This window comes from Aliirhizobium sp. YIM B11859, from assembly GCF_057163345.1.
The window spans coordinates 114155-228122 of the sequence record NZ_JBXHAY010000005.1; the positions used below are offsets into that span (position 1 = coordinate 114155).

The 113968-nt window shown below is 59.2% G+C and carries 105 protein-coding genes, 1 tRNA gene and 1 other annotated feature (1 of these 107 only partly in view); of the genes, 53 read left to right on the forward strand and 53 right to left on the reverse strand.

Translation table 11 applies throughout. The features are described 5' to 3' along the window. The 3 genes from AC2GXZ_RS20040 to AC2GXZ_RS20050 all read left to right on the forward strand — a co-directional run. Positions 1-493: the 3' portion of a TfuA-like protein gene (locus tag AC2GXZ_RS20040; protein WP_483760974.1), read on the forward strand. 215 nt of this gene lie to the left of the window's left edge; the window shows 493 of its 708 coding nt (coding positions 216-708); the start codon falls outside the window, past its left edge; its stop codon occupies positions 491-493. A gap of 103 nt (positions 494-596) precedes the next feature. Next, positions 597-836 carry a hypothetical protein gene (locus tag AC2GXZ_RS20045; RefSeq protein ID WP_483760975.1) on the forward strand — a complete coding sequence of 80 codons (240 nt, stop codon included), beginning with the start codon at positions 597-599 and terminating at the stop codon, positions 834-836. 324 nt (positions 837-1160) lie between these two features. After that, on the forward strand, positions 1161-1868 hold the full coding sequence (locus AC2GXZ_RS20050) for a GntR family transcriptional regulator (protein WP_483760976.1): 708 nt from the start codon (positions 1161-1163) through the stop codon (positions 1866-1868). A gap of 187 nt (positions 1869-2055) precedes the next feature. Here the strand turns inward: AC2GXZ_RS20050 and katG are convergent, their stop codons facing one another. Continuing rightward, positions 2056-4248 carry a catalase/peroxidase HPI gene (gene katG, locus AC2GXZ_RS20055; protein ID WP_483760977.1) on the reverse strand — a complete coding sequence of 731 codons (2193 nt, stop codon included), beginning with the start codon at positions 4246-4248 and terminating at the stop codon, positions 2056-2058. Between the two features lie 502 nt (positions 4249-4750). Here katG and AC2GXZ_RS20060 point away from each other — a divergent pair. Then, positions 4751-4954: a hypothetical protein gene (locus AC2GXZ_RS20060; protein ID WP_483760978.1), complete on the forward strand. Its 204-nt coding sequence runs from the start codon at positions 4751-4753 to the stop codon at positions 4952-4954. Between the two features lie 429 nt (positions 4955-5383). On the opposite strand, the gene alr is transcribed toward AC2GXZ_RS20060, so the two are convergent. After that, positions 5384-6532: an alanine racemase gene (gene alr / locus AC2GXZ_RS20065; protein WP_483760979.1), complete on the reverse strand. Its 1149-nt coding sequence runs from the start codon at positions 6530-6532 to the stop codon at positions 5384-5386. A gap of 470 nt (positions 6533-7002) precedes the next feature. Here alr and AC2GXZ_RS20070 point away from each other — a divergent pair, with 470 nt between their 5' ends. Then, positions 7003-7797 carry an IclR family transcriptional regulator gene (locus tag AC2GXZ_RS20070; protein WP_483760980.1) on the forward strand — a complete coding sequence of 265 codons (795 nt, stop codon included), beginning with the start codon at positions 7003-7005 and terminating at the stop codon, positions 7795-7797. Between the two features lie 85 nt (positions 7798-7882). Here the strand turns inward: AC2GXZ_RS20070 and AC2GXZ_RS20075 are convergent, their stop codons facing one another. Then, complete coding sequence (locus AC2GXZ_RS20075) at positions 7883-8758, reverse strand: TIGR01459 family HAD-type hydrolase (protein WP_483760981.1); 876 nt, start codon at positions 8756-8758, stop codon at positions 7883-7885. 147 nt (positions 8759-8905) lie between these two features. Between AC2GXZ_RS20075 and AC2GXZ_RS20080 the strand changes: the two genes are divergently transcribed. The 3 genes from AC2GXZ_RS20080 (at position 8906) to AC2GXZ_RS20090 (ending at position 11125) form a co-directional block, all read left to right on the forward strand. Then, positions 8906-10066, forward strand: a complete 1161-nt coding sequence (locus tag AC2GXZ_RS20080) for an NAD-dependent epimerase/dehydratase family protein (RefSeq protein ID WP_483760982.1) — start codon at positions 8906-8908, stop codon at positions 10064-10066. A gap of 221 nt (positions 10067-10287) precedes the next feature. Beyond that, the gene (locus AC2GXZ_RS20085; RefSeq protein ID WP_483760983.1) at positions 10288-10566 is read left to right on the forward strand and encodes a hypothetical protein; all 279 of its coding nucleotides are present in this window, start codon (positions 10288-10290) and stop codon (positions 10564-10566) included. A 331-nt stretch (positions 10567-10897) separates the two neighbouring features. Further along, a complete protein-coding gene (locus AC2GXZ_RS20090) occupies positions 10898-11125 on the forward strand; it encodes a hypothetical protein (RefSeq protein WP_483760984.1) in 228 nt (75 codons plus the stop codon). A 200-nt stretch (positions 11126-11325) separates the two neighbouring features. Here AC2GXZ_RS20090 and AC2GXZ_RS20095 read toward each other — a convergent pair whose 3' ends face one another. Then, on the reverse strand, positions 11326-12039 hold the full coding sequence (locus AC2GXZ_RS20095; RefSeq protein ID WP_483761235.1) for an IclR family transcriptional regulator: 714 nt from the start codon (positions 12037-12039) through the stop codon (positions 11326-11328). Between AC2GXZ_RS20095 and AC2GXZ_RS20100 the strand changes: the two genes are divergently transcribed. Next, positions 11965-12126, forward strand: a complete 162-nt coding sequence (locus AC2GXZ_RS20100; protein WP_483761254.1) for a hypothetical protein — start codon at positions 11965-11967, stop codon at positions 12124-12126. The two genes, AC2GXZ_RS20095 and AC2GXZ_RS20100, sit on opposite strands and share 75 nt — an antisense overlap. Before the next feature lie 53 nt (positions 12127-12179). On the opposite strand, the gene AC2GXZ_RS20105 is transcribed toward AC2GXZ_RS20100, so the two are convergent. Beyond that, positions 12180-13553, reverse strand: coding sequence for an MmgE/PrpD family protein (locus AC2GXZ_RS20105; protein ID WP_483760985.1), 1374 nt, complete (start codon positions 13551-13553; stop codon positions 12180-12182). A 189-nt stretch (positions 13554-13742) separates the two neighbouring features. Here AC2GXZ_RS20105 and AC2GXZ_RS20110 point away from each other — a divergent pair, with 189 nt between their 5' ends. From AC2GXZ_RS20110 to AC2GXZ_RS20145, 8 genes are all read left to right on the forward strand, one after another. Then, positions 13743-14015, forward strand: coding sequence for a (2Fe-2S)-binding protein (locus AC2GXZ_RS20110; protein WP_483761236.1), 273 nt, complete (start codon positions 13743-13745; stop codon positions 14013-14015). Next, a complete protein-coding gene (locus AC2GXZ_RS20115) occupies positions 14008-15396 on the forward strand; it encodes an FAD/NAD(P)-dependent oxidoreductase (protein ID WP_483760986.1) in 1389 nt (462 codons plus the stop codon). The genes AC2GXZ_RS20110 and AC2GXZ_RS20115 overlap by 8 nt, the downstream gene beginning before the upstream one ends. After that, entirely contained in the window at positions 15383-16516 is a 1134-nt protein-coding gene (locus AC2GXZ_RS20120; RefSeq protein WP_483760987.1) for an NAD(P)/FAD-dependent oxidoreductase, read from the forward strand. Before AC2GXZ_RS20115 ends, AC2GXZ_RS20120 begins: the two co-directional genes overlap by 14 nt. A gap of 47 nt (positions 16517-16563) precedes the next feature. Beyond that, complete coding sequence (locus tag AC2GXZ_RS20125; protein ID WP_483760988.1) at positions 16564-17649, forward strand: C45 family autoproteolytic acyltransferase/hydrolase; 1086 nt, start codon at positions 16564-16566, stop codon at positions 17647-17649. A 585-nt stretch (positions 17650-18234) separates the two neighbouring features. Continuing rightward, positions 18235-19005, forward strand: coding sequence for a substrate-binding periplasmic protein (locus AC2GXZ_RS20130; protein ID WP_483761237.1), 771 nt, complete (start codon positions 18235-18237; stop codon positions 19003-19005). A 74-nt stretch (positions 19006-19079) separates the two neighbouring features. Continuing rightward, positions 19080-19886 (forward strand): amino acid ABC transporter ATP-binding protein, encoded by an 807-nt coding sequence (locus tag AC2GXZ_RS20135; RefSeq protein ID WP_483760989.1) that lies wholly within the window; start codon positions 19080-19082, stop codon positions 19884-19886. Beyond that, a complete protein-coding gene (locus tag AC2GXZ_RS20140; RefSeq protein ID WP_483760990.1) occupies positions 19876-20523 on the forward strand; it encodes an amino acid ABC transporter permease in 648 nt (215 codons plus the stop codon). Before AC2GXZ_RS20135 ends, AC2GXZ_RS20140 begins: the two co-directional genes overlap by 11 nt. Continuing rightward, positions 20523-21257 carry an amino acid ABC transporter permease gene (locus AC2GXZ_RS20145; protein WP_483760991.1) on the forward strand — a complete coding sequence of 245 codons (735 nt, stop codon included), beginning with the start codon at positions 20523-20525 and terminating at the stop codon, positions 21255-21257. The genes AC2GXZ_RS20140 and AC2GXZ_RS20145 overlap by 1 nt, the downstream gene beginning before the upstream one ends. A gap of 236 nt (positions 21258-21493) precedes the next feature. Here the strand turns inward: AC2GXZ_RS20145 and AC2GXZ_RS20150 are convergent, their stop codons facing one another. The 4 genes from AC2GXZ_RS20150 to AC2GXZ_RS20165 all read right to left on the reverse strand — a co-directional run bounded on the left by AC2GXZ_RS20150 (position 21494) and on the right by AC2GXZ_RS20165 (position 32504). Then, positions 21494-22279 carry an SDR family NAD(P)-dependent oxidoreductase gene (locus AC2GXZ_RS20150; RefSeq protein ID WP_483760992.1) on the reverse strand — a complete coding sequence of 262 codons (786 nt, stop codon included), beginning with the start codon at positions 22277-22279 and terminating at the stop codon, positions 21494-21496. A 14-nt stretch (positions 22280-22293) separates the two neighbouring features. Beyond that, complete coding sequence (locus AC2GXZ_RS20155) at positions 22294-23697, reverse strand: aminotransferase class I/II-fold pyridoxal phosphate-dependent enzyme (RefSeq protein ID WP_483761238.1); 1404 nt, start codon at positions 23695-23697, stop codon at positions 22294-22296. Positions 23698-23717: 20 nt separating this feature from the next. After that, positions 23718-31145, reverse strand: a complete 7428-nt coding sequence (locus tag AC2GXZ_RS20160) for a beta-ketoacyl synthase N-terminal-like domain-containing protein (RefSeq protein WP_483760993.1) — start codon at positions 31143-31145, stop codon at positions 23718-23720. Between the two features lie 180 nt (positions 31146-31325). Then, positions 31326-32504, reverse strand: coding sequence for a polysaccharide biosynthesis/export family protein (locus AC2GXZ_RS20165; protein WP_483760994.1), 1179 nt, complete (start codon positions 32502-32504; stop codon positions 31326-31328). 457 nt (positions 32505-32961) lie between these two features. On the opposite strand from AC2GXZ_RS20165, the gene AC2GXZ_RS20170 reads away from it, so the two are divergent. Then, a complete protein-coding gene (locus AC2GXZ_RS20170; RefSeq protein ID WP_483761239.1) occupies positions 32962-33699 on the forward strand; it encodes a DUF6030 family protein in 738 nt (245 codons plus the stop codon). Here AC2GXZ_RS20170 and AC2GXZ_RS20175 read toward each other — a convergent pair whose 3' ends face one another. From AC2GXZ_RS20175 to clpP, 9 genes are all read right to left on the reverse strand, one after another. After that, entirely contained in the window at positions 33700-37152 is a 3453-nt protein-coding gene (locus AC2GXZ_RS20175) for an ATP-binding protein (RefSeq protein WP_483760995.1), read from the reverse strand. A 2-nt stretch (positions 37153-37154) separates the two neighbouring features. After that, entirely contained in the window at positions 37155-38390 is a 1236-nt protein-coding gene (locus AC2GXZ_RS20180) for a metallophosphoesterase family protein (protein ID WP_483760996.1), read from the reverse strand. A gap of 112 nt (positions 38391-38502) precedes the next feature. Continuing rightward, the gene (locus AC2GXZ_RS20185) at positions 38503-40692 is read right to left on the reverse strand and encodes an esterase-like activity of phytase family protein (RefSeq protein WP_483760997.1); all 2190 of its coding nucleotides are present in this window, start codon (positions 40690-40692) and stop codon (positions 38503-38505) included. 173 nt (positions 40693-40865) lie between these two features. Continuing rightward, positions 40866-41474, reverse strand: a complete 609-nt coding sequence (locus AC2GXZ_RS20190; protein WP_483760998.1) for an inorganic diphosphatase — start codon at positions 41472-41474, stop codon at positions 40866-40868. 171 nt (positions 41475-41645) lie between these two features. Further along, the gene (locus AC2GXZ_RS20195; protein WP_483760999.1) at positions 41646-43712 is read right to left on the reverse strand and encodes an autotransporter domain-containing protein; all 2067 of its coding nucleotides are present in this window, start codon (positions 43710-43712) and stop codon (positions 41646-41648) included. Between the two features lie 462 nt (positions 43713-44174). Continuing rightward, on the reverse strand, positions 44175-44453 hold the full coding sequence (gene hupB / locus AC2GXZ_RS20200) for a DNA-binding protein HupB (protein ID WP_483761000.1): 279 nt from the start codon (positions 44451-44453) through the stop codon (positions 44175-44177). A gap of 191 nt (positions 44454-44644) precedes the next feature. Then, a complete protein-coding gene (gene lon, locus AC2GXZ_RS20205; protein WP_483761001.1) occupies positions 44645-47065 on the reverse strand; it encodes an endopeptidase La in 2421 nt (806 codons plus the stop codon). Between the two features lie 401 nt (positions 47066-47466). Next, the gene (gene clpX / locus AC2GXZ_RS20210) at positions 47467-48744 is read right to left on the reverse strand and encodes an ATP-dependent Clp protease ATP-binding subunit ClpX (protein ID WP_483761002.1); all 1278 of its coding nucleotides are present in this window, start codon (positions 48742-48744) and stop codon (positions 47467-47469) included. Positions 48745-49019: 275 nt separating this feature from the next. Then, complete coding sequence (gene clpP / locus AC2GXZ_RS20215; RefSeq protein ID WP_483761003.1) at positions 49020-49652, reverse strand: ATP-dependent Clp endopeptidase proteolytic subunit ClpP; 633 nt, start codon at positions 49650-49652, stop codon at positions 49020-49022. Between the two features lie 381 nt (positions 49653-50033). Here clpP and AC2GXZ_RS20220 point away from each other — a divergent pair, with 381 nt between their 5' ends. The 5 genes from AC2GXZ_RS20220 to AC2GXZ_RS20240 all read left to right on the forward strand — a co-directional run bounded on the left by AC2GXZ_RS20220 (position 50034) and on the right by AC2GXZ_RS20240 (position 55704). Next, positions 50034-51281 carry a GGDEF domain-containing protein gene (locus tag AC2GXZ_RS20220; RefSeq protein WP_483761004.1) on the forward strand — a complete coding sequence of 416 codons (1248 nt, stop codon included), beginning with the start codon at positions 50034-50036 and terminating at the stop codon, positions 51279-51281. 79 nt (positions 51282-51360) lie between these two features. Further along, entirely contained in the window at positions 51361-53115 is a 1755-nt protein-coding gene (gene ggt / locus AC2GXZ_RS20225) for a gamma-glutamyltransferase (protein WP_483761005.1), read from the forward strand. Between the two features lie 70 nt (positions 53116-53185). Next, positions 53186-54451 carry a cytochrome P450 gene (locus AC2GXZ_RS20230; RefSeq protein ID WP_483761006.1) on the forward strand — a complete coding sequence of 422 codons (1266 nt, stop codon included), beginning with the start codon at positions 53186-53188 and terminating at the stop codon, positions 54449-54451. A 202-nt stretch (positions 54452-54653) separates the two neighbouring features. After that, positions 54654-55004, forward strand: a complete 351-nt coding sequence (locus AC2GXZ_RS20235; protein ID WP_483761240.1) for a CidA/LrgA family protein — start codon at positions 54654-54656, stop codon at positions 55002-55004. Beyond that, positions 54991-55704, forward strand: coding sequence for an LrgB family protein (locus AC2GXZ_RS20240; RefSeq protein WP_483761007.1), 714 nt, complete (start codon positions 54991-54993; stop codon positions 55702-55704). The genes AC2GXZ_RS20235 and AC2GXZ_RS20240 overlap by 14 nt, the downstream gene beginning before the upstream one ends. On the opposite strand, the gene AC2GXZ_RS20245 is transcribed toward AC2GXZ_RS20240, so the two are convergent. After that, a complete protein-coding gene (locus AC2GXZ_RS20245) occupies positions 55701-56498 on the reverse strand; it encodes an SDR family NAD(P)-dependent oxidoreductase (RefSeq protein WP_483761008.1) in 798 nt (265 codons plus the stop codon). The genes AC2GXZ_RS20240 and AC2GXZ_RS20245 overlap by 4 nt on opposite strands. 166 nt (positions 56499-56664) lie before the next feature. Between AC2GXZ_RS20245 and AC2GXZ_RS20250 the strand changes: the two genes are divergently transcribed. After that, on the forward strand, positions 56665-57159 hold the full coding sequence (locus AC2GXZ_RS20250) for a MarR family winged helix-turn-helix transcriptional regulator (RefSeq protein ID WP_483761009.1): 495 nt from the start codon (positions 56665-56667) through the stop codon (positions 57157-57159). 6 nt (positions 57160-57165) lie between these two features. On the opposite strand, the gene AC2GXZ_RS20255 is transcribed toward AC2GXZ_RS20250, so the two are convergent. The 3 genes from AC2GXZ_RS20255 to AC2GXZ_RS20265 all read right to left on the reverse strand — a co-directional run bounded on the left by AC2GXZ_RS20255 (position 57166) and on the right by AC2GXZ_RS20265 (position 58469). Then, positions 57166-57405, reverse strand: a complete 240-nt coding sequence (locus tag AC2GXZ_RS20255) for a hypothetical protein (RefSeq protein ID WP_483761010.1) — start codon at positions 57403-57405, stop codon at positions 57166-57168. Between the two features lie 111 nt (positions 57406-57516). Beyond that, on the reverse strand, positions 57517-57870 hold the full coding sequence (locus AC2GXZ_RS20260; RefSeq protein ID WP_483761011.1) for a cupin domain-containing protein: 354 nt from the start codon (positions 57868-57870) through the stop codon (positions 57517-57519). Then, positions 57870-58469, reverse strand: coding sequence for a TetR/AcrR family transcriptional regulator (locus tag AC2GXZ_RS20265; RefSeq protein ID WP_483761012.1), 600 nt, complete (start codon positions 58467-58469; stop codon positions 57870-57872). The genes AC2GXZ_RS20260 and AC2GXZ_RS20265 overlap by 1 nt, the downstream gene beginning before the upstream one ends. Positions 58470-58566: 97 nt before the next feature. Here AC2GXZ_RS20265 and bdcA point away from each other — a divergent pair, with 97 nt between their 5' ends. After that, complete coding sequence (gene bdcA, locus AC2GXZ_RS20270) at positions 58567-59280, forward strand: SDR family oxidoreductase (protein ID WP_483761013.1); 714 nt, start codon at positions 58567-58569, stop codon at positions 59278-59280. 359 nt (positions 59281-59639) lie between these two features. Next, positions 59640-61223 (forward strand): TerC family protein, encoded by a 1584-nt coding sequence (locus AC2GXZ_RS20275; RefSeq protein ID WP_483761241.1) that lies wholly within the window; start codon positions 59640-59642, stop codon positions 61221-61223. A 50-nt stretch (positions 61224-61273) separates the two neighbouring features. Here the strand turns inward: AC2GXZ_RS20275 and AC2GXZ_RS20280 are convergent, their stop codons facing one another. Further along, positions 61274-62560, reverse strand: coding sequence for an O-acetylhomoserine aminocarboxypropyltransferase (locus AC2GXZ_RS20280; protein WP_483761014.1), 1287 nt, complete (start codon positions 62558-62560; stop codon positions 61274-61276). A 123-nt stretch (positions 62561-62683) separates the two neighbouring features. On the opposite strand from AC2GXZ_RS20280, the gene AC2GXZ_RS20285 reads away from it, so the two are divergent. After that, positions 62684-63112 carry a DUF6455 family protein gene (locus AC2GXZ_RS20285; RefSeq protein ID WP_483761015.1) on the forward strand — a complete coding sequence of 143 codons (429 nt, stop codon included), beginning with the start codon at positions 62684-62686 and terminating at the stop codon, positions 63110-63112. A gap of 17 nt (positions 63113-63129) precedes the next feature. On the opposite strand, the gene AC2GXZ_RS20290 is transcribed toward AC2GXZ_RS20285, so the two are convergent. Further along, the gene (locus AC2GXZ_RS20290) at positions 63130-63558 is read right to left on the reverse strand and encodes a CoA-binding protein (RefSeq protein WP_483761016.1); all 429 of its coding nucleotides are present in this window, start codon (positions 63556-63558) and stop codon (positions 63130-63132) included. Positions 63559-64104: 546 nt separating this feature from the next. Between AC2GXZ_RS20290 and rplM the strand changes: the two genes are divergently transcribed. The 5 genes from rplM (at position 64105) to argC (ending at position 67511) form a co-directional block, all read left to right on the forward strand. Further along, a complete protein-coding gene (rplM, locus tag AC2GXZ_RS20295) occupies positions 64105-64569 on the forward strand; it encodes a 50S ribosomal protein L13 (protein ID WP_483761017.1) in 465 nt (154 codons plus the stop codon). Between the two features lie 2 nt (positions 64570-64571). After that, complete coding sequence (gene rpsI / locus AC2GXZ_RS20300; RefSeq protein ID WP_483761018.1) at positions 64572-65039, forward strand: 30S ribosomal protein S9; 468 nt, start codon at positions 64572-64574, stop codon at positions 65037-65039. 147 nt (positions 65040-65186) lie between these two features. Further along, a complete protein-coding gene (locus AC2GXZ_RS20305) occupies positions 65187-65534 on the forward strand; it encodes an antibiotic biosynthesis monooxygenase family protein (RefSeq protein ID WP_483761019.1) in 348 nt (115 codons plus the stop codon). 8 nt (positions 65535-65542) lie between these two features. After that, positions 65543-66505, forward strand: coding sequence for an agmatinase (speB, locus tag AC2GXZ_RS20310; RefSeq protein ID WP_483761020.1), 963 nt, complete (start codon positions 65543-65545; stop codon positions 66503-66505). A 73-nt stretch (positions 66506-66578) separates the two neighbouring features. Beyond that, complete coding sequence (gene argC / locus AC2GXZ_RS20315) at positions 66579-67511, forward strand: N-acetyl-gamma-glutamyl-phosphate reductase (protein ID WP_483761021.1); 933 nt, start codon at positions 66579-66581, stop codon at positions 67509-67511. Between the two features lie 41 nt (positions 67512-67552). Here argC and AC2GXZ_RS20320 read toward each other — a convergent pair whose 3' ends face one another. Beyond that, entirely contained in the window at positions 67553-68650 is a 1098-nt protein-coding gene (locus AC2GXZ_RS20320; protein ID WP_483761022.1) for a COX15/CtaA family protein, read from the reverse strand. A 199-nt stretch (positions 68651-68849) separates the two neighbouring features. Here AC2GXZ_RS20320 and AC2GXZ_RS20325 point away from each other — a divergent pair, with 199 nt between their 5' ends. Beyond that, a complete protein-coding gene (locus AC2GXZ_RS20325; RefSeq protein WP_483761023.1) occupies positions 68850-69062 on the forward strand; it encodes a DUF2842 domain-containing protein in 213 nt (70 codons plus the stop codon). A 110-nt stretch (positions 69063-69172) separates the two neighbouring features. Continuing rightward, positions 69173-70396: a GNAT family N-acetyltransferase gene (locus AC2GXZ_RS20330; protein WP_483761024.1), complete on the forward strand. Its 1224-nt coding sequence runs from the start codon at positions 69173-69175 to the stop codon at positions 70394-70396. Positions 70397-70503: 107 nt separating this feature from the next. Here AC2GXZ_RS20330 and AC2GXZ_RS20335 read toward each other — a convergent pair whose 3' ends face one another. After that, positions 70504-72819 (reverse strand): GumC family protein, encoded by a 2316-nt coding sequence (locus tag AC2GXZ_RS20335; RefSeq protein ID WP_483761025.1) that lies wholly within the window; start codon positions 72817-72819, stop codon positions 70504-70506. Positions 72820-73006: 187 nt separating this feature from the next. Here AC2GXZ_RS20335 and AC2GXZ_RS20340 point away from each other — a divergent pair, with 187 nt between their 5' ends. The 9 genes from AC2GXZ_RS20340 (at position 73007) to AC2GXZ_RS20380 (ending at position 79237) form a co-directional block, all read left to right on the forward strand. Next, positions 73007-73612, forward strand: coding sequence for a polysaccharide biosynthesis/export family protein (locus tag AC2GXZ_RS20340; protein WP_483761026.1), 606 nt, complete (start codon positions 73007-73009; stop codon positions 73610-73612). Between the two features lie 6 nt (positions 73613-73618). After that, complete coding sequence (locus AC2GXZ_RS20345; protein WP_483761027.1) at positions 73619-74776, forward strand: glycosyltransferase family 4 protein; 1158 nt, start codon at positions 73619-73621, stop codon at positions 74774-74776. A gap of 78 nt (positions 74777-74854) precedes the next feature. Beyond that, on the forward strand, positions 74855-76402 hold the full coding sequence (locus AC2GXZ_RS20350; protein ID WP_483761028.1) for an undecaprenyl-phosphate glucose phosphotransferase: 1548 nt from the start codon (positions 74855-74857) through the stop codon (positions 76400-76402). After that, the gene (locus tag AC2GXZ_RS20355; RefSeq protein WP_483761029.1) at positions 76399-77673 is read left to right on the forward strand and encodes an O-antigen ligase family protein; all 1275 of its coding nucleotides are present in this window, start codon (positions 76399-76401) and stop codon (positions 77671-77673) included. Before AC2GXZ_RS20350 ends, AC2GXZ_RS20355 begins: the two co-directional genes overlap by 4 nt. Positions 77674-77704: 31 nt before the next feature. Then, a complete protein-coding gene (locus AC2GXZ_RS20360) occupies positions 77705-77995 on the forward strand; it encodes a DNA-binding protein (RefSeq protein ID WP_483761030.1) in 291 nt (96 codons plus the stop codon). A 72-nt stretch (positions 77996-78067) separates the two neighbouring features. Continuing rightward, positions 78068-78217 carry a hypothetical protein gene (locus tag AC2GXZ_RS20365; protein ID WP_483761031.1) on the forward strand — a complete coding sequence of 50 codons (150 nt, stop codon included), beginning with the start codon at positions 78068-78070 and terminating at the stop codon, positions 78215-78217. Positions 78218-78309: 92 nt separating this feature from the next. After that, positions 78310-78498 carry a hypothetical protein gene (locus AC2GXZ_RS20370; RefSeq protein ID WP_483761032.1) on the forward strand — a complete coding sequence of 63 codons (189 nt, stop codon included), beginning with the start codon at positions 78310-78312 and terminating at the stop codon, positions 78496-78498. A gap of 181 nt (positions 78499-78679) precedes the next feature. Further along, positions 78680-79012: a hypothetical protein gene (locus AC2GXZ_RS20375; RefSeq protein ID WP_483761033.1), complete on the forward strand. Its 333-nt coding sequence runs from the start codon at positions 78680-78682 to the stop codon at positions 79010-79012. 21 nt (positions 79013-79033) lie between these two features. Further along, on the forward strand, positions 79034-79237 hold the full coding sequence (locus AC2GXZ_RS20380; RefSeq protein WP_483761034.1) for a hypothetical protein: 204 nt from the start codon (positions 79034-79036) through the stop codon (positions 79235-79237). A 21-nt stretch (positions 79238-79258) separates the two neighbouring features. Here the strand turns inward: AC2GXZ_RS20380 and AC2GXZ_RS20385 are convergent. From AC2GXZ_RS20385 to AC2GXZ_RS20420, 8 genes are all read right to left on the reverse strand, one after another. Then, positions 79259-79335 (reverse strand) — tRNA-Pro (locus AC2GXZ_RS20385). Positions 79336-79490: 155 nt separating this feature from the next. Then, positions 79491-79982 carry a BA14K family protein gene (locus AC2GXZ_RS20390; RefSeq protein ID WP_483761035.1) on the reverse strand — a complete coding sequence of 164 codons (492 nt, stop codon included), beginning with the start codon at positions 79980-79982 and terminating at the stop codon, positions 79491-79493. A gap of 116 nt (positions 79983-80098) precedes the next feature. Next, the gene (locus AC2GXZ_RS20395; protein WP_483761036.1) at positions 80099-80638 is read right to left on the reverse strand and encodes a MerR family transcriptional regulator; all 540 of its coding nucleotides are present in this window, start codon (positions 80636-80638) and stop codon (positions 80099-80101) included. A 139-nt stretch (positions 80639-80777) separates the two neighbouring features. Then, positions 80778-81116, reverse strand: a complete 339-nt coding sequence (locus AC2GXZ_RS20400) for an integration host factor subunit alpha (RefSeq protein WP_483761037.1) — start codon at positions 81114-81116, stop codon at positions 80778-80780. Between the two features lie 120 nt (positions 81117-81236). Continuing rightward, entirely contained in the window at positions 81237-82208 is a 972-nt protein-coding gene (locus tag AC2GXZ_RS20405) for a beta-ketoacyl-ACP synthase III (RefSeq protein ID WP_483761038.1), read from the reverse strand. A 19-nt stretch (positions 82209-82227) separates the two neighbouring features. Next, the gene (gene plsX, locus AC2GXZ_RS20410; RefSeq protein WP_483761039.1) at positions 82228-83274 is read right to left on the reverse strand and encodes a phosphate acyltransferase PlsX; all 1047 of its coding nucleotides are present in this window, start codon (positions 83272-83274) and stop codon (positions 82228-82230) included. A gap of 144 nt (positions 83275-83418) precedes the next feature. Continuing rightward, positions 83419-83985, reverse strand: a complete 567-nt coding sequence (locus AC2GXZ_RS20415; RefSeq protein ID WP_483761040.1) for a YceD family protein — start codon at positions 83983-83985, stop codon at positions 83419-83421. After that, on the reverse strand, positions 83982-84533 hold the full coding sequence (locus AC2GXZ_RS20420) for a ubiquinol-cytochrome C chaperone family protein (RefSeq protein ID WP_483761041.1): 552 nt from the start codon (positions 84531-84533) through the stop codon (positions 83982-83984). Before AC2GXZ_RS20420 ends, AC2GXZ_RS20415 begins: the two co-directional genes overlap by 4 nt. 219 nt (positions 84534-84752) lie before the next feature. Between AC2GXZ_RS20420 and AC2GXZ_RS20425 the strand changes: the two genes are divergently transcribed. Next, entirely contained in the window at positions 84753-85280 is a 528-nt protein-coding gene (locus tag AC2GXZ_RS20425; protein WP_483761242.1) for an outer membrane protein assembly factor BamE, read from the forward strand. A gap of 82 nt (positions 85281-85362) precedes the next feature. Here AC2GXZ_RS20425 and AC2GXZ_RS20430 read toward each other — a convergent pair whose 3' ends face one another. From AC2GXZ_RS20430 to ribH, 4 genes are all read right to left on the reverse strand, one after another. Next, a complete protein-coding gene (locus AC2GXZ_RS20430; protein ID WP_483761042.1) occupies positions 85363-87504 on the reverse strand; it encodes a sodium-translocating pyrophosphatase in 2142 nt (713 codons plus the stop codon). A gap of 205 nt (positions 87505-87709) precedes the next feature. Then, entirely contained in the window at positions 87710-88930 is a 1221-nt protein-coding gene (locus AC2GXZ_RS20435; RefSeq protein WP_483761043.1) for an MFS transporter, read from the reverse strand. A 15-nt stretch (positions 88931-88945) separates the two neighbouring features. Beyond that, complete coding sequence (gene nusB, locus AC2GXZ_RS20440) at positions 88946-89437, reverse strand: transcription antitermination factor NusB (protein ID WP_483761044.1); 492 nt, start codon at positions 89435-89437, stop codon at positions 88946-88948. Next, on the reverse strand, positions 89437-89898 hold the full coding sequence (gene ribH / locus AC2GXZ_RS20445) for a 6,7-dimethyl-8-ribityllumazine synthase (protein WP_483761045.1): 462 nt from the start codon (positions 89896-89898) through the stop codon (positions 89437-89439). The genes nusB and ribH overlap by 1 nt, the downstream gene beginning before the upstream one ends. A gap of 278 nt (positions 89899-90176) precedes the next feature. Between ribH and AC2GXZ_RS20450 the strand changes: the two genes are divergently transcribed. Further along, positions 90177-91331: a GAF and HD-GYP domain-containing protein gene (locus AC2GXZ_RS20450; protein ID WP_483761046.1), complete on the forward strand. Its 1155-nt coding sequence runs from the start codon at positions 90177-90179 to the stop codon at positions 91329-91331. Between the two features lie 5 nt (positions 91332-91336). Here AC2GXZ_RS20450 and AC2GXZ_RS20455 read toward each other — a convergent pair whose 3' ends face one another. The 9 genes from AC2GXZ_RS20455 to AC2GXZ_RS20495 form a co-directional block, all read right to left on the reverse strand. Beyond that, a complete protein-coding gene (locus tag AC2GXZ_RS20455) occupies positions 91337-91951 on the reverse strand; it encodes a riboflavin synthase (RefSeq protein WP_483761047.1) in 615 nt (204 codons plus the stop codon). Further along, the gene (gene ribD, locus AC2GXZ_RS20460; protein WP_483761048.1) at positions 91951-93039 is read right to left on the reverse strand and encodes a bifunctional diaminohydroxyphosphoribosylaminopyrimidine deaminase/5-amino-6-(5-phosphoribosylamino)uracil reductase RibD; all 1089 of its coding nucleotides are present in this window, start codon (positions 93037-93039) and stop codon (positions 91951-91953) included. The genes AC2GXZ_RS20455 and ribD overlap by 1 nt, the downstream gene beginning before the upstream one ends. Beyond that, complete coding sequence (gene nrdR, locus AC2GXZ_RS20465) at positions 93036-93527, reverse strand: transcriptional regulator NrdR (protein ID WP_483761049.1); 492 nt, start codon at positions 93525-93527, stop codon at positions 93036-93038. The genes ribD and nrdR overlap by 4 nt, the downstream gene beginning before the upstream one ends. A 15-nt stretch (positions 93528-93542) precedes the next feature. After that, on the reverse strand, positions 93543-94832 hold the full coding sequence (gene glyA, locus AC2GXZ_RS20470; RefSeq protein ID WP_483761050.1) for a serine hydroxymethyltransferase: 1290 nt from the start codon (positions 94830-94832) through the stop codon (positions 93543-93545). A gap of 179 nt (positions 94833-95011) precedes the next feature. Then, complete coding sequence (locus AC2GXZ_RS20475; RefSeq protein WP_483761051.1) at positions 95012-96340, reverse strand: L,D-transpeptidase family protein; 1329 nt, start codon at positions 96338-96340, stop codon at positions 95012-95014. A gap of 247 nt (positions 96341-96587) precedes the next feature. After that, positions 96588-97232, reverse strand: coding sequence for a phosphoribosyltransferase family protein (locus AC2GXZ_RS20480; RefSeq protein WP_483761052.1), 645 nt, complete (start codon positions 97230-97232; stop codon positions 96588-96590). After that, positions 97229-97939: an energy-coupling factor transporter transmembrane component T family protein gene (locus AC2GXZ_RS20485; protein WP_483761053.1), complete on the reverse strand. Its 711-nt coding sequence runs from the start codon at positions 97937-97939 to the stop codon at positions 97229-97231. The genes AC2GXZ_RS20480 and AC2GXZ_RS20485 overlap by 4 nt, the downstream gene beginning before the upstream one ends. Beyond that, positions 97936-99456, reverse strand: coding sequence for an ABC transporter ATP-binding protein (locus AC2GXZ_RS20490; RefSeq protein ID WP_483761054.1), 1521 nt, complete (start codon positions 99454-99456; stop codon positions 97936-97938). The genes AC2GXZ_RS20485 and AC2GXZ_RS20490 overlap by 4 nt, the downstream gene beginning before the upstream one ends. A 16-nt stretch (positions 99457-99472) precedes the next feature. After that, positions 99473-100042 carry an aminotriazole resistance protein gene (locus AC2GXZ_RS20495; RefSeq protein WP_483761055.1) on the reverse strand — a complete coding sequence of 190 codons (570 nt, stop codon included), beginning with the start codon at positions 100040-100042 and terminating at the stop codon, positions 99473-99475. Between the two features lie 149 nt (positions 100043-100191). On the opposite strand from AC2GXZ_RS20495, the gene AC2GXZ_RS20500 reads away from it, so the two are divergent. Further along, positions 100192-100392, forward strand: a complete 201-nt coding sequence (locus AC2GXZ_RS20500) for a hypothetical protein (RefSeq protein ID WP_483761056.1) — start codon at positions 100192-100194, stop codon at positions 100390-100392. A 158-nt stretch (positions 100393-100550) separates the two neighbouring features. On the opposite strand, the gene ldtR is transcribed toward AC2GXZ_RS20500, so the two are convergent. Together ldtR and AC2GXZ_RS20510 are read right to left on the reverse strand one after the other, a co-directional pair. Continuing rightward, positions 100551-101063, reverse strand: a complete 513-nt coding sequence (gene ldtR / locus AC2GXZ_RS20505) for a transcriptional regulator LdtR (RefSeq protein WP_483761057.1) — start codon at positions 101061-101063, stop codon at positions 100551-100553. Positions 101064-101295: 232 nt separating this feature from the next. Beyond that, positions 101296-101733 (reverse strand): DUF6163 family protein, encoded by a 438-nt coding sequence (locus AC2GXZ_RS20510; RefSeq protein WP_483761058.1) that lies wholly within the window; start codon positions 101731-101733, stop codon positions 101296-101298. A 96-nt stretch (positions 101734-101829) separates the two neighbouring features. On the opposite strand from AC2GXZ_RS20510, the gene hemB reads away from it, so the two are divergent. The 5 genes from hemB to AC2GXZ_RS20535 all read left to right on the forward strand — a co-directional run bounded on the left by hemB (position 101830) and on the right by AC2GXZ_RS20535 (position 105533). Next, complete coding sequence (gene hemB, locus AC2GXZ_RS20515) at positions 101830-102876, forward strand: porphobilinogen synthase (RefSeq protein WP_483761059.1); 1047 nt, start codon at positions 101830-101832, stop codon at positions 102874-102876. A gap of 87 nt (positions 102877-102963) precedes the next feature. Further along, complete coding sequence (locus AC2GXZ_RS20520) at positions 102964-103422, forward strand: RDD family protein (RefSeq protein ID WP_483761060.1); 459 nt, start codon at positions 102964-102966, stop codon at positions 103420-103422. Positions 103423-103568: 146 nt separating this feature from the next. Next, the gene (locus AC2GXZ_RS20525) at positions 103569-104345 is read left to right on the forward strand and encodes an arginyltransferase (RefSeq protein WP_483761061.1); all 777 of its coding nucleotides are present in this window, start codon (positions 103569-103571) and stop codon (positions 104343-104345) included. A gap of 2 nt (positions 104346-104347) precedes the next feature. Beyond that, complete coding sequence (locus tag AC2GXZ_RS20530; RefSeq protein WP_483761062.1) at positions 104348-105226, forward strand: DMT family transporter; 879 nt, start codon at positions 104348-104350, stop codon at positions 105224-105226. Between the two features lie 64 nt (positions 105227-105290). After that, a complete protein-coding gene (locus AC2GXZ_RS20535) occupies positions 105291-105533 on the forward strand; it encodes an AbrB/MazE/SpoVT family DNA-binding domain-containing protein (protein ID WP_483761063.1) in 243 nt (80 codons plus the stop codon). A 54-nt stretch (positions 105534-105587) separates the two neighbouring features. On the opposite strand, the gene parC is transcribed toward AC2GXZ_RS20535, so the two are convergent. Continuing rightward, positions 105588-107843 (reverse strand): DNA topoisomerase IV subunit A, encoded by a 2256-nt coding sequence (gene parC, locus AC2GXZ_RS20540; protein ID WP_483761064.1) that lies wholly within the window; start codon positions 107841-107843, stop codon positions 105588-105590. A 194-nt stretch (positions 107844-108037) separates the two neighbouring features. Here parC and AC2GXZ_RS20545 point away from each other — a divergent pair, with 194 nt between their 5' ends. After that, positions 108038-109228 (forward strand): hypothetical protein, encoded by a 1191-nt coding sequence (locus tag AC2GXZ_RS20545; protein WP_483761065.1) that lies wholly within the window; start codon positions 108038-108040, stop codon positions 109226-109228. Between the two features lie 59 nt (positions 109229-109287). Here AC2GXZ_RS20545 and AC2GXZ_RS20550 read toward each other — a convergent pair whose 3' ends face one another. Then, on the reverse strand, positions 109288-110772 hold the full coding sequence (locus tag AC2GXZ_RS20550) for a SulP family inorganic anion transporter (RefSeq protein WP_483761066.1): 1485 nt from the start codon (positions 110770-110772) through the stop codon (positions 109288-109290). A 71-nt stretch (positions 110773-110843) separates the two neighbouring features. Continuing rightward, positions 110844-110901 (reverse strand) — a sequence feature (sul1 is cis-regulatory element that is thought to sense ions involved in sulfur or methionine metabolism; They are found in Alphaproteobacteria). Between the two features lie 114 nt (positions 110902-111015). On the opposite strand from AC2GXZ_RS20550, the gene AC2GXZ_RS20555 reads away from it, so the two are divergent. Further along, complete coding sequence (locus tag AC2GXZ_RS20555) at positions 111016-111255, forward strand: amino acid transporter (protein ID WP_483761067.1); 240 nt, start codon at positions 111016-111018, stop codon at positions 111253-111255. 149 nt (positions 111256-111404) lie between these two features. Here AC2GXZ_RS20555 and AC2GXZ_RS20560 read toward each other — a convergent pair whose 3' ends face one another. Beyond that, entirely contained in the window at positions 111405-111740 is a 336-nt protein-coding gene (locus AC2GXZ_RS20560; RefSeq protein WP_483761068.1) for a DUF1236 domain-containing protein, read from the reverse strand. Positions 111741-111963: 223 nt separating this feature from the next. Next, positions 111964-113754: an aspartate--tRNA ligase gene (aspS, locus tag AC2GXZ_RS20565; RefSeq protein WP_483761069.1), complete on the reverse strand. Its 1791-nt coding sequence runs from the start codon at positions 113752-113754 to the stop codon at positions 111964-111966. Positions 113755-113968: the final 214 nt, after the last annotated feature.

Consider the following 113968-nt stretch of genomic DNA (forward strand, 5'->3'; position numbering starts at 1 on the left):
CGGCGCCGCAAGCATGGGTGCCCTGCGCGCAGTTGAATGTGCGCCGTTTGGGATGATTGGCATCGGTGCGATCTTCGAACGGTTTTCGGCCGAGCACTCTCTTGATGATGCCGATGTTGCTCAACTTCATGGCCCCTTGGAGAGCCAATATCTCGCGTTGTCCGAGCCTCTGGTCAATGTGATCTTTACGCTTGAAATGTTGCTTGATGATGGGACGGTGACCGCCTGGGAAGCCGATGCGCTGATCAAACGAGCGCAAACCATCTATTTCAAGGATCGCAGTTGGCGGCGGGTCATCTCGTCCGCCGACATCCCAGCGTGCCGTCGCGCCTATCTGTCTTCGATCATTTCGCACCGTAAGATCAACCAGAAGCGAACCGACGCATTACAACTCGTGGGTCTTTTGATCGACGGGCCAGAACCTGTACCCGGCCGAAAAGCTTGGACCTTTCATGCGACATCTCAGTGGAGAGGTCTCACATCATCTGATTGAACGATCCAGTGCGAAACAGTGAAAAGCTGCGTCACGCTGCTGTCACGGCTCAGCGTGATCAAAGCGTGATAAGGTCGCAAGATTGCATATTGGGGAGAGAAATATGCTGCGACCATCGAAAACCTCAGCCAGCAATCTATCCGCGGTCGATATCGAGGAACTGGCCTCACTGGCACGGCTCGTCCTTTTTGCCCGTCAAGCTGCGAGAGATCTTGGGGTGGAATTTCCTGCCTATCTTCTCGATCTTTCCTATGCCGCAGTCGTCCAGGAAATCGGCGAACACGGTGGCACGATATTGCTGCCGGGGCTTGAAATCGACGGCAAGCATAGAGCGATGAACTAGGCGCGTTCTGATCGGAACACTGGTAAACCCAGCCGGACCAAATTCACGTTTCGCCACAACCCTATCCCGCGACCACGGACAGGAGGATAGCGAAAGACAGGCACGCGCCCTCCCCGTTTTCGCTGTCACGGCACGCCATCGGCCGTCGCTTAATCCTAAGCTTCCCCAGCAAAATGCGGCGGGCCACACTTACCGATACTCAATCATATTTTTACTTGAAAACTCGCGAAAGTTGATATCAAGTACGATAACAACAAAAAAAACAATTTTTGATTGTGCTTCTGTACACAAATCCCGTGACCTTTTTGGGGAAGTCCAAGGCTAATGGTGTTTGTCTCTGATAAAGCTGGCGACGCCTACAGTCGTCTCAAAGAGGCGCTGCTTCGACACGAGCTTGCCCCTGGAACCTTCATCAACATCCGCACACTTGCAACCCAGATGCGCGTTAGCCCCACTCCCGTGCGCGAAGCACTCATCCGGCTTGCCGATGAGGAGATCATCCAGTTCTCTTTTGGGAGAGGCTATTATTTAAAAGCAATGAAGGCTGACGAGGTGAAAGCCGATTACGAAATGGCGTTTATGATTGCGAAATATTCGATCGAAAAACACAAGATCGCCTTTGACCGTATTTCGTCTTTTCCTCCTCACCCGATCACCAGCGGTCCGACCGACACGTTAGCCGATAATTCGCAAGAGGCTGAAGATGCCGCGCATTGTCTCGAGACACTTTATGAGAGGCTAGCGATGATTTCTGGCAATGCAAAGCTGGTCAAACTGACACGCCAGTTTAGCGAACGCACCCATCACATACGGCGGTTTGCACTATCGAACGAACCGGAAATGGTCGACTTCTTCACCAATATGGCGCGGGTCGAGGACTTTTTGATCGCAGGCGACCATGCCTCGGCGTTGGCTGAATTCGTGCATCAGCACCATGCGAAAGATAAGGTCTTCTGGCATGTGCTTCATGAGTTCGAGCTACGCGCGGAGGCAAGCAGGTCGCTCTTGGAAGATCTGCTGGAACGAGGATAATTGGGCCATATCGACGACGATTGTGCTGGCCCGTTTTTTTAGGGGGGCGATTTGGTCGGCTCGCAATCCCGTCTTACGAGCCAACAGGGGATGTGGAAGATTGTCACTGCGTCACGCGAGTATGCCCGACAGACCTAAACCATTGTGAGGTGAGCACCGGGCGCAAAAGACGCCCGGTGTTTTGTTTTCACGACGCCAAATCAAACCGATCGGCATTCATCACCTTGACCCATGCCGACACGAAATCCCGAACGAATTTCTCCTTGGCATCGGACTGGGCGTAGATTTCGGCGATCGCACGCAACTGCGAATGCGAACCGAAAATCAGGTCGACACGCGTTGCGGTCCATTTTGGTTCGCCGGACGTTCGGTCGCGGCCTTCATAGACACCCTTTTCACCTGCCTTTGGCGTCCATACCGTGGCCATATCGAGGAGGTTGACGAAGAAGTCGTTGGTCAGCGTCTCGGGTCTTGCGGTGAACACACCGTGTTCCGGTGCGCCGACCTTCAGAACCCGCAGACCGCCCAGAAGTGCGGTCATCTGCGGTGCCGTCAGCGTCAGCAACTGGGCACGATCGACCAGTGCTTCCTCTGCCTGCATGAACTGGATGCGTTTGTCATTGACGTAATTGCGGAACGCATCAACGCGCGGTTCCAGAGCTGCGAAGGAGGCCGTGTCGGTCTGCTCCTGCGACGCATCCGTGCGGCCCGGCGTGAAGGGAACGACAACACTGTGTCCGGCAGCCTTCGCCGCCTTTTCCACACCTGCGGCACCGGCAAGCACGATCAAGTCGGCGAGCGAGATCTTCCTGGCTCCTGCGTGCGCCGTATTGAAGTCATGCTGCAGACCTTCCAGCACGGAGAGCACCTTGGCCAGCTGTGCCGGCTGGTTTGCTTCCCAGTTCTTCTGCGGCTCGAGGCGGATACGGGCACCATTGGCACCGCCGCGCTTGTCCGATCCGCGGAAGCTCGAGGCGGATGCCCAGGCGGTGGACACCAGTTCCTGGGCGGACAGACCCGTTGCCAGCACCTTTTCCTTGAGATTTGCGATATCCGCGTCATCGACCAGCGGATGGTCAACGGCCGGAACGACATCCTGCCAGATCAGGTCTTCGGCCGGCACTTCCGGACCGAGGTAACGAACCTTCGGCCCCATGTCGCGATGGGTGAGCTTGAACCAGGCACGGGCGAAAGCATCGGCAAATTCTGCCGGGTTCTCGTAGAAACGACGGGAGATCTTCTCGTAGGCGGGATCGACACGAAGCGCCAGATCGGAGGTCAGCATGGTCGGCCGGTGTTTCTGCGACGCATCGAAGGCATCCGGCACGGACGCGGCGGCATCCTTGGCCACCCACTGATGGGCACCGGCCGGGCTCTTTGTCAGTTCCCACTCGAAACCGAAGAGGTTTTCGAAGAAATAATTGCTCCACCGGGTCGGCGTCTGCGACCAGGTGACTTCCAGGCCGCTGCCGATCGCATCGCGGCCTGTGCCGCTGTTAAATGTGCTTGCCCAGCCAAGCCCCTGGGCTTCCAGCTCGCCGCCTTCTGGATCGATACCGACAAACGAGGCGTCGCCCGCACCATGGGTCTTGCCGAATGTGTGGCCGCCGGCGATCAACGCAACGGTCTCTTCGTCATTCATTGCCATGCGGGCGAAGGTGTCGCGGATGTCGCGGGCCGAGGCAAGCGGGTCGGGATTGCCGTTCGGGCCTTCCGGATTGACATAGATGAGCCCCATCTGGACGGCGCCGAGCGGTTCTGCCAGTTCGCGTTCGCCGCTATAACGTTCGTCACCGAGCCAGGTACCTTCCGGCCCCCAATACAGCTCTTCCGGTTCCCAGACGTCGGCGCGGCCGCCGGCAAAACCGAAGGTCTTAAAGCCCATGGATTCAAGCGCGACATTGCCGGTCAGGATCATCAGGTCGGCCCAGGAAATCTTGTTGCCGTATTTCTGCTTGATCGGCCACAAGAGGCGGCGAGCCTTGTCGAGATTGACATTGTCAGGCCAGCTGTTGAGTGGGGCAAACCGCTGCTGGCCCATACCGGCGCCACCGCGGCCATCGGTGATGCGATAGGTGCCGGCCGAGTGCCAGGCCATACGAATGAACAGGCCGCCGTAATGGCCGAAATCTGCCGGCCACCAATCCTGGCTGTCCGTCATCAAAGCGTGCAGGTCCTGCTTGACCGCATCAAGATCTAGCGTCTTGAACTCTTCGGCATAATCGAACCCTTTGCCCATCGGGTCGGAAAGCGACGAATGGCCATGAAGGATCTGGACATTCAGCTGGTTCGGCCACCATTCGCGGTTGTTGCGTCCGCGTGGTGTGGCACCGTGTGCAACGGGACACTTGCCAGTGTTTTCGCTCGATTTAGCATCCATGACGTTCTCCTTCCGATTGATGATCTCTGTTGTGTGGTAACGATGGCGGACAGAAACCGCCGTACCCGCCGCCACTGATTTTTTCCCATGAGGTTAAGCTGGTGCATATCCTCTCGTCGGCAAATCAAATATCGCCAAACGGCCATAGTTTTAAGTTTGAATTTCAAATGGAAATGATCTGATTTTATTATCGTCAGATCAATATGCCCAGCCTGACCGCGATGGGTGATCGGTGGTGGTTTGATTGGGCGACGGCGGGACGCAGATGGGCTTTTTGTCTATCCACAACAAATCCAATACCGTCGGGTGTCGTCAAACCGCGCACCGGGCCTCGCCAGAATATGGCGCTTTGCCCTCAACCGCTTGGCGCTTGTCGTTTCGGTCTTGGGCAAGGCGAGATATCCGGATCATGATCACCGCAAGATGATTAAACTTCGAATGAAACGCCTAAGTCTCGCCTAATACGAACATGATAGCCTCCTAATAAATTGAAGAGGTATCAATGGCTCTCATGCAATTAGAACAATCAACGCAACTGCGCTCTGCGCGGCGCTTATGTCTCGTTGCACTTGCGCCGGTCGGCATCGTTGCATACTTGGCGATCCTGCTTCTGCTCGTGGCTGTGCTTTTGCCATTTTCGTTTTTGGTTCCAAGCCGAAACGCAGCGGAGGATGAGGAAGAGGCCGATCGATATGTCGAGTGGTAAGGTCGAGGGCGAAATGATACGCGTTTGCACCTCGTCTTGGGCCCTCGATGTGCTGGCGAGAATGGACGAAAAATCCGGCTTTGAAGCCCAACGAGCGCAAATCATCAAAAATCGCTCAGTAAACGTCCTTTGAGGCGTTCGTCGCGCTTGATCCGATGAACGATCGAGCCGGAATTAGCGCGCCGTTGATAAAGCCAATAGGCTGCCAGGAAAAAGGCGGCGAAGACACTCCGCCATCGCGCGATGGTCCAGGTATCCAAGGCGATAGAACGATAGAAATAACCTCCCGCGCTTCAACAGAGCGTGGCGATTGCCACATAAACAATCCCCCTCTCCTCTTTGCACGCGACCGGTGACGGGGACGCGATATGCCACATAGCGACTTACCCTTTTTCAAGGTTCCGGCAGGCGACACGACGACGCCGCAGATCAAGCTTGCAGCCTTCGCTTGGGCGGATTTTCGTTGTGATCGGCTGATTGCGACAAAACTGATGCCTCTGAGGGTCGTGCGACATAAGCGCGATGACAGCAAGCTCCAAGTCGGGTGAGAACTTCCTGAGCGTTTGTGCCTGCGGCGGCGGCGAGTTCATCAAGGCCGAAATCGTCAAAAAGAAAGTCTACGGCAGATCCCCTCACCCGCAAGCTGGCAGGAATGTCGGTTATATCGATGCTGGTATATTCCATTGCAATGCGCCCGATCACTGGCGCAACAAACGGGCCAAGCTTCACGCTGATCCGGTTTGCGCAGGCCCATGGAAGGCCATGCTTGTAACCGATTGGCACTATTCCAAGGGTGGTCAGTCGCCGCGCACGAAACGTAGCACCATATCCGACCGGCTGGGATTGCGGGACATCATGTATATCAATCAGCGGCGCCGTCAGCCTTACCACCGGACGAAGTGGATTTGGGAAAACCCGAGCATTGTTAAGGCCGTAAAGCGCCGATCCGATGCGCGCTAAGTCCAAATGAAAGGAATGGTCAAGCCATAGGGCGGCGGATGCCGCTAAGCTGCGCGGCACATTCGGGAACATTCCCGATACCACGAGAAAGCGGTCTTTTTGGGCACTATTGGTGTCATCGTTCGGATTGTCACTGCATGCGAGGTGGCTGAATAGACATGTCGGCTGATTGTGGTCGAACCGGCCGTCTTCTTTAAGCGACAGCAAATCCTCGACATTGAGGCCAAATCGCGAAAATCCCGTTTCGATGTTGAGCAGGTAAGGTATCGTCGTGGTGCCGTCAGCAATGGCGGCAAGATCGTCCGGATGGTTCACAACCGCCGTCAGCCGTTTCCCGTTAAAGACCCTTCTTTCCTTGAAGATATCGGCGTTAAACACCACAATCGGCGTTGATATCCCTGATTGGCGCAACGTTTGCGCCTCGTGCAAATCGGCAACGAAAAACAGATTGCATCCCGAGGCGGCAAGGGTTCGAGCAACGGGGATCAGCCCCAAGCCATAAGCATCGCTTTTTATCACCGCGCCGATTTGGGTTGTGAGACCAGCCTTTCGTTTGACGAAGCTGAAATTGGACACAAGCTGATCAAGATTGATCTCCAATTGCGCCTTTTGCAGCATGATTGGCCCCTTGGTTTTGTGGCGGCATCACATGAGGCTCGATCGCACGCAGCTGGCCTCTCTCGCGCCTCGACATGGGTGAAAGTGCCATAACAGCAAATGAGATGAGCGAAAGACGAGCGGCATACTCGGTTGATGCGTTCGCCTGTTTTGATTTGAGCTTGCGTCCTGCATCATCAAAGGTCAACATATATCGGAAATATATGTTTATTTTCAGTGCCTTGAGCGCATCTCCTGGCTAATTTCGAAGATAGGAGAGGTCTTTAATGGGGTGCGCCACCATGCCGGATGGCAAGCGCCAGCATGGCGGCGGCCGTGACGTTTGAAACGGACAGACAAGAAAGCACTGCCTCGCACAATAGGTGACTAATTATCATATTGCAGCGACCAATTTACCACTATAGGATGTATTTCGCAGCCGAAAGCAGATCGATCGCAATTAGGGCTGCATGTTTAAAGGCTTTGAAGGAATGAACACTGTTCCTCGTGAGGTAGTCGGCGCCCAGCTGCTCGACCGGGCCGTTTTGATCTTGCAGGCGCTGCGCGAGGCTGGTCCCGGTGGTGTGACGCTTGCCGCACTTGTTACGGCGCTTGATTTGAAACACCCAACGGCTCATCGCATTCTTTCGTCCATGGAAGCCCATGGTTTGGTCGACCGGGACCGTCGAACCAAACGATATAAAATTGGCATGACGATCATCACGCTTGCCGCAAGTGCTGTCGACGGAACGGCGCTGCAGGAGGCTGCTCGTCCGGCTCTGATACGTCTGTCAGCGGTGACCGGCGAAACATCATATCTTGCGATGATGATGGGGCTTGAGGCAATCTGTATTGAAAGACATAGCAGCAAGGCCCTTCCAATCTCGGGCTGGCCTTCACCTGGAGCCCTCATCCCTTTGGGGATCGGCGCCGCAAGCCAGGTGCTGTTAGCATTTGCGCCCATTGAGGAATGCGAACTGCTGCTAAAAAGCAATGCCCATCTGTTTGGTATTGGGGATGTTCCGGATGAAAATCAGATACGCCGCCAAATCGACAAAGGGCGACAGGATATTTACGTCGTCGAAAAAGACGGGCGCGATATCGGTGTCAGTGACGTTGCCACACCAATTCTATCTCAAAGCGGTTCCGCCGTCGCTGCGTTGGCTATTTCCGTCCCGAGTTCTCGGCTGACAGACGATGGCCTTGCGATAATGACATCGCTGTTGATTGACGAATCCCGGCAGATTACCGCCAGACTGGATCACCTTGGTCGGATGCCGGCATGACTTTCGCATAGGCCAACCATGGCTTGAGCCGAAGGTATGACCTCCAGATCCCGACCCAATTGTTCCAACGCGCTGGCTTTTGCGATCACCAGATCAAATTACTCATAAAAAAGGTTGGTGTGGCGGCGTAATAGGCGGCCAATTCGGTCACGGCGGCCAAGTTGGGGGCGTGATCTCGATCCTTTTTGATTTCGGCGCGATGCAGGCCGCTGGTGATCAGGATTGAATCCGCATCCTGGTTTGCTGCGCCTTTTATGTCGGTTTGAAACGAATCGCCGATTGCGATCACCGATCGTGCATCCAGATCCATCACCTCAAATGCCTCACGATAAACATCGGGATATGGCTTGCCGAAATAATACACTGTTCCCTGCATGTCTTCGTAACGTGCTGCAACGGCACCGGCGCACAAGACCTGCTCGTCGCCGATATGAACCGTCAGGTCAGGATTAACGCACACCATTGGCAGCTTTCGCGAGCGTGCCTTAAGCAAAACAGGCATTTCCCGATCGAGTGTTTCGGCACGGTCTGTGCCGGTGCACAGGATAAAGTCACTTGCGCTTATCGATGATGATTGAACGAGGTCTGTCTTCGTCATCAGCGATCGAAGACAATCGGGACCGAGGTAGAAATAACGGCGGCCAAGTGTCGTTGAGAATGGCGGCTTTGACAAAGAGCGCATCGCAGTGTCACCGGACGTGACAATGTGCTGATACCGATTTTCGTCAATTCCCATCATCGTCAGGCTGTTTTTCACAACCTCGCGGCTGCGCGGCGCGTTGGACACAAAACAGACCTTGACGCCCAACGATTGCAGATGCTCCAGCGCCTCAATTGCCTGCGGAAAGGCGACAACGCCATTATGCATGACACCCCAGAGATCAATGATCACGCCGCGATAATCGGCAATCACCTGCTCAAGACCGGTTAGGCGGATCAAACTGGAATGGTGGGTTCTCATGATACGCCCCGCTTAAAAAGAGGATCGGAAATCGTCTCTCATCTCGTTGGGCATAACAGGTTACACGCTATATGTACTATATATAGTTGTGTCCACCACTTTTGCATCTTAGGATTGCCAGCATAGATCCTGATGGAGGAGTGAACAATGTCAAAACACACGCAAGCCAAGAGAATTCTGGTTTTGGGCAGTGGCATTTTGGGCGGAGCGGTGATCGACTTTCTCGCCCAGTCAGGACACGGCTATGATATTTATGTTGGTGGACGAGATCCCGACAAAACCTTAGCGCGGATCAACCTGGCGAGGTTCACGGCGACCAATCTCGGCTTAATGCCGAATATCTCCTATGTCGAAACTGACGTCATGGATGTCGAAAAAACAGCGCAGACCATTCAGTCTTTGAAACCTGACCTGATCTTTAACGCAACGACATTGCATTCGTGGTGGGTGATCACGCAATTGCCACCGGGTGCCTATCATCGAATTGACGCGGCGCGCGGCGGGGTGTGGACACCTATGCATATGGTTTTGACCCGCCGACTGATGAAGGCTGTCCAACAATCAGGGGTCAAAACGACGGTGGTCAATGCGTCTTATCCGGATGTCGTCAACGCGGCATTGGCTGCAGAAGGACTGGCGCCATCAATCGGTATTGGCAACATCGCCAATACGGTGCCGGTTTTGCGCTACGCTGCAGCACATGCGCTGAAACAAGATCCTGCCGCCGTTCAGATCCGGGTCTTCGGCCATCACTATTTCAGTTACCGGATGCCGAGCTCGGGATCGGCAAAAGGCATTCCCTACCATCTTGCCATTTATCTTTACGGTGAACTTCTGCCGACCGATAAGGCATTCGACGAAGCGATATTTTCGACATTAACCGGACGCTTCAAACGTGTGCGAGGACTGGCTGGGCAATCGGTAACAGCCTCGTCAGCGACACGGGTCATCCGGGCGCTTGTCGACGGGGGACAAGAGATCGTCCATGCGCCTGGTCCGCTTGGGCTTGTTGGCGGTTATCCAGTCCAGGTCGAACACGGAATGTTGTCGATCGCCTTGCCGCAGGGACTGACGCTTGATCAAGCGGTCGACATAAATCGCCAGTGTCAGATCGATGGGATCGCCGATGTCGGCAACGACGGGTCGGTTCGCTTCACATCCGAAACTGCCGGCATATTGAGAGAAGAGTTAGGATATGACTGCGAACTGATGAAGCTTGAGGATTGCGAGGCTCGGGCAGAAGAACTTGCGGCCAAATTTGCAGAATATCGCCAGCGCGTTGTCGGATCCGATTTGCAAGCCGCATAAGGCTTAGAAAGCGCAATTCCAAGCGATTGCCTGGTATGATGGCGCAAGTGCCACAAGATGTCGTAAAACCTGATCGTTCTGGCACAGCAGATCGAAATTGCGGTTTTGATACATCGGTTTTGAGATAAATGACGGTGATACTGCGGGATTTTGCCAGCAAACACTAGACATTCGCTCTCGTGGCCCCAGTATTAGTCTCATCTCCGGGCTGAGGGAAAAGCATGACAAAAGCTATTTTGATCGCAGCAACGTCTTTTTTTACACTGGTCTCGCAGCTGAATGCGGCTGATCTTGTCAGATACCCATCCCGGCCTGATGCCGAGCGCTCTTCGCAGATTTCGCAAAAGACCCGTTACGCGGCCGCCGACGACTGCGAGTTGCTAAGGATCGACTACCAATCGCCGTATCCACCGCACACGCAGTTCGTCAACATCTGCACGAGCACCCCTACGGATTTGCGCCCGGTTTCGGATCTGCCTTCTTTGAACGGGCGCTCTTGAGCCACAAAGACCGCAAGCAACGGCTGCCGATGGCAGTCAAATGCAAAGACTTGATTTAAGCGCAAAACAGATCAGCGGCTCGGTTGTGACGTGGCCGCTGACGTGCGACGCTATGGCACTGGATGGTTGCGTCATACAGCATCGATCCTCCGGGCATATCGCCCTAGCCATCAAATATTAATTTGAGATTCGGCGCTTTTATTTAAAATTAAGCATAGGTCAACCCGGTTAAAATTGTAGGTTTTCTTTTCATAGGTGATTAACTTATATTTTTCTCTTCGAGCGTATTTTTTCGGGGCAATGTCGCCCAATACTTCGGAGAGTTGGTTCCTTGCTTCTATATGTATTAGCGTCTCTCTATCTCGTAATTGCAAGTTTCGCCGTCGCCGCGACGCTTTACGAAAGCCATCAATCGAAAATAACTTCACGGCAACAGCGCATAGAAGGTCTGGCCATATCGTTGTTCTGGCCTTTGCTTATCTTGCTGTTGGTCGGGCATGCGGTCTTTGATAAAGAGGCCGTTATTGCCCACGAACCAGAGCTTGCTCCTCAGGCGTAAAGACGATCACGTCGCCTCAATCAATGACATGCGAGCAACCGCAGCGCTCGATAAACATGAACGGTGCGTGACCGGTGGCTGACACCGTAATCATCACACATCGCCGATTTTGTAGTTTCGCCAAATGATCTTTGTCGGACGTTTGCAACGGGTGACTTGCTGTTGTCCCGGCGGTTAGACGCTTTGATAAAAGACACGGCCTAGTAGATCGTCTTTTTGGCCGGGCGAGCGCCTTCCAACGGATTGAGAAGATCCTCAAGGCGATTGACCTCGCGACGCAACATCGCGACGAGAACGGGAAGCCGCTCTTCAGACAATCTTGCACTGGTCATGTTGAGAGCCAAGGCTGCGATTGCGTCACGACCTCGCGGCAGGATCGGAACGGCAAGGGCCGAGATGCCGGCAACCAACGAACCTTCATCGAGCGCGTAACCACGGTCGCGGATCTGCGGCAAAGACTTTGCAATGCTCTTCTGTGTTAAGTTGGGATAACGCTGATAAAGCGGCGCATTGGTTTCAATGATGACTTCGGCCTCGGCGGTCGGCAGGAAGGCGAGGATTGCCTGACTTGCGGGGCCGACGCCCATGGGAATCTGCCCCCCGACATGGCCAGTCAGGGTATCGATGATGTACTCCCCTTCTTGCCGGTCGACACAAACGGTGTTGAAGCCTGCCCGCGCCATCAGAAAGGTCGTATCACCGGTTTCTGATGAGAGGCGTAGAACGGCTGGACGAGCCAGCCGACGCAGGCCCGTGCCGTCCGCGGCGGCGGCACCCATCGCAAATAACGCCAGGCCAAGCCTATAGCGTTTGGTGGCCTGTTCGCGATCGATCAAAGTGTGTCGCTCGAGCGCTGTGACGATCCGGTGGGCCGTCGATTGTTTCAGGCGCAACGCTTCGGCAATTTCCGCAATTGTTGCACCTTCTTGTCCGATATCGCCGAGAAATCGAAGCACGGCCACGGCGCGATCAAGGAGCTGGGTGCCTGTAGCGCTTTCTGATCCATCCGGAGACATCGTCATTTCTGGCCTCATTTCCATTTCGTCTCGTGTCATTATCCGGTTGCAGATTCGGAGAGAAGCGGCGAGCCTTCACTTGCGACATTTTCCATGGGCGACAAAAGATCGATCAATTGCTTGATCGATGGCGCTTGCGTTATCGCGCAAAGCGCCTGCTCCAGTTGGAGCGCATGACTTAAGCCGATGTTGGGAACGGCCAATTTCATGAATTTGTCTTTAAGATCGTCGGCGGTTAGTGGATTGCTCGGCTCACCTCGTGGCGCGTGAAGCTCCATGTAAGCCGTCCCGCCGGCATGCCGCAATGTAACACGGCAAGGCGTCGCAGCTGGAAAACAGGGATCAAGCTCTTGGTCGAGGGTCAAGTTCACCTTTGCCGCCAGCGCCAGGACAGCACTATCTTTGAGATGACGGACATCTGGCGTGAGCAAGGCGTCCGGGCCATGCACAAGCGCCAGAGCAACAGAAAAGGGGATGCTGTATTGCGCCTCTTCCAGGCCCTGCGGGGCGACGGCGTTGATGAGTGTGAGCGCGCGGCCAAAGGTTGCGATTTTAATGTCTTCGATTGCCTCTGGCCGAAGATGATGTTTGTTTTGCTGGGCCAATACCGCGTCCACTGGACCATGCGCCCAGCGACAAGCACTATAAAGTTTAAGATAGCTGGCCTCTATCGCCCATCGATCGCCCAAACGGTCAGTCAGCTGAATTTGGTCATAGCGGGCCGGATCGTTGAGAAGATCGATGGGGCCGGTGAAACCCTCCATTGCCATATCCACTGCCGCGATAGCTCCAGCCGTTGACCAGGCAATGCCTTCTTTCGCCATATGTCCGACCCGCGTCCATCCGGTTGCGAATTGACCACAGGCGGTATGACCTGCAATCGCCATTGCGTGGGCAATCGTCTGTGGAGGGAGCTGTCGAAGCCGGCCAATTGCTGCAGCGACGCCGTAACCGCACCATTGGCCGGTATCGGTGGTTCGAAGCCTGCGAAAATCTCTGGCAGCGGCGACACGGGTGGCGATTTCGTAACCAAACACGATCGCCGACAGGATTGCTTGGGTGGTTAATTGTCTGGCTTGCGCTTCTGCCAGAACGGCTGGGATGATTGCTGCGCCAGGATGGCCGGCTGCAAGGCGATGGCCGTCATCGAGATCCAGCATGGTGGCGTAGACGGAATTGACGAACGCGGCACCGGCGACGGTTGTCTGATTGTCCGAAAACCAGATCAGAGCCGGCCCCTGCCCCCATAAACGACGGGCTGCATTTCTTGCTGCCCGGCCGCCTTCGGTCGTCGAGCCCGCAGCCGCGACACCGACAAGATCGTAGATCGCTCGTGCCGCTGCGCTCAGAGCTGCCGCCGGTGGCTGGTTAAACGCAGAGACAAATTCCGACAGTTTGGAAAGCTTGGTCATGGTTGGCGTTTTCATCCTTTTCAAATCACCGCCTGCGATTTGGCATTATACCCATATAGTGGCATTATTTATCAATTGACATCCACATTATGGATGCATTATCACTTTTGATATTGGAAGAAAGACGTCAAACATCGTCCGCACGGGAACAAATCGATGGCCTCTGCAAAGCAATTCGAACGCATTTTAATGTCCGGCCGCCGAGAGCTGATCTGCAGTGTCGATGGTCAACCCGTGTCGGTTTTGGAGGGAGACACTGTGTTAACGGCCGTCCTTACGCACCGTCGTCACCTCAGGACATTCGACTTTTCACTCGAGTTGCGATCGGGCTTTTGTCTGATGGGTGCCTGCCAGGATTGCTGGGTGTCCAATTCACGCGGAGAGCGCATCCGCGCCTGCTCGACACCAGTGGTTTCGGGATTGGATATCATCACGGCGCAGAGCGGGCAGATCGATGTCTGAGCCGCGGATCGTCATTGTCGGCGCTGGGCCTGCCGGCATGCGGGCGGCGATATCGCTTGTCGAAGCGGGCCACCGCCCGGTCGTCATCGATGAGGCTCAACGCAGCGGCGGACAAATCTACCGCCGCCCGCCGCCTTCAGCGGCGCGTTCGCCCAAAGCGCTTTATGGCTTTGAAGCGGGGCGCGCCGATCGCCTGCATCGGCGTTTCGATGCGATAATCGACCGGATTGATTATCGCCCCGAAACATTCATCTGGAATGTCGAAGGCCAGACGTTAAACCTCATTCAGGACGGTCAGACGACAACGGTGACCTTCTCGCAGATTATCCTTGCGACCGGCGCAATGGATCGGGTCATACCGGTCGAAGGCTGGACGCTTGCGGGCAGCTACACACTCGGAGCGGCGCAAATCGCTCTCAAAGCGCAAGCGCTGGGTATCGGATCGTCCGTTGTGTTTTTCGGCACAGGGCCACTTTTGTATTTGGTGGCGTTTCAATATGCGAAGGCAGGCATTGGCGTCAGAGCCGTGCTTGACGTGTCGACGCGGCGGCAAAGCATGCAGGCATTTACCAAGCTCTTGCGTGGCGGATCGGTCTTCACCAAGGGGCTTTTCTACCTGGGCTTCCTATATGCAAAACGTATCCCTGTCCTGTCTGGTATCACTCCCCTTGAAATCGAAGCGGGGGAAGATGGGGCTGTCGGTGGAATTCGGGTCAAAACCGCCAACGGAAAGGAGCGCCGTTTTGCATGCGATGCTGTTGGTTTCGGCTTCGGCTTGAGGTCTGAGACACAGATCGCCGATCTGCTGGAGGTTGATTTCGACTACAGCCAAAACCAACAGCAATGGCTTGCGCGCGTCGACAAAGATGGCCGTAGCTCAAACAGCGCGATTTATATGGCCGGCGACGGGGCCAAAATTCTTGGCGCCGACGCGGCCGAACTGAGCGGTGAACGTGCAGCGCTTGTCCTACGCCACGATTTGGGCGAGATCCAATTACGCCCGGACATTGACCGATTGAGCCGCCGCCTGGAGCAGATGCGCCCCTTTCGGCATGCGCTTGACACGATCGCCTTCCCCTTCCCCGAAGCATTGGCGCGCGAGATTGCCGACACGGTCGTGATTTGCCGATGTGAAGGACTGACCGCCGGAACGATCCGGCAGGCGGCCCGTGATACGGGTGAAAACGAACTCAATCGGATCAAAGCCTTCACGCGTCTTGGAATGGGGAGATGTCAGGGGCGCTTATGCGCTGTCGCTGCGGCGGCTGTCCTTGCTCAACCGGCAGATGGAATGTCCATTCCGGGTCGCTACCGTGGACAAGCGCCGATCAAGCCCATTTCATTGCGGGTGTTCCTGGAGGCGTCAGATGGGAAGCTTTGACGTCGCAATCATCGGAGGCGGGCTGGCCGGATGTTCAGCTGCATTTCATCTGCGCAAACGAGGCGCCGGCGTTGTCCTGATCGAACGTGGCCGATGTGGCGCCCAGGCCAGCGGCGTCAATTTCGGGGGGGTGCGCAGACAGGGTCGCCATCCAGCAGAACTGGCAATTGCGAGCCGATCGCAGTTGATCTGGCAAGATCTTGTCAATCTGATCGGAAACGATGGGGAGTTTCGAATGACGGGGCACTTAAAAATTGCCCGCACAGACGATGAAATGGCCGATCTTGAGGCCTATCAAAACACTGCACGCTCCCATGGGCTGGAGTTGGAGCTCTTAAGCGGCAAAACCATCCATCAGCGTTATCCCTATCTTGGCGCAATTGCGATTGGTGGCTCACTGAGCCCGCAGGACGGTCAGGCCAATCCACGCATCGTCGCGCCCGCCTTTGCACGAGCGGCCCGCGCGCTTGGTGCCGTCGTTTTGGAAAAAGAAGAAGTGCTGCAAGCGCAGCGCAATGACGATGGCTTTCAGCTTGCGCTTTCGAGCGGCCAGACCATTTGCGCCCATCGTCTTCTCAACATGGCAGGCGCTTGGGGTGGGAGGATCGCGCGCTGGTTTGGAGACAGTGTCGATGAGGGCGTGATGGCGCCCAATATGTGTGTCACCGAACCTCTGCCGCAATTTATGGGGCCCGCGCTTGGTGTTTGCGGCGGTAACATTTATCTCAGACAAGTGCCGCATGGCAGCGTGATATTCGGCGCCGGCTACGGCTTTGCCGACCGCGATCGGATACGTGCCAGACCACTGGCGCAAGTCACAGCCGAAGGCGCCAGGCTCGCGGTTGCAATGGTTCCGCGGCTAGCCGATGCTCTGCTTGTGCGGACCTGGACGGGTATCGAAGGAACGATGCCTGACGGTATCCCGGTGATCGGCCCAAGCCCAACGACGAGCGGTCTTTTTCATGCCTTCGGTTTCACCGGTCACGGCTTTCAACTTGGGCCAGCTGTCGGTGCAATCATGGCAGAACTCGCTCTTGATGGCGACACGCCCACCAAAATCGACGCGCTGGCATTCACCCGGTTTCTCCCCTCAGCTGTCGCTACGAAACAAGGACATTAGCAATGCCAACGCCAATGTCCGAGATCAGTCCGCCATTGCCTGCAAGCTTGCCGGTCGTCGTTTTAACAGGTCCGCCCTTCCAAAGAGGGTATCAGCATGGCGAAGGTTTTGCTGAGCGTATCTTAAGGGCCATCACGCTTAAGAAGGAACGCAGTTCGCCGGAAAGTTATGCGCAAGCCCGTGTCAACGCACATCGATCGTGGGCAGAGCTTTTGGCGGGTGCCCCCCAAATTGTAGAGGAAATATCCGGCATCGCCGCCGGATCGCGGACCGATACGATTGATGTCTACTGCCATATCGGCTTCGAATTTTTCGACGCGACGCCACCAAGCGGCTGCAGCAGCATAGCAATTGCAGCCGAACATGGCGCCATTCTTGGCCAGAACTGGGATACAGACCCCGAAACGAGCAAAGATCTTGCTCTCTTTTTGCATTTCGGCAAGGCCGGCCTGGAGCTTGCCGTGATTGCATCTGTTGGAACTCTCGGCTGGGTGGGGCAGAACCGCTTCGGTCTGGCGCTGTTATCCAATGACGTGATGTTAGATACCGCAACGGTTGGATATCCAAGCCAGGTGGCGCGACGGTTAATATTGGGCGAGAGCGATATTTCGTCGGCACTCGTACGATTGCGAGATCTTCCGATCATGGGCGGCCGCTCTTATCTGCTCGGTGATCGTAACGGCTCAATTGGCGTGGTCGAATTGTCACCAAGCGCTGGCGTGTGTGCATTGCCGACAGCCGAGCGTCTTTTCCACACCAACCATGCTCTGGCAAAACGGACGCAAGCCGTCGAAGACGAAGCAAAACTTAAGGCGGTTTATCCGTCAAGCCGGGCGCGTCTGGCGCAGCTACGACATGCCGGGGCGAACGCCACAAGCGTGACCGATCTTATGCGGGTGCTGGCCAACCGGGAAAACGCTCCCGATTCCGTCTCGAAAACAGTCTCGGGCGACGAACCAACGATGACGGCTTTTTCGGTTATCTTCGAATGCGGCATACGCGACTTTTATCTTTGCGCCGGGCCCCCGTCTGACGGACCATACCAGCGTTTCCATTGGCCCGGACCAAGAGCGACCGGGAGCAAGGCCTTAAGACCGAGCAGTGAGCGTCATGCGACTGCGGAGGGCGGCTGAAACGCATCATCACACCACCTGCTTGAGTGAAGAGGAGTGAGAGGGCCTCGTTGCTGGTTGACCGACCGACCGACCAAGACTTTTTGCACAACGGCAACAGTCGGACAGTGCGCAGGACGAAGACAGCGGGATTTTCTGGCACCCGAACATGCGAGCCGGGCTTGACGTTTGGCGTTTGGCGTTTGGCGAACAGATGACCGAAATCGACGCCCCCAAATGACGGCGTCCAGAGTGCTGATCAAGGTATGGGCCGGCCGAGGATGGGCTCGACGTGCCAGATTGCTGAAAGGCGTGGGCATTGGTTTTGCGCGCGACGATTTCGGACAGCATCGGCCGATCGGTCGAACGACCCAAGACACCAGCGGCCAAATGGCCGTTGGATGACCAATTTGCGCGAAAAAACGCGCGAATATCGGCGCAAAGCGCCTGAAGAAAAATGAACGGGAACCGGAACTGGAGACGATCATGGATGTGAGAAAATGGCTACAACAATGCTGCCTGCTTTGCGCTTTCACGGGAGCACTCGCCACTGCACCCTATGAGACCTGGGCTGAGGGGACGAAATACAAAACGGTGGAACCCGGTGTGTTGACGGTGGCGATCACCGGCGACATGCCAGGTCTTATCGCTCAAAATGGCAAATTGGTCGGTTACGATGGCGAGATCTTGCAGCGCGCCGCGGAAAACCTTGGACTGAAAATCAATCCAGTACCGACCGAATGGAGTGGTGCAATTGCGGCAGTCCAGGCCGGGCGCGTCGATCTGATCGGGGGCACTGTCGCCTGGACGCCGGAGCGGGCCAAGGCTTTATCTTTGACCGACCCGACCGGCTATTTCCAAAACGGCATCACTCAGAAGACGGCGACCCAATGGCAAAAACTGAAGGATCTGGAAAACCGCAAGGTCGGATCGATGACGGGATTTTCGTTCCTGCCGGAGCTGCGCAAGATCCCCGGCATCGAACTCACTCTTTATGACACGTCCGACGCGGCATTACGCGACCTCTTAAACGGCCGTGTCGACGCCATCATTGGCGATCCTCCGGTCATCGATTATGCGATCACGCAAAATCCAGCCTGGAAACTCGCCAATCTGGCGTTCACCGACAACAATCCTGACTTCCCTCTTCTGACCAGCGTCGGCCGCCAGTACATCTTCGGTCTCAGCAAAGATAACAAGGATTTGGCCGATGCCATTTCCGGCGAAATTCGCAAACTGTGGAGCGACTGCGCGGTCAAGCAGATCGGCCAAAAATACGGGTTCACCCGGGAGGACCAGTTCACCCCATCCAAGGTGAATTTCCGGGTGGGCATTGATCGCCCGCAGGGCTGGGAGCCTCCGACCTGCCAGAAGTGAGCGACACACGGCAATCGCGGGGCGGGCCCTTGCCGACCTGCGATTGCCGTTGACGATCTATAGGAGATTTTCCATTGAATACGTCACCGATCCTGACGGTCAGTCATCTTAAAAAATCCTATGGCGTGTTGGACGTCCTCCGAGATGTGTCCTTCGAGCTTTTCCGCGGCGAACGGCTGGCGATCCTTGGTCCAAGCGGATCGGGCAAATCGACATGTCTGCGGGCGATTAATTATCTGGACCCACCGAGCGGTGGGCAGATCGAGCTTGACGGTCAGCTGATCGGCATGCATCGGCGCGCAAAGCACCAAATCGGCCGGTCCAAACGCCTTATGTCCGACAGCGATTTGGCGCCACAAAGAGCGGAAATCGGCATGGTTTTTCAGCTGTTTCATCTTTGGCCGCATCTGACCGCGCGGCAAAACGTTGCGCTTCAGCCTCGCAAAGTTCAGGGCCTGTCGGCGCGCCAAGCCAATGACCTGGCGGAAGCGATGCTCAACAAGGTCCATCTGAGCGACAAACTCGATGAATACCCGGGCCGCCTTTCCGGCGGACAACAACAACGTGTCGCTATTGCGCGGGCGCTTGCGCAAAAACCGAAGCTTTTGCTGTTTGACGAGCCGACGTCAGCGCTAGATCCCGAGCTTGTCGGAGAGGTTCTCAACGTCATACAGGAGCTTGCCGATGAGGGGCGTTCGATGGTGATGGTCACGCATGAGATTGCTTTTGCACGGCGCATCGCCGATCGGGTGCTTTTCATGGATGGCGGGGTGATTGTCGAACAAGGCGAAGCGCACGAGGTCTTGGACAATCCCAAAGAGGCCCGGTTGCGCAGGTTTCTGTCGACGGTTTCAAATCATGAGGCACACAATGACCTCTGAAACATTCGGGTCTGTCCTTTATGCCTTATGTGCCGGCTTGGCGGTCACTTTACAGGTGACGATCGGCGCCTTGATCATCGCCATCGTCTGGGGAGGTTTTCTGGCCTCTGTCCGGTTTTTAAAGCCCAACCGATTGCTGGATCTGGTGATCTCAACCTATGTGGAGATCTTTCGTAACATCCCGACCTTGACCCATTTGCTGATCCTTTATTTCGGGCTTGCTTATGTCGGCATAACACTTTCCTCGCTCACCGCTGCGATCCTTGCACTTGGATTGATCGGCGGAGCCATTATGGCGGACGTGTTTCGCGCGGGATTTCAGGCGGTTCCTAAAGGCCAAACTGAAGCGGCACTTTCCATCGGTTTACCGCCATTGCTTGCCTTTCGGCTTGTGGTCTTCCCACAGGCGCTCAGGATCGCCCTGCCACCAATGGCCAATTACGCAGTGGGTCTTGTCAAAGACACGTCGCTTGTGGCTGCAATCTCGGCACCAGAAATCATGTTTAACGCACGACAAATCGTCAATGCGACCTTCCAGACCGGACTTGTCTATGGCACGGCAGCGTTGGTTTATCTTGGTCTGACTATCGCGCTGACCAGCATTTTTGGCCTGATCGACAGGAAGGTGGGATACTGATGCTCCCCTTTTATCAGACGATTGCCGAAAACTGGCCGGATTGGTGGCCCCGTTTGCGGAGCGCGGCCTGGGTCACTCTTTACGTAACCGGCGCGTCATTTGTCGTTGCGTTCTCCATTGGGCTTGCGTTGGAATTTATGCGCAATCGCAAGAAGGCCGTTTTTCGGATCGCAGCCGGCAGCTATATTCTTGTCTTGCGCGGCATTCCCATTCTCGTCGTGCTTTACATTCTCTATTTTGCTTTACCCGGTTATGGTGTCGTGATGCCAGCGATCACCGCTGGCATTATCGGTCTCGGGCTGGTCCACGGCGCGTTTGTTGCAGAAATTTTGCGCGCCGGATTGCGCTCCATCTCACCTGGGCAGAAGGAGGCGGCGCTTGCCGCCGGCCTTACTCCATTGCAGACATTTATGCTTATCCTGTTTCCGCAGGCTTTGAGAATTGTCCTGCCACCATTGCTGATCAATCTGATTTCAATACTCAAAGACAGTGCCATATGCGCCCTTATCGCAGTGCCGGAACTGATGTTGTCGGCCAGGGCAATCATGGCCGAAACCTTTTTGCCGATGCATGTTTTTGTCCTTGTCGGACTGTTTTATTTCGGCATCGCGTTTCCGAGCTCTCTTTTTATAGGGAGGTTGGAAAAGAGGCTGGCACAAGGTCGCACCAAGAGATCCTCGTCCAGGCCGAAAGAGCGGATAGAAGGTGCGCCAATTCAGCAGGCCGCCCGCTGACCACGAGACTGCCGGCGCAGCGTTGTTTGGTTTTGACGTGATGGCGTGCGCGTCCGGCATATCGACCGATGGAAACAAGGAAAATAAGCCAGGTTCATCGGCGTCGGCTAAGATCGTGCAGTCGATGGCCATGCAGCAATCGGATGTCGAACAAGGCAAGCAGACGCTCCTTGTCTGGCCAAACCGAAGAACCACTGAACCACCACGCCCGGCGGATGAACGGCCAAGGCGGCGGTTTAACGTTTTGCCTTTGACCTATACCAGAACTCGATGACGGGTTTCGCAATCGGTCCAAACAATGCAAGAGCTGCGATCGAACCGGTGAAATAGACCCGCGCGGAATTGCGGTCGATGCCGCGGACGAGCAGGCCGGCAATCTCGTCGGCGCGCCTGGGCCTGATGCGCCCCATCAATATCTCGGCCTCTTGCGGACGGCTTTTAAGCTCGCGTGCCAGCTGCGGCGTATCGGTATCCGGCGGAAAGCAGATGCCGACCGAGATACCCGTCCCCATCACTTCTAACCGAAGAGCATCGGCAAAACCGACAAGGGCAGCCTTGGAGGCACAATAGGCGGAATAGGCGGGGAGACCGATAAAGGCCGCGGCCGAGGACACGATCATGATGTGGCCCTCGCCCCGCGCCTTCATGCCGGCATGGACACGCCGCACCGTATTGACGACACCGGAAAAATTCGTCTGCCATTGGACGTCGAAGGCATCTGGTGTCTGGCGGTGAAACCAGCCGGGATCGACGATGCCGGCACAGGCGACGAGGATATCGCAGGGGCCGAATGCCGCGTCGCAAGCGTCAATCGCTGACGAAAGCTCGTCGGCTGCAGCAACGTTTGCCGGTGCCGCGAAAACACGCCCATTGCCGCCTGCAGCGTCCTCAACGGCTTGCCTTGCGGTTGCCAACCGGGTGGCATCACGCGCGATCAGCGACACGCAAGCGCCGCGTCGTGCGTAGAGCTTGGCGACTTCCAGCCCTATGCCACTCGATCCTCCGGTGATGACGACATGCATGGCCGCCCTCACCTTCAGTTGTTTGGCGATTGGAGCAGCGGGGAGAGCTGCATCATCATGTCCATATCGAGCGATGCCAAGCCGAAATTGCGCTCTTGAAGGCTTTTCAGCCGACGCGCTGTCGCCTCGACCGCGTGACGGATCTGCTCTTCGGTATGATTGCAGGTGATGAAGAAACGCAGCCGCGCCATGCCTTCCGGCACGGCCGGATGGATGATCGGAAGCGCGTTGACGCCGTCCTCCAGAAGTTCGTTCGACAGCTGAACGGCCCGAAGGCTATCGCCGACGAGAACCGGCACGACCGAGAATCCGACGCTGAGCCCCGTATCGAGACCTGCCTTGCGGGCCTCTTGGAGAAACAGCGCCCCGTTGCGGTGCAGCTTGTCGGTACGCTCCGGTTCGCTGCGGAGAATGTCGAGGCCGGTCTTTGCCGCCGCAGCCAGAACCGGTGCCAGCCCGACACTATAGACGAAGCCGCCGGCCTCGGCCTTGAGGATGTCTGCAAGCGCCTGCGAGCCGGCAATATAACCGCCGCAGCTCGAGGTGGTCTTGGACAGAGTGCCCATCCACAGGTCGACCTTCTGCGGATCGAGGCCGAAATGTTCGAACGTGCCCCTACCCGTCTTGCCGAGAACGCCGAGTGCATGCGCCTCGTCGACCATCAGCCAGAAACCGTAACGGCTGCGCAGGTCGAGAAGCTTCGGCAAGTCGGCAATATCGCCGTCCATCGAATAGACACCCTCGACGATGACGAGAACGCGGCGGAATTCCGACGACAGCGTCTGAAGCACCGTTTCGAGATTGTCGACATCGTTGTGGCGGAAGAGCCGCCTTGTGGCACCCGACTGCTTGATGCCGGCAAGCGCACTATTATGGATGAACTCGTCATGGATGACGAGGTCCTGCGGCCCGACGATGCAACTGATCGCCGCGACATTGGTCAGATAACCGCTGACGAAACAGACGGCCGCCTCGACGCCGTAGACGTCGGCCAGCGCTGTCTCAAGTTCCGTATGGATGGGGCGCTCGCCGGCGACCAGACGGCTGGCGGACGCGGAAATGCCGTAGCGGTCGATCGCTTCCTTGGCACGGGTCTTGACCAGCGGGTCAGTGTTGGTGCCGAGATAATCGTAGGATGCGAAATTGGCGAACGTCTTGCCGGCCATCACCGTCGAGGCACCGGCCGCCATGTCGTGCGAACGGTAGAACGGGTTGTCGACGCCGATCAGCTCGCCGATCTTGCGCTGTGTCAGGACGCGCTGATATTCGGGCAACTGGTCGAATTTCGGCACCTGCCGCACCGGCGCCTGCGGCTGCCGGTTCAACCTTGCCTCGCGGTTGCGGCCAGACGCTTCGTTCGTCTGCCGCATCTGTTCGAGGAAGCCGCGCTTGGCGCCTCCTTCTGGAGACGCCGTCATCTGCGGCTTGTCTTTTTCAGTCACTGTGAGGCTGCTTTCTGGGTCTGGGTCGAGTGGCTCTTGACCAAACGGCCGAGCGCCTCGTCCTGCGGAGCCTCCTCATCTCCGACACTGCGTTTCGATACCCTCTCGCGCAGGCGGGTGACAACGTCACTCACCGTCGTATCCTCACCGACGCCGCTCAAGGGAATGTCAAATCCGGTTTTCTGCTGGAAGCTCATGCCAAGTTCCATCGCCATCAAGCTGTCGAGACCGACATCCTTGAGGATTTTTTCCGGTGTGATGCTGTCTTCGGTGACACGCAAAATGGCCGCGATCTCGGCCGCGACGATCTTGTGCAGAAGCGCCTGGGCCTCATCTGCAGACTTGCCGCGAATAAGCTCTTCCAGATCGATCCGGTCGCCATCGACCGACGCCTGCTGGTTGCCGGCCGCGCGCATCGCCGCTTCGAACAGCGAGGCAGACGAAATCGGTAGCATGCGGACGGCGTTCCAGTCGACTTCGGCGATCATCACCGCAGCACCTTCGATGCTTCCGGTATCGCTCACCAGATAACGTTCGACCTGTTCCAGCGCGTCACGCGCCTTCATTGCGGTCTTGCCGATCCTCTTCGACAGGATTTCGTTGACTTCGGCATTGCGTGCCAGGAAGCCGGTATCGGCGATCGCGCCGAAACCGACGGCCAAAGCCGGCAGGCCGGCTGCGCGGCGAACGCGGGCCAATCCTTCCAGATAGCCGTTGGCGATCACGTAATTCGCCTGGCCAGGATTGCCGAGCATCGTCGTTGCCGAGGAGAAGAGCAGGAAAAGTTCAAGATCGTCGTCGCGCGTCAAACGATCGAGCAGCTCCGCACCACGGACCTTGACGTCGACGACCGGCCGGTTGCGCTCTTCCGTCAGGTTCGACAGAAGCGCATCGTCCAGCACCATCGCCGCATGGATGACACCCTTGATCGGCGCCGTACCACGCAATTCCGTCAAAAGAGCGGAGAGCGATTGCTCATGGGTGATGTCGCAGGCGTGCAGCGTTGCGACAACGCCGATACGCGTCCATTTCTCCAATGCCCGGATCGTCGCCTCGTCGGCGATACCGCGACGCGAGCAAAGCGCAACGCGGCGCGCGCCCCTGGCGACCAGCCATTCGGCTGCGACTAGACCGAAGCCGCCGATACCACCGGCGACAACAAAGGTCCCCTCGCCGTCGAAACGCAGAGCGCGCTCGGTGACGGCCACGACCCGATCCTTGCCCCGAACCGGAGGCGTGATGACGATTTTGCCGATCTGGCCGGCATTCTGCATCAGGCGGAAGGCGCTGCCGATCTCGTCATAACCGAAAGCCCGGTATGGCAAAGGTGTCAGATCGCCACGCTGGAAGAGATCGCCGATCTCTGCGAAAATCCTCTTGGTGACGGCCGGCAGGTTGACCAGCAACTGGTCGGCATCGATGCCGAAATAGCTGATGTTGCGGCGGAACGGACGCAGGCCGATCTTGCGGTCGGAATAATAGTCGCGCTTGCCGAGTTCGAGAAAGCGACCGAAAGGCTTTACCAGTTCGAGGCTGCGTTCCATCGCTTCCGAGAAGAGCGAGTTGAGAACCAGATCGACACCTTCGCCATTCGTTACGCCACGAACGCGCGAGACAAAATCAAGCGACCGGCTGTCAAAGATATGGTCGGCACCGACGGCTTCGAGGAAACGGCGTTTTTCGACCGTGCCGGCAGTGGCAATGACGGTCGCGCCCTTGAGCTTGGCGATCTGCAGAGCCGCAAGGCCCACACCGCCTGCTGCACCATGGATCAGGATCGTTTCGCCTGCCTCGATATGGCCAAGCTGGATCATTGCGTAATAGGCGGTCAGGAAAGTGACCGGCACGGTTGCGGCGGCGGCAAAATCCAGGCGATCTGGGAATTTCGTAACACCATCGCGACGGACGCGGACATGGGTGGAGAACGCGGCCGGGCCAATGCCCATGACGCGATCACCGGGAACCAGATCGGTGATCGCCGAGCCGACACGTTCGATACGGCCCGACATTTCCATGCCGATCGTTGCACCGGCAAAACCGTCTTCCAGCGCTTCTTCCGGCAAAAGCCCCATCGACCACATGACGTCGCGGAAGTTCAGGCCGGCAGCCTCGACGGCGATGATGACCTCATCATCACCGGGCTCCTGACGGTCGCAGGTCTGCCAAACGATGCTGTCGACGCGGCCGCTGACGACCTGATGGATCGTGGCAGCCTCGAATTCGGTCGTCGTTACATCCCGACCGGCGAAAGGCCCGGACGCTGCGCGGATTTCCAGAAGCCGATCGTTTGCCGACAGCCATTCGCGGTTGGCACCCTGCACGGTGGCGATGAGATCAACCAGGCCGGCGGCCTCAGCACCTTCGGCATCCAGCAGGTGGATATCGATGGCGTCATATTCGTTCTGCAGGACACGGGCGAATGTCCAAAGGCCGCCATTGGCCGCATCGCTCTTGGTGCCGGCAAGCGGGGAACCGCCCGGAGCAACAACGATAAGGCGTGGCCGGCTGGCAAGGCCGACGGCCCTGCGTGTCAGGCCTTCGGCAAGCAGCTTGAAGCGCGACAGACGCTCGACTTCGAGTGCCGAGACATCCTGGCCTTTACCCCGGTCGGCGAGATAGGCAATGCAGATTTTCGCCCGGGCTTCGTCTGAAAGCAGCTCAAGAGCCTCTTCGGCGCGCGTCGCCTGGACGACCGTGGTGTCGGCAAAGACCGACGCCAAAGCCTGTTCGGACTGCGGTTCGGCAACGGCGACCAGGCGCCCTCGTCCCTCGGCTTCCGTTTCGCCCTGACTGCGTTGCGACTGCGCGGCGGCAACGATCAGCGTGCCTTCATCCGTCTCGACCTCTTCTACGGACGAAACGGCAAAACCGAGCTCTGCAAGCAGCGCCTCGATCTGGCTTGACGTGCCCAATTGGCCAACCGGGAAATCAGCCGACTGGCTAGCGGCAAACCAGTCTTCCGAAAGACCGAAGGCGAAATCGTTGAAGGCAGACGGGGCGCGATCGGTAAAGACGAAAGCACTTCCCTTCGATGCGATCGAACGGACCACCTGACGCAGATCATCGTCGGCTGCAAGCATCGATTGGCTGCTCAGGCCACCTGCGACGATGAGGTCGACGCGCGACAGACCAGCAAGGGCACGCGGCTCGACGACGGAGACATTGACGTTTTGTTCGAACGCCAGTTCCAGCATGCGGCGCGCATTTTCCTTCGGCTCGGCGATCACCAATGTGGCACCGATATCGGCCGCCAGCGCTGCAAGACGGCTGCTCATCGACTGGCTGGTGGTTCCCAGCTCGATGATGAAGCGGGTCCTGCCCGGATTATCGTGGCAGAACCGCTCTGCAAGAGCAAATCCTCGTTCGGCGCGGCTGCGGCCGAGCGGCGAATGCACCAGTACGTGCTCCAGCGTCGCCTCGCTAACGTTGCGTGACCATTCGGCCTCGCCATCGGCCGGCGCTTCGGCAAGCGACAGACGTTCGAGCGCGTCACGATAGACATCGTTGACCAGCACTGCTTCGGCGATACGCGACGAATCCTCGCGATAGATTTCCTGGATCAGTTCGCCGACGGGCGGGAAAGAGAATTCCTTTGGAACATTCCAGCCGTCATCCGTCGGCGCCGCTATTCCGGCATCCTCCAGAGTGAACAGGCAGGATGTCAGAAACGATCGGAAATCACTGTCTGCGGGCAGAGAAGCGGAGAAGACCTTGCCATCGCCATCAGCCATAGACAGAGCGATTTCGTGGCATGCACGATAGACGGCAGCATCGATCATCAGCGACGCATTGTCTTTCAGGCCCGAAGATGCGGCGTCCGCCAGAGCCGGCAAGATCGGCTGAAGAGCCGACGACAAGACGGACATTGCGCTCGGCACCGCTTCGAAATGGAAGGCAACAGAATCCAGCGTGTGATGACGGCGCAAGGACGTGCGGCGGAAGCGGCAGTCGGACAGGACCGCGATCTCTTCGCCCGCAGCGTCGAACAGGCGGAAACTGACCTTGATCGAGAAATTGCTGAAGCGCTCGATCTCGATCCGCGCCCTTTTTACAGAACGGCCATTGCCGCTGACCCGGATCGATCCGAAACGCACCGGAATATAGGGCGAGCCGGCTTCGGCCCCGGAAAGACGGTCAAACAGCGCAACGAGCCCGTGGAAGGCAGCATCGACCGAGAACGGATTGAGATTGTAGCCGATATACGGATGGGCGGGAACCGCTGCGTCCTTGAGCTCGACCTCGACGACATTGTCGCCGAATGCAACCGCCTTGGACAGAAGCTGGAAACGCGGGCCATATTGCAGCCCGAAACGTTCAGCCGTCTCATACACTTCGGCTGATGAGAGGCTGGTCCCCCCGTCGGAAGATAAGGTCGCATCGAACCGGTGGCTTTCCTCCTCCACCGGGCGCCGACAACGACCAACGGCATGGATGGTCCAGTCGTCGTTGCTCAGACGCTCGCGCGAGCGGATTTCGATATTGCCGGTCTCCGGCGACAGGAGCGTCGACAGTTCCAGCATGCGGTCGGCCCGCAGTTCGAGCGGCCGGACGATATCCATGTTGGAGATCTCTACCTCGTCGCTGCCGAAATGCGCCTGGGCGGCCGTGACGGCGATTTCCAGGAAGCCGGCACCCGGCAGGATGGCACGGGAATCGACGACGTGTTCGGCAAGATCCGGAAACAGCAAGGCGTCGACATGGTTCTTCCAGTGCGAGCTGTTGGGATCGGTTCGCCAGCCGAGCAGCGTGTAACGGCTCTTCTGGTCGCGGCCGAATACGTCGATCTCGTCACTGGTGCCCGGCATTTTCAGCGACACGGGCTCGAACGGCAAAGGCGGCAGATCGATAACCGCGCTGCGCTTTCCGGTATGCCTAGACTGAACCGGTACGGCGCCATGCGCCAGCGTACGGGCAAAGGCGCGAGCGACGGGGTCACGCCCCTCAAAGGGTGTTTCGCGTTGAAGCGTGCCGATCACGACGGCCGGCTGCGCCTTGCTCTTGGCGATTTCCGAAACGTAATTCGACAGGATGGTGCGCGGCGAGATCTCGATGAAGAGATTGCAGCCAAGATCGAGCGCCGTCTCGGCCGCCGAACGGAAGAGCACCGGTTCGCGCACATTGTGCCACCAGTATTCGGGATCGAGCCCCTTGCCGTCATAGATGCCACCGGTCACCGTCGAGACAAAGATGCATGCTGCACTTTGCGGCTCGATCGCCGGCAGTTCGGCGAGGAAGCCGTCGCGGGCGCTGTCGATGATCGGATGGTGGAACGGATAGTTGATGTCGAGGATATGCACGACCGTCTGGGCCTTGCGCGCGGCATCCCGGAAGGCTTGGATTTCTGCGACCGGCCCGGAAATGGTGACGGAATTTGGCGCGTTGATAGCAGCCACGCAGATGTCGTCCAGGCCATGTTCCTTGGCAAATGCGACCGCTGCCTCTTCGCTCATGACGGCTGCGGCCATCTTGCCCTGACCGGCAAACAGATGCTGGGAACGGGAGCGCTTGGCGACGATGGCGACGGCTTCGGCAGCCGTCAGCGCCTTTGATGCGTAAGCTGCGGCGATTTCGCCGACAGAGTGACCAAAGACGACGTCAGGGCGGATCCCGTAGGCACTGAGGCAGTCCGACACGGACGCCTGTACCGCAAACAGCAGCGGCTGGGCGATCGTCGCATCGGCAAGCCTTGACCCGAGGTCGTCGGCAACGATGAGATCGGTCAGCTTCTCGCCGAGATGATATTCAAACAGCGCGCTGAACGACTGGAAATACTGGCGGAAATGACGGTTCTCACGATAGGCTTCGACACCCATGCCGGCCCACTGGGCACCGTTTCCAGAAAACACGAAGGCGATTTTACCCACCGAAGACGGGGTTTCGCCACGTTCACCAATCGTATCCTTGCCGGACAGATGCGCCTCGATGGCTTCGAACACGGCATTTTCGCTGCGCGCATCGACGGCGAAACGGTGCTTGAGCGCATCCCTGTTGGTCGTCGTCGCCGCGATGATCCGACGTGCCTTTTCAGGCTCGGCTGCTGCAAGCCGCCCGCGATAGTCCTTCAGCAGGGCCTCAAGCGCGGATGCGCTGTGGGCGCTTGCCATAAACAGCACGTTGTCGCCCTTGGACGGAGCCGCCGATGCCGATGCCGGCTCAGGATCACCGATGACCACATGGGCGTTGGTTCCGCCGAAGCCGAAGGAATTGATGCCGACGAGCCGCGCTTCCTTGGCAGGAAGCAGCTTGATCGCGGATGTATTGACCCGAACGTTGAGAGCATCAAAATCGATGTCCTCATTGACCGTCTCGATATGCAGCGTCGCCGGGAGATAATCATTCTCCAGCGCCAGCATCGCCTTGAACAGGCCGAACAGGCCGGAGACGGGTTCGGTGTGGCCGATATTCGACTTGATCGAACCGATCGGAAGAGGCGCGCGGCGCTTCTGGCCGATGACGCTGCCGATCGCCCAGACTTCGGCCGGATCGCCGACACGCGTGCCGGTGCCGTGACCTTCGATGAATGCGACGCGGTTCACGTCGATTCCGTGGCCCTGGTAGATTGAGCGCAGCAGATCTGCCTGCGCCTCACGCGACGGCAGGCTGATGCCGTTGGTGCGGCCGGACGAATTGACGCCGGTTGCGTGAATTCGCGCATAGCTGCGATCGTTCTGCTGGCGGGCCACATCGCTGCGCCGCAGCACGATGGCGGCGCCACCTTCGGCACGCACATAGCCCATGCCGTTGGTATCGTAGGCGCGGCAGAGACCTTCCGGCGACAGCATACGTGCCTGGGCAAACCCAACAAAGGAGAGCGGGTGAACGAGAATATTGACGCCGCCGACGATGGCCATATCGATATCGCCGCGTTCCAGCGCGCGTGCCGCCTGATCGAGCGCTACCAGCGAGGAGGAACAGGCCGTATCGATGGTCATGCTGGGGCCATTCAGGCCGAACACATGCGAGATACGATTGGAAACGATCGAGAGCGTGTTGCCCGTCATGAAATACGGGCTGCCGGATGCAGGATCTTCCGCCGACAGATTACCCGAATCGAGGCTCGATGCGCCGATATAGACGCCGACCTTCTGGGTTGCGAGCGTGCTGGCGGGGAGATTGGCGTCTTCGAGCGCCTTCCAGACAAGCGTCAACAGAATGCGCTGCTGCGGGTCCATCTGCATGGCTTCGCGCTGCGACAGGCCGAAGACGGCAGGATCAAAGTCGTAAACCGCATCAACGACGCCGGCGGCAAACGTGTAGGTCTTTCCCGGCGTACCCTGGACCGGGTGCCAGAAGCGCGCAAGTTCCCACCGATCGGCGGGAATTTGCGTGACGGTGCACCGCCCCGTCTTCAGGACCTGCTGCAGTTCCTGGACGGAGTTCGCGCCGGGCGCAATGCAAGCTCTGCCAATTACTTCTACTGTCATCGTCACTCTGCGTTCGTCACAACTATAAAAGCTAATTCGGAAATAAGCCGGTATTCGACCTTAACACCATACTTGCCCCCGGTTGTCACGACAAAAGCAGAATAACCCACTACTTCAACGCGACGAACCGGGTGAAAGACATTTCCATAACCCAAACGCTGTAAACGAGAAGTTGTGCCGTCAGTAGCTCAAATTCCGCGAAATAGCGGCACCTTGCGAGGCAATGCCGACTGGTGCGCCGACGACCCTGAGGAATTTCGTCAGGTCGACAGCCGGGTGACGGGACGCATAGATGACGTCACGGCTCTTGATCGGGAAGGTCTGGCCGACAAGCATGCTGTCGGGATGGCTCATGTCGAACCGGTAGACGATCGGATAACGACCATCCTTGTCGGGTTGCATACCCTTGTGAACCAGTTCGTCGAAGCGACGCTGGCCAAGCAAGCCGAGAACAACTTCCGGATCCTCATAACGGAACAGGAAATATCCGCGCGCATCGACAGTATCGTCATTGCCGCCGCGACCAAGAGCCACGGCTTCCAGAAGGTTCAGATCGCTTGCGCCGAACTCGATACGCGAGTTGCTCTTGACGGCGCCAAGCAAGGTGAAGGTGCGCGGGTCGCGGGTGACGAAAATCTGGTCACCCGGCTGGACATAGATGTTTTCGGTCGGGTTCTCGACGATCGACTTCAGCAAAGCCGTGCCCGTCCGCTTGCCACGAACGATCGTGACATAGGATTCGTAGGGCTGAGCTGTCGGCCCACCGGCCTTGGCGATGACATCGGTGATCTGCTCGCCGCTCAGATTGAGCGAGATTTGAGCCGACTTGTTGACTGCACCCGCAACGGTCACCGAGCGAGATGGCGTATCGCCGCTTGCCACGATGACGTCGGGCTCGACCGCCTTGCTCTTCAAAGACGTGAGAATAGCCTGTCGCGCCTCTTCCAGCGTGCGGCCAGCGAATCGAACCGTGCCGACATATGGAATGGCGGCGGTACCGTCCGGCTGCACGACGATGTCGATCGGCGTCTGCTTCCGTTCGCTGGTGGAAAACAGCCCGTCTGCGCCGGCTTCGAAGATCGTCACCTTCAACTGGTCACCGATGCCGATGACTGCCCTGCCCGGGCCGCCACCAATGCCGAAACGGCGCTTCAATGCCGTGGAAACGTAGTCCGAAACGAGCCTTGCAGTGTGATTGTCGACGTCGACGATATCGAACACCGCAGCATTCGTACGCCCGACCTCAGCCGGCGAGCGGCCAGCTTCCTCGTTGATCGCGGATGCCAAAGGCCCCTCAGCCGGAACAGCCTGACATCCCGCCAAGGCGGCACAGATCACGATCGCAGTCACTCGAACCAAATCTCGATACTCCAAGTCAGGATGGAACGAACACAAAATCGTGCTCGGACTATCCAGCATTCGACGCCCTTGAAAGCACACCGGACGACGAACAACAAGCGCCATGGCTTTGGCTCCCCGCAAAATAAATTCCGGTGCGGTTTTAAGGCCATAGTCACTAGCAGGCTGATATTCAGAAGCGAACCTAGAAAAGTTAACTTAAATGCCTGCTAACTAACGTGGTTAACGACGGTACCGATATCGCGTCAACCATGACCAAGCCTGTCGTTACCGGCCATCCAGTTCCGCGAATCAATCTTGGACATAGGCCTGTCAAATATGGCAATGCTGCGGGGCATTTGGATGGGAAACGGAGCGTATGTCCTTGGCGGACAAGGCGGAACACTTAACGCCTTTAATGCGCCTTCGAAGACGGAGGCGATCGACAAGACTGTTCGGCGCGTTGCTCGTCGTCGGCATGCTGTCGCTCGTCGCCATTGTCCTTGCCGTCAATGACGGACGCAATTACCAACGGTTGGCGACATGGCTCGGGATAGATGCCTATCTGGCGCGGCCTTTCGCCACGGCTGCGCCTCCCCCACCTTTGCGCTCGCGCCGCGCGACACTTTCCATCGACATGCCGAACCGACTCACCGAGCGACGCGCCAACGATCATGACAGGCTCGAGGTCGTTGCGCGCTTGACCGCCTACGAGCGCTGCGAACGCCTTGGTCCCGACACCGGCGAGCCGCCGACATTTCAGGCGACCGGCGGCGATTGGGAATGCCTTTATTCGCAAAGTCTCGGCGACGGTCCAACGCCTTCGGTATTGTTCATCCAGATCAAGGGAACATCATCCAACGGATTTCGGTCTTTCCGCCTAAAGGTCAGCCTTCTTGATCCGGCTCAGGACGCTGCGGTGATCCAGCGCACAATCGGTTCGATTGACAGATTCGGGCTCGAGCTGACGCCGGAAAACCGTCTCTACCTTGCAGAAAGGATCAGGGCGGGCCGCGATTTTACGTCGTTTCTTGAAGGCTATCGGATCAGCCTTGATCGCGAACGCGGAGACGAACGGCGTTTCAATATTTTGATCATGCAAATACCGGGACCAAAAGACTGCGGCCAGACAAGTTTGGCGCCCGACGGCACGTCGATGCATTCATCGATTATGCCAATTACGATCGAATGCCTGAAACTGCAGCCGTCGCGCTAATCACATACGATCGAGCCGGATCAGGTCAACGCCATCGCCGAGTTCGCGTTGGGCTGCCTCCATCAGGCTGATCTGATGGGTGAAAAGAACCGTCTGGAAGGCGCCGGCCGATGCCGCAAGCGTCCGCAGGCCTGCCGCCGTACGTTCGTCGTCGAAGGTCTGGAAAATGTCGTCGAGGACCAGCGGTGCCGGCTCGTTACGCTGACAATAATCCTCCAGGAAGGCGAGGCGCAGCGCCAGATAAAGCTGATCGCCAGTGCCTTCGCTGAGGCCCGTCAGCGGCACGTGCTCGCCACTGTTGCGCTCGACGGCAAGCTGAAGATCGTCGTTATCGTCGTAGACCTGAAGAAGACGCGAGAAGCGGCCTCCAGTCAGTGCGCCAAAGACTTCCCCGGCACGGTTCATCACCGGATCGGCCTGCCGTTCGCGGTAAGTTTCCATCGATTGTGCCAGCAGAGAGCCCGCAAGCTTCAACACCACCCAGCGCCGGGCAAGTTCGCGCGCTTCCTGTTCTGCCGACAGCTTGTCAAAAACCGCACGTTCGGCGCCCGTGCCTTTTTCCAGTTCCTGCCTGCGTCGCAGATTGTCGGCTTCGGCAGCACGCAGATCCGCAAGCCTGTTCACCTGCCGGCTGTCCTCGGCGTCGAGCCTTTCGATCTCGACGGACGCGGAAATGCGGTCGAAGTCAACGAGAGCGTCCCGCACATCCGCCTCTTCGGCACCTTCGGCCTGTTCGAAAAACCGGTTTCTCGACTGCTCGACATTGACAATAAGCGTGGCCCGTTCGCGCAGATCTGCGAGCACGGCCTCCAGCCGTTCCGACTCCACAGAAGCCATGGAGGCAAGTTCGCCCCACTCCGTAGCGAGCCGTTCGGCTTCTCTCGAATAACTGGCTTGGGCGGTCTCGACCCGTTCAAGGGCCGCGATATGTGCAGCACGTTGGTTGGCCGCCGCACGGGCGGCCGTGACACGATCGTTCAGCATCGGTCCCGCGGCGTCCGCCGGCACGGAGGACAGATCGGCCGCAACGGCGCGACAAAGAACGCCGATCTCTTCTTCGAAGGCTTCCATGTCCCGCGCCATACCGCGGACCCGCCGGTTGCGGTTTTCGCGCTCCGACAGGAGGTCGGGCAGGACGCGCCAGATATCAAGCGCCGCAGTCGCCATTTCCACAGTCGCGTCCTCGGCCAGCCCAGCCAGTGATGCCGCAGAGGCAAAAGCCGAACGCCAGGCATCGATATCGGCAATGAGCCCCGCCTCATCGGCCTCCAGCCGGGCTAGGACCTGACGTGCGGTGTCTCGCATATGCTCCAGTGCGCGGCCTTCGCTCCATTGGCGGGTGACCTCATCGAGGCGACGGGCGATATCACGCGCGAGACTGCGCACTGGCAAGATGCCCGGCGCGATACCCACGGTGTCGGCGAGCGTTCTCACGGCAGGCGCGATTGTCTCTTCCTTGAACCGCAAGGCCTGATGGTCATCCTCGGCTGCATTCAGCGCTGACGACAATGAGGACAGGGCATCGATTGCACGACGCCACTCGATCATCCGCTCCGGCTGAGACGGCGTGACCGGTACGGCATGGAAGAGGTCGTCGAATTCAGTGCGTGCGTCGGAGGCTGCAATGGCGCTTTCCTTGACCGCCAGTTCGGCTACTGCAACGGCCTCGCCCAGCTTGCGCTGGCGTAGCGTCAGCTGGGCATGACGCGAAACCCGCTCGGCATCGGCAAGAGCCGCATCGACGAGTTGATCGGCATTTTCGACCGACGACGCCACCTGCTGCAACGTTTCGCCGGAGGGGTTTGCCACCAGCTTTTCGATCAGGCCGTCGCGTGCCCCACGGGCAGATGCGATAGCCTCACGAGAGACGATCCTGCCCTCTCCTTCCAGCAGTTCCAACTGGCCGGCAAGCTCGCCAGCGTCGGCGCGCAGGTCCGCAAGTTTCTGCGCGGTCCGGGCATTTTCCTGCCTCGCAGCCTCGATCAGCCTGCGATGATGCGCGAGCGTCTCGATGTCAGGCAAGGGCGCGGAAAGAAGAAGACCGATGTCTTTGACCGGCGGGTCAAGGCGGGCTGCCGCGGCATCAAGATCGGTTCTTGCCCTTGCCGCCCGGACCTGCAGCATCTCGAGATTGGCAAGCTCCTCGAGATCCGGCCTCAAGGCCAGAAGCTGGTCGCTCCAGGATTTGGGATCGATCAACCGGGTCGATGGTGCATCCGCCTCCAGCTTGCGCAGCGCGTCGGCTTCTGCCTCGATGCGCTTGCGAAGCTGTCGGATCTCGCGATCGAGCTCGGACCCCTTTTCGACCAGTTGGCGAAGACGAGCCAGATCGGCATCGGCGGGCTGAGCACGCTCAAGCTCTGACAGTTCTTTAAAGCCCAGGCGTCGGGCAGCCTGACTGAGCCGCTGGTCGAAATCGTCAACCTCGCCGCGGACACGGGTGATATCTTCCCGCGCCTTCAGATAGACGCCACTTCGGCCGTAGGCCGCAAGGATGCTAGGGGCTGCGGCGAGCAGCGCTTCGTCGACATCGATGGCTGCGATCTCGTCACCAAGTCTGGTGATCTCCGCGCTGGATGCCGAAAGATCTTCGGCATTTTCACGCCTTTTTTCCAGCGCCGTGGAAAGGCGTGTCTCGAACATCGCCGGCAGAGCGGACAGGGCGCTGAATTGCGACAGACGCGCGCGTTCACGATCCAGTTCCCGCAGAAGCGGTTCGAGCGCCATCAACCGCCGCAACCGATCAAGCGCCCGTTTGGTCTGCCCACGCTCCTGCTGCACCGACTGGATGTCGGCGCTGATCTCGCCTTCTTCCTTCAGCAGGCCCTTCCAGTCACCGGATCGCAATTCGCTGTCGCGCTCGGCCTTGCGGGCCGCGTCATGGGCATCGAGAACCTGATAGAAACGACGGTCCTTCGATCGGCGCTGTGAATAGATGTTGTCTGCATCAGCCTCCAGCGACTTGCGCAGGCTGGTCAGGCCGGTCAGGCCGGAGGCGGCGGAAAACAGCAGGCTGCCGATCTCGCCGCCGCTTTTCAGCATGGTCTCGCCACCAGCGCGAAGCGAATCGGAATTGAGGCCGAAGGCACGCTCGAAGACATCGCGCGACAGATTGCCGAGGAACGGGCTCAGTGCATCATCCGTCAGGCTTTCTTCGGCACCCGTGTCCGCCAAAAGCGTGTTCCGGCGCCCCTTGCGGCGACGGAAAGCCAGCGACTGCCCGTCGCGCGCGGTCAGCCCGGCGCCGATGCGCAGCGCGCCGCTGTCATGCTGGAAACCGTAACTGGTGCGTTCGGGAAAACCGAACAGCAGGTCGGATATGGCAGATAATGCCGAGGACTTGCCGGCCTCGTTCGGCCCATAGACGATATGCAGCTTCGCGTCCGGCCGAAACTCAAGCGTCCGGTCGGTGAGCGCGCCGTAACGCAGGATGTCGAGACGGTCGAAACGCATGGTCAGCCAGCCTCCGCTGCACGTGACAACAGAAGATCGCGCGCTTCCGCCAGAAGAACGTCCAGTTCGTCGCCGAGCGGCAGATCACCGGCGCCGCTTCCGCCCGGCAGTCTTGCGGCAATCTCGGCGATCCTTGCCTGCGCCTCCTCGATAAGCTGCGGGGAAAACCCATCCATCGAAAGCAGACCGTCGAGCCCCAAAAGACCGGCATCGCGCGCGCCTGCCCCAGTTTCGGCCTCGATGCGCAGGTCGAGCTTTTCCAGCCAGATATCACCATGCGCCCTGTGACAGGCAGCCTGCACTTCGTCACGAAAATCATCGCCGCGCGCCAGGATCTCGCTGCGAAAACGGCTGACACCGGCGATGCGGACCCGCAAAGCGAGCGGCCGGCCCTCCATCACCTCGACCAGCGGATCAAGCGTTTCCTCGACGCGGCGCAGAATTGCCGCAGCCGTATCATCCAGATCGACATGGATGTTCAGTTCGGCGAAACGGGCGCTGTCGGTGATCAGCCGCTCATGGGCGATGCGGCCATCCTCGACCATCACCAGCAGAGCGCCCTTGGCGCCCTGTTCGCGGATCGAGCGTCCCTGCAGGTTGCCAGGAAAAACGATCAGCGGATCTTCGGCGACGATCTCGAAATCATGGACATGCCCGAGCGCCCAGTAATCGTAACCGCGCGACCGCAGATCCTCCACCGAACAGGGCGCATAGGGCGCATGCGGTTCGCGGCCCGTCAGAGACGTATGCAGCACGCCGATATTGAACCAGCCGGGTTCAGGTTTCGGATAGGCGAGTGCCAGGTTTTCCGTTGCAGAACGTTCGGCAAATCCCTGGCCGTGAAGTGCGACCTTCAAGTGATCGAGCCTGAAGGTGCCGGGCTTTGCGGTCGGGAATTCGCTGACATTTTTCGGCAGCATGATGGTTTTGGTGATGACGCTTTCGGCGTCATGATTGCCCTTCAACAGAAAGACCGGAATGCCGGCACGCTCCAGCCTTGCCACTTCACGGTTGAAGAATAGGCCGATTTTGTTGTCCTTCCAGTCGCCGTCATAGACGTCGCCGGCGACGATGAAGAAATCGACCTTTCGCGTCACCGCTTCGTCGACAAGCGCCGAGAATGCCTTGCGGCTGGCCTCGACGAAAAGATCCGCAAGGTCCGCATCCTTGAGCGCCAGCCCCTGAAAGGGACTGCCAAGATGCAGGTCGGCGGCATGGATGAAGCGGAATGAGGTCATCAGGCTCGTCTGAACAGAACACATCAGGAACGCCAGACTTAAGGTATCACGCCGCAATAAAAAAGGCCGGGCGTGCGAACACCCAGCCTTTTCCTGTTGAAGACAAGTGTCGCTAGTTGGTGACCTTAAGGTCGACGGGCAGGAACAGCGTCTCGCCGGAGCTATCGTCGACACCGTCATTGTCGGTGACCATGAAGGCCTTGCCGGATTTATCGAAGGCAAAACCTTCCAGCTTGTCGAGAACATAACCGTTGGTGGCGCTCTTCAGGCCGGGCAGGAAGTCGTGGATTTCCTCCTTCTTGACCAGCTGCAGTTCGCCGCCGAGCTTTGCCGGCTTCAGGTCGGCGAGAGCGACACGATAAAGCTTCTTAAGCTTGGCCGCATCGCCGATCAGGTTGTCGCGCTCGACAATGTAGAGATAGTCGCCATTGGCGGTGATTTCCGACAGGCCGACCCAGCCCTTGTCTGCCTTTTCGAGCGGATAACGGACAGCAGCCCATTCCTTCGACTTCGGCTTGTAGGAGAGAAGTTTGACCTGCCCCTTCGGGTCATCCTTCCACTCGCGCTGGATGGCCATCCACAAAGTCAGGTCATCGCCCTTGCCGACGGCGGTAACACCCTCGAGCCCGTAGCGCGTTTCGCCGGCGAGAAGCTCTGCCGGCAGGCCGATCTCGGCCTTGATCTCGCCCTTGGCGTTGACATTATAAAGGCCGTGGCCGACCAACTTGGCGCTGTCGCCTTCCGATGCTAGCCAGAAGCCGCCCTTGCCATCGAGGGCGATGCCTTCGATATCGAGCTTCTGTGCCGGCTGGCCGTTGCGGGTGATGCGGACGACATCGGTGATCTCGGCCGGCTTCTTCGTCGCGTCAATCGTGTAGATCGACGGCTGCATGCCGTAGAAACTGTCATTGACGGCATAAAGGACGCCATCCTTTTCGGCATCACCGACGAGGCCCGACAGAGCGCCCCAGCCGAGCGGCTTGCCGTCGACATCCTTCGAGACGATCGTCGGATAGGCTTTTTCGCCCTCCGCCATTTGATAGATCATCACATGCGAGCGCGGGCCGCCGTCCTCACCGAGATCGGCTTCGTTGGCCGACGCAAGCAGGTTGCGGCCGGGGATTGCGACAGCACCTTCCGGCGACACGCCCGACGGGAGCAGCTGCACGAGTTCAGGCTCGGCGCCGGTATCCTTGTAGACGGCGATCATCGAACCGCGTTCGGAGAGCACGAAGAAATACTGCTGGCCGTTAAAGATGGCGGCTTCCATACCTTCCGGCTCGATACCCTTGTTCTTGGCACGTTTTTCCGGGAAGTGGCCCGCACGGGCAACCGCATATTCCAGCGAGGTACCGGCGTCATAAAGAACCTTGCCGGAACGATCAAAGATGGTGAAGCCGCGCGAACCACCCTTGTAGTCACCTTCATTGGCGATAACGAGACGATCGGTGCCGAGCCATTTAACCGCATCCGGCTCGCGCGGGACGGCCGAAAGCTTGCCGGAAAAATTCAGCGAACCATCGGTTTTGGTGTCAACGCCGTCGAGATCGACCGTGCCGGCGGAGAAATGGCCGGTGACCCTGGCGGTCTTGCTGTCGATGATGACGACGTGGTTGTTTTCCTGCAGTGTCAGGGCAATCTCGCCATTGGCGTTGATGTTGACGAATTCCGGCTCCGGATCTTCCGGAGCGATCTTAGCAAGGCCGGTGACATCGACGCGCTTGATGCTGTCGCAGGCAGGAATACCGTTGTTCAGCGTCACGATCACCAGATCGCCGGCTGGAAGCTGCGGCAGCGCACCGTCGTTCAGGTCTTCGTCGCGCTGGTTCTCAATGGCGATGGCGGCGAATGTGCCGTCCGGCGACACCACGACGGAATCCGGCTGGCCGGCGAGATCGCAGGTGTTTTCCAGTTTCTTCGAGGCGATATCGACGACACCGAGGGCACCTGCAGGCTTGGTCATGTCTTCGGTCCGGTCGATCGTGACCAGAACCTTCGAGCCGGCCACAGCCACCGAGTTCGGCTCGCCGTCGATGGCAAGCGAACCGGCCGCCTTCGGCGCCCTGGCATCGGTGATGTCGACGAAGCCGATCGTGCCGCCCGGCGCGTCGGAATAGATCAGCATATTGCCGTCCCTGGTCGCCGTGATGATCTCTGCAGATGTCGGCTTGTCCTTGCCATCGGCCAGATTGCTGGCGACGGGGAAGGACGCGATGCGGTTAAAAACCTGCTCGGCACTGGCCGGCACGGCAACAGACGCCAGCAATGCGGTTGTCAGCGCGACCTTGAACGAAACTGCCATGACAATTCTCCCCTACCCTTAAACCTGTAGTGGGTATTGGGGCATTGTCGTGACAGCCGAATGACACAGACGGCCCTTCCTGGTTGTATCAGAAGCCGTAGGCAGTGACGATCGTCGCAAAACAAAAGGCCGGGCAAAGCCCGGCCTCTCCTATTCGGTCATAACGACCGAAATTACTTCTTCTTGGCAGCGTAGGCCTTGATCGCTTCCGATACTTCGCCTTCCGCGTGGGCGGCATTGTCGAAGCCATTCAGTTCGACGGCCTTACGGCCGGCCGGAAGCTGCTTGTAGACGCGGAAGAAAGCCTGGAGGCGCTCCTGCTCGACCTGCGGCAGATCGGTGATTTCCTTGATGTTGTCGTAGGTCGGATCGATCTTGCTGGTCGGGACGGCAACGATCTTGTCGTCGACTTCGCCACCGTCGATCATCTTCAGGACGCCGATCGGGCGAACCTTGATGATGGCACCCGGAACAACCGGTTCGCGGGTATAGACAAGCGCGTCGAGCGGATCATTGTCGCCACCGAGCGAACTGGTGATCGAACCGTAATTGGCCGGATAGATGACCGGCATGGACTGGTAGCGGTCGACGACGAGATGGCCGGTGTCGGCATCGATCTCGTATTTGGTGAAGCTGCCCTGCGGGATTTCAATGGCAACGCTGAATTCCTTGCCGTCGTCCTTCTTCTGCGGGAAGTCGAGGTAGGAGACGTAGCTGTCAGCTGAGGCGGCGACGCCGGCGGTAAGAACAAGTGCGGCGGCGGCGGTAAAAAGCGTTTTCATAAAGACCCCTTCGGTATGATGAGGCCTTTCACCTATGCAGGTGAGATGACAGCGCAATGACAATATCCACGTCTAAGAACATCCCATGCGGTTAAGAGAAAAGGCCCGGCAGTGCCGGGCCCTTCCGATATCGATGCCGATCATTTCGACGGACCATCCCTACAGAGGCGATCAGAACTTGACGGTGTAGTTGCTCCGCAGCCAGACCGTCGGGTCCTGACCCTTCGTCGTCGCATTGACCATGAATGACGCGACGCCCTTACCAAGGTCGAACTCTGCGCCGAGGCCTCCGCGAACCCAGAACTGATTGAGGTCCTGGCCATCCAGATCGAAGTCACCGATGCCGATCAAGGTACCGCTCGATGCGGCGGCGTGGTGTTCGAACTGATAATCGATTTCAGTTTTGGCCAGCAGCCGGACACTATCGTTGAGTGGGTGGACGAAGTCTGCACCGAGGCGGGCGATCGTGGCATGGTCACTGGTCCCATCGAAGCTGACCGGGAACGAACCACCGGTTTCCGTGAAACCATCCACCCGGGTATGGGCGTAGGACAGGCCGAGATATGGGGTAATCGCCGTATCGTCGATTGTCACCGCATTCAGCCAGTCAAAGCGGATCTTGGCGCCCCAGGTTTCTGCATTGGTATCGCCGTTGGAATAGTCGGTAACAGCACCGCTTAGGTAACCGCGACGGCTATCGATGCTGCTGCGTCCCCAATAGCCGCCGACCGTCATATAGACGTTCTGCCCCAGATCGGCGGAGACTTCCGGCGAGAGATAGAAGCCGCGCTGGCGCACGTCACCGCCAGCATCGAGATCCTGGTCGGTAGAGGTGACACCTGCCGAGAAACGCGCAGTCACACCCTCGGCAATGCCATAACCAAAGCCGAAGTCGCCCAAGGCAAGACCGCCATCAGCGTGGTCGCCATCATCATAACCGCCGTCGATCGTACCCCAGACTGATCGCTGGCCGGCGGTCAAAAGATTGCGCATCGGCGCCCCCTGGGCGCCGAACATGATCGTGTCGGCGCTGTTTACACCGCTCTGGACAATCATGTTGTTGGCCGCCGCGACGGTGGGGAAATATTTGGCGGTATCGATAATGCCGCTTTCTCCGCCACCCTCGCAGACGTCGGCGGTGCATTCATTGCCGCTGTCATCATCCTCGGTCTCGACGACACGGGCGATATAGGTAGAGCCGCTGGTGGTCTGGCCGACAACAACGCTGCCATCCGCTGAGATAAGATCGGCGCTTGTGGTCATATCACCGTCAAGCGTGGCACCGTTTGCGGTCAGCCATTCCTCGACCGTCGTCATGCCGGTCGCTTCACTCCAGACGAAGCCGTGAGACACAGCGTCAGCATCGGCCGCAGTGCCCACCACCAGCGAACCGTCCGCATTGACACTGCTGGCATAGGAATAGGTGCCGCCCAGCGTGCCCAAGTCGGTCATGGCCGAAGTCGACGCTGCGTAGCGATATGCATGGTATTCGGCATTGTCTGCCGTGTAGGAACTGCCAACCAGGACATTTCCGTCGCCGCTCATCGCCGCAAGGCTGGTATAGCTTCCGCCGAGCGATCCGATATCGACCATGCCGGTCGCTTCGCTCCAGCGGAATACGCCGGTGGTGGTGGTGCCGTATCCATAACCGGCCACAACGGATCCGTCGTCGCTCACTTTTGTGGCGGAGGATCTGTCGTAGAGGGTGTCGATGTTTTCCATCGTTTGGGTGGCGGCCTTCCAGATGAAGGCGTGATAGCTTTCATCCAGCGTATCCGCCTCCCCGACCACAGTGCTGCCGTCGGTGCTGACGGCATAGGCGTAAGAGTCCTGGCCACCCAAGGTGCCGAGCCCGACGATGCCGGTCGATGCAGTCCAATAAAACCCTTCGGTCATGAAGCTCATAATGCTGACATAACCTGCAACGGCCGAGCCGTCGCCGCTCACCGATTGTGCGAAAGCAGCGGTGGTGTCTGCATCCAGAACACCCAGATCAACGAAACCGCCGGCGGCTGTCCAGACAAAGGCGACTTTCTGGTAAGAGGCGGTGACATAATATCCGGTCACCGTCTTGCCGTCCGCGCTCAGCGCTGCGGCATCGATGGAACGGGCGCCGGATGGTGCGGAGATCACCTGAACCTCTCCGGTGGACGTCGACGTCAATCGATACGTATAGGTTTCCGTATCGGCGTCATAAGAATAGTCGAGCATGACCGAGCCATCGCTGCTCAGGCCCAAGATATCGGATCCCCTGGCAGCATGCGCTACGGAAGTTAGGCTGACGATACCCACGAGCGCGGAGCTCGCGAGCAGACAAATCGTCCTGGATTTAAGAAACATTTCTAGAACACTCGCTGATGGTTTGAGACGGATGCCGTCAGCGATGCCGAAATATGAAATGCCCCAATAATATAAGTAATGATCATATTTCTAAAACAAGAATCGCTTATGCCCCCACCCACGAGATGGACGCGATGCGCTTGATCTGACAAGCAGTTGGAAAACTGCCGATTGGCGATTTCTTAACAAATGGTAACAAACGGATGCGGATGTTGCTTGGTCGCATCACCAGGTGTGGACCTCCAATTGACCGGATGCCATGAGGTTCCACCTGCGGTGGAAAGCCGAAAATCGGCAACAAAAAACCCCGGAGATGATCCGGGGTTTTCAAGACCGTGACGGAAAACCGTCAGGAACAGCTTACTTGCCGTTCACAGCGTCCTTCAGGCCCTTGCCGGCCGAGAACTTCGGAACGTTGCGAGCCGGGATATCGACTTCTGCACCGGTCGACGGGTTGCGGCCCTTGGAGGCCTCGCGACGCGATACGGAGAAGCTGCCGAAGCCAGCGAGACGAAGGTCGCCGCCGTTCTTCAGTTCGCCCTGGACGGTTTCGAATACTGCGTCCACGGCGGATGCGGCGTCAGCCTTGGAGAGGCCAGCCTTTTCGGCAACTGCGGAAACCAGCTCGTTCTTATTCATGTTTCCATCCCTTTCTACGGTTTTGGAACGACTCGATTAGTCGGCGCCGACAATAGTTTTGCATCGGTGCTTGGCAACCCAAAAGCTCTTAGATCGCCTGAAAAACAAGGGGTTTCGCACATTTTTCACAAAAAAAGCCGGCTTTCGCCGGCTTTCTCCACAATTCAAACTTGGTTCGTCCGAGCATCTGCTCAATGGGCGATGGTTGTCGCCCCGTCTTCCGAGCCCTCGACAGTTGCTATGACCGGCGTCTCCACCGTGCCATCCCATTCGATCGGCTCCGGGCGACGCACCAGCGCATGCTTGATCACCTCGCCCATACGGGAAACCGGGATGATCTCCATGTTGTTCTTCACGTTGTCCGGAATTTCCGCCAGGTCCTTGGCGTTTTCTTCCGGGATCAGAACCGTCTTGATGTTGCCGCGAAGGGCTGCGAGCAGCTTTTCCTTCAGGCCACCGATCGGCAGGACACGACCACGAAGGGTGATCTCGCCCGTCATCGCCACGTCCTTGCGAACGGGAATACCGGTCATGATCGAGACGATCGCGGTTGCCATGCCGACACCGGCGGACGGACCGTCCTTCGGTGTGGCACCTTCCGGCACGTGGACGTGAATGTCCGACTTGTCGAAGCGCGGTGGCTCGATGCCGAAATCGACAGCGCGCGAACGGACATAGGATGCCGCGGCCGAGATCGATTCCTTCATCACGTCCTTCAGATTGCCGGTCACGGTCATGCGACCCTTGCCCGGCATCATGACACCTTCAATGGTCAGCAACTCGCCGCCGACTTCCGTCCAGGCCAGACCGGTGACGACACCGACCTGATCCTCGCCCTCGGCTTCACCATGGCGATACCGCGGAACACCGAGGTAATCCGAAATGTTGGCAGCCGTAACGGCGACCGACTTCGTCTTGCCCTTGATGATCTCGGTGACCGCCTTGCGGGCGAGCTTCATCAGCTCGCGCTCGAAAGAGCGAACACCGGCTTCGCGGGTGTATTGCTGGCTGATCGCCATCAGGGCATCGTCCGACACCGAGAATTCGTTCGGCTGCAGGGCATGTTCCTTGATCGCCTTCGGCAGAAGGTGACGCTTGGCGATCTCGCGCTTCTCATCTTCCGTGTAACCGGCGATGCGGATGATCTCCATGCGGTCCATCAGCGGACCCGGAATGTTGAGCGTATTCGCCGTGGTGATGAACATCACGTCGGACAGGTCGTATTCGACTTCCAGGTAGTGGTCCATGAAGGTCGAGTTCTGCGCCGGATCGAGCACTTCGAGCAGGGCAGACGACGGATCGCCGCGGAAATCCGAGCCCATCTTGTCGATTTCGTCGAGCAGGAAGAGCGGGTTGGACTTCTTCGCCTTCTTCATCGACTGGATGATCTTGCCGGGCATCGAGCCAATATAGGTGCGGCGGTGACCGCGGATTTCGGCTTCGTCACGGACACCACCCAGTGCCATGCGCACGTATTCGCGGCCGGTCGCCTTGGCGATCGACTGGGCGAGCGAGGTCTTGCCGACGCCTGGAGGGCCGACGAGGCACAGGATCGGGCCCTTGATCTTGGTGGCCCGCGCCTGAACCGCCAGATATTCGACGATCCGTTCCTTGACCTTGTCGAGGCCGAAATGATCCAGTTCGAGGATCTTCTCGGCATTGTTGAGGTCGGTCTTGATCTTCGACTTCTTGTTCCACGGAATACCGAGCAACCAGTCGAGATAGTTGCGCACGACGGTGGCTTCCGCCGACATCGGGCTCATCTGGCGCAGCTTCTTCAGCTCGGCATCCGCCTTTTCGCGGGCTTCCTTGGAGAGCTTGGTCTTGCCGATGCGCTCTTCCAGCTCGGCCATCTCGTCACGGCCTTCCTCGCCGTCACCGAGTTCCTTCTGGATCGCCTTCATCTGTTCGTTGAGGTAATATTCGCGCTGGGTCTTTTCCATCTGGCGTTTTACACGCGAGCGGATGCGCTTTTCGACCTGCAGGACGGAAATCTCGCCCTCCATGAAGCCGAGCGCCTTTTCGAGGCGCAGCTTGATGGACACCGTTTCCAGCATTTCCTGCTTTTCGGTGATCTTGATCGACAGGTGCGAGGCGACCGTATCGGCCAGCTTCGAATAGTCCTCGATCTGGCTTGCGGCACCAACGACTTCCGGCGAGATCTTCTTGTTGAGCTTCACGTAGTTTTCGAACTCGGAAACGACCGAGCGCGACAAAGCCTCAACTTCGACGGCGTCCTCTTCGGGCTCGTCGAGAACTTCGGCCTTGGCTTCGTAGAATTCCTCGCGGTCGGTATAGGTGTCGATCTTGGCGCGCGAGCGGCCTTCGACCAGCACCTTGACCGTGCCATCGGGCAGCTTGAGGAGCTGCAGGACATTGGCGACCGTGCCGACCTTGTAGATCGCATCCGGTTCCGGATCGTCGTCACCAGCATTGATCTGGGTGACGAGCATGATCTGCTTGTCCGAACCCATCACTTCCTCGAGCGCGCGGATGGATTTCTCACGTCCGACGAACAGGGGAACGATCATATGCGGGAAGACCACAATGTCGCGCAATGGCAGGACCGGATAGGTCGCAGCGCCGGATGCCGCAGACGTTGAACTTGTCATCTTGTTTCCTTTCCATCGTCCCGTTTCCGGGATGGCCCGAGAAATACCCGGGCACTTCACTCCCGCTCAAGGTGGAGTTTTCCTATGTCATTTTCAAGCCTTGCAGAAACCCAGTCGTCGCCAACATGACAGGGATATTACAAGGCGCTCACACAAACACTACACGCCGGGCCGGTCTGCTCATTGACATAAACGCGCACCGCATCGGGCTTTGAAAAAACGCGGCGAATGCGAAGCAGCGAGAAAGATCATGATCTCCGCGCTTGCTGTCTAAAGCAAGCTGAATATCGCACAACCTTCAGCTTTCGCTATTTCGCGAAAACACTGCAACGAACCACAGTTTACCAACGAAAAGAGGCCCCAATATGGGGCCTCTCCAAACACTATTTCGCCGTTCCGGATCAGGCCGAGACGTTGGCCTTTTCGTCCTGACGATCGGCATAGATGTAAAGCGGACGGGCATTGCCCTTCACCACATCGTCCGAAATCACGACTTCGCGTACGCCATCGAGCGCCGGCAGTTCGAACATCGTGTCGAGCAGGATCTTTTCCATGATCGAGCGAAGACCACGGGCGCCGGTCTTACGGGTGATCGCCTTCTTGGCAATCTCGCGAAGAGCGTCCTCATGGAACGTCAGTTCCACATCTTCCATCTCGAACAGGCGCTGATACTGCTTGATCAGAGCGTTCTTCGGCTCAGACAGGATCTGGATCAGTGCGTCTTCGTCCAGGTCCTCGAGCGTTGCCAGAACCGGCAGACGTCCGATGAATTCCGGGATGAGGCCGAACTTGACCAGATCTTCCGGCTCCAGTTCGCGCAGCACTTCGCCAACACGGCGGTCGTCCGCAGCCTTGACGGATGCGCCGAAACCGATCGAGGTCTTCTCGCCACGGGCGGAGATGATCTTGTCGAGGCCGGCAAAGGCACCACCGCAGATGAACAGGATGTTCGTCGTGTCGACCTGCAGGAATTCCTGCTGCGGATGCTTGCGGCCGCCCTGCGGCGGAACGGAAGCAACCGTGCCTTCCATGATCTTCAGAAGCGCCTGCTGCACGCCTTCGCCCGATACGTCGCGGGTGATCGACGGATTGTCCGACTTGCGCGAGATCTTGTCGACTTCGTCGATGTAGACGATGCCGCGCTGAGCACGTTCGACGTTGTAGTCGGCCGACTGCAGGAGCTTGAGGATGATGTTTTCGACGTCCTCACCGACGTAACCGGCTTCGGTCAACGTCGTGGCATCGGCCATGGTGAACGGTACATCGATGATGCGGGCCAGCGTCTGGGCAAGATAGGTCTTGCCGCAGCCGGTCGGGCCGACAAGCATGATGTTCGACTTCGCAAGCTCGACGTCACCACCCTTTGAGGCATGTGCGAGGCGCTTGTAATGGTTGTGAACGGCAACCGACAGAATGCGCTTGGCCTGCTGCTGGCCGATGACGTATTCGTCGAGAACCTTGATGATGTCCTGCGGCGTGGGAACGCCCTCGCGGGACTTGACCATCGAGGTCTTGTTCTCTTCACGGATGATGTCCATGCACAATTCGACGCATTCATCGCAGATGAATACGGTCGGTCCGGCGATAAGCTTGCGGACCTCGTGCTGGCTCTTTCCGCAGAAGGAGCAGTATAATGTATTCTTGGAGTCGCCGCCGTTGCCGCTGCTGACTTTGCTCATATCACTTTCCTTCCAGCACTCTGCGCTCACGTAGGCACGGGCGCAGTCCACTCAACCGCTGCCGGCACGTGACACCGACGGGCTTCACGTGCCTGCCCTGCTTCGAGGGTACTCTACCGGTCATACATGACCGGCGGCAACGAAACCCTCAGAAACGAATGCTATGTCATAAAAGTTCAACACAGCATTAATAGTTACTAATAGCGCTTTCCGGCCGACTTGAAACCCCTTTTTGCTCACAACGGGGTGACAGTTACCGAAAGGCTACAACCCGATCAGCCCTCGGAGCCGCCTTCGAGTTCCTGACGCGTGGTCAGGATCTTGTCGATGACACCCCATTCCTGGGCCTCGTCGGCAACCATGAAGTGGTCACGATCAAGCGTCTTTTCGACTTCCTCGAGGGTGCGACCGGTATGCTTCACGTAGACTTCGTTCAGGCGGCGCTTCATCTTGAGGATGTCGCGAGCATGACGCTCGATATCGGATGCCTGGCCCTGGAAACCGCCCGAAGGCTGATGCACCATGATGCGGGCATTCGGCGTGGCAAAACGCATTCCCTTTTCGCCGGCGGCGAGCAGAAGCGATCCCATCGAGGCAGCCTGACCGATGCAGAGCGTCGAAACGGCCGGCCGGATGAACTGCATCGTATCGTAGATCGCCATGCCGGCGGTGACGACGCCACCCGGCGAATTGATGTAGAGGGCGATTTCCTTCTTCGGGTTCTCCGCTTCGAGGAAGAGAAGCTGGGCGCAGACGAGCGACGCCATGTGATCTTCCACCGGACCGGTGAGGAAAATGATGCGCTCCTTCAACAGGCGCGAATAGATATCGTAGGAGCGTTCACCGCGATTGGTCTGTTCGACGACCATTGGCACCAGGGCCATTGCGGTATCAACTGGATTTCTCATGTCCGTCCTTTGTCAAATGCCTTGCCGAAGCGAGCATGCCGCTCCGGAATCATTGGAATTGGTCAATCCCTACATAGAGTGTCAATGCCCGGTACTTCAAGACGGAGAGCCCGATATCCTTAACTCGAAATCCTTAAACCCCAGGGGATGCGCGAAACTGACCGCATCTGCGCTGTCGCGAATAAATGGCGCCGGCTCAATGACGCCAGGCCGATGCACCCGCTTTTATTGGCCGGCAAGGTAAAGCGGGAGTAAATCTCCACGGCAAATACGACCACTGAGGTCATCTGGAGGGACGAACCGGCAATAGGACGCAAACGACGCTTTAAACTTTTCCCTTTACAAGCAAGGCCATGCCGAGGGTCGGCGGGGAGTATTGCGTTGGATATCGTAACCGGTTTCATGATCTGGGCAGCAGAGGCCAGCACGCTTGGCGTACTCTTGCTGTCGCGCTGGTTTTATGAGCGGCAACCGTTCCACCTGACCTGGGGCATCGGGTTCCTGTTCCACGGCGTCGGCGTCGGGATGGTGGCGCTGCGCGGCACTCTGCCCGACTTCATCTCGATCGAAATCGCCAATGTGATGACGCTTGCCGGTATCGGCCTGTGGATTGCCGGCATGCTGCAATTCGACAGGCGGCGCGTTGAGGCCTTCATTGCCATCCCCGCGCTGATCTTCGTCGCCGGCATGATCCTCGATCCGGTGCGCGGCAATTTCGCCTACCGCGTCGCGCTTTATCACGGTTCCGCTTCGATCGGTTACCTGATGCTGATTGCTGCTGCGCTCTGGGGTGATAATGGCAGATCGCAGACCCGCCGCTTGTTTGCCCTTTTCGTCGGCATACAGGTCCTGTCCAGCACGATCGTGGCGATCTACGCCCTGATTGCCCAGCCGCAATCCTTCGGCGCCGGCACGAGTTCCATCTGGCTGCTGCTGGTTGCCGCATTCTGCTTCATGGCCGCGATCATGACCGGCGCAAAACTCATCAACGAACGCAATGAAGCCAAGCTGAAACTGCTTGCCGTCACCGACCCTTTGACCAACCTGCTCAATCGCCGCGGGCTGATCGAAGAATTCCATAGGCTCAAGCGCACCCATTCCGCAGACACAGGATTGCTTGCGCTGATCCATCTCGACCTCGACGGGTTTAAACAGATCAACGACCTTTACGGTCATCAGGCCGGCGACGAGGTTCTGGTCGCCTTTGCCAGGATAGGCGCTGCCGCCCAGCGCGGGCGCGGATCGTTCGGCCGCATGGGCGGCGAAGAATTCGCCTCGATCATGCATGTGGCCAACATGATCGAGGCTGCAAGCGTCGCCGAAGCGATCAGGACGACGCTGAAACATCAGCCGATCACCGTCGGAGAACACAAGATCCCCGTCACCGTCAGCATCGGCATCGCGCTTGCGGAGATCCGCTTGGCAAACCTCGATCCTCTTCTCAGCACGGCGGACCGGGCACTTTACGTTGCCAAGACGAGCGGCCGCGACCGCACTGCGATCGGCACCGAGAATGACGTATCGATCGTCCCCGCCATAGACCATGCAGACGGGGATCAACCGCCCGCGCAGGCGAGCATGACACAGCAGGTCGCAGCCCTCAGGCGGATCGTCGCGATCGGCAAATAGCCGAACAAGTCAATGCCGCCTATTGCCTTCGGCTGATGAACCACCCAAATCCATCCGACACCAGGCGCGGAGGATGGACATGGCGAAGCGAATTTACGGGGCCGTCGTGATCGGTCTCCTGTCGGTCTCTCCGGTGATGGCGCAGCAGGCCTCGGATACCGTCGCTCCGGAACGAGCAACAGGCATTGCCGGCGCCAAACGCGTGGAAGCCAAGGATTTCATGGTCGCCGCGGCCAACCCATTGGCCGCGCAGGCGGGCCGTGACGTGCTTGCCGCCGGCGGCAACGCAATCGACGCGATGGTCGCGATACAGGCGGTTCTGGGTCTTGTCGAACCCCAAAGTTCAGGCCTCGGCGGCGGCGCCTTCCTGGTTTATTACGACGCGTCATCGAAGCGGCTGACGACATTCGACGCGCGCGAGACTGCGCCGATGGAAGCAACGCCGAAGCTCTTCCTCGACGATGCCGGCCAACCGTTGAAATTCATGGACGCCGTGGTCGGCGGACGCTCGGTCGGCACGCCGGGGACGGTGCGGCTGATGGAGGACGTGCAGAAACGTTATGGCCGTGAAAACTGGCCGATGCTTTTGAAACCTGCCGCCAGGCTTGCCCGGGATGGTTTTGAGGTATCTCCTCGCCTTGCCTCGCTCGTTGCTGCGGAAGGCGACAAGCTGAAACGCTACGAGGGCACACGCGATTATTTCTTCGATCCGTCCGGCGCCCCCATTAAGGCCGGCACGATCTTAAAGAACCTCGCCTATGCGGAAACGCTCGAGGCGATCGCCACCGGCGGCGCCGACGCCTTCTATCGCGGCCCGATGGCCGAAGACATCGTCAAGACCGTGCGCAGCGCCAAAGGAAATCCCGGCGTGTTGTCGCAAACCGATCTTGCCACCTATCACATCAAGGAGCGCGAACCGGTCTGCTTCACCTATCGCGCGCTCGACGTCTGCGGAATGGGGCCGCCGTCCTCGGGCGGCATTGCGATCGGCCAGATGCTCGGCATGACGGAAAATTTCGACCTCAAGGGTCTCGGACCGGAGAATGTCGAGAGCTGGCGGATCATCGGAGATGCGCAGCGGCTCGCGTTTGCCGACCGCGAACGCTATGTCGCCGACACCGATTTCCTGCCTTTGCCGATCGGTGGTCTTCTCGACAAAACCTATCTCGGCGAGCGGGTAAAACTTCTCGACGGCGACAAGGCGCTTGCCAAGGATGCGGTCAAGGCGGGCGAACCGCAATGGGATCACGCGCTGCTGTTCGGCCGTGATGCGGCGATCGAACTACCGTCTACAAGTCACTTCGTCATCGTCGACCGGGAAGGCAATGTCGTGTCGATGACAACGACGATCGAAAACGGTTTCGGCTCGCGGCTGATGACCCACGGCTTCCTGCTCAATAACGAGCTGACCGATTTTTCTTTCAAGACGCATGATGGCGGCCTGGCTATCGCCAACCGGGTGGAACCGGGCAAACGACCGCGCTCGTCAATGTCACCGACGATCGTGATGAAGGACGGCAAACCGCTTCTCGCCATCGGTTCACCCGGCGGTAGCCAGATCATCGGTTATGTGGCGCAGGCGCTGATTGCCTATATCGACTGGGGCATGCCGATCGAAAAGGTCGTCGCGCAGCCGCATCTGATCAACCGCTTCGGCACTTACGATCTGGAAGCCGGCACCAGTGCCGAGACATTCGCCGAACCGCTCAAGGCCTTGGGTTATGAGGTCAAGGCAACGGAGATGAATTCGGGCCTGCACGCAATCGAGATCAAGGACGGCAGGATTTCCGGCAGTGCCGACCCGCGCCGCGAGGGTATCGCGATCGGCGAGTGACGGGCAATCCTTAGGACTTGGCCTTCAATCGCGATTGCGCAGCGCCGAAGGTTTGCGCTACGCATCGGAGATGACATCTCTGCCTGATTTTCTCCGCATCGATCCGCAGACCCGCCGCGTTTCGCTCGATGGCCGCAATCCGGCCTTTTACAGCGATCCGAACCGTGTCTATGCGCTTTTGCATGCGCATTGTCCGACCTTCTACTGGGAGGAGCAGAGGCAGTGGTTCTTCACCGGCTACGACCACGTCAACGGACTGTTGCGTGATCGACTGTTCGGGCGGCAGATCCTGCATGTGGCGAGCCGCGACGAACTCGGCCTGCCGGAGCCGCAAGCCCATCTTGCCAATTTCGACCTTGCCGAGCGGCATTCGCTGCTCGAAATAGAGCCGCCCGAACACACGCGGCTTCGGACCCTCGTCAACCGGGCCTTTGTCTCGCGTCATATCGAAAAGCTCAGGCCGGAGATTGCCGATCTGGCGGAGCGCCTGATCGACCGCTTCGAACGCGACGGCAGCACCGAGCTGCTCTCCGCCTTTGCCGACGTCATCCCGGTGACGATGATCGCCAGGATGATCGGCATTCCCGACGAGATGGGGCCGCAACTGCTGAAGTGGAGCCACGCCTATGTCAGCATGTATATGTTCAAGCGCTCCCGGGAAGACGAATATGCAGCCGACCGGGCGGCCAGGGAATTCGCCGACTATGTGAAGACGCTGATTAAAGAGCGCCGCAAGACCCCGACCGAAGACCTGCTCAGTCACATGATCCATACTGAACGAAAGTCTGTTGATGGAGGACGCGGCCAGCACCTCACGGACGATGAACTGGTGTCGACCACGATCGTACTTCTGAATGCCGGGCATGAGGCGACCGTTCACCAGATCGGCAATTCGGTGCGCGTGATCCTTGAAAGCGGGCTGCCACCCGCGGCGCTTTTCAGCGACGAGGCGACGACCGAACGGACGGTCGAGGAAACGCTGAGGATCTGCGCGCCGGTGCATATCTTCCAGCGTTTTGCGCTCGAGGATGTGGAGATCGACGGGGTTTCACTCAGGCGCGGCGACAAGGTGAGCCTTATCCTTGCCGCTGCCAACCTCGATCCGAAGACATTTTCCGATCCGCTCCGCTTCAAGCCGGAGCGCAAGGAGGCACAGAATCTTTCCTTCGGCGCCGGCATCCATTTCTGCATCGGTGCACCGCTCGCGCGACTGGAACTGAACACGGTCCTGCCGATCCTGTTTCGCCGCCTGCCCGGCTTGCGGCTGCAAGCCACACCAGTGGTCAAGGATGTCTATCATTTCCACGGGCTGGAGCGGCTCGATCTGGCCTGGTAACGGCTTTCGCCTTGCAGTGGTGACAGTTCGCCACATCGAAAACACATGGCTCTCATGCAATCTGTTTAATTGTTTAGAGGAACCAGTACCTTATAGTACGGCGCAGGGAGGATTGCAGAATAGGTATTCCTCCGTGACCAAGCGCAAAGCCTCCATTCTCCTGCAGAAAAGCCTGCATCGCAGTCGCCTCGCGCAGGTGGCGATGATTGTGCTGCTGTGGCTTGCGGGCGAAGTCGTTTCGCGCAGCACCGGGCTGCCGGTTCCCGGTAGCGTGCTTGGCCTGTTCGGTCTTCTCTATCTGTTGGTGACCGGGACGATCCGTCTGTCGACAATGCGGCGCGGCGCCTATCTGCTGCTCGCCGACATGCTGTTGTTCTTCGTGCCGGCCGTGCTTGCGGTCCTCGACCATTCCGAATTTTTCGGCCTGATGGGCCTGAAGGTGCTTGCCGTTATCGTCGCCGGTACATTGATGGTCATGTGCATGACGGCGCTGGCCGTCGATCTCGGTTACCGATTGATGCTGCGCCTGGAGAGCCGGCATGCCCTCTCTTGAGCCCCCTTCGCTTGAGACGGTCGCCATCACGATCTTCTGGTCGGTCGCAACGATTGCAATCTACCTTCTTTCCAAGCGGACCTATCGGCGCTGGCCGGCACTCTGGTCTTCACCGCTTGTTCTGACACCGGTTCTGCTTGCGGCGCTCGCGCTGTCGCTGCACACGACATACAGCGAATATATCGGCGCCACCCGCTGGCTGATGGTCATCCTCGGACCGGTGACCGTCGCCTTCGCCATTCCGATCTACGAGCAGCGGGCAATGATCATGCGTTACTGGCCGGTGCTGCTGTTCGGCATCATCGTCGGCAGCGGCACGGCGATGGTCACGGCCTGGGCACTGGCAAGCCTTCTGTCCATCGACGGTGCGTTGCGTCTCAGCCTCGTGCCGCGTTCGATCAGCACGCCGTTTGCCATGGCGATTTCGCAGAATATCGGCGGCGTGCCGGATCTTACCGCCCTGTTCGTGGTGATCACCGGCGTTCTGGGTGCCGCCATGGGAGAAAACCTGTTGCGCATCCTGCCGCTCAAGTCGTCGCTGGCACGCGGCGCGCTGTTCGGCATGGGTGCCCACGGCGCCGGCGTGGCGAAAGCCAACCAGATCGGCGCCGAAGAGGGCTCGGTCGCCGGCCTGGTCATGGTTCTGGTCGGCCTCGTCAACGTGCTCGCGGCGCCGCTGCTTGCCCATATTCTCCGTTAGTGGCTGACACCGTATCTTGCAGCCGGCCTGTTCAGCGACAGATGCGGACCGAGCGCACCGCGTGCTACGGCATAGGCATCATAGAGTGCCTTATCCGCCAATGACGGGATGGTCACCAGTTCGCCCTGATCGAAGCCTGCAAGTGCCGCATCGACCATATCACCGACATCCATCACCTTGTCCTGATCGAGATCGTCAAAGGATCGCCCGACCCGATCGAAGATCTCGGTGCGGGTCAGGCCCGGCAGGACAGCCTGAAGCTTGACGCCCTTGCCGGCCAGCTCGCTCGACAGCGCCTCGGTCAAGGCCAGCACGAAGGCTTTTGTCGCGACATAAGTGCCGTTGAACCATTGCGGCGCCAGTGCCACGACGGATGCTGTGTTGATGATCGCCCCCTGCCCCTTCGCGGCAAAGATCTGGGCTGCTGCAACGCCAAGCCGATTGGCGGCTACCACGTTGAGATCCACCATCCTGTCGAGATAATCGAGATCGCTTTCAAGCAGGGAGCCGCTCGGGCCAATGCCGGCATTGTTGACGAAAAGCGTGATCCCGCCATCCTGCCGCAGCCGTTGCTCCACCGTCGAGATGCCGGCCCGGTCGGCAAGGTCCGCCGGCAGGATATCGGCCTTTACGCCATGGGCCGCCGCCAGTTTGCCGGCCAGCTCGGCAAGTCTTGCAGCGTCACGTGCCACCAGGATCAGATCGTATCCGCGGCGGGCAAGTCGATCGGCATAGGTGGCACCGATGCCCGAAGAGGCGCCGGTTACGAGAGCGGTTCCAAGTCCGGATGTCATGAGAAATCTCCTGTTTCGATGATGGCTGGAATTTACTGGTATATGCCACTATATTTGAGGACAGATTTTGACTGCGCAAGTGGCAGCCGCATTTTTTATGCGGGCGCCTGGATTTCTGGCAGCTTGAAGCGTTGCCGTGACCGGCGAGGTCAGGGATGATGGGACCATGGAGAAAATCAGAAACGATATCTGGATGCATTGCAGCAGCAGTTCCGTGCGCCGGGCGTCCCGTCAGCTCACGCAGCTTTATGCCGATGCGATGGGGTTGACCGACCTGCGCGGCACGCAGTTTTCATTGCTGACGCAGATCAGCTTCCTTCAAGAGCCGACCCAGAAGACGCTGGCAGATGCGATGGTGATGGATCTGTCGGCGCTCGGCCATACGCTGAAGCCGTTGATCCGCCACGGCCTGGTGGAACTCGTCCCCGACGAGAAGGACCGCCGCGCAAAGCGCGTGCGGCTGACGGAGGCCGGCAGCCGGCGGCAGGCCGAGCTCGTCGCCAGCTGGCATGAGGCGCAACGACGGTTTGACCTGGTTCTCGGCGCGGAAAAATCGGCCGAGCTTCGCCGGACGATGGCCTTTATCGCATCGGACGAATTTGCCGAGGCCTATGCGGCGGCCGACGGAAAGGGCGACGGACAGCCGTCCTTGGAAGCCTGACGGGCATTACAGCCAGCTACGGCCGTCGGCACCGGCCTGGCAGCCGTAAGGCGGCAAGACATTGCCGAACGTGTCATGCAGCTTGTCGCAACCGAATTGGCGAAGCGGCGCCGGAAGGCGGCTGTTGATCTCGATCCCGACCTCGTCATAGGGGCTGTCGGTATTGCCGATATAACGGTACCAGCGGAAACCAACGACGACAGTCAGGGCGACCACGATGGTCAGGAGAAGTCTTGCAATTCGCATTTCGGCATCCGGGTTGTTTCAATACCAGCTGCATGTAGCCCGACCGGATGCCGATCGACACCCCCGACAAAAGCTTTCCCCAGATCGCCGCGGATGACGGTGACTTAAAATCTAGAGCCGGATCACGTAATCCTTGCGAGTCGTTTCAACGACTTGCCAGATTCCGTTGAAGCCGGGTCGCAGGATCATCCGGTCCCCGGGGCGAAGGTGCACAGGATCACCGCCCTCCTCCGTGACGATCGAATACCCCTCGAGAATGTGGAAATATTCCCATTCGTCATAAGAGATCCGCCATGTGCCGGGCGTTGCCTCCCATATACCGGCATAGATCCCGCCATCGGCCTCCTCGACATTCCAGGTGCGGAATTCGGGACTGCCGGCGATGATGCGATCGGGAGACGGCGCCCCCTCTTCCGGCTTAACCGTCGAGAGATCGAAGGTGGTGAAGGTCGGGGCAGCGGCCATTAGCGGGTCTCCTCAATTTCATGCACGAGCTGGCGTGCGGCAATATCGGCTATGCGCGACAGCCGGTCGGCAGGCAAGCCATTTCGAGCGCTTGCCGACAGTCCGGAAAGCGTCGCCATCAGGTAATCCGTCATCATTTCGGCCATCGCAGGCGCATGATGGCTGACGCCGGTGTAGATCATCTGATGGGTTGTCTCCAGAAGCCTGCGCGCCTGCCGACCCGCCTCTGGATCGACGCCACCGCGCGCGCCCTCGATCACCATGCAACCGGTCGCATTGCCGGCACCGTATCGATCGGCAGCCTGGGACAGGAGCCGCGCCACGCCTTCAGCAAGCGGCACGCTTTCAGCCAATGCCCCTTCAATATCGATCCCTTCCAATTCCGCGTAACGCTGCAGGACCTTGCCGTAGAGCGCCGACTTGCTGCCGAAGGCCGAATAGAAGCTCGGGGGGTTGATGCCGATCGCCTGCGTCAGGTCGGCGATGCTCAGGGCGTCATATCCCCGCTCGCGAAACAGCTGCTGGGCGATGCCGAGAGCCTCCTCGACATCAAAGGCACGTGGCCGGCCACGCAATCCCGATTTTTTTGTAGCGACCATTACAAAATCCATTGACGATTGTCATTCCAGTATTTATGTAGCATGCATTACATTAATTACCAACCCGTTCAATCGAACGTCCCGATGGAGACATGCAATGACTGACTTTCATGGCAAGACAGCTCTGGTGATCGGCGGAAGCCGCGGCATCGGTGCTGCAATCGTCAAACGTTTCGCCGGCGACGGCGCCAAGGTGACATTCACCTATGCCGGCTCGAAGGAAGCTGCCGAAGCGCTTGCCGCGCAGACCGGCGCAGAAGCGGTAAAATCGGATGCAGGAGATCGCTCGCAGACGATCGCAACGGTAAGGGCCGCCGGCCCGCTGGATATACTGGTCGTCAATGCCGGCACGCTGGTCCTTGGCGACCCGCTGGAGACCGATCCTGATGCCGTCGACCGGATGATCGATATCAACGTCCGCGCCCCGTATCACGCCGCCGTCGAAGCAGCGCGTCAGATGCCCGAAGGTGGCCGGATCATCATCATCGGCTCGGTCAACGGCGACCGCATGCCGTTTGCCGGAGGTGCTGCCTATGCGCTGACGAAATCTGCCGTACAGGGAATGGCACGCGGTCTTGCCCGCGATTTCGGCCCGCGCAACATCACCGTCAACGTCATCCAGCCCGGCCCGATCGACACCGACATGAACCCGGCCGACGGCCCGATGAAGGATACGATGCACGGCTTCATGGCGCTGAAGCGCCACGGCCGGCCGGATGAAATTTCCGGCCTTGCCGCCTATCTCGCCGGCCCTGAAGGCGGCTTCATCACCGGCGCCATGCATACGATCGACGGCGGCATGGGTGCCTGAAACAGTTCCCTGCCGCATCAACAGATCTGGCCGCATTGTTGCGGCCAGATGCCCTGTCGTAAAAAATTTACACGCGACAGGATGTATTTCGTGACCAGATCGATATAGTTTGTGCCCATGGACACCCGATTGCGTGTGTCCGGCTCGGCGCGTTTTTCTATTTCCACGCGGATCACGAACCGGACGTTCTTCCTTCATGGTCGAGAGATGACCGCGCCCCGCCATAAGCCGGGGACGCCTGATTGCGCCATCGCACCTGTATTCCGTTTGCTGCCGTCCCCGTCCTGGGGCGGCATTTTTTGTTTTCCCTTTCAATCACAGAAGGAATGGCCTCCAGAGACGGCAGGCCGCTGATCATCATGATATTCGAATGGATGTCCGACCCCGCTGCATGGGCGGGTCTCGCCACCCTCATCATTCTTGAAATCGTTCTCGGCATCGACAATCTCGTATTCATCGCGATTCTTGCCGACAAACTGCCTGAACACCAACGGGAGAAAGCCCGGCTGGTCGGTCTCGGCCTCGCGCTCATCATGCGCCTTGTGCTGCTTGCATCGGTCGCCTGGATCGTGACGCTGACAGCGCCGCTGTTCACCGTGATCGGTATCGAGATTTCCGGTCGCGACCTGATCCTGCTGTTCGGCGGCGTGTTCCTTCTGTTCAAGGGCACGATGGAATTGCACGAACGGCTCGAAGGTCACGCCGGCCACAAGGAAGGCAAGATAGAACATGCCGTGTTCTGGCAGGTTCTGGTGCAGATCGTCGTGCTTGATGCCGTATTCTCGCTCGACAGCGTGATCACCGCCGTCGGCATGGTGCCGCATCTGTCTGTCATGATGATCGCCGTGATCGTCGCGGTCGGCATCATGCTGCTTGCATCGCGCCCCCTGATGGCGTTCGTCTCGAAACACCCGACCGTCGTCATCCTCTGCCTCGGCTTCCTGATGATGATCGGCTTCTCGCTGATCGTCGAAGGCCTGGGGTTCCATATCCCGAAGGGCTATCTCTATGCCGCGATCGGTTTCTCGGTCCTGATCGAGGCGTTCAATCAGGTCGGCCGCCGCAACCGCGAGCGTTTCATGTCGACAGGCGACCTGCGCGAACGCACGGCAAGCGCCGTGCTTTCGCTGCTGGGCAGTCGTCGCGGTGAGAACACGCTCGGCGAAACCGGCGATGTCATCGCCGAACGGGTGTCCGAAAACGAGCTCTTTACACCGGTCGAACACGAGATGATCGAAAGCGTTCTGACGCTTGCCGAGCGCCCGGCCAAATCGGTGATGACGCACCGGCTCGAAATCGACTGGCTGGATATCGAGGACAGCGACGAGGAATTGCGTCAGAAGGTATTGGGTTCGGGGCATTCCCGCTTCCCGATTGCCCGCGGAAGCCTCGACGAATTCCTGGGCGTGGCGCTGGCCAAGGACCTGCTGCGCGACTTGATCGAGACCGGCAAGATCGACTTCGAACGGTCGTTGCGCCAACCGCTCGTCGTGCATGAAAGCGTCAATGCGCTGCGCCTGCTCGAACAACTGCGCCAGTCGCCGCTGCAGGTGGCGATTGTGCTTGACGAATACGGCTCCGTTGAAGGCATGGTCACGGCCACCGACCTGCTGGAAGCGATCGCCGGCGATTTTGCCGATGACGACGAGGAACAGCTGACCGTCGAACGCGAAGCGGACGGTTCCCTGCTCGTCGATGGCTGGATCGATATCCGCCAGGCATCGAGGCTGCTGGATGTTGATCTCGTCGACGATGCCGATCGTTATTCGACGCTAGCGGGCTTGATCCTGTGGCGGCTCGGGCATCTGCCCGAACAGGGCGAGACGGTCAGTTTCGGCGAACTCACCTATGAAGTCGTGGCGCTCGACGGCCGCAATATCGACAAGGTGCGCATCCGCACCACCGCGTCGATGGCAAAAGAGCTTAGCAACATGCAGGCCTGACAGCAGGCAGTCAGAGGCGCCGATCTTGGTCGGCGCCTCTTTCGTTTTTTTCAACTGACCTTCGACAAGGCCTGTTCTAGATCAGCAATGATATCGGCGGCATCCTCGATGCCGATCGAAAGGCGAACCACGTCCGGGCCGGCGCCGGCGGCCACCAGCTGCTCTTCGGTGAGCTGGCGATGCGTCGTGGAAGCCGGGTGGATGACCAGAGAACGGGTATCGCCGATATTGGCGAGATGCGAGAAAAGCTGCAGCCCCTCGACAAGGCTCTTACCCGCTTCGAAACCACCCTCGATGCCGAAGGTGAAGACAGCCCCTGCCCCCCTGGGCGAATAATGCTGCTGCAGCAGATTATTGGGGTCCCCCTCCAATCCGGCATAATTGACCCAGGCGACCTTCGGATGCCGTTTCAGCCATTTGGCGACGGAAAGCGCATTGTCGCAATGTTTCTGCATCCTCAGCGGCAGGGTCTCGATGCCGGTCAGGATCATGAAGGCGTTGAAGGGCGAAATCGCCGGGCCGAGATCGCGCAGTCCGAGCACGCGCGCCGCAATCGCAAAGGCGATATTGCCGAAGGTTTCATGCAGCACGACACCGGCATATTCGGGCCGTGGCTCCGACATCATGGGATATTTGCCGGATTTCGACCAATCGAACGTGCCACCATCGACCAGGATACCGCCCATCGAATTGCCGTGGCCGCCGAGGAATTTCGTCAACGAGTGGACGATGATATCGGCTCCATGCTCCAGCGGCCGCAGCAGATACGGGCTCGCCATGGTATTGTCGACGATCAGCGGCAGCCCATGACGATGGGCGATATCGGCGATCGCCGAGATATCGACGAATGTGCCGCCCGGATTGGCAAGGCTTTCGATGAAGATCGCCCGTGTCTCGCCATCGATCGCCTCTTCGAAGCTTGCCGGATCGTCGGTATCGGCCCAGCGCACATGCCAGTCGAAATTCTTGAATGCATGACCGAACTGGTTGATCGAACCACCGTAAAGCCGTTTCGCGGCGACAAAATTGGCACCGGGCTGCATGATCGTATGGAAGATCAGCATCTGGGCTGCATGGCCGGAGGCGACGGCGAGCGCGGCCGTGCCGCCTTCCAGCGCTGCCACCCTTTCCTCGAGCACCGCCTGGGTCGGGTTCATGATCCGCGTGTAGATATTGCCGAATTCCTTAAGGCCGAAAAGCGCTGCAGCATGATCGGTGTCGTTGAAGACGAATGACGTAGTCTGGTAGATCGGCGTGACCCTTGCCCCTGTCGTTGGATCGGGCGCGGCTCCGGCATGAACGGCCAGCGTGGAAAAGCCGGGATTGAATGGCGACATGGCGATTAACCTCCCAAAATATGCGTTGTTTTTGACGTTCCGACAGCAAAGCGCGGACGTTGACGGGGATCAAGGAATATCGTTGCGCAAAAGGACATCCTTTGGGAAACAAAGGAGGACGTCATGGGAAGGATGGCATACGAGGATCACACGAGCATGTCGCGACGCTTTCTGACGTGGTGCGCGGAAGCGTGGTCGGCGGCAGCGGAAGCCGAGGAAATCGCCATGCTGGATGAGGAGACGATCCAGCAGATTTCCAAGGACTGCGCGATTGCTCCGGATGACCTGCTGCAACTCGTCAAGGCAGGTCCGCACGCGGCAGATGAAATGATCGAGATGATGCGGGCGCTCAATCTCGAACAAAGCGACGTCGCCGTGCTGCATCCTGCCCTGTTTCGGGAAATGCAGCTTACCTGTACGAAATGCCAATCGAAAACGCGTTGTCGCAATGACCTTGAGGCGCGCGTCGCAGGCCGCGAGTTCTCCGGATATTGCGGCAATGCGTCAAACCTCAATGCGATGCGCGCCGATCCCGACCTGTTGCACGGCTGACGCCCTCCGTTGACTTATCAGCCGACGAGGCGCGGATATTCGATGGCGGGGCAGCGGTTCATCACGACCTCAAGACCCGCCGCCTCGGCCTTTGCGGCCGCTTTGTCGTCACGCACACCAAGCTGCGCCCAGATCACGCCGGGGCGCGGCTCCAGAGCAAGCGCTTCGTCGACGACCGCGTCGAGATATTCAGGTGCCCGGAAGACATCCACCATATCGATCGGTGCAGGGATGTCGGCCAGTGTCGCATACGTCTTCTGGCCGAGAATTTCCCTGCCCGCCTGCCCCGGATTGACCGGATAAACAGTATAACCGAGTGACAGAAGAAAACGCATCACGCCATAACTCGGTCTGTCGGGCTTGGGCGAAGCGCCCAGAAGGGCAATCGTTCTGGTGTTGGTCAGGATGCCGGCAATATAATCGTCCTGGTAACGGTCGTGGTTCATCGTTTCGCTCCCACGGCATCTTTGTCGATCATTCATCTGCCGTGAGCGGTATGTAGGCAAGGCGAGGCCTGATCGCCATGTGCAACAGCGTTAATGCAGCGCTTCAAATCGTCGCCTCTTTCAAGGCAGGTCCAAAAAATGCATAGCTGCCTCTTTTGTTTCTGGAACATTCCAGCTTTGTTCCCGGCCATATTAGCTTCAGCTTATAATTTAATGAGAGATTACTAATAAGGGAGGCGCCCTCCTGGCATGCCCCCAATGCCGACATCCACCCGTTTTCGAGGCAAGACGAAAGCAAGTTCACCAACAAAATTGTGGTATTAAATTACCACATGTGTAACTCATTGATTTTGCTTTCTTTATTTTCAAGATGCCCAATTCCCCGATATTGACCCTCCCGGCACGCCGCGTTATAAGCCGGCCCAGATCGCGGACCTTCATCGGCCCGCTTTCTTTTTGGCGTCCACAAGACAGCCAATCCAAGCAACAAGAAACGCCCTGACAGCCGGTTACTGGCCGTTCAAGGGTCCAATGAAAGAGAAAACCATGTCTACCTTCGTTCAGAAGCCTGCAGAGGTGGAGAAGAAGTGGGTGATCATCGACGCCGAAGGGCTCGTTGTCGGCCGCCTCGCCACTCTCGTTGCCAACCGCCTGCGCGGCAAGCACAAGGCCACCTACACCCCGCACGTTGACGACGGTGACAATGTCATCATCATCAATGCGGAAAAGTGCGTCTTGACCGGCAAGAAGTACACCGACAAGAAGTATTACTGGCACACCGGTTACCCGGGTGGCATCAAGGAACGCACCGCACGCGCCATCATCGAAGGCCGCTTCCCGGAGCGCGTTCTTGAAAAGGCAATCGAGCGCATGGTTCCCCGCGGCCCGCTCGGCCGTCGCCAGATGAAGAACCTGCGCGTTTACGCCGGCTCGAACCATCCTCATGAAGCACAGCAGCCGGTCGCCCTCGACGTGGCTTCGCTGAACAGCAAGAACACAAGGAGCGCCTGATAATGGCCGATCTTTCCTCTTTGAAGGACCTCGCTCCGGTTGAAAGCCAGGCAGCACCGGTTCACGTCCGCAAGGTCGATGCGCAGGGTCGTTCCTACGCAACCGGCAAGCGCAAGAACGCCATTGCCCGCGTATGGGTCAAGCCGGGCTCCGGCAAGATCATCATCAACGGCCGTGACTTCACGACGTATTTCGCCCGTCCGGTTCTGCAGATGATCCTGCAGCAGCCGCTGGTTGCTGCAGCCCGCAGCGGCCAGTTCGACATCATCGCCACCGTTACCGGTGGTGGTCTGTCCGGTCAGGCCGGTGCCGTTCGTCACGGCGTTTCCAAGGCGCTGACCTACTTCGAGCCGGGCCTGCGCGCCGTGCTCAAGAAGGGTGGCTTCCTGACCCGCGACAGCCGTGTTGTCGAGCGTAAGAAGTACGGTAAGGCCAAGGCTCGCCGTTCCTTCCAGTTCTCCAAGCGTTAATCGCTGCTGGATTTATGCATTTCGAAAGGCGGAGCTTCGGCTCCGCCTTTTTTCGTTTTGAAGACCATTCATCACGATTTGGAATTTGCGCATCAAGTGGCGTTGCAGGACACGGCGATATAACCTCGTCAAAAGAGAGCCCCAACCATGTCGAGCCTGCCAACTGCATCATACTTCGCCCACCTGCCGGAGCCGCCATATTATGTCGTCGCCTTTTCCTCCTGTCGCACCGAGGGCGAGAACGGCTATGGCAGCATGGCCGACGCGATGGTCGAGCTAGCCGGCCAGCAACCCGGATTTCTCGGCGTCGAAAGCGCGCGTGGCATTGACGGCTTCGGCATAACCAATTCCTATTGGAAGGACGAGGACAGCATTCGCGCCTGGAAAGCCGTCGTTTCGCATGCCGCCGCGCAGAAACTCGGACGTGAACGCTGGTACGAAGATTATCAGGTGCGCATTGCGCGGGTGGAACGGGCTTACGGGTTCGACAGATAGGACACTGAATGGCGAGCAAATCGATCGACAACGCCTTTACCGCAAAATCCCTCCGTGGCGCGGCGACCGACCCGACCTATGCGGGTGCCCTCTCCTTCATGCGACGGCCCTATTCCAAGGATGTAGCAGGCGCCGATGCGGTCGTGCTGGGCATACCCTTCGATGCTGCCGTCTCCAACCGGCCGGGCGCCCGTTTCGGGCCACAGGCAATCCGCCGCGCCTCGGCGATCTTCGACAACGATCCGCAATATCCCTTCGACCGCGACCTGTTCGAGGCGATGGCAGTGGTCGACCATGGCGACGTGCTGCTCGATTACGGCAATCACCAGAAGACGCCGGGCCTGATCGAGGCTGAGGCCACGAAGATCATCACATCCGGCGCTTTCCTTCTGTCTCTCGGTGGCGATCATTTCGTCACATGGCCGCTTCTCAAGGCCCATGCCGACCGGCATGGACCGCTGGCCCTCGTCCATTTCGATGCCCATCAGGATACCTGGGACGATGATGGCGAGCGGATCGACCACGGCTCCTTCGTCGCCCGTGCGGTGCGTGAAGGCGTCATCGACGCGGCGCATTCGATCCAGATCGGCATCCGAACCCATGCACCGGAAGATTTCGGCATCCGGATCCTGCATGGCTACGAGGTCGAAGATATGAGTGCCCAAGCGATCGCAGATGCGGTCCTCGCCCATGTCGGCGACCGTCCGGTCTACCTCACCTTCGACATCGATTGCCTCGACCCGGCCTATGCGCCCGGCACAGGCACGCCGGTGGCCGGTGGGCCGTCCAGCGCCAAGATCCTGTCGGTGTTGCGCAAACTCGGCACGCTCGACATCCGCGGAGCCGACGTGGTGGAGGTGGCTCCTGCCTATGACCATGCGGATATCACCGCCATTGCCGGGGCAACCGTTGCGATGTATATGCTCGGGCTCAAGGCCGAGCGTTTGGCACGCGAAAATGCGGCCCGTTAAAAAACTGATTCAAGTGGCTGCTACATTGATTCCGGCCACACATCCAAGGCACTGATTTTACAGGAAAAAGGCAATGACAGCAAAGATCTTCATCGATGGCGAACACGGTACTACGGGCTTGCAGATCCGCACCCGCATGGCCGGCCGCCGCGACGTCGAGCTGCTGTCGATCCCGGAAGCGGAGCGCCGCAACGCCGCGATGCGGGAAGAGCTGCTCAACAGCGCCGATATCGCCATACTCTGCCTGCCGGACGAGGCTTCGCGCGAGGCCGTATCGATGTTGTCGGGCAATAACAGCGTGCGGATCATCGACACTTCGACCGCCTACAGAATTGCGCCCGACTGGGCCTATGGCTTTGCCGAGATGGACAAGGCACAGGGCGACAAGATCAAGTCTGCCCGCCATGTTGCCAATCCGGGCTGCTATCCGACCGGCGCCATCGGCCTGATCCGGCCGCTGCGTGCCGCGGGCATCCTGCCGGACGGTTATCCGGTCTCGGTCAATGCGGTCTCCGGTTATACCGGCGGCGGCAAGCAGATGATCGGCCAGATGGAAGATCAGTCCCGCGACGACGCGATCAGCGCCAACAACTTCGTCTACGGACTGCCGCTCAAGCACAAGCATGTGCCGGAGATGAAGACCCACGGCCTGCTCGACCGGGCGCCGCTCTTTTCTCCGTCGGTCGGCCGCTTCGCCCAGGGCATGATCGTGCAGGTGCCGCTGTTCCTCGACGACCTGAAGGACGGCGCGACGATCGACAGCATCCATGCGAGCCTCGTCGCGCATTATGCCGGCCAGAAAATTGTCACCGTCGTGCCGCTTGAAGAAAGCGCCAAGCTTTCACGCGTCGATGCGGAAGAGTTGGTCAATACCGACACGATGAAGCTCTTCGTGTTCGGCACACCGGGCGGCGCGCATGTGAATCTCGTGGCGCTGCTCGACAATCTCGGCAAGGGCGCTTCGGGTGCCGCCGTGCAGAACATGGACCTGATGCTGTCGGCCTGATGACGACAGGCTCCCACTCGTGATTTGATCCGGCGGTGCGCTTAGCGCCCCGCCGTTTTCGTTTCGACAGGATATTCGCAGAAGAAGCCGCGGAAATGCGCAATGGCAAAGCCGAGGACGATCAGTGCCATGCCCTGATGGGTCAGCGCCAAGTCAAGCGGCACCTGCATGACAAGCGTCGAAATGCCGATCGCTGCCTGCAAGCTGACAAGGATGAACAGCAAAATCGCACGACGTGCATGGGTGGAGCCAGGCGCCCTTGAGAGCGAGATAATCATATGCAGGAAGGTTGCGGTCCAGAGCAAATAGGCGCCGCAACGATGGACGAACTGCACCGTCTTCGGATTTTCGAAAAGATTGATCCACCACGGGTTCTGGACAAAGAGGTCGCCGGGAACCAGCGCGCCGTCCATCATCGGCCATGTATTGTAGCTTAATCCCGCATCGAGACCGGCGACCAGCGCACCGAGATAGATCTGGAAAAGCACCAGGAAGGCTATGCCACCGGCTGCCCATTTCGACAGACTGGTCGGAGCACGGTCGCTGCGATGGGGGGCCAGACCGCGCATGATCCACATGCAGGCGGAAAAGATCAGACAGGCGGTGACCAGATGGGTCGCAAGGCGATATTGCGACACGCTGGTAAGCTTGGTGAGGCCCGACGAGACCATCCACCAGCCGATGAAACCCTGAAAACCGCCGAGTGCCAGCACACCGACGAGCGGCCAGCGCAGGCGCTTCTCAATCCGGCCGGTCAGCCAGAAAAAGGCGAGCGGCAGGGCGAAGATCATGCCGATCGAACGGGCGAGGAAACGATGCGCCCATTCCCACCAGAAGATCGACTTGAAATCGTCGACTGTCATATGGCTGTTGAGCAGCTGAAACTGCGGAATGCGCTGGTAAAGCTCGAACTCTTCCTGCCATTCGGCGGCATTGAGAGGCGGAATGACACCGTGGATCGGCTTCCATTCGGTAATCGACAGGCCGCTGTCGGTAAGCCGTGTGGCGCCACCGACCAGAACAAGACAGAAGAGCGTGAAGATGACGACGCCAAGCCAGATGCGGACCGCCTTGCGGTTCCGGCCGATGCGCCCGGTTAAGGACGTGGCTTCGATGATGATCGTGTCTGTTGCCGACATGATGAAGGCTCCTGCCATTCATGGCTGTTCGTTCGGACCGCTATCGGGGTGTTCATCGGTCCGTCATTCTTGGGACAAGGCGACGCAGGGGCGTGGCATGATCCTCTTCGGCGTTGATTTGCCCCAAGCCCCCATGCAAAACAAGTCCCAGTGTCGCGCGGCATGCAGTCGCGGCATCAAGTGTTCGGGAGGCACGCTGATGGTTCCGCGTTTAAGAAGCTTTGTCGGTACGATCCTTATCATCGTCCTGGTGATCACCTATGCGCTCGCCGCTACGACGATCGCGACGCTGACACTCGCCACCGCGCCCTGGTGGATCCATTTCCTTTATTTCCTCCTGTCGGGCCTGTTGTGGATCCTGCCGGCGATGCTGATCATCAAATGGATGGCCGGGCCGCGGCCCAAGCGATAGTTTCATTCGCGGTTAACCAGACGCAATACTTCCCACTTTCTTGGGGTGGCAGCATAAACGCATTGTTCGTCGTCTCATCCTAACATGTCGTCCAACGACACGGATGATCGATGACATCAGCGGCAAATCAGAAAGAAGCTGGATGTCCCGCGGCTGCGCCCGAGCGGGCCGATGCGGCTATCCAGCGGTTCGGCGCGCTGGACCTCACCCTGGTGCGCGATATTTCCTCCATAGAAACGGAATGGCGCCGTCTTGAACAGCGCGAATGGAACTCGCTCAATCAGGGGCTCGACTGGGTCCGGGCCTGGATGCAAGCGCATGAAGCCGAGATGATCGCGGTCATCGGGTCGGTCGGACAACGCACGGTCTTCATTCTGCCGCTCGAGATCACAGCCGAGCGTTTTGGCCGTGTTGCCCGGCCTCCCGGCGGACGGTTTAACAATATCAATACCGGCCTGTTCGACGAACAGCTTGCCGCACCGGATGCGGACGAACTCGCACGTTTCAAGAGCGAAATCACGCACGCCCTTCATGGTATAGCAGACCTTGTCGTCGTCGACGGGGTGCCACTTAAATGGAAAGGCGTCAGTCATCCGCTCTCCGGCCTCGGCTCCATCGAAAACCAGAACCATTCGTTCCAGCTGCCGCTGCTCGGGACGATGGAGGCGACGCTTGCGCAGGTGAACGCCAAGTCGCGGCGCAAGAAGTTTCGTGCTCAGGTTCGCCGGATGGAGGCCATAGGCGGCTTCGACTATGTGATCGCCGAGAGCAGTGCGGAACAGCACGATCTTCTCGATCGCTTTTTTGCCCAGAAAGGCATGCGACTTAAGGCATTCGGACTGCCGGACGTCTTTTCTCCGCCCGCCACACGCCGCTTCCTGCACCGGCTACTCGACGCGCCGGCACGGGGGACGGACAAACCGCTCACCATGCATGCCATCCGTCTCAAGGGCGAGCATGACGGCCATATCGCCGCCATTACCGGACTATCCCGCAAGGGCGGCCACGTGCTTTGCCAGTTCAGCTCGATCGACGAAAGCATCGCGTCGGATGCCAGCCCCGGCGAACTTCTGTTCTGGCTTGTGGTCGAACACAGCATCAAGTCGGGCGCCAACCTGTTCGACTTCGGCATAGGGGACCAGCCCTACAAACGCAGCTGGTGCAGCCAGGAGACGGTACAGCACGATATCCTGCTGCCGGTCAGTCTGAAGGGCTCGTTGCTTGCCGTGCAGCACCGCATCACGACCACGGCAAAAACCATCATCAAGCGCAACCATCGGCTTTATGCGATGGCGCAGCGATGGCGCTCCCGTCACGGCGGCGAGAAGGACTGAAGCAAACCGAGATCATTTTATGTTTTCACCAGAACGATGAAACGATCCTGGCCGTTTTGACGGAAATTCAGGACGCGAACCGCTGCGCACATCCCCAGTGAGGGCTTTTAAGCGGCGCTACGCCGGTGCGATTGCGGTGACTGGCTATCGTCGGTCTGCGCCATGACCAGCAGGTTGGGGAAACCGGCATCAGCATAGGTAACGACAAGTGCGGCAATCGCGTCGTCGCCAAAACCGGGGACCGACAGGATGACTTCGGAACTCTCGCCACCGACAAGGCGCCCAAGACTGGTCGTGTCGGCCGGACCACATTCGATCAGAACGAGATCGTAGGCATCGGAAAGCGCATCGATGATCATCGTCAGGCGGTCGGCGGCGCGCATGGCGCGCGCCGGTTCCGAGACGCCCTGCGGCACGATATGCGCTTCCGAAAGCCGGTCGCGATGGATGGCATCGCCGAAGGCGGTCTCACCGCAGAGAAGGTCGGTAATGCCGACAAGCCGGTCGTGTTCCGCCATCAGCCGCGTCGGGCAGGCCGATCCGGTCAGATCGACCAGGATCACCGTGCGGCCGGTTTCGGCAACGGCACGGGCCAACATTACAGTTGCCGTCGAGCCGTTGTCGCCTGCCGGAGAGACGGCGACTGCGACCGGCACGGCATGTCGCTGCAGATAATGAGCGACGGACCCGATGGTGAAACCTGTGCCGAGCAGCAGTGCCGCGTCGACTGGGTCCGATGTGTCCCCGCCATCGACCTCAGGCTCGATGTTTTCGTCGCGCAGCGCCTGCAGCCCGAGTGCCGACGGCAGAGTGCTTGCTGCAGTCTCGACCTTCGGAACCGCCAGCTCCGACGCCGCAGGTTCGGCTGTGTCGATGACGGGCAACGTATTTGCGATCACCGGTACGGCTTTCGCCACGGGCGCGACCACAGTCACCGCAGCCGCCGCGACCGGCTTTGCGACCGGGGCCTTCGTCGACATCTTTTCTTCGCCATCAAGGAGGTTCGGCTCAATCTCGGCTTCACGATAGGCCGGGCGCAGCGCGCGACCACTGAAGAGTTCGGAGATCATCACGATCAGGCAGCTGACGATGAGAGCAGCCAGCGTCACGACGATAACGATCGGAATGATCTTCGGAAAGAAGGGTTCGGAGGGTTCGACGGCCTGCGACACGATGCGGGCATCCGCCGGTGTGGCGTTGCTGTCGAGCCTCGACGTGGCTTCCCGATAACGCGAGAGGTAGGTTTCCAGGAGCTGGCGCTGGGCAGTCGCCTCGCGCTCCAGTGCCCTCAGGCCCACCTCCTCCTCGCCGGCACGTGCGGAATCCGCCTTCAACGTATTCAACTGCGTCATCAATTGCTGCTCGCGCAGGCGCGATACATTCGCCTCGCTATCGAGGCTTGCAAGCACCTTCTGCGTCTCGCTCGAAATCTGCTGGCGGATCTGCGCCAGTTGCGCCCGCAGTCCCTTGAGGCGCGGATGACCGTCAAGCAACGACGTCGACTGATCCGAAATTTGCGCCTGAAGATTTGCTTCAGCTTCCTTCAGGCGCTGGATGACCTGCGAGCTGACGACGTCAGAAATCGTGTCGGAAGCCCGCCCTGCCCTTAGAGCTGCACGGACATTCTCCGCCCTCGCCTCGGCATTGGCGCGCTCGCCACGCACCCGCGTGAGTTCCGTCGAAATGTCGTTCAGCTGCTGGGAAGAAAAGCTGCTGGCGCCGTTTGTCTGGAAGAGGCCGTTGCTGGAGCGGTAATCGGCAACCTTGCTTTCGGCCTCCTTGACCTTCCGGGTCAGGCTGGCGATTTCCGGCTCCAGCCATTTGGCCGTCTCCTGATGGTTGCCGATCTTCGCGCCGCTCTGGAGTTCCAGGTAGACATCGGCCATCTTGTTCGGAACGGCTGCCGACAGTTTGGGGTCATGGGAGGAAAATTCGATCGCAATGACGCGAGAATTCTCGACGGCATAAACCTGCAGTTTTTCGCGGAACTTCTCGACCACCCGATCTTCCGGATCGAGCGACATCGGGTCGGGTTTCAGTCCGGTCATGACCAGGAGATCAGGCAGAAGCGATTTTGCTGCCGGGTCGAACTCCTTGTAACTGGCAAGGTTCAGTTCCCTCGCCACCCGACGGATCAGGTCGGTCGACTGCAAAAGCTGCGCCTGGCTGGTAATGTTGAGCGCATCAAGAACCGGATCGTTTGCGACGGTGGCATCGGTCCCGGTCAGGTTTGGAGATCGGGACTCGATCAGCAGTCGCGTCTCGGCCTTGTAGCTCGGCGTCATAATGCTGGTGACAACGATCGCGCCGACGGCCGCGAATGCGGTAACGGCGAGGATCCGGCCCTTGCGCTCCCAAAGCGCTGCTGCCACCCGACCCAGGTCGATATCCACATCCTGGTTACTGCCGTTCGCACCAGACATCACATGCTCCACCATTCGCAATCGCGTGCATGGTAAAGGACCATGGTAACCCTGCGGTTAATGCATGACCAACTCCCCTGCCTATTTTCGACATCGCTGATTTTCCCGGCACGCCTTTACCGGCCATTAACCCTAACAGTTCCATAACGGAGCGAGATGGTACGAACAGCCGGAGCCTGAGTGGGACATGGTCCTCACCCTTTTCAACACAGTCCGGGCCGATAAAGGCCAGCCCAAAAAGGCATTGGCGGCAGCTCTGACGGTCGCAATCGGCCTGTTGAGCGGCTGCGCCTCGCAGGTGCCGGTAACCAAGGGCTTCGAAACCGCGGCCCTGCAACCCTATCACCTCGATAGCGGCGACCGCCTGCGCGTCACCGTTTTCGAGCAACAGGGACTGACCAATACCTATACCGTCGACCAGGCCGGCTATATCGCCTTCCCTCTGGTCGGCCAGGTGGCCGCCCGGGGCCAGACACTGCCGGCCCTTGAAGGATCGATCGCGGCCAAGCTCAAGCAGGGTTATCTGCGCGACCCGGATGTCAGCATCGAGATCGACCGCTACCGCCCGGTCTTCGTCATGGGCGAGGTCGGCCGGCCCGGCCAGTATTCCTACGTGCCGGGCATGACGGCACAGAACGCGATCGCGATTGCCGGAGGTTTTACCTCGCGCGGCAACGAGCGTGACGTAGACGTGACCCGCAAGATCAACGGCCAGGTGGTGAAGGGACGCACGGGCGTTACCGCGCCGGTTCTTGCAGGCGACACGATCTATGTCCGCGAGCGTCTGTTCTGACCGGATATGCCACCCGCCCCGCCCCTGCGCATCCTGCACTGCTTCCGAAACCCGATCGGCGGGATATTCAGGCATGTGCGCGATCTGGTGGAAGAGCATAGTGCCGCCGGGCACCAGGTGGGCATCCTGTGCGACAGCACGACGGGTGGCGCCTACGAAGACGCGTTGTTCGAGACCATCCGGCCACGGCTGGCGCTCGGACTGACGCGCATGCCGATGCGGCGGGCGATATCGCCGACCGACATGATCGCTCTTTTCAAGAGCTATCGGCATATCAAGAGTTTGCGGCCGGATATTCTCCACGGTCACGGCGCCAAGGGTGGCGCAATGGCACGTGCGATCGGCTCAGTGTTGCGGGTTAATAAGTATCGCGTCGCCCGCGTCTATTCCCCCCATGGGGGCAGCCTGCATTTTGCACGATCGTCATTTGCGGGCCAGATCGTGCTCAGGCTCGAACGTTTCCAGGAACGGTTCAGCGATGCAATCGTGTTCGTCTGCGACTACGAGCGACGAACCTACGAGGCCAAGATCGGCAGGCCACAGCCAGTTAGCCAGGTCATCTATAACGGCATCAACGAGGCGGAATTTTCTCCCGTCACGCTGGAGCCCGACGCGGCCGACTTCATGTTCATCGGCATGATGCGGGACATGAAGGGACCGGACGTCTTCATCGACGCGCTTGCCCGCACCGAACGCCGCATCGGACGCCCGCTTTCGGCACTGATGGTCGGCGACGGTCCCGACGAGGACAGCTACAGGGCGATGATTGCAGAAAGTGGCCTTGGCCTTCGCCTGCAGATGCTGCCGGCGATGCAGACCCGCAAAGCCTTTGCGCTTGCGCGAACCGTCGTCGTGCCGTCGCGCGCGGAGGCAATGCCCTATATCGTGCTTGAGGCGCTTGCCGCTGGAAAACCGGTCATCGCCTCCAGGGTCGGAGGCATACCCGAAGTGCTTGGCGAAGATAGCGAGGCGCTGGCAGTTCCCGGCGACGCGGACGATCTTTCCCGCATCATGACGGCCGCAGCGACGCAAGCCGACTGGCGGGTCCGCACCATGCCGAAACCGGCCTCCTTCAAGGCCGTGTTCTCTGCGCCTGTGATGGCGCGCGACATGATCGGGCTTTATCGGGAGCTGCTTCCCTCGCCCCAAAAATACACGTCCTAAATGCTTCCTTAGCAACTTTCTGATAAGCGATTTCCTTATGATTTCCCCGACGGAAGCCGGGGGACAAGGGATCGATCGATGGACGATTTTGGCAATCCGCAGGAGCTGGACCTCGAGGCATTGCGCCGTCGGGCATCGGAGGCTGTGCAGGGTGCCGAAGCGCCGGGCGCGCCCGTCGAACTCAATGCGTTTGCCAAGCAGATCGCCGAGCAGTTCCGCGACAACAACTATTCGCCGACCATGTTGATCGGCCAGTTTCGCCTGTTCGAACTGGCCTTGCTGCTGGCAGTCGGTCTAGCTGTCGGTTTCACCATGGCACCGCCGCCGGAAGGCCATTTCATGGGGCGCTTTGCGCTGACGGCGGCGGGTAGCGCGCTGACCATCATCGTCCTGCAGCTGGTGGATACCTATCTCATCCCATCGATCCGCGCCGCACGCCGCACAGCCAAACGGGTGCTGGCGGCCTGGCTGATCGGTTTCTCCATCACCTGCCTTGCCATTTCGCTCTCCGAAGGCGTGATTTATCCGGCGCATGCGGCTGCAGTCTGGCTCGTGGCCGGCGCCCTGTTTCTGATGGCTGAACGCATGCTGACGGCCTATGCAATCCGCAACTGGGCGCGCAATGGCGTTATGGAGCGACGGGCCGTCATCGTTGGCGGCGGTGATCCGGCCAAGCACCTTATCCGGCAGCTCGAGCAGCAGCCCGACAATGACATCAGAATCTGCGGGATCTTCGACGACCGCGGCAACCAGCGTTCGCCGACCGTCGTTGCCGGCTATCCCAAGCTCGGCACGTTTGCTGAGCTGGTGGAATTTGCCCGCCTTGCCCGCATCGACATGCTGATCATCGCGCTGCCGGCAACGGCCGAGGCCCGCATCCTCCAGCTCGTCCGCAAGCTCTGGGTGCTGCCGGTCGATATTCGGCTTGCCGCCCACGCCAACCGGCTGCGCTTTCGGCCGCGCTCCTATTCCCATGTCGGCACAGTGCCGATGTTCGACCTCTTCGACAAGCCAATCCGCGACTGGGATTCGGTCGCCAAGCGGGTGTTCGACATCGTCTTCACTGTCATCGCGATCGCCCTGCTCTGGCCGATCATGCTGATTGCGGCAATCGCGGTCAAAACGACATCGGAAGGACCAATCCTGTTCCGGCAGAACCGTCACGGTTTCAACAACGAGGTTATCAAGGTCCTGAAATTCCGTTCGATGTATACGAACATGAGCGACCTCACGGCGGTCAAGGCGGTAACCAAGGGCGATCCGCGCGTAACACCGGTCGGACGTTTTTTGCGCAAGTCCTCGATCGATGAACTGCCTCAGCTGTTCAACGTCCTGAAGGGAGAGCTGTCGCTGGTCGGCCCGCGCCCGCATGCCGTTCACGCCCAGACGGGCGAGCGCAAATATGTCGACGTGATGGAGAGCTATTTCGCCCGCCATCGGGTTAAACCCGGCGTCACCGGCTGGGCGCAGGTCAAGGGACTTCGCGGCGAGCTCGATTCGGATGAGAAAATCCGCGCCCGTACCCAGCACGATCTCGACTATATCGAAAACTGGTCGCTGCTGTTCGACCTCAAAATCCTGTTCCTGACGCCGATCAGCCTGTTCAACACGGACAATGCATATTGACGACGGCGGCTTTCGAAACCCGGCGAGAGCGCCCCTCCGCCACACAACTCGCACGCCTCGCCGGCAGAGGCCTGATTGCCTTCGGCGTCCTTCTCTCGGGTTTCGTGATTTCCGAACCCGCCCCTTATGAACTTTTCATGGTGGTGCAGATCGCCATCTGGTTCGTGCTCGGGCTGAAGCTGTCGCGCACCACCTGTTTCCTGCTCACCCTTCTGCTTGTCTTCAATATCGGCGGGCTTTTCTCGCTCACGGTGATGAAGGACATGAGCGGCGCACCGATGTATTTCGCCGTGTCGACCTTCCTTGGATTGAGTTCCGTCTTTTATGCCGCCATCGTCGAGGATGATCCGGGGCGGCTGGAACTGATCTTCAAGGTCTGGATCGTTGCCGCACTGGCGACGGCGATGCTGGGCATTCTCGGGTATTTCAACGCCTTTCCCGGCGCCCATGTCTTCACCCGCTACGACCGCGCCATGGGTGCCTTCCAGGATCCGAACGTGTTTGGCCCCTATCTGGTCGCGCCGATCCTCTACATGCTCTACCGTCTGCTAACCGGACGGCTCATCACCTCCCCTCTTCTCATCGCCGGCATTCTGGTGCTGGTGCTCGGGGTCTTCCTGTCGTTTTCCCGCGCGGCCTGGGGCCTGCTTCTGTTCGGCGGCATCGCGCTGGTCGTCGTCATGCTGTTGAAGGAGCGGAGTACCGCCTTTCGGCTGAAGATCCTGACGATCTCCGTCATTGCCGCCCTCGTGCTCGTCCTGGCGCTGGCCGTGGCGTTGCAGTTCCATCAGGTCGCCGACCTGTTCACCAATCGCGCCAAGCTTGTGCAGGAATATGACGGAGCGCGGCTCGGTCGTTTCGAGCGGCACAAGATCGGCTTCCTGATGGCGATGGAGCGTCCGCTGGGGCTGGGGCCGATGGCCTTTGGCAAGATCTACGGCGAAGACGAGCACAATATCTGGCTGAAATCGCTGACCACCTATGGCTGGCTGGGTTTCGTCACCTATCAGGTGATGATCTGGTCAACAATCGTGATGGGTTTCCGTTATCTGCTGCGCGAGCGGCAATGGCAGCCGTTCCTGATGATTGCCTGGGTGATGATCGTCGGCCATGCGCTGATCGGCAACGTCATCGACACAGACCATTGGCGCCATTTCTACATGCTGCTCGGTATTTTGTGGGGTTGTTACGCGCTCGAACACCGGCATATGCGGCGGCGTTCAGCACCTCGCCCCGGTTCCAGCATCTCGCGAATTGCCGGCACCCCTTGACTTTGCGGGCCGGCAATCCAAATCACATATCATGCTCACCACCTCCCAATTGCGCGCCGCACGCGCCCTGATCGGCATCACCGTCGACGACCTTTCCGGCGCCACCGGCATCAGCGTCGAGACCATTCATTCGATCGAAGGTTCATCCGGAACCGCAGATCAGGAGACAGCCGAACGGCTGAAGCGCCTGTTCGAGGCCCGTGGCGTCGTGTTCGTCGCCGCCGGCCAGCAGGATGCTTCCGGAGCCGGCGTCAGGATGCATAGCCAAGGCACGGATGAAGGGATCAAACCCGACAATCTAAATTCTGCGAATGACGGCTAAAGATTTGAAATTTTTTGGAACGATTTGAGCTCGAAAGCGTTTCCCCGGCGCATTTCAACAGTGGGAATACGCATGGCGCGCAGTAATGGCCTTTACCTCATCATCGGAGCCCTGATCGTTATCGTCGGCGGGCTCGGTTTCTACGTTTATCACGAAGAGACGAAGCCCGAGGGTGTTTCGATCAGCATCGGCGAGAACGGCGTGAAGGTGAAAGAAGACTAAAATTAAAATTGCGCATATAAACTTAACTATAAAAGCGCATAGTTATTCCAAGTTGTTTCAGCAAAGTCTTTTGAACGCGAAGAGGGGTTCACATGACATCGCATCTCAGCACGGCAGACCTGGAAGACAAGGGCCTGAAAAAAGTCTGGAGCGTCGCGGATTTTGCGCGGCGCTATCGCCTCGATACCGAGGAGGAAGCCCGGCTTCTCAAGCTTCTCGGACCGTTCGCATCGCAGCAGGAACTGTTGATGAACGCGAGCCGGGCGCCGCGCTTTCGTTAGCCGAACGGTCTGATCATATAGGAAATCAATCGGTCCACCGACGTCCGGTCTGCAGCTCTTTATTTGCTACACTTGATTTCCAGCGCATTGCCGCCCGGAACCATTCCGCTTATCTGCGGGTTACTTCTCCGTAAATCTATAGATGATGCCGGCGCAAGTTCGTCGGTACGGAGGAGAAGACATGCTCAAGACAACATCCAGAATCGGACTTGCAACTGCTCTCGTGATTTCGGGATGCGCAGCATTTTCCATGCCGGCAGCAGCGCAGGACGTCGAATTGCGGCTGGGCCCGGATGGCATCCGCCCGGTGGTCAGAGATCGCGACTACGATCGTGATCGTGACCGCGATCGGGGCTGCAGCCCTGGCGAAGCACGTGCTGCGGCTCGTGATGAAGGGCTTCGTCGGCCAGAAGTCGTGAGGGCGACATCCCGCAGTGTCACGGTCGAAGGCATGACACGACATGGTCCGGACCGCATTACATTCGCAAATCGTCGAGGCTGCCCTATCATTTGATAGAGAAGCAAAAACCGAGTCATGGCCCGCCTTGCCGGTGGGCTTTCTTCTGGAATTCAATCAAGTCGTGGTGCCATCGCGGCCGAGCTGGCGCAGGTGAACGACGCCGGAAAAAGACGACTCGCTAGGGGACGTTTGGGGACTTATCGAATCGAGATGACAACCTTTGGCGTCTTCCGTTCCGTTTTCCGGATCTTCCGCCGTCCCGGTATTCAGATTATTTGACTGGAAATTCAAGGAGATAATTGGTCGGGGCGGCCGGATTTGAACCGACGACCCCTTGACCCCCAGTCAAGTGCGCTACCGGGCTGCGCTACGCCCCGACCCGCTTCAAAGAAGCATGCTCTCCATACTGGGATGCCCTTGTCTGCGCAAGCGAAAAATCCCGTTCCAACGACGAGCAGCAGCGCAAGGCCATGAACCAACGACAATGCCGCCCCGGATAACCGGAGCGGCATTGTTCATTGCTTTGGCTCGATCAGTAAGGCGAATAGCACTGCTGGCGCGGGCCGTTATAGGGCTGGAACGTGTTGTCCGAAGACCGGTAGGACCGATAGCGCGAATAGCACCAGTTTACATGGCTGTTGCCACCCACATAACGCCGGGGTTCTGTGTAACGCGGCTGGGCCAATGCGCCACCGATAATGGCACCGGCAGCAAGGCCGCCGATAATCGCACCGGCATTGGAGCCGCCATGATGACGATGGCGCCAGCGACGGTCGCTGTAGCGGCCGCCATCACGCCACCGGCGATCGCTGTAACGACCGCCATCTCGCCAGCGGCGACCGTCATTGTGGCGATAATAACGGGGGCTGCTGCGACGCCAGTTGTGATTGTCTTGCCACTGCACCTTTTCGACAGGCTGCGAGGTCTGCACCTGAGGCACGATTACCGACGGAAACGCCTGAGCGGGCGTTATGCCGGAAAAGGCGGTGACCGCTGACACCAGAATGATTGCAAGTTTCTTCATTTTATTCTCCTCGGAATGTCTCCCTAGGGGAAATGATCTAACTTGCGTTCTGAACCAGGGGTGAACGATAAAATTCGTGTGATCACAACCAGTTGTTGAGCTGACCGTGGCGTCGGCTAGCGCACCTGATCGAGCAGACGCTTGCATTCCAGGAGATCGAACAGCGCCTCTTGAAGCAGCGCCCGGTCTTCCTTGCCGACGCTCGACTTGCCGATCGACACTTCCAGCGCATCGTCATCGCCCGAAGAGCCGAAACCGAAGAAACGGCCGCTCGGCTTGACCTTGGGACGGCCGAGCACCTGGTCTTCTTCACTGCCGCCGCCGACCTTGGGTTCCGCATGTTTTTCGCCACTGGACGCGATGATCGCATCCATCGTGGCGACATCACCGGAGGCGATCGCGGAGACAAACTTGTTGCCATTGGTCTTCAGAAGCTTCTGAACGCCCTTGATCGTGTAACCGTGATCGTAGAGCAGATGACGGATGCCCTTCAGCAGTTCGACATCTTCCGGCCGATAATAGCGGCGTCCGCCGCCACGCTTCATCGGCCTGATCTGCGTGAACCGGGTCTCCCAGAACCGCAGGACGTGCTGCGGCAAATCGAGATCATCCGCAACCTCGCTGATTGTGCGAAATGCATCCGGGCTCTTGTCCACGCTCAAACCTCCAGGCAGCCGCGACGCACGCGGCCTCGGCGCGGCGAGATTACGCCGCGAATCGTACCGATCTCAATGGCTTGAGACGACAGATTCAAGTATGTTCACAGGAATGAAGCGGAAGTTCGCTTCTCTTACGTCACGCAACCGGCGCGACGGGCTTCTGCTTGGCCTTGCGGCTGAGATGCGACTTCAGGATTCGCTGCTTCAGCACGTTGGATGCCTTGAAGGTCATGACGCGGCGCGGAGAGATCGGCACTTCCTCGCCGGTCTTGGGATTGCGGCCGATACGCTCGTTCTTGGAACGGACCTGGAAGGTGGCGAAGGACGAGAGCTTGACGACCTCGCCCCGGACAACCGCGTTACAGATCTCATCGATAACCGTTTCAACGAGTTCGGCCGACTCGGTGCGGGAAAGCCCGACCTTGCGAAACACCGACTCCGCCAAATCTGCACGCGTCACTGTCTTTCCCGCCATGATCCCCGCCCAGTTTCCAGTATTGATCTTATCAAAGCCAACCAAGACTATTTTGCTTGGCGACTAGGGTCAAGCGTCTGTGAGAAATCAGCTATTTGATCCGGGCGAACGGCGACGGGATCACCAGCGCACGAGAACGGAGCCCCAGGTGAAACCACCACCCATTGCCTCGAGCATCACAAGGTCGCCCTTTTTGATACGGCCATCGGCGCATGCGACAGAAAGTGCCAACGGGATCGAGGCGGCGGAGGTGTTGCCGTGAAGATCGACCGTCACCACCACCTTTTCCGGCGGAATGGACAGTTTCTTGGCAGATGCGTCGATAATACGGCGATTGGCCTGATGCGGCACCAGCCAGTCGACATCCTCGGCCGTCGTGCCGGTCGCCTCGAATGCACCTTCGATGACGTCAGTGATCATCGCCACGGCATGCTTGAAGACTTCGCGGCCTTCCATGCGCAGATGGCCGACCGTTCCGGTCGAGGACGGACCGCCATCGACATAGAGCTTTTCCTTGTGCGAGCCGTCGGAGCGGAGCTTGGCCGTCAGGATGCCACGATCGGCAATGGTCCCCTCGCCTTCCTGCGCCTCGATCACCAGCGCGCCGGCACCGTCACCGAACAGAACGCAAGTTGTGCGGTCCTTCCAGTCGAGGATGCGCGAGAAGGTTTCCGCACCGATGACCAGTGCGCGCCGCGCCATTCCGCCGCGGATATGCAGGTCGGCGGTCGCCATCGCATAAACGAAGCCGGTGCAGACGGCCTGCATGTCGAAGGCATAACCGTGTTCCATGCCGAGCCGGCGCTGGATGTCTACGGCGGTTGCCGGGAAAGTGTTGTCGGGCGTCGAGGTCGCGACCAGGATGAGATCGATGTCGTCCGGCGTCAGGCCGGCATTATCCAACGCAGCTCTTGCAGCCTGCTCGCCAAGCGACGCCGTCGTCTCACCTTCGCCAGCGATATATCGCTGGGTGATTCCGGTGCGCTGAACGATCCACTCGTCGGTCGTATCGACAATGCTTTCCAAATCGCGGTTGGTCATTACCCGCTTCGGGAGCGCTGCCCCATAACCACGAACTACTGATCGGATCATTCTCACTCACATCCTGTGGTCATGCAGCTTCAGGACCGGCCGGCGGCTGGTGCTTGGCATGGTAAATTTGCAAATCCTGCGCGATCTTCGCATTGAGATCGTTGCGGGCCATGTCGTAGGCGACATCGATCGCTGCGGCGAAACCTTCGGCGGTGGCGCCGCCATGGCTCTTGATGACGATGCCGTTCAGGCCGAGAAACACACCGCCATTGACCTTGTTCGGATCCATCTTTTCACGCAGCCGGTCGAAGGCCGGCTTGGCCAGGAGGTAGCCGATCTTGGCAAGCAGCGTGCGAGACATCGATTCGCGCAGCAGTGTGGCAATCTGCCGGGCGGTGCCTTCCGCAGTCTTCAGCGCGATATTGCCGGTAAATCCTTCGGTGACAACGACATCAACCGTGCCTCTGCCGATATCATCACCCTCCACGAAACCCTGGTAGGCGATGGTCGGGTGGTTGGCTTCACGGATCAGCCGGCCGGCTTCCTTGACCTCTTCCTGACCCTTCACTTCCTCGACGCCGACATTGAGAAGACCGACCGTCGGGCGTTCGATCTCGAAAAGCGCGCGTGCCATGGCTCCGCCCATCAGGGCGAAGTCGAGGAGTTGCTGGCTGTCGGCACCGATCGTCGCGCCGACATCCAGCACGATGCTCTCACCCTTCAAGGTCGGCCAGATGCCGGCAATTGCCGGGCGTTCGATATTGGCCATCGTGCGGAGACAGAATTTTGCCATCGCCATCAGAGCGCCGGTATTGCCGGCAGAAACGCAAACGTCGGCTTCGCCGAGTTTCACCGCCTCGATCGCGCGCCACATGGACGAGACATAACGACCGCGCCGCAAGGCAGCGCTTGGTTTTTCGTCCATGGCGACTGCGACTTCGCATTCATGGAAAACGGACCGCTCGCGCAGCTTGGGGAATTTGGCGAGCCACGGCTCGCATTCTGCCTTCAGTCCGTAAAGGATGAGGGTCACGTCAGGATGACGATCGAGTGCCTTGGCGGCACCGGGGATGACAACCTCGGGACCGAAATCGCCCCCCATGGCATCCAGAGAAATTCTGATCACGCGTCTCTGATCCTTATTTTCGGCCATCCGGACCGGTATCAAGCCTGTCCGGCAGCCGTCACCGGCATTCGGGCCATGCTCATGCTTGGCCCACCCGGCGAAATCGTGGCCAAAATATAGTTTTCGATGCCGCTTACAACAGGGTCAGTCCTTTTTCCAGTCCTTGAGGACGGCAAACGGATTTGGCTTGTCGTTCTTGGCTCCCGCATCGCTTTCAATGTGATCGCTAAACTCTACCCCCGATTTGCGTGGATAAGGATCGATCGCGAGTGCCGCAAACTCGGTAACGGCCTCACCAACGTCGATCGTATCGCCCTCGAAGGCTTCCGGCAGGTCCGGTCCGTCCGGGTCCAGCACCATCTCGGCAGCGTCGTTTGCAACGATGCGCGCAAGCTTCGAGCCTTCGGGCACGAATATCTGTTCGAACGGCTCGTCGAGTACCGATTCTATCGGTTCGAGCGTTACGACGCAGGATTGGATGATATCGGCCTTGACCCGGCCCTTCGCGCGGACGCCATCCTTTTTCCAGCGCGACAGCTGAACCTCGGCGGTCAGCGACTTGACCTCGACCACATTCCAGAGTTCGGCCACGTCCCTGCGCTCGCGATCGCTTGCTTCGAGCCTGACGGTGACGGCGTTGGCGGAGATATTCCCGACCTTGACCGGATAGGAAAAGGGCGGTTTGCCCGGATTATTGTGATCGTTTTTCATTTTTCCTCACTTGCGCGACCCGGCGGCTGAATAACCGCGCCTCCGCGGGAAATATCGTCTTCCGAGATTGCGGCGAGATGCCGCTCGACCTCGATCATCCATTCGGCAAGGCCTCGCATGACCGGTGCGGGCTCCTCTCCTGGGTGAATATTGCGCGCCAGGCTGACGGCCAGACCGTCGGCATTTTCTGCATCCAGCCCCTTAGCATAACTTTCCACCCGACCGTAAAACATGCCCGCCAGTTTCTTCATCCGCTTCGGCACGCCCTGATCGCCAATCCCGAGTTCGCGAATCGAATGGTCGAGATCCTGAAAAAACGCGTCGATGATCTCCTGCGCCAGCTCCTTGCCGCTGGTTCCCGAGCGTCCGGTGCGTCGAAAAAACAGGATCATCACGATCGACAGCATTTCGTAGCGCCCCATGACCGTGTCCGGCACGCCGAGATCACTGTAGAAAAAGGGGATGCGGGCAGCCGACGTCAAGCTTGCGTATTGGCGCTCGACGATGAGCCGATTGTGTTTTTTCTTTTTGAATAGCCCGAAGATCATCGATTAAGTCCCGCGAATGACCGGGCCCAATGTTGCATGGAGACGAAAGCTGGTTTACCGAAGCAGGCGCGAATTGCAATGCCGTTCGGCCGGGGCCACAAGCGGGCTGCGATCGATACGGAAAACCTTTGGTTCTACCGAGGCATCGTCCCCGGAATAGCCACAATGGTGATGAACAGCAGGAAGCCCGGCCTTCAGCCGGTCTCGTTTATCTGGGGGATCCCGTTGAAGAAGCGGACTGTCGAGTACGGAATGACTTTTCTGAATAAAACCGCCATCAGCCTGGTGCTTCTCGCCTCCGTCACCGCTTCCGGCTGCACGTCGATGAATATCGGCGACACGATGTATAACGGTTATGTGGTCGACCAGAAGTCGCTCGAGATGATCCCTGTCGGATCAAGCCGCGAGCAGGTGCTTCTGACCATGGGCACGCCGTCGACAACGGCGACTTTCGATGCGGAAGTGCTCTATTACATCTCGCAGAAGCGGGAACGAGCCGTCGCGTTCATGAAACCGAAGCTCGTGGAGCAGTCGATTCTGGCGATCTATCTGGGCAAGGACGGCACCGTGGTCCGCAAGGCCAACTACACGCTGCAGGACGGCCAGGTGTTCGACTCGATCTCGCGCACGACGCCGACCGGCGGCCGCGACCTTTCCTTCCTGCAGCAGATTCTTGTCGGCGGAACCGGTGCAGCCAGCAGCGGCGCCAACGCGGTCAAGAGCATGCTGGGCAGCATGAACCAGTAAGGCGATATCGCTTCACAAAAATCCCCCACGGATACCGCGGGGGATTTTTTTTGTTTTTGCTCCGATTTGCAGAGGCGACGACTCAGCCGGCGAGGATCGCCAGGAGCAGCAGCGCAACGATATTGGTGATCTTGATCGCCGGGTTGACCGCCGGCCCCGCAGTATCCTTGTAGGGATCACCGACCGTGTCGCCGGTCACCGAAGCCTTGTGAGCCTCGGAGCCCTTCATGTGGCGCACGCCGTCCTTATCGACGAAACCGTCCTCGAAGCTTTTCTTGGCATTGTCCCAAGCCCCGCCACCCGAGGTCATCGAGATTGCCACGAACAGGCCATTGACAATCACCCCGAGCAACGAGGCGCCAAGGGCTGCAAAGGCGGATGCCTTGTCGCCGCCGGAAATCAGCAGCACGCCGAAATAGACGACGACGGGCGCCAGAACCGGCAGAAGCGACGGGATGATCATCTCGCGGATCGCCGCACGCGTCAGAATATCGACGGCACGACCATAATCCGGCCGGTCGGTGCCCTGCATGATGCCCGGCTTTTCGCGGAACTGACGTCGGACTTCCTCGACGATGGAACTTGCCGCCTTGCCGACTGCGGTCATGGCGATGCCGCCAAACAGGTAGGGGATAAGTCCACCGAAGATCAGGCCAGCCACGACATAAGGATTGGCAAGACTGAACGAGATCGGCCCTACTCCTTCGAAGTAAGGATATTGCTGCGCGTTTGCCGCAAAATACTGAAGGTCGTTGGAATAGGCGGCAAACAAGACCAGAGCGCCAAGGCCGGCCGAGCCGATCGCATATCCCTTGGTGACCGCCTTGGTCGTATTGCCGACGGCATCGAGAGCGTCAGTCGACTTTCTCACTTCCGGCGGCAGATGCGCCATCTCGGCAATGCCACCTGCATTATCGGTCACCGGCCCGAAGGCATCGAGGGCGACGATCATGCCGGCAAGGCCGAGCATCGCAGTGACGGCGATACCGGTGCCGAACAGGCCGCCGAACTGGTAGGTGGCGATGATCCCGCCGACGATGACGATCGCCGGAAGCGCCGTCGATTCCAGCGATACGGCCAAGCCCTGGATGACGTTGGTGCCGTGGCCCGTGACCGAAGCCTGGGCGATGGAATTGACCGGTCGCTTGTTGGTGCCGGTATAATATTCGGTAATCACAACGATCAGGGCGGTGACGACGAGACCGACAAGTCCGCAGGCGAATAAGCTCGCACCGGTGATTTCCTTGCCGGCGACGGTGCCGATAACGCCCCAACCGACAGTCATCGAGGTGGCGATGGCCAGACCAACAATAGACAGGATGCCGGTTGCGATCAGGCCCTTGTAAAGCGCCCCCATGATCGAGCCATTCGAGCCAAGCTTGACGAAGAACGTGCCGATGATCGAGGTGACGATGCAGGCGCCGCAAATGGCGAGCGGATAGAGCATCGCCGATTCGAGCACCGGGCTACCGGCAAAGAAGATTGCGGCAAGCACCATGGTCGCGACCACGGACACCGCATAGGTTTCGAAAAGGTCGGCCGCCATGCCGGCGCAATCGCCGACATTGTCGCCGACGTTATCGGCAATCGTCGCCGGATTGCGCGGATCGTCTTCGGGAATGCCTGCCTCGACCTTGCCGACGAGATCGCCGCCGACATCGGCGCCCTTGGTGAAAATGCCGCCGCCAAGGCGGGCGAAGATGGAGATAAGCGATGCGCCGAAGCCAAGCGACACCAATGCGTCGATCACCTCACGCGAACCACTGGGGTGGCCGAGGCCGGCGGTCAGCACCCAAAAGTAGATCGACACGCCAAGCAGCGCCAGACCGGCCACCAGCATGCCTGTGATGGCGCCAGACTTGAAAGCGATGTCGAGGCCGGCAGCCAGGCTGTGCGATGAGGCCTGCGCCGTCCTGACATTGGCGCGGACCGACACATGCATGCCGATAAAACCTGCGGTACCGGACAGGACCGCACCGATTATGAAGCCGAAGGCAGCCGTAGCCGACAGAAGCAGCCATGCCAGGATGGCAACGACGACACCGACCACGGCGATCGTCAGATACTGGCGCGACAGATAGGCCTGCGCTCCCTCGCGGATATAACCCGCGATCTCCTGCATGCGCTCGTTGCCCTGATCGGCGGCAAGCACGGAACGTGTCGCCCAGGCGGCATAAATGATCGATAGCAGACCGCACACGATCACACTCAAAATCACCGTCATTCGATTTTCCTCTCCCAAATCGCCAGGAGACACGTCTTGATTAAGACAGATCCCGGCTGCGCATTGTTCCGGCGGTCGCTCTCCCCTCCCAAGGCAAGCGTATGCGCCATGCGGAGGCGAGATTGCGGTGGAGATGAAATGACGTCAAGCCCCGCTGGAACAAGGGCTCAAATGGACGCAGGTTGCGCACGGGAAAAAATTCGCGTCAGGCCTTGGCCGGCGGGCGCCTGAACAGCAATGTCGCGATCAAAGCCAGGCAGATTACCGTGACCGGCCAGATGACCATGTTGATGAACGACCAGCCCCAGGTGACGAAGACCTTGCCGGAGGAGAAGGACGACAGGGCAACCGTGCCGAATAGCACGATGTCGTGAAAACCCTGCACCTTGTCGGCCTCATGGGGCCGGTAGCTCGATGCGACGATGGCGGTCGATCCGATGAAGCCGAAATTCCAGCCTATGCCGAGCAGGACCAGAGCGCCCCAGAAATTCCAGAGCTCGATCCCCAGATGCGCGACGATGGCGCAGGCCATCATCGTGAACAGTCCGGCGGCAACGATCTTTTCGGCGCCGAAGCGGGCGATCAGGCTGCCGGTGATAAAGCTTGGCCCGAACATGGCAAGTACATGCCACTGGATGCCAAGCGTTGCCATCTCGGTCGGAAAACCGCAGCCGATCACCATAGCGAGCGGCGCGCCGGTCATGACAAATGTCATCAACGAATAGATGCAGATGCCGCAGGCCATGCCGGTGAGGAACCGCTGCGTCAGCACGATTTCCCTCAACGGTCTCGCCGGTTGGGAATTCTGGGGCGCCGACCTGGGAGCCGGTAGTCTCAGGAAGAAGAGAATCGAGATCGAGATCGCAGCGAGCGGGATGATGCCGACGAAGGCGCCTGCAAAAGTGATGGGCGCGAGCAGATCCTTGGCCCAGATGGAGATCTGTGGTCCGAGTACGGCGGAGACGATGCCGGCGCCGAGTATCCAGGAGATCGCCTTCGGCTTGTAGGAGGAAGGTGACGCGTCGGCTGCCGCAAAGCGAATCTTCTGGGTGAAGCCCGCCGACGTGCCGATCAGGATCAGCGCAGTGACAAACATCCAGAAATCGCTGCGAAACAGGGCAATTGCTGCAAGCGCGCCGCCGCAGGCGCCGATAAGGGCACCGAAGATGAAAGCTTCGCGCCGGCCAAGCAGGCGCGACAGAAGCGCAATCACGATTGCGCCGCAGGCCGTGCCGACATTAAAGGCGGTGATCGGAGCGGTGGCGAGGGACTTGTCCTCGCCGAGAAGCTGATAGCCGGCAAGCGAGCCGATCGAGATTGTGAGCGGGGACGCGGCACCCATTACAGCCTGGGTCGCCGCCAGGAGGGTGACGTTGCGGCGGGCGGAGTGCATCTGAACCTGATACCCGTCCACCGAACCGTCCATGCCACTCTGCCCCGCTTATTTCTTGTCGCCGCGAACCTGCTTGGCGATACGATCGAGAACCGCATTGACGATGCGTGGCTCGTCCTCCTCGAAGAAGGCACGGGCGATCTCGACATATTCGGTGACGATGACCGGCACAGGGACGTCCTTGCGCTCGAGAATTTCGAACGTGCCGGCGCGCAGGATGGCGCGCAGTGTCGAATCGAGGCGCGACAGCGGCCAGTCTTCCTGCAGAGCGCCGCGAACGATTGGATCGATCTTCACCTGATCGCGGACGACGCCCGAGACGATCGAGCGAAACCACGAGGGATCGGCCTTCAGATAGGTATCGCCGTCGAGTTCCTGGCCGAGACGGTGGGCCTCGTATTCGGCGACGACTTCAAGCACGCCGGTGCCGCCGATATCCATCTGGTAAAGAGCCTGAACAGCTGCAAGGCGCGCTGCGCCCCGCTGGTTCACCGGCTTGACCTGCTTTTCCTGGACCTGCTTTTCCTGCTCGTTAGACATCAGCGTGCACCATTCAGCTTTTCGCGAACGGCGATCATGGTCAGCGTGGCGCGGGCGGCAAAACCACCCTTGTCCTTGTCCGAACGGCGCGCACGCGCCCAGGCCTGCTCGTCGTTCTCGACAGTCATGATGCCATTGCCGATCGCAAGCGATTCCGACACGGCAAGATCCATCAATGCGCGCGAGGATTCGTTCGAGACGATGTCGAAATGATAGGTCTCGCCACGAATGACCATGCCGAGCGCAACAAAACCGTCATATTCGGTACCGCCCTCTTCGGCAGCATCGAGTGCCATGGCGATCGTCGGCGGAATTTCGAGCGCGCCCGGAACGGTCACGACATCATAGGTCGCTCCGGCTTCCTTGAGTGCCGAGGTCGCACCATCGAGGAGTGCATCGGCCATGTCGTCGTAGAAGCGTGCTTCGACGATCAGGATATGAGGGACGGTTTCAAGCGACATGGATCACCTTCGGATATCTGGCCGGCAAAGCGGGCCTTTATGTATCGGCGGGTCAAAACACGCCGGGAGCCGGTTGGCAAGCGATTTTGCAGGAACGTGGTCTGCGCCTGGGGCATTGCCGGCTGCGCCAGGTGGCCAATATCACGCTCATCTTTATTTCTTTTCTCCCCTTATTCTGTATTCAAACTTCAGCTAAACTATAACAAAGTGTAAATGTCGCCTTTGCCACATTGCAATATTACACAACTATTACGCGCGACACTGCCGTGGATGAGGTTATGACCAAGCCCCTACTTCCGATCGATGACATGGACGCATTGCTGCTGGATATTTCCATGGCACGCGGGCTCGAAGAAATCATGTCGGTCGTCAGGCGTTCGGCCCGCAAGCTTGTGGGAGCCGACGGGCTTGCCTTCATCCTCAAGGATCGCAACGAGTGCTTCTATGTCGACGAAGACGCGATCGGGCCCTTGTGGAAGGGACTGCGCTTCCCGATGGATGCCTGTATTTCCGGCTGGGCGATAAGCCATTCGGAAGTCGTGGTAATCGATAATGTCTACGGCGATCCACGTATTCCGCAGGATGCCTATCGGCCGACCTTCGTCAAAAGCCTGGCGATCGTGCCGCTTCGCCCCTCAGATCCTGTCGGCGCGATCGGCGCCTATTGGGCCGAGCCCGGCGAACCGCCGCGCGAGAGCGTGCACCGCCTGCAGCGGATCGCCAACACCGCTGCCGTGGCGATGACGAATGTGGCGCTGACCAATTCGCTTGCGGCAGCACGCGACGAAGCGGCGCGTGCGCGTGACGCAATGATCCTCGCCATGGCTTCGCTCGCCGAAACCCGGGATCACGAGACCGGCGACCACATTCGCCGTACCCAGCACTATGTGCGCGTTCTGGCCGAGGCGCTGAATCGCCGCGAACCCGATACCGAGGGACTGGACGGGGAATTCGTCGACCTTCTCTACAAGTCGGCGCCGCTGCACGATATCGGCAAGGTCGGTATTCCCGACCGCATCCTGCAAAAGGCCGGCCGTCTCGACCGGGCCGAATACGACATCATGAAAACGCATGCGGATCTGGGCCGTGCGGCGATCGCCACGGCAGAGCGTTATATCGGCTCGACCAATCCCTTCCTCAGCCTTGCCAAGGAAATTGCCCATTGCCATCACGAAAAATGGGATGGGACAGGCTATCCACGCGGCCTGAAGGGCGAAGACATTCCGCTGGCCGGCCGGATCATGGCCGTCGCCGATGTCTATGACGCGCTTGTGTCGGAGCGGGTCTACAAGCCGGCGATGAGCCATGACGAGGCTGTCGGCATCATCACCGGCGAAAGCGGAAAACATTTCGATCCGGCGGTCGTTGCGGCATTCGGCGAGGTCGCGCCGGAATTTGCCCAGATCCACGAACGGTTTAACCAGGCATATTGAGGTTTTTAGGCCCTTGCCGGAAACTCCGCCAGACGCGCGGCGTAACGGGCCATTGTGTCGACTTCGAAATTGATGAAGTCGCCCGGCTTGCGGTCGCCCCAGGTGGTGACGGCAAGTGTGTGACGGATCAACAGTATATCGAAATCGGTACCGTTCACCGCATTGACGGTCAACGACGTGCCGTCGAGAGCCACGGACCCCTTGGGAGCGACGAAACGCGCCAGACCCTCGGGCGCGCGCAGAGTGATGCGGACCGCCTCACCTTCCGGCTCGACCGCCAGGATCTCGGCCTTGCCGTCCACATGGCCGGAGACGATGTGGCCGCCGAGTTCGTCGCCGATCTTCAGAGCGCGCTCGAGATTGACGCGGGTTCCCGCCGTCCATGAGGCGATCGTCGTCAGCCGCAGCGCCTCTTCCCAGGCCTCAACCTCGAACCAGCGTTCGTTGCTGCCGTCACCCGGCAGGTTCGTCACGGTGAGGCAAACGCCGCCATGGGCGATCGAGGCGCCCATATCGATCGTCTTCGGATCGTAATTGGTGGCGATACGAAGTTTCACCCCTTCATCAAGAGGCGTCATTTCGGCAACCGTGCCGACATCAGTAACAATTCCAGTAAACATCAGAGGCCTCTTTCATATTCGAGCCAGCGGTCAGCGCCGAACTGGTCCTCGCGAACGCCATGAAATCCAACCGGAATATCGGATGGCGTCACCGGCGACGCAAGACCGCCCGCACCGACAACGAGGCTGGACTGGGAAAGGACAAGCCGGTCGACCAGCCCGCGCCCCAGAAAATTGCGCGCCACCTGCGCTCCGCCCTCGACCATCAGCGACGAGATGCCGCGTGTCGCGAGATTGGCGAGAAGGTCTTCAAGGCTGGCCGCCTGGAGAATTTCCACGCCGGCAGACATCAGGGCGCGAAGTTTTGCCTCGCTTGCCGGATGGGCGCTGCAGAATGGATCCGTCACAGCTACCACCGGCACATCTAAGGCCGACATGACCAGCTTCGACGACAGCGGCAGTTCCAGCCTCCGGTCGAGCACGATCCTGAGCGGAGAGCGTTTTTCCAGACCCGGCAGGCGGACCGTGAGTTCAGGATCATCCACCAGAGCGGTGCCGATGCCGACGAGAATCGCATCGTTTTCGGCACGCATCATATGTACCTGGGCACGGGATTGCGGTCCGGTGATCAGCAGTTCCTCGCCACGCCGACCAAGCATGCCGTCGGCGGAAACCGCAAGTTTGAGAGTCACATAAGGGCGTCCGCTCGTCTGGCGCGTGAGGTAGGCTGCGAGATCGCGGCGCCCCTCCTGCGCAAGCAGTCCGGTTTCGACGACAATGCCCGCTTCACGCAGGATGGCAAAACCACGACCAGACACGCGCGGATCGGGATCGTTGAGGCAGACGACAACGCGGGAGACGCCGGCCGCCACCAGCGCATTGGCGCAGGGCGGCGTGCGGCCGTGATGGGAACAGGGTTCGAGCGTGACATAGGCCGTCGCGCCCCTCGCCTTTTCGCCGGCAACCGCCAGCGCCTGGGTTTCGGCATGGGGACGTCCACCTGTGGCGGTGACCGCCTGACCGACGATCACACCGTCCTTGACGACGATGCAGCCGACCGATGGGTTGGTTGCCGTCAATCCGTCGTGCCATCTGGACAGCCGAAGGGCTGCCGCCATGAAACGCTGGTCTTCGGCAACGCTCGTCATTTGTCGAGATCCGGATCAAGGCCCGGGTCGCGACCGATCTTGGCGTTGATCTCCTCGATCACCTTCTCGAAATCTTCCGCATGGGAGAAATCGCGATAGACCGATGCGTAACGGACGAAGCCGACATCATCGAGGCTCTTCAGGGCTTCAAGCACCTGCAAACCGATCTGCTCGGAAGATATTTCGGCTTCGCCAGAGCTTTCGAGACGACGGACGATGCCGGATACGGCCCGCTCGATGCGATCGGCGTCGACCGGCCGCTTGCGCAGCGCGATCTGGAAGGAACGAACAAGCTTGTTGCGATCGAAGACTGCCTTGCGGCCGGCCTTCTTCACCACCATCAACTCGCGCAACTGGACGCGTTCGAAGGTGGTGAAACGACCGCCGCAATCAGGGCAGATACGACGGCGACGGATGGAGGTGAAATCCTCCGCCGGACGACTATCCTTGACCTGGCTATTTTCAGAGCCGCAGAACGGGCAACGCATGCGGTATCCTTCGCCTTACATATACGGGTACATGACGAAACGGTCGGTCAGGGCGACCACCTTTTCGCGAACGCCGGCCTCGATGGCAGCATTGCCTTCATCAGAATTGGCAACCTTCAGACCATCGAGAAGCTCGACGATAAGATTGCCGATTTCGGCGAATTCGGCTTCCTTGAAACCGCGGGTCGTGCCTGCCGGCGTGCCGAGACGGACGCCAGAGGTGACGAACGGCTTTTCAGGGTCAAACGGGATGCCGTTCTTGTTGCAGGTGATGTAACCGCGGCCAAGGGCAGCCTCGGCGCGCTTGCCGGTGGCATTTTTCTTGCGCAGATCGACCAGCATCAAGTGGTTGTCAGTGCCGCCGGAAACGATGTCGAGGCCACCGGCCTTCAACGTTTCGGCCAGCGTCTTGGCATTCTTGACGACCTGGGCGGCGTATTCCTTGAATTCCGGCTGCAGTGCCTCGCCGAAAGCGACAGCCTTGGCGGCGATGATGTGCATCAGCGGGCCACCCTGGAGACCGGGGAATACGGCCGAGTTGAACTTCTTGGCCAGTGCCTCGTCGTTCGTCAGGATCACACCGCCGCGTGGGCCGCGCAACGACTTATGGGTCGTGGTGGTGGCAACGTGGCAATGTGGGAACGGCGAAGGATGCTGACCACCGGCAACGAGACCGGCGATATGGGCCATGTCGACCATCAGATATGCACCGACTTCGTCGGCGATCTCACGGAACTTCTGCCAGTCCCAGATACGGGAATAGGCGGTTCCGCCGGCGATGATCAGCTTCGGCTTGTGTTCACGCGCCTTTTTGGCGACGTCTTCCATGTCGAGCAGGTTATCATCTTCACGCACGCCGTAAGACACGACGTTGAACCACTTGCCGGACATGTTGACCGGAGAACCGTGGGTGAGATGCCCCCCCGAGTTCAGGTCGAGGCCCATGAAGGTGTCGCCCGGCTGCAGCAGCGCCAGGAACACGGCCTGGTTCATCTGCGAACCGGAATTCGGCTGGACGTTGACGAAGTCGACGCCGAACAGCTTCTTGGCGCGTTCGATCGCCAGTTCCTCGGCGATATCGACGAACTGGCAGCCACCGTAGTAGCGCTTGCCCGGATAACCTTCGGCATATTTGTTGGTCATGATCGAGCCCTGGGCTTCGAGCACGGCGCGGGAAACGATGTTTTCAGATGCGATCAGCTCGATCTCGTGGCGCTGACGACCCAGCTCCTTCTCGATCGCGCCAAAGATTTCCGGGTCGGTTTCGGCAAGCGGGCGGGAGAAGAAGACTTCGGTATTCGACATGAGCGAGGCTCCTGGAAGAAGATAAAAGGCGGTGTGACGCGTCTTAGCGCCCTGCCACCACAAGGGCAATACGGAGAGCGACATTTGCGCGTCCAGCCGGACCGACGTGTCTTGCAGATGCACAAAGGCCGCACTCTTTAAAGGAGCGCGGCCTCGAATGTCAGCAATGCAACACCGCCTTATTGCGGCAGCATGTCCTGTTCGGTGAGAGCACCCGTCTGGCGTTCGATGCCGTTGGTTGTCTGCAAAGCCAGTTCCTGGTTGCCATCCTTCTCGTAGATGTCGTCGCGGAACTGCACGACACGGTCCTTCGCAGACCATGCGGTGATGTAGACGATGTAGACAGGGACTTCCTGGGAAAGCTTGATCGGGTTGTTCTGGCGCGTGGAAATCACGCGCTCGATTTCCTGTCGCGACCAGCCGGGGGTATCCTTCAAAAGCCATGTCGTGAGGTCGCGCACGTTCTGCACGCGCATGCAACCTGACGATTCGAAACGCATCAGCTTGTTGAACAAGCCCTGCGACGGGGTGTCGTGCAGGTATTCGTTGTTCGGGTTATGGAAGTTGATCTTCGTCGAGGCCATGGCGTTGATCTTGCCCGGGTCCTGGCGGAACATCAGGTTCGGCGCCTTGGGGGCGAACCAGTCCACCGTCTCGGGCGACACTTCCTGGCCTTTGCCGTCAAACAGACGGATCTGGTTGCGCGTCAGATAGGTCGGGTCCTTGCGCATCAGAGGGACGATGTCCTTCTCGATGATCGAGCGGGGCGCGGTCCAGTAAGGGTTGAGAATGACTTCGTAGATCTTCGAATTGATCGCATGCGTCGGGCGGTCGATGCGGCCGACGATGGCGTTGGTACGCAACGCAACGCGGTCGTTCTCCACCGCCTCGATGTAGATCGCCGGAATATTGACCATGACGTAGCGCGAGCCGAGATCGCCGGACATCGACTGCAGTCGCACAAGGTTCGTCTGCAGCTGCATCAGCCGCGTCTGCGCCGGAATGTTCATCGCCTTGACGGTGAACTCGCCGAGAACGCCGTCGGCAGGCAGGCCGTGGCGGGCCTGGAAGCGCTTGACCGCACCGTCGACATAGCTGTCAAAAGCCGTCGACATGCCGGCCGCCTCGTCGAGATCGCCCGAGATCGTCAGGCGCTGTCGAAGCTGCTGGACGCTCGCGTCGGCAACACCGAGCTGCAGGCGAACAGACGGGCGCACTTCCGGCCAGCCGCCATTCGAGACGATCTGCTGGTAAGCGAGGATCGCCTGCTGGATGTTGGCCGGACCTTCAGAGCCGAGAATGGGATTGTTCGACACGACGCCGACAGCCGCGCGGGAACCGCGCGCATCGAACTGGTCGTCCCAGCTGCCGCGGCGCGGCGCATTGATGAGCGAGTCGATCGGGCTCTGCGCAAGCGCCGGCGCAGCAACGGCTGCGGCCCCTGCGGACAGCGCCGTACGCAACAGGGCGCGGCGAGAGAAAGTTTCAGATCCGATCTTTTTCGACATCATCCCATCCATTCGATCCCGGTCAACACAACAGCGCTACAGGGATATGGTTAAAAAAGGCGCAAAAGCAAAGCAGTACGCCTTCAGAGGCCCATGTCTGCCATGACTGGCAAACGCCCATTTTACCAAATGCTTGTACTTGCCGGTCCCATAGCAATATGGCCAATTCGTGTCAGCAAACATGGGGTCACAAAGCCGTGTTACGGTGTGACTTTTCTGCCGGTTCGAAAAGGCTTGGCGCGCGGTCCTAAAGGAAGGTTTCCGGGATCGGTACCCATGGCGCATCCGGCTCTCCGGCAGCCCTGGTGAATTGCGGGATATGGGCAAGGCTGTGGATCAGTTCGGCATCGCTTCCGAGCACATCCTGCCAGTCCTTCGCCTCGGTCAGAATGACACCGATACCGACGACATGTCCGCCTGCCGCGCGCACGAGGTCCACCGAACCCTTGATGCTGGAACCGGAGGCGACGACGTCGTCGACGACGACCACACGCTTGCCGGCGATCAGCGGGATCGCCTGCCGGTCGAGCAACAGGCGCTGTTCGCCCTTGGAGGTGATCGAGGAGATCGTCTGCACCAGTGCATCGCCGAGATGGATCTTCGGCGACTTCTGAAGGATGACGTAATGGTCGAGGTCGAGCGCACGGCTCACCTCGATTGCAACGGGAATGCCGAGCGTCGCCGCACCGACGATCACGTCCGGCTTGAGGGGGGCGAGCTTTTCGGCAAGCTTGCGGCCGACATGTTCGCCGAACTTCACCCCGAGATCGATGACCATCATCAGCGAAATGGCAAAATCCGGCTTGATCGCGACAATCGGCAGATCGACGCCGTAGCCGTCGATATCCAGTTTCCAGGTTTCACCGGTGATCGGGGAGAGTGCGGCGGTCATGGTGTTTCATCCTTGATGGGAGTGCGCGGCTTCATGGCACTGGCCGGCGTGATGGGAAGGCGTGGTTCGACGAGCAGGCCGACATTACGCCATGTCGTGCGCTTTTTCCTGAGGTCGAAACCGTAGACGGAAAGTGACAGCGAGATCGCATGGGCCGTGCGGATCGCCTGGACCAGCAACGGAACACCACGAGCAAGTGCAAAGCGCAATCTGGTGGGCAGAGACACGTCGTCTATCTCCATCCCCCTCGCCCGCTGGGCGTCGGCGATACGATCGAAATCCTCGCGCAACATCGGGATCATGCCGAAGGTGAGCGAGAGGACGAGAGTGATGATCGGCGGCAGGCGAGCGGCGCTGCAGGCAGCAAGGATCGAACCCGGCGTGCTGGTTTCCATGACGAAGAAGAAGGCCGCAGTCGTTGTGACCAGGCGTGCGGCCATGCCGAAGGCCACAAGCACTGCCTGGCTGACGGCCATGCCCTGGATCGACAGGTTCAGGATCCAGCTTGCCATGACGAGCAGCGTCAGCAGCGTCGCGCCCTTCAGATAGGCCCTGAAGCCCGGCGTGTGCGTCACGCGGAGGAAAATCACCATCGCGATCGCCAGCGGCACGCCGTAGACCCAGCCGGGCACCAGCCATGCGGCCAGCATGACAAGGAAGGCCAGGCCGAGCTTGACGAAGAAATTGAGGTCATGGAGCAGGTTCATGCCATCACCTCGCTTGGCTGATACGGCGCCGGCCAGCCGAGGGCCGTGAAAGCCTGACTTTGCCAGCCGTCGGCCGTTGCGCCGTCGAAAGCGATCCGGCCTTTTTCGAGGATCAGCGAACGCGACGTGACATCGTCGATCAGTTCCAGATCATGCGAGATCAGGAGAACCGAGCACCCGGAACCAGTCATCGTGGCGAGGAAATTCTCCAACATCCGCCGGCCTTCGAGGTCGCGGGCCAGCAGCGGCTCGTCAAGGATAGCGATTTTCACCGATGCCGCTTCCGCACAGGCGAGCCCGAGCAATGCCTGTTGGCGGGCCGACAGCGCGAACGGATTGGCCTCCGCGAGATCACCGAGCTTGTAGCGGCCCAGCACTTCGACCGCCTTTTGCCGATCTTCGCCGGATGTTTCACCGGACTTGCCGCCGGTCATTGCAAACAGCACCTCGTCGACCACCGTCATGTTGAAAAGAATACGCCGCATGTTCTGCGGCAGATAGCCGATCGAGCGGGCGCGCCGCGCCGGCGTCCAGCCATTCGCCTGCTCGCCATCGATCATGATCATGCCGGCCTTCATCTTCGCCAGACCGAGGATAGACTGAAAGAGCGTCGTCTTGCCCGCACCGTTGCGGCCGATGAGGCCGACGACCTCGCCTGCGCGCAGTTGCAGCTTGACGTCTTCGAGAACCGGAAGACCATCGGCCCGTCTGAGTTCCGTCTTCACACCCTCGACCGAAAGCAGAACGCGGCCCTCCGGCGCTTGGGTTTTCACGGCGCGTATTCGGCGCGGCGCAAGGATCCCGGCAGCCTCCCACGGGGCCGTCTCGGCCATAATCGCGGCGGCTGCGACCGGTGCCGACACTGTGCCGTCACTCAACAACACGACATTTTCGACAACGGCCTGAAGCGAGGCCGGATCCTGCTCGGCGATGACGACGCCGGAAAGCTCTTGGGACAATTTCTTGATCAGCCGAACCAGACGCTTTCGGGCGGCCGGATCAAGGCCTGTCGTCGGTTCGTCGAGGACGAGGATTTCCGGACGTGCGGCAATCGCCGCGGCGATCGCCACCATGCGCCGCTCGCCACCGGACAAGGTGAGCACGCGGCGGCCGCGCAACTGGCCGATATCGAGCTCGACGATCAGCTCGGCGACACGCGCCCGGATATCGGCTTTCGGCACTCCGCGATTTTCCAGCGGGAAGGCGATCAGATCTTCAACGCCGAGATCCCAGAGCTGGTCCTCGGCATTCTGGGCAAGGCTTGCGACCGTGGTGAACCAGCGGTCCTTGCCGATTTCGGAGAGTGTCTTGCCATGCAGCCTCACCTCGCCCGAATAGACAGGCGGCGTCACCAATGTCGGGACGATACCGGCGATGACATTCATCACGGTGGACTTGCCGCAACCGGCCGCGCCGCAAACGAGAAGACGCGCGCCTTTTTCAAGATGCAGGCTGGCTCCGGAGATGACGGATATGTCACCACCGAAGCCGATCGTCAGATTATCGATATCAAACACTGAACTTGCGATGCCTTTAGAAGCGGGTGAACCCTGCCGGATGCGCGCTCTTCAAGATTTTGAGCGCCGGCACGATCAGCAGCGGCGTTCCAATCAACATCGGAACGATATCCGACAGGCCGAGATAACCGACAGCCCACCAGAACGGGAAGATACCGAGATAGGCCAGGCTCGCCGAAACCGCAACGACCATGACGAGGCCAACGATCAGGCAGGTTGCCGCAATTTTGATCAGTGTCGCGCGATCGAAGATCGTCTTTGCCGGATCGAAGATGAGGCCCGGAACGAGACCGGTCAGCCCGACCATGATGCCATCGACGAGCAGCGAATGAGCCGGGATGAACGTGCCGGCCAGAAGCGACCAGACGATGGTGCCGAGATAACCGGTGATGAAACCACTCTTCCAGCCGAGCAGGATGCCAATGAGCGGTGGCAGGAAAGCGAAGATACGCCACTGGATGACGCCCGGCACCAGCTGGATCGGATTGGCATAGGCCCACAGCACGCCGGTGGCAGCGGCAGCGACGATGGAAAGGACGATCGGGAAGAGCGTATTGCCCTCAGGCTTGACGATTGTTTGTTGCATTTCTTACCCCTTAAATCTGGTGGGTAACGCAAAGCAAGATATGTGCCGATCCCCGCGGCCTTCATCCGGCAAGAACACGCCGTGCCACCAGCCTCATGCAAGCTGTAGACGCTATTTTTCGCACTTCAAAGATACATGCGGGGGAGCTCATGAACTGGAAGCCGACATCGACGCTGATTGCCAACAAGCTGGTGTTCCTGCTGTTCGATCACCTCGCAAGTGCGCATTGGGTCGGCTACGTCAATGAGGATGGCATTTGCGAATGGCCGGAGAAGGTTCGCGGCTATCGCCCGACAGGATGGCAGGAAGTGATCGTCGACCTGACACGGATCAAGGCGATCGGCGGCTGATCCGCAGCATTGATGTTCAAACCGCCGAACACGACAAACGGGCACAACGGAGCGCTAACCTTGCGATCCGTTGTGCCTTTGTGCGTCACAGCATGACTGGAGGAAATGAGTAACGCCAAGCCTCTCGTGGTTTAAAGGCGCATTATCTTTCCGTCGGATTACATCCGGTAAGCGATCGAGTCGTTCCAGAAACGGTCGAGGCGCTGCAGGAGACGGTTCATCTGGGAGAACTCGCCCTCGCCGATGCCGCCGACCTTTTCGATCGAACCGATATGGCGCTCATAAAGCCGTGCGACGGTTTCGGCGATCAACTGGCCTTCCGGCGTCAGGCTGATACGGACCGAGCGACGGTCGATGCGCGAACGGGCGTGGTTGATGAAACCGAGATCGACCAGCTTCTTGACGTTGTAGGAAACGTTGGAGCCGAGGTAATAACCGCGGGAGCGCAGCTCGCCTGCAGTCAGTTCCGAATTGCCGATGTTGAAGAGGAGAAGCGCCTGTACGGCGTTGACGTCGTCGCGACCCTGGCGGTCGAACTCGTCCTTGATGACATCGAGGAGACGGCGGTGAAGACGTTCGACCAGGTGCAGCGACTCCATGTAGAGCGAGCGGATGGTGTCTTCGTGGATGTCTGCGACTGCCGGTGCCTGCGGCTTGAGCTTGGTGTTCATGATGACTGCCTCACTGTTTTGTTTGGCGGTGTGTTTGTTCTTCCCGCCTTGAGACAGACCCTATCGAATGCTCATAAAATTCGACTTAAAACACTTGATTAACAAATACCTACCTGCATTTTTCGATTTCGGCGAGACTGTGGCGAGGGCCTTAGCCCCATAAAGTCTGCCCATAAAAATCAATCAGTTAGCGCGGAAAATTCACTAAAATCCGAGCTATTTCCCTTTAGTTTCATGGTAAATCAGTTCTTACCCTCTCCTCCTTGCGGCGCCCTTCGAGCCACAAAGCAAGGCGAAATACGATATAAAGGGCCGCAACGAGCAGATGCAGCAGCGGCACAAGATGGTTGATGCCGAAGATTGCCGGCCAGATGACATACATGAGGATCTGGATCGTTGCAGCGATCACCCACAGCACCGCCCCCCAGGACACGGTCAGCCACAGGCCGAGCGAAGCTACCGGGAAAAGCACCGCAAGTGAGGCCGCCGCGGCCCGCCACGGCAGCGTCAGCAGATCGAAGCGCGCCCTGCCATCCAGAGAGTAGCCGACGAGCATTGCCCAATATTGCAATCCGAACCAGAAACAGGTGATCGCGATCATCCTCAGGAAAAGGACGAAGAGGAGCTCGGTCAGCGTGCGCCTCGGCACTGAAGGTGAATCAGGTTCCATGCCCATTGATATATAGGGGCATCAGACAAGCCGCCAGCCAGACGCATGGCAGCAATGCTTGTTGCAAGCCATTCATAAACAACTTGCTGCGTGCTAATGACCGGCCAAACAAAAAATAACGGAGACACCGTCATGGACAAGACGCATCTCGTCGACGAGATCACCGACCATCGCCGCATGCGCCGCAATCGCAAGGCGGACTGGGTCCGGCGCATGGTTCAAGAGAACCGGCTGACCGTGGACGACCTGATCTGGCCGATCTTCATCACCCACGGCACCGGGATATCGGAGCCGCTGGCGGCGATGCCGGGCGTCAACCGGATGAGCGTCGACATGGCTGTCGAAGCGGTAAAAGAAGCGGCCGATCTCGGCATTCCGGCCATCGCCCCTTTCCCCGATATCGAGATGAACCTGCGCGACCTGACCGGTTCGGCAATCCTCAACCCCGACAATCTGATGAACCAGTTCATCCGGGCGGTGAAGAAGGCGGTTCCGAATATCGGCCTGATCACCGACGTGGCGCTCGATCCGTTCACCAGCCATGGCCATGACGGCATCCTGCGCGACGGCGTGATCGTCAATGACGAGACGGTCGAGCAGGTGGTGAAGGCCGCGATCCTGCAGGCCGATGCCGGTTCAGACATCATCTCGCCATCGGAAATGATGGATGGCCGCATCGGCGCCATCCGCCGCGGGCTGGACGCTGCCGGCCATCAGGATGTCGGCATCATGTCCTATGCGACGAAATTTTCGTCCGGCTTCTACGGCCCCTATCGTGAGGCGATCAATACCGGCGGGCTGCTGAAGGGTGACAAGAACAGCTATTACATCTCGCCCGCCAACGGCACCGAAGCGATGCGCGATGCCGCCCTCGATGTCGAGGAAGGTGCCGACATGATGATGGTGAAGCCCGGCCTTCCCTATCTCGATATCTGTTGGCGGGTGAAGGAGGCTTTCGGGCTTCCGACCTATGCCTATCAGGTGTCGGGCGAATATGCACAGATCAAGGCGGCGGCGATGAACGGCTGGATCGACGGCGAGCGGGTGATGATGGAGACGCTTCTCTGTTTCAAGCGCGCCGGCTGCGACGGCATTCTCACCTATTTCGCCGTCGACGTGGCAAAGAAGCTGGCAAAGGGCTGAGAAGGCCCCGGCGCGGACTGCGCGGATACTTGCTAAGGTTGTCGCATCTTCCCATATTGTTGGGAAGAAACAGGAGACCCTACACCCATGAGCCTCGACCCGAACCCGACCTATGCCGCACCCGACGACTGGCGCGCCTATAGCGGCGTTCTTTCCCGCCGGGTGTTCGCCTTCATCCTCGATTACCTGATCGTGCTGCTTTTGTGCATTCCAGCCGCGGTGGTGGTGTTTTTCCTCGGCATCATCACGCTCGGCCTCGGTTTCATGCTTTATCCGGCACTGTTCGTCATCGTCGCGCTTCTCTATTTCGGCATGACGCTTGGTGGCCCGTCGCAGGCATCGCCCGGCATGCGCGCGATGGGCATCACGCTGATGCGGATGGACGGGCGCCGCCTCGACTTCATGACCGCCGTGGTTCACACCGTGCTGTTCTGGCTGATCAACTCGGTGTTGACGCCGCTGATCTTGCTGGCTGGCCTGTTTACCGAAAAATCGCGGCTTGTGCATGACATGCTGCTCGGTACGGTGATCGTCAGAGCGGCCTGACCGCAGGGATCTGTGCGGTCAGTCACGGGATTTCCGGTGATTGGCCGTGCCTTGAACCAGGGGCTGGCAAGCGCATGGTTGACGTTTTTCATTTATGCGCCATGGTATGACATTTCCCACACCATGACGGGATTGGCCGCACCTCGATGAATACCCAGACGACGCCTTCCCCGCAGTTCTATCTGACGGCTCCGGCAGTTTGTCCCTACCTTCCGGGTGAAATGGAACGCAAGGTGTTCACCCACCTCGTCGGTCCCCGTGCAGCGGAAATGAACGACCTCCTGACCCAAGGCGGTTTTCGCCGATCGCAGAACATCGCCTATCGTCCCGCCTGCGAAGCTTGCCGCGCCTGTGTTTCGGTGCGTATCCTTGCCGGAGAGTTCGAGCCGACGAAGTCGATGAAACGGGTGATGACGGCCAACCGGGATCTCGTTTCAGTGGTCCAGCCGGCGCAGCCTTCGACGGAACAATTCGCCCTCTTCCGCCGCTATCTCGACGATCGCCACCAGCATGGCGGCATGTCGGACATGTCGGCTCTCGATTATGCGATCATGGTTGAAGACACGCATGTGAACACCCGCCTGATCGAATACCGTATCCGTGAACCCGGCTACGGAATCAGCGGAGAGGCGAAGGGCGAGTTGATCGCCGTGGCGCTGACCGACATGATGAGCGACGGTTTGTCGATGGTCTATTCCTTCTTCAACCCGAAGGCCGACAAACGGTCGCTCGGAACGTTCATGATTCTCGATCACCTCAACAGGACGAGATCGCTCGGCCTGCCGCATGTCTATCTCGGCTACTGGGTCAAGGGTTCGTCGAAGATGGACTACAAGACCCGTTACCAGCCGCAGGAACAGCTGACGGCGCGAGGGTGGGAGCGTCTTTTGCCACCCGCCGCCGAACCGCATTCCGAGCGGTAGAGATGCAGCATCACAGCAAGGGCCTGCTGCTGACGGTTACCGGCGGCGTTGCACTTTCCTTCGACGTGCCGCTCGTGCGTCTTGGTGGCGGCGGCCTTTGGGAGACGCTGGCGCTGCGCAGCCTTTCGACCTTCGCGCTCGGTCTCATCGTCTGGCTGGTCTTCCGATTTCTGCATCCTGCAAGCGCGGCGCTTCGGCCCGGCAAGGCAGGCCTGATTGCCGGACTTTTCTACGGCCTGTCGACCGTCACCTTCCTCGGCGGCGTGTTCAACACATCGACCGCGAATGTCGTGTTCATCGTTGCCTTCACGCCGATGTTTGCAGCGCTTTTCGGCTGGCTGACGCTCACTGAGCCTCCATCGCGGGCGACATGGATCACCATGGCGCTTATGGTCATCGGCGTCGGCCTGATCGTCTCGGGCGGCCTGTCGGCCGGCGACATGCTCGGCAACATATCGGCACTGGCAACCGCCGTTCTGCTCGCCGGCGCAATCACGATCGGGCGCGGAGCCAAGGCGGATCTCGGCCTCGTTCCACTCGTCGCAACCATCATTCCGGCAATCCTCGGGCTGGCGATGATGCCGGCAGGCGGTTTTCCATCAGTGCCCGATCCGCTCTTCATCCTCATCGACGGACTGGTCGTGCTGCCACTCGCCTTCTGGTGTCTGGCGACGGGACCGAAATACCTCACCGGTGCCGAGGTCGGCATGTGCTACCTGCTCGAAACCGTGCTTGCACCGATCTGGGTCTGGCTGATCTTCGGCGAGGAGATGCATGTCCGGACGCTTGCAGGCGGCGCGATCCTGATCCTGTCGCTGGCTGGCCATGCGCTGTGGCAGATGCGGCGTGGGCGGCCTGGGCAGATCGCCGACATCACATAGAAAACGTGACTTCGAATTATCTTCGAACATGCTATCCTGCCCTCTCGCCAACGGGAGGTTACTGATGGACAGGGCAGTTACCATTCAGAAAGTTGACGGAGGTTGCGGCATTGTCTTGCCACAGGATGTTCTGCATCGTCTTGGCTGGAAGGAAGGCGATGTCATCGAACTTCATTCCGACGATACAGGTCTTGAGCTTTTCGTTCCGAAAGCGATTGCCGACGAGGATTTCCAAGTCGAGATCACCGCGGCCAAAACCGCGATGCGCAAATATTACACCGCTCTCAAGGAACTGGGAAAGCACTGAGAGTTCGGTGTCACATCTCATCGAAAGCCGCTTCCGGCTTTCGATCTCACAGCGTCAACCGGCGAACTTGCCGCTGCGTGGAAAACCCTTAGGAACAGTGCGGCCCGCCGAGGCGCGGTCGCCCATCCATTCCGCCAGCTCTTCCTTCGTGCGGTTGAAGGCGCGGCCGGCGCTGTCTTCCCAGGAAAGACCTGCGTCCATCGCAAAGCACTTGATGTCGGAAATGCCGCCATCCTTGTAGCGCTGCAGGCGGACACCCTTGCCACGGGTCATTTCCGGCAGCTGTTCCAGCGGGAAGACGACCATCTTGCGGTTCTCGCCGACGATCGCGACGTGATCGCCAGAGACAGGCACGACGAGCTTGGTCTCGTCCGGCATGCCGACATTCATCACCTGCTTGCCCTTGCGGGTATTGGCGACCATTTCGCTTTCGGCGACGATGAAGCCATAACCGGAGGTCGAAGCGATGATCATCCTGCGGCTCGCGTCATGGACGAAGGCGGTGAGGATATCCTGATCGTTTTCCATATCCACCATGATGCGGATCGGTTCGCCATGGCCGCGGCCGCCGGGCAGCTTGTCGCCACCAAGCGTATAGGCCTTGCCGCCGGTAGTAACGAGCAGCAGCTTATCGGTGGTCTGCGCCGTAAAGGCGATCTTCGGCCCGTCGCCTTCCTTGAAGGTGAGAGCCGACGTGTCGGCGACATGGCCTTTCAGCGCGCGGATCCAGCCCTTTTGCGAGATGATGACGGTGATCGGTTCCTTTTCGATCATCGCCTGCTGGATGGCTTCCAGATCGGCCTCCGGCGCCTCGGCAAACTGGGTGCGGCGACGGCCGAGCTCGGTCGCCTTGGCATATTTCTTCTTGACGTCCTGGATCTCGACCTCAATCATCCGCCATTGCTTGTCGTCGGACGCCAGCAGCGCTTCGATATCGGCCTTTTCCTTGGTCAGGTTGTCGTTTTCGGTGCGGATCTCGAACTCTTCGAGCTTGCGCAATGCGCGCAGCCGCATGTTGAGGATGGCTTCGACCTGGATCTCGGTCAGCGACCAGCGCTCCATCATCACAGGCTTCGGCTCATCCTCCTCGCGGATGATGCGGATCACCTCGTCGATGTTGAGGTAGGCGACAAGCAGGCCACCGAGGATTTCCAAGCGCCGGTCGATCGCAGCCAGGCGGTGGCTGGAACGACGGACGAGCACATCCTTGCGATGCGCCAGCCACTCGAGCAGCACCTCGTTCATCGCCATGACCTTGGGCACGCGGCCCATGGACAGGACATTCATGTTGAGCGGAATACGGCTTTCAAGCTCGGTCAGCTTGAACATCGATTCCATCAGCAGGGTCGCATCGACGGTGCGGCTCTTCGGTACGATGACAACGCGGACATCTTCGGCGGATTCGTCGCGGATGTCGTCAAGCAGCGGCAGCTTGCGGGCGATCAGCAGCTCGGCGATCTTCTCGATCAACCGCGACTTCTGCACCTGGTAGGGAATTTCGGTGATGACGATCTGGTAACCGCCGCGACCGAGATCCTCGATCTCCCACTTGGCGCGAACGCGGAAACCACCGCGTCCGGTCTTGTAGCTCTCGATAATGCTCTCGCGGCTGTCGATGATGATGCCGCCGGTCGGCAGGTCCGGACCGGGCATGAATTCGACCAGCTTCTCGACCGTCGCATCAGGATGCTTGATCAGATGCAGCGCCGCATCGCAGATTTCATGGGCATTATGCGGAGGGATCGACGTCGCCATGCCGACCGCAATGCCTGTCGCACCATTGGCAAGCAGGTTCGGGAAGGCACCGGGCAGGACTGTCGGCTCGGAATTCGACTCATCATAGGTGTCGCGAAAATCGACCGCATCCTCGCCGATGCCTTCGAGCAGAAGTTCGGCAACCCCGGTCATCTTCGATTCGGTGTAACGCATCGCGGCAGGGCTATCGCCGTCGATATTGCCGAAATTCCCCTGGCCGTTGACCAGCGGATATCTGAGCGAGAAGTCCTGCGCCAAACGGGCCAGCGCATCGTAGATCGACTGGTCGCCATGCGGGTGATAGTTACCCATCACTTCGCCAACGATTTTCGCGCATTTGCGGAAGGCGGTATTTGGGCGAAGGCCCATCTCGCTCATCGCGTAGACGATGCGGCGATGGACAGGCTTCAGCCCGTCACGAACGTCCGGCAGTGCGCGGTGCATGATGGTGGACAGCGCATAGGCGAGATAGCGCTCTTCGAGCGCTGCCTTGAGGTCCACCGGTAATATGTTGTCGCCGCCGTCGTCGCCGGGCGGATTCACGATCTGTCCCATGGCCCCTGACTAGCCCAAAGCCCGGTTTTCGGCAACAAAGCCGGGGAATGAGGCTGTGGAGAAACTAACCCTTTGATAAGGGCGTCACAAAAATGGCTCAGAGCGCGGCTCAGAAAGCCATGGACCTTTCTTTCACGCGACCTATAAAAGCCATTGATTTCACGGGATCACCCGTGCCCTCCAGGAGGATATTCATGCGTCACGCTTCCAAGGCCCGCCTGCTTGCGGCCGGTACTGCACTTCTCGTCTTCAGTTCGCCCGCCTTCGCGTTGGACGGGGCAGATCTCGTGGCGAAGATCAACAAAGCGCTTTACATGGAACAGGGTGCGGGCCTTGTTCCCGGCTCGGTCGAGGTTGACGGCGCCAATGTGACGCTCCGCGACAGCCGTTTCGAAGCCGGCAAGGGTCAGGGCAGCCTGCCGCTCGGCACGATCGAGATGGAAGGCGTCGAGGAGGACAATGGCGGCTACACGATCGACAGCGTCACATTCGAAAATGTCGACATCCGCCAGGACAAGGCGGAAATCCGCGCCTCGGACATTGCAATCAGCGGCCTCACGGTCCCGGCCGAAACGGCCGGCAACACGCTCGATTCCGTGCTGCTCTACGACGAGGCATCGGCCGGCCCGATCGAGGTCAAGGTCGATGGCAAAAACGTCGCGTCGATCGGTTCCTCCAAGGTGACGACAGACGTTTCGGATGACGAGAAGACCGTCGGCTTCGAGATGAAAGTGGCCGACATCAAGGCCGATCTTTCGACGATCGACGATCCGAGCTCGCGCCAGACGATCGCAGATCTCGGGATCAACACGCTCAACGGCGAGATCAACATGACCGGCAGCTGGGATTTGCTGCCCGGGACGATCGCGATCGAGGATTACTCGATGGACTTCGCCAATATCGGCAAGCTCGCCTTGGCCATGAGCCTGTCCGGTTACACGCCGGATTTCGTCCGCTCCGCCAACGAGACGGCGCGTGCCATGGAAGCCAATCCGAATAAGGAAGAGGCACAGCAGGCGGCAAACCTTGCCATGCTCGGCCTGATGCAGCGGCTGACCTTCAACAGCGCGATGATCCGTTTCGACGATGACGGGATCACCGAAAAGGCACTCGACGTGGTCGGCAAGCAGCAGAACACGAGTGGCAACCAGATGGCCCAGATGATCAAGGCGATGACGCCGCTGGTTCTGGCCCAGTACAACATGCCGGAACTGCAGAACATGCTGAGCCAGGCGGTCAACACCTATCTCGACAAGCCGGGCAGCTTCACCGTGACCGCCCAGCCGCAGAACCCGGTCCCCTTCCCGATGCTTCTCGGCGCCGGCATGGGTGCGCCGAACACGCTGCCACAGGTTCTGGGCGTCAAGGTCACGGCGAACGACTAGCCGCGACGTCAGGTTCCCGATGCAAAGAGCCCGGCAGGTCACCTGCCGGGCTCTTTCGTTCAATCGACCGTGGACCCTGCCAGCGAGGCATGGGGCTTGTCGTGCAGGGCGAAACGGTCGATCATGTCGGTGCTCGCTTCGTTGACACCGCGCACTTCGACCTCCACGCCCATATTGCGATATTTCAGCACGACCTTGTCGAGTGCATCGACGGCGGTGATGTCCCACAGATGCGCCCTGCTGACATCGATCACCAAGGTTTTAGGCAGGTCGTCGACGCCGAAAGCGTCGATGAAGGCATCTGCCGAGGCGAAGAAGATCTGACCTTCCACCTGGTATATCCGTTCGCCGGCCGCACCGTTGACCTTTTGGACACGGAAGAGCCTGGCAACCTTGCCGGCGAAGAAGACGCCGGAGAGAAGAACGCCAACCGCGACGCCAAGCGCAAGGTTGGAGGTGAAGACGGTGACGACAACCGTTGCCAACATGACGACGCTGGAGGCGCGCGGATGCACGACCAGCTTGCTGAGCGACGACCAATCGAACGTATCGACCGACACCATGACCATGATCGCAACCAGAGCTGCGACCGGAACTTCCGAAACCCACGGCTTGAGGAAGACCATCAGGACAAGCAGGAATACACCGGCAAAAAGCGTCGAAAGGCGCCCTCTCCCGCCGTATTTCACATTGCTCACCGTCTGACCGATCATGCCGCAGCCGGCAATGCCGCCAAACAGGCTGGACGCGGCATTGGCAATGCCGAGGCCCGTGCATTCGCGGTTCTTGGAGCTTTGCGTCTCCGTCTGCTCATCGACGACGCTCGCCGTCATCATCGATTCCAACAGGCCAACCATGGCGATTGCGACCGCCGGCCCGATGATGATCTCCAGTGTCTCAAGGGTGAAGGGCACTGAAGGCCAGGCGAAGACCGGCCAGCTGTCCGGCAGCTTGCCGAGATCTGCCACTGTTTCGACCGGCAAGTCGAAGCCGACGCTTGCAACCGTCAGCACGAGAATACAGATCAGCGGCGACGGGACTGCGGTTGTGATGCGCGGTGCCAGATAGATGATGACGAGGCCTGCCGCAAGCACGGCGAAGGTTGCGGCATTGGCACTGAAAATATGCGGTGTCTGCGCCCAGAAGATCAAAATCGCCAGCGCGTTGACGAAGCCGGTGCGCACCGATTTCGACACGAAGCGCATCAGCACGCCAAGCTTGAGCAGGCCGAACACGATCTGGATGAGACCCGCCAGCAGGCCGGCCGCCAGCAGATAAGCCAGGCCGTGCGCGTGGACGAGCGGTGCCGCGACCAGGGCAACGGAACCGGCAGCCGCCGAAATCATGGCAGGGCGGCCACCAGTAAAGGCAATCACAATGCCGATAACGAAGGAGGCAAAAAGACCCACTTCAGGATCGACACCCGCGACAAAGGAAAAGGCAATGACTTCCGGGATGAGGGCAAAGGTCGCCACGGCGCCCGCCAGCATTTCACGGACGGGATTGGCAGACCAATCCCGGCGAAGGGTAGAAAAAGTCGACATGTCGGATGATCTCGCAAAGCTTGAAAGAACGCAGCTGGTGAAGAGCGATCTTGAGTATCTGCAGGTTTTGCGGTTGTCCGGCGGATCGGCGGCCGGAAGAGCCACTCGGGAATTGCACCCAAGTCCTTGTGGATAGTTGGAGCTATAGCGGTGAACCAGACAAATGCCAAGTGCAGGAAGCTCCCCCGTGCGTACGGAGACATTTGCGACTAGAATATGTGCGGTTTTTTTGGGGATTTGGGCATGGATGAGGATGCGCAACGGAAGCTGGTCAACAACGAGCGTCTAAAAATGCTGGCGACGTTTATGAACGGTGTTGGAATTGCCGTATTTGCCGTGGGCGGATTGGCTCCCATGTTTTCAGGCCTTTACGGCCCGATGGGTATCACCAGGCTGCTGGTCTTTATGACCTGTATTTGCTTTGCCGGGGCATTCGCATTACATTATTGGGCGAGCACAATTCTGAGAGGATTGCGGTCATGAATACCATGCAGATCATCGCTATTTTGATCACGCCCATCGGTGGATTGATGATTGGCGTTGCATGCCTATTTCTTGCCAGATCTATCGTAAAAGAAGGCCGGCACCGCTGAGCGGCACCGACCTCGCATGACCTTGCATACAGTCCGCGACTATTCGAGAACCTGGATCACCGTGTGCGTCTGCGGATCGACGATCACGCGGCGCTCGTTGACGATCGTATAGCCGTACTGGTCATAGCCCTGAACCGGGCGGACCTCGACATTTTCCGGCAGGACACGGCCGACAAGCACGTCACCGTCATACGGAATGGAATCGACAGGCTGCTGCTCCATCACGTAGGTGCGGACCTCACCCGGCATCACGACCGTCGAATTGGTCACGACCGGATCAGCCGGCTGCTGCTGGATGATGACGGCATTCTGTGCATAGGCCGAAGCCGACAGAGCGAAAAACGCCGCCGAAGCGGCCATGGTCAACTTGTGCATCTTGCTTCTCCCTGAGCTGATTGCTGCGGTAACAACACCGTTACAGGGATATGGTTCCGACCCGTTGTGCGTCGCGAACCTGCTGGCCCTTACGCTGCACGAGGCTGAAAACACCCGGACCACTTGGCCAGAGGGCTTGCCAAAAACAAAAACGGCGGCCCCGAAGGACCGCCGTGAATTGATCTGAAATACGTCGCCGGAGACGAAGGATCAGTCCTTCTTGTCAATCTTTCTTCACTGGCGGGATCGGGCGGATCGCCAGTTCGCGCAGCTGCGTCGGGGTGGCTTCCGACGGGGCGCCCATCAGAAGATCCTGTGCCTGCTGGTTCATCGGGAACAGCGTGATTTCGCGCAGGTTCTTGGCACCAGTCAGCAACATGACGACGCGATCGACGCCGGCAGCCATGCCGCCATGCGGAGGCGCACCATACTGGAAGGCGCGGTAGAGGCCGCCGAAGCGATCCTCGACGTCCTGCTGCGACAGGCCGACCATTTCGAAGGCCTTGACCATGACTTCCGGCAGCTGGTTACGGATCGAGCCCGAAGCGATTTCGAAGCCGTTGCAGACCATGTCGTACTGGTAGGCCTTGATCGTCAGCGGATCCTGGTTTGCCAGTGCGTCGAGACCGCCCTGCGGCATCGAGAACGGGTTGTGGGCGAAGTCGATCTTCTTGTCTTCCTCGTTATATTCGAAGAACGGGAAGTCGACGATCCAGCACAGAGCGAACTGGTCCTTGTTGGACAGGTTCAGTTCGTCGGCGGCGCGGTTACGGGCCTCGCCTGCAAACTTGTAGAACTTTTCCGGTTCGCCGGCGACGAAGAAGCAGGCATCGCCCGCTTCGAGGCCGAGCTGAACGCGCAAGGCTTCGGTGCGTTCTTCGCCGATGTTCTTGGCGAGCGGACCGGAGCCTGCAACCTTGCCTTCTTCTTCCTTCCAGAAGATGTAACCGAGGCCGGGCTGACCCTGGCCCTGGGCCCATGCGTTCATGCGATCGCAGAATGCGCGGCTACCACCGGTCTTGGCCGGGATCGCCCAGACTTCGACCTTCGGGTTCGACGCGATCATGCCGGCGAACACCTTGAAGCCGGAACCGGCGAAATGTTCGGTGACGGCTTCCATTTCGATCGGGTTACGCAGGTCCGGCTTGTCGGAACCATATTTGCGGATCGCGACGTCGTAAGGAATGCGCGGGAATTCTTTCGTGACCGGCTTGCCTTCGGCAAACTCTTCGAAGATGCCGCGCATGACCGGCTCCATCGTTTCCCAGACTTCTTCCTGGGTGACGAAGCTCATTTCGAGGTCGAGCTGGTAGAATTCGCCCGGCAGGCGATCGGCGCGCGGATCTTCATCGCGGAAGCAGGGTGCGATCTGGAAATAGCGGTCGAAACCGGCCACCATCATCAGCTGCTTGTACTGCTGCGGCGCCTGCGGCAGGGCGAAGAACTTGCCGGGGTGTATACGGCTCGGGACCAGGAAGTCGCGTGCGCCTTCAGGGGAGGAAGCCGTCAGGATCGGTGTCGAATATTCGGTAAAGCCACCGAGGGTCATCTCACGGCGCATGGCGGCGATGATCTGGGTGCGCTTGACGATGTTCTTGTGCAGCGTTTCGCGGCGCAGGTCGAGGAAGCGGTACTTGAGGCGCACGTCTTCCGGATATTCCGGCTCGCCGAAGACCGGCAGCGGCAGTTCCTTGGCGGCGGACAGAACTTCGATCTCACGGGCGTAAAGCTCGATCTCGCCGGTCGCCATGGTCTTGTTGACGGTCTCTTCGGAACGCGCCTTGACGGTGCCGTCGATGCGGATGACCCATTCGCCGCGCACGACTTCCGCCGTCTTGAAGGCAGGGCTATCCGGATCGCAGACGACCTGGGTCATGCCGTAATGATCGCGAAGGTCGACGAACAGGACACCGCCATGATCTCGTACACGATGGACCCAGCCGGAGATACGGACATTGGAGCCGACATCCGACTTGCGGAGGGCTGCACAGGTGTGGCTGCGGTAACGATGCATGACTTCAATCCTGGACTGATGCTTGGAGCGGTTTTTCTGGCGTGCGAAGCACTGCCACCGATCGCATGGAAAATCGGCGCGAAAAGCGCACGGGCGCTCCCATTTGTCAAGGTTGCAATGCTTGCCCGGCCCGGCTTAACACATGGCAACCGCGTCGCCCCGCATGTTTTCGGCTTGAACGGTATGTGGATCCCGTCCCCCTGTCGGCCTCATT

Excerpts from the sequence above, each read along its gene's own strand:
- AC2GXZ_RS20550 (WP_483761066.1), bottom strand. The coding sequence starts at position 110,772 with ATGTCGACTTTTTCTACCCTTCGCCGGGATTGGTCTGCCAATCCCGTC.
- AC2GXZ_RS20235 (WP_483761240.1), top strand. The coding sequence starts at position 54,654 with ATGATTGTGCTGCTGTGGCTTGCGGGCGAAGTCGTTTCGCGCAGCACC.
- AC2GXZ_RS20245 (WP_483761008.1), bottom strand. The coding sequence starts at position 56,498 with ATGACATCCGGACTTGGAACCGCTCTCGTAACCGGCGCCTCTTCGGGC.
- AC2GXZ_RS20435 (WP_483761043.1), bottom strand. The coding sequence starts at position 88,930 with ATGGACGGTTCGGTGGACGGGTATCAGGTTCAGATGCACTCCGCCCGC.
- AC2GXZ_RS20070 (WP_483760980.1), top strand. The coding sequence starts at position 7,003 with ATGAACACTGTTCCTCGTGAGGTAGTCGGCGCCCAGCTGCTCGACCGG.
- AC2GXZ_RS20420 (WP_483761041.1), bottom strand. The coding sequence starts at position 84,533 with ATGATCTTCGGGCTATTCAAAAAGAAAAAACACAATCGGCTCATCGTC.
- AC2GXZ_RS20480 (WP_483761052.1), bottom strand. The coding sequence starts at position 97,232 with ATGACCGCCGCACTCTCCCCGATCACCGGTGAAACCTGGAAACTGGAT.
- AC2GXZ_RS20230 (WP_483761006.1), top strand. The coding sequence starts at position 53,186 with ATGACATCTCTGCCTGATTTTCTCCGCATCGATCCGCAGACCCGCCGC.
- AC2GXZ_RS20250 (WP_483761009.1), top strand. The coding sequence starts at position 56,665 with ATGGAGAAAATCAGAAACGATATCTGGATGCATTGCAGCAGCAGTTCC.
- AC2GXZ_RS20325 (WP_483761023.1), top strand. The coding sequence starts at position 68,850 with ATGGTTCCGCGTTTAAGAAGCTTTGTCGGTACGATCCTTATCATCGTC.
- AC2GXZ_RS20375 (WP_483761033.1), top strand. The coding sequence starts at position 78,680 with ATGCTCAAGACAACATCCAGAATCGGACTTGCAACTGCTCTCGTGATT.
- lon (WP_483761001.1), bottom strand. The coding sequence starts at position 47,065 with ATGACAAGTTCAACGTCTGCGGCATCCGGCGCTGCGACCTATCCGGTC.
- AC2GXZ_RS20320 (WP_483761022.1), bottom strand. The coding sequence starts at position 68,650 with ATGTCGGCAACAGACACGATCATCATCGAAGCCACGTCCTTAACCGGG.
- AC2GXZ_RS20160 (WP_483760993.1), bottom strand. The coding sequence starts at position 31,145 with ATGACAGTAGAAGTAATTGGCAGAGCTTGCATTGCGCCCGGCGCGAAC.
- AC2GXZ_RS20340 (WP_483761026.1), top strand. The coding sequence starts at position 73,007 with ATGGTCCTCACCCTTTTCAACACAGTCCGGGCCGATAAAGGCCAGCCC.
- nrdR (WP_483761049.1), bottom strand. The coding sequence starts at position 93,527 with ATGCGTTGCCCGTTCTGCGGCTCTGAAAATAGCCAGGTCAAGGATAGT.
- AC2GXZ_RS20175 (WP_483760995.1), bottom strand. The coding sequence starts at position 37,152 with ATGCGTTTCGACCGTCTCGACATCCTGCGTTACGGCGCGCTCACCGAC.
- AC2GXZ_RS20525 (WP_483761061.1), top strand. The coding sequence starts at position 103,569 with ATGAATACCCAGACGACGCCTTCCCCGCAGTTCTATCTGACGGCTCCG.
- hemB (WP_483761059.1), top strand. The coding sequence starts at position 101,830 with ATGACCGGCCAAACAAAAAATAACGGAGACACCGTCATGGACAAGACG.
- AC2GXZ_RS20545 (WP_483761065.1), top strand. The coding sequence starts at position 108,038 with ATGCGTCACGCTTCCAAGGCCCGCCTGCTTGCGGCCGGTACTGCACTT.
- alr (WP_483760979.1), bottom strand. The coding sequence starts at position 6,532 with ATGCTGCAAAAGGCGCAATTGGAGATCAATCTTGATCAGCTTGTGTCC.
- AC2GXZ_RS20380 (WP_483761034.1), top strand. The coding sequence starts at position 79,034 with ATGGCCCGCCTTGCCGGTGGGCTTTCTTCTGGAATTCAATCAAGTCGT.
- AC2GXZ_RS20120 (WP_483760987.1), top strand. The coding sequence starts at position 15,383 with ATGGGAAGCTTTGACGTCGCAATCATCGGAGGCGGGCTGGCCGGATGT.
- AC2GXZ_RS20085 (WP_483760983.1), top strand. The coding sequence starts at position 10,288 with ATGACAAAAGCTATTTTGATCGCAGCAACGTCTTTTTTTACACTGGTC.
- speB (WP_483761020.1), top strand. The coding sequence starts at position 65,543 with ATGGCGAGCAAATCGATCGACAACGCCTTTACCGCAAAATCCCTCCGT.
- AC2GXZ_RS20455 (WP_483761047.1), bottom strand. The coding sequence starts at position 91,951 with ATGTTTACTGGAATTGTTACTGATGTCGGCACGGTTGCCGAAATGACG.
- AC2GXZ_RS20500 (WP_483761056.1), top strand. The coding sequence starts at position 100,192 with ATGAACTGGAAGCCGACATCGACGCTGATTGCCAACAAGCTGGTGTTC.
- nusB (WP_483761044.1), bottom strand. The coding sequence starts at position 89,437 with ATGTCTAACGAGCAGGAAAAGCAGGTCCAGGAAAAGCAGGTCAAGCCG.
- ldtR (WP_483761057.1), bottom strand. The coding sequence starts at position 101,063 with ATGAACACCAAGCTCAAGCCGCAGGCACCGGCAGTCGCAGACATCCAC.
- AC2GXZ_RS20485 (WP_483761053.1), bottom strand. The coding sequence starts at position 97,939 with ATGAACCTGCTCCATGACCTCAATTTCTTCGTCAAGCTCGGCCTGGCC.
- AC2GXZ_RS20265 (WP_483761012.1), bottom strand. The coding sequence starts at position 58,469 with ATGGTCGCTACAAAAAAATCGGGATTGCGTGGCCGGCCACGTGCCTTT.
- aspS (WP_483761069.1), bottom strand. The coding sequence starts at position 113,754 with ATGCATCGTTACCGCAGCCACACCTGTGCAGCCCTCCGCAAGTCGGAT.
- AC2GXZ_RS20335 (WP_483761025.1), bottom strand. The coding sequence starts at position 72,819 with ATGTCTGGTGCGAACGGCAGTAACCAGGATGTGGATATCGACCTGGGT.
- AC2GXZ_RS20555 (WP_483761067.1), top strand. The coding sequence starts at position 111,016 with ATGGATGAGGATGCGCAACGGAAGCTGGTCAACAACGAGCGTCTAAAA.
- ribD (WP_483761048.1), bottom strand. The coding sequence starts at position 93,039 with ATGACGAGCGTTGCCGAAGACCAGCGTTTCATGGCGGCAGCCCTTCGG.
- AC2GXZ_RS20350 (WP_483761028.1), top strand. The coding sequence starts at position 74,855 with ATGGACGATTTTGGCAATCCGCAGGAGCTGGACCTCGAGGCATTGCGC.
- AC2GXZ_RS20370 (WP_483761032.1), top strand. The coding sequence starts at position 78,310 with ATGACATCGCATCTCAGCACGGCAGACCTGGAAGACAAGGGCCTGAAA.
- AC2GXZ_RS20185 (WP_483760997.1), bottom strand. The coding sequence starts at position 40,692 with ATGGCAGTTTCGTTCAAGGTCGCGCTGACAACCGCATTGCTGGCGTCT.
- AC2GXZ_RS20400 (WP_483761037.1), bottom strand. The coding sequence starts at position 81,116 with ATGGCGGGAAAGACAGTGACGCGTGCAGATTTGGCGGAGTCGGTGTTT.
- AC2GXZ_RS20390 (WP_483761035.1), bottom strand. The coding sequence starts at position 79,982 with ATGAAGAAACTTGCAATCATTCTGGTGTCAGCGGTCACCGCCTTTTCC.
- clpX (WP_483761002.1), bottom strand. The coding sequence starts at position 48,744 with ATGAGCAAAGTCAGCAGCGGCAACGGCGGCGACTCCAAGAATACATTA.
- ribH (WP_483761045.1), bottom strand. The coding sequence starts at position 89,898 with ATGTCGCTTGAAACCGTCCCTCATATCCTGATCGTCGAAGCACGCTTC.
- AC2GXZ_RS20075 (WP_483760981.1), bottom strand. The coding sequence starts at position 8,758 with ATGAGAACCCACCATTCCAGTTTGATCCGCCTAACCGGTCTTGAGCAG.
- AC2GXZ_RS20045 (WP_483760975.1), top strand. The coding sequence starts at position 597 with ATGCTGCGACCATCGAAAACCTCAGCCAGCAATCTATCCGCGGTCGAT.
- AC2GXZ_RS20290 (WP_483761016.1), bottom strand. The coding sequence starts at position 63,558 with ATGAACCACGACCGTTACCAGGACGATTATATTGCCGGCATCCTGACC.
- AC2GXZ_RS20105 (WP_483760985.1), bottom strand. The coding sequence starts at position 13,553 with ATGACCAAGCTTTCCAAACTGTCGGAATTTGTCTCTGCGTTTAACCAG.
- AC2GXZ_RS20240 (WP_483761007.1), top strand. The coding sequence starts at position 54,991 with ATGCCCTCTCTTGAGCCCCCTTCGCTTGAGACGGTCGCCATCACGATC.
- AC2GXZ_RS20255 (WP_483761010.1), bottom strand. The coding sequence starts at position 57,405 with ATGCGAATTGCAAGACTTCTCCTGACCATCGTGGTCGCCCTGACTGTC.
- AC2GXZ_RS20260 (WP_483761011.1), bottom strand. The coding sequence starts at position 57,870 with ATGGCCGCTGCCCCGACCTTCACCACCTTCGATCTCTCGACGGTTAAG.
- AC2GXZ_RS20365 (WP_483761031.1), top strand. The coding sequence starts at position 78,068 with ATGGCGCGCAGTAATGGCCTTTACCTCATCATCGGAGCCCTGATCGTT.
- AC2GXZ_RS20305 (WP_483761019.1), top strand. The coding sequence starts at position 65,187 with ATGTCGAGCCTGCCAACTGCATCATACTTCGCCCACCTGCCGGAGCCG.
- katG (WP_483760977.1), bottom strand. The coding sequence starts at position 4,248 with ATGGATGCTAAATCGAGCGAAAACACTGGCAAGTGTCCCGTTGCACAC.
- AC2GXZ_RS20430 (WP_483761042.1), bottom strand. The coding sequence starts at position 87,504 with ATGACGGTGATTTTGAGTGTGATCGTGTGCGGTCTGCTATCGATCATT.
- AC2GXZ_RS20115 (WP_483760986.1), top strand. The coding sequence starts at position 14,008 with ATGTCTGAGCCGCGGATCGTCATTGTCGGCGCTGGGCCTGCCGGCATG.
- AC2GXZ_RS20050 (WP_483760976.1), top strand. The coding sequence starts at position 1,161 with ATGGTGTTTGTCTCTGATAAAGCTGGCGACGCCTACAGTCGTCTCAAA.
- glyA (WP_483761050.1), bottom strand. The coding sequence starts at position 94,832 with ATGTCGAATACCGAAGTCTTCTTCTCCCGCCCGCTTGCCGAAACCGAC.
- AC2GXZ_RS20155 (WP_483761238.1), bottom strand. The coding sequence starts at position 23,697 with ATGACGGCGTCTCCAGAAGGAGGCGCCAAGCGCGGCTTCCTCGAACAG.
- AC2GXZ_RS20560 (WP_483761068.1), bottom strand. The coding sequence starts at position 111,740 with ATGCACAAGTTGACCATGGCCGCTTCGGCGGCGTTTTTCGCTCTGTCG.
- AC2GXZ_RS20475 (WP_483761051.1), bottom strand. The coding sequence starts at position 96,340 with ATGTCGAAAAAGATCGGATCTGAAACTTTCTCTCGCCGCGCCCTGTTG.
- bdcA (WP_483761013.1), top strand. The coding sequence starts at position 58,567 with ATGACTGACTTTCATGGCAAGACAGCTCTGGTGATCGGCGGAAGCCGC.
- rplM (WP_483761017.1), top strand. The coding sequence starts at position 64,105 with ATGTCTACCTTCGTTCAGAAGCCTGCAGAGGTGGAGAAGAAGTGGGTG.
- AC2GXZ_RS20285 (WP_483761015.1), top strand. The coding sequence starts at position 62,684 with ATGGGAAGGATGGCATACGAGGATCACACGAGCATGTCGCGACGCTTT.
- AC2GXZ_RS20280 (WP_483761014.1), bottom strand. The coding sequence starts at position 62,560 with ATGTCGCCATTCAATCCCGGCTTTTCCACGCTGGCCGTTCATGCCGGA.
- AC2GXZ_RS20150 (WP_483760992.1), bottom strand. The coding sequence starts at position 22,279 with ATGCATGTCGTCATCACCGGAGGATCGAGTGGCATAGGGCTGGAAGTC.
- AC2GXZ_RS20510 (WP_483761058.1), bottom strand. The coding sequence starts at position 101,733 with ATGGAACCTGATTCACCTTCAGTGCCGAGGCGCACGCTGACCGAGCTC.
- AC2GXZ_RS20520 (WP_483761060.1), top strand. The coding sequence starts at position 102,964 with ATGAGCCTCGACCCGAACCCGACCTATGCCGCACCCGACGACTGGCGC.
- argC (WP_483761021.1), top strand. The coding sequence starts at position 66,579 with ATGACAGCAAAGATCTTCATCGATGGCGAACACGGTACTACGGGCTTG.
- parC (WP_483761064.1), bottom strand. The coding sequence starts at position 107,843 with ATGGGACAGATCGTGAATCCGCCCGGCGACGACGGCGGCGACAACATA.
- AC2GXZ_RS20495 (WP_483761055.1), bottom strand. The coding sequence starts at position 100,042 with ATGCAACAAACAATCGTCAAGCCTGAGGGCAATACGCTCTTCCCGATC.
- AC2GXZ_RS20190 (WP_483760998.1), bottom strand. The coding sequence starts at position 41,474 with ATGAAAACGCTTTTTACCGCCGCCGCCGCACTTGTTCTTACCGCCGGC.
- clpP (WP_483761003.1), bottom strand. The coding sequence starts at position 49,652 with ATGAGAAATCCAGTTGATACCGCAATGGCCCTGGTGCCAATGGTCGTC.
- AC2GXZ_RS20405 (WP_483761038.1), bottom strand. The coding sequence starts at position 82,208 with ATGATCCGATCAGTAGTTCGTGGTTATGGGGCAGCGCTCCCGAAGCGG.
- AC2GXZ_RS20330 (WP_483761024.1), top strand. The coding sequence starts at position 69,173 with ATGACATCAGCGGCAAATCAGAAAGAAGCTGGATGTCCCGCGGCTGCG.
- hupB (WP_483761000.1), bottom strand. The coding sequence starts at position 44,453 with ATGAATAAGAACGAGCTGGTTTCCGCAGTTGCCGAAAAGGCTGGCCTC.
- AC2GXZ_RS20275 (WP_483761241.1), top strand. The coding sequence starts at position 59,640 with ATGATATTCGAATGGATGTCCGACCCCGCTGCATGGGCGGGTCTCGCC.
- AC2GXZ_RS20145 (WP_483760991.1), top strand. The coding sequence starts at position 20,523 with ATGCTCCCCTTTTATCAGACGATTGCCGAAAACTGGCCGGATTGGTGG.
- AC2GXZ_RS20345 (WP_483761027.1), top strand. The coding sequence starts at position 73,619 with ATGCCACCCGCCCCGCCCCTGCGCATCCTGCACTGCTTCCGAAACCCG.
- AC2GXZ_RS20140 (WP_483760990.1), top strand. The coding sequence starts at position 19,876 with ATGACCTCTGAAACATTCGGGTCTGTCCTTTATGCCTTATGTGCCGGC.
- ggt (WP_483761005.1), top strand. The coding sequence starts at position 51,361 with ATGGCGAAGCGAATTTACGGGGCCGTCGTGATCGGTCTCCTGTCGGTC.
- AC2GXZ_RS20110 (WP_483761236.1), top strand. The coding sequence starts at position 13,743 with ATGTCCGGCCGCCGAGAGCTGATCTGCAGTGTCGATGGTCAACCCGTG.
- AC2GXZ_RS20530 (WP_483761062.1), top strand. The coding sequence starts at position 104,348 with ATGCAGCATCACAGCAAGGGCCTGCTGCTGACGGTTACCGGCGGCGTT.
- AC2GXZ_RS20535 (WP_483761063.1), top strand. The coding sequence starts at position 105,291 with ATGGACAGGGCAGTTACCATTCAGAAAGTTGACGGAGGTTGCGGCATT.
- AC2GXZ_RS20415 (WP_483761040.1), bottom strand. The coding sequence starts at position 83,985 with ATGAAAAACGATCACAATAATCCGGGCAAACCGCCCTTTTCCTATCCG.
- AC2GXZ_RS20060 (WP_483760978.1), top strand. The coding sequence starts at position 4,751 with ATGGCTCTCATGCAATTAGAACAATCAACGCAACTGCGCTCTGCGCGG.
- AC2GXZ_RS20450 (WP_483761046.1), top strand. The coding sequence starts at position 90,177 with ATGACCAAGCCCCTACTTCCGATCGATGACATGGACGCATTGCTGCTG.
- AC2GXZ_RS20170 (WP_483761239.1), top strand. The coding sequence starts at position 32,962 with ATGCTGTCGCTCGTCGCCATTGTCCTTGCCGTCAATGACGGACGCAAT.
- AC2GXZ_RS20180 (WP_483760996.1), bottom strand. The coding sequence starts at position 38,390 with ATGACCTCATTCCGCTTCATCCATGCCGCCGACCTGCATCTTGGCAGT.
- AC2GXZ_RS20360 (WP_483761030.1), top strand. The coding sequence starts at position 77,705 with ATGCTCACCACCTCCCAATTGCGCGCCGCACGCGCCCTGATCGGCATC.
- AC2GXZ_RS20080 (WP_483760982.1), top strand. The coding sequence starts at position 8,906 with ATGTCAAAACACACGCAAGCCAAGAGAATTCTGGTTTTGGGCAGTGGC.
- rpsI (WP_483761018.1), top strand. The coding sequence starts at position 64,572 with ATGGCCGATCTTTCCTCTTTGAAGGACCTCGCTCCGGTTGAAAGCCAG.